Source organism: Pedobacter sp. BS3, from assembly GCF_008274585.1.
Taxonomy (GTDB): Bacteria; Bacteroidota; Bacteroidia; order Sphingobacteriales; family Sphingobacteriaceae; genus Hufsiella_A.
Genome location: NZ_VTRT01000002.1, coordinates 1 through 113,844 on the forward strand (window position 1 = coordinate 1; position 113,844 = coordinate 113,844).

The following is a 113,844-nucleotide window of genomic DNA, read 5'->3' on the forward strand; positions in this document are numbered from 1 at the left end:
TTGATAACTACTTCCCAGGCATTACGGTTTCCTATATAGCCTACTATTCCACACATAGTGTTAAGTCAAAATTAAAAGTTGAGCGAAGCGAGATCCCCCGGGTAATCCGGGGTTCGGGATTAAAAGTTAAAATTGTTAATGAATTTAAAATCAGAAACATACAGATGAATTTTCGAATCAGTTTATAGTTAACTAAGAACATGTTTAAATTTCATAGATGTGACAATTGTGAATGGACGGTGAAGACACCGTCCATGGCTTCCTGCCGCTGCTGGTGTCCCCACCAGCAGCAATAAAACCATTGTTTCATGAAATTTAAACATGTTCTAAGTAATAGTTTGGCATATAATTAAGTTAACGTGAGTCCGGGTTAAGGCGCAGGCTCGTCCCGATTTACAACCGGGATGCCAGAAAACGGCGTTTGCAACACTGCAATATTGCTTAAGACAATCAAAGGCAGCTGTTACCGGCATTACAAATGCCGGAGATTTATGCACTCGTTTTGCAAACGAGCGCAAACAGGAAACGAGCGCAAACAGGATAACTTTTAAACCAAGGAGATCAATTATATCATGCATTCAGGCAGCTTTTGGCTAATTTCATCGTAGACCTGCCGTATGCCTTCTTCTAATGCAATGCCGGCTTTCCAGCCCAGCCGGTTAATTTTAGACACATCCAGCAACTTTCGTGGTGTTCCATCGGGCTTGCTACTGTTAAAAATCAGCTTCCCTTTAAAGCCAACTATCTTCTGAATCAATAGAGCAAGATCACGAATAGAAATGTCAGCTCCGCAACCGATATTGATCTGCCCGGCTTCGTTATAATGCTGCATCAGAAAACAGCAGGCTTCTGCCAAATCGTCTACATGCAAAAATTCACGTAAGGGCGTTCCTGTCCCCCATATCTCCACTTCGCCGGCATTGTTTTCTTTAGCTTCGATCATTTTTCGCAGTAATGCCGGCAGCACATGCGAGTTATGCAGATCATAATTATCATTTGGGCCATATAAATTTGTTGGCATTACCGAAATAAAATTGCAGCCGTATTGTGAGCGATAGGCATCGCATAATTTGATCCCGGCAATTTTGGCTATGGCATACGGCTCATTTGTATATTCAAGCGGGCCGGTCAGCAAGGCTTCTTCTGTTAACGGTTGCTCTGCCAGCTTAGGATAAATACACGACGACCCCAGGAAAAGCAACTTTTTAACCTGTGCCTGGTAGGCGGCATCAATGATATTGCTCTGTATCATCAGGTTATCATACAGAAATCCGGCCCGGTAGGTATTGTTGGCCATAATGCCTCCTACCTTAGCCGCAGCAAGAAATACATAATCAGGCTTTTCTGTGGCGAAGAACTGCTGTACGGCCTGCTGGTTCCTCAAATCCAGCTCACGGGACGTACGGGTAATAATAGTTGTATACCCGTGCTTTTCAAGCACCCGGGCCAGTGCCGAACCAACCATTCCACGATGCCCGGCTATATAGATTTTACTGTCTTTTTCCATGTAAATTGTACGTTATTATAATTTGCCAACCGGCACTGTTAAACTAAACTCTTTTAGATCAGGACAACAGAACAGGCTTTTCTATTTCAAGGCGCTCATATACCTTTTTTACATCCTGCGATGCGCTTTTGGGCAGAATAAGCAGGACATCTTCTGTATTTACCACAACAAGGTCTTTAACTCCTACAAATTCAACATGCTTATCTACCCCTAATACCATGTTGTTATGAACAAACCGGTGCTGCTGCACCTCTTTTTCAAAATATTCCCACATCGATTCAAATGAACCTAAATCAGACCAGCCAAAAGCTGCCGGCACAACTTTGATCTTACCCGACTGCTCCATTACAGCATAGTCTATGCTTTTAGCGGGAATGAGCATGGATTCCTTTAGCGGGAGCATATTACCCCGCCGCTTGCTCCAGGCGTTTAGAACAGCCGTAAACAGTGCGGGCTCATAAGTACAAAGCTCTTCGAGATAAACACCTGCCTTAAAGCAAAACATCCCGCTGTTCCATAAAAAGCGGCCGCTTTGTACAAACTCTCCGGCATGTGTATAGGATGGTTTTTCACGAAAACTGATCACATTGTTGTTTGCGTATTCGATATAACCGTAGCCTGTTTCGGGGCGGGAAGGTTTTATACCAAACGTTACCAGGTAGCCGTCAAGAGCCAACGTTTCGGCCTCCTGAACGGCCGCTATATAAGCATCCTGATCTTGTATAATATGATCGGAAGGGCAAACCAGCAATACATCTTCAGCATCAGCGGCAAAAGCTGCAAAAGCTATGGCTGCAGCAGTATTTCGCGGAGCCGCCTCAATAATTTCGGTATACGGCTTAATTCCCGCAGCTTCAAGAGCTCTTTGCGATAGCTGGTAGTTATCAATATTGCCAACTACAACGGTATGACCGGCTAAAACCGCATTACGTTCTGCACATAACTGGAACAGGGATCTTTGTTCAAATAAAGGGATATATTGTTTGGGACGGGATTTGCGTGAAAGCGGCCACAAACGGCTGCCAACACCACCGGAAAGGATAACACTAATCATCACGATCTTTTCTTATTCAAACTGGTTGAGTACCTGGTATCCTGCATCGTGTAAGAGCTTTTCTTTACGGAAAGTTTCTACATCTGCCCAAACCATATCTTTAACCAAAGCCAGCAGATCGTATTTCGGGATCCAGCTCAGTTGTTGCTTAGCTTTAGTTGGATCACCGATCAGCAATTCCACCTCGGTTGGACGGAAATACCGTGCATCTACTTCTACCACGACGGTTCCGGCTTCAACCTGGAAATCAGGGTTTGAGCAGGCAGTAACTGTTCCTTTCTCATTCACACCCCCGCCGGTAAATACAAGCTCAATACCCAATTCGGCGAAAGCCATTTTTACAAAGTCGCGAACGGTGGTAGTATGACCGGTAGCAATAACAAAATCACCGGCTTTATCCTGCTGCAGGATCAGGTACATGGCTTCAACGTAGTCTTTTGCATGTCCCCAGTCGCGTTTGGCGTCTAAATTTCCCAGATATAGCTTTTCCTGTAATCCTGTTGCTATTTTAGCCGCAGCACGTGTTATTTTGCGTGTTACAAAGGTCTCGCCCCGCAATGGACTTTCGTGATTAAACAATATGCCGTTTGATGCAAATATGCCATAGGCCTCCCTGTAATTTACCGTGATCCAGTACGCGTAAAGTTTGGCTACAGCATACGGCGAACGCGGGTAAAACGGCGTGGTTTCTTTTTGCGGAACTTCCTGCACCAGTCCGTACAGCTCTGACGTGGAAGCCTGATAGATCCTGGTTTTATCCTGAAGGTTTAACAATCTTACCGCCTCTAAAATGCGTAATGTTCCTATGCCATCGGCATTAGCGGTGTATTCGGGAACGTCAAAGCTTACCTGCACATGGCTCATGGCTCCCAAATTATAGATCTCATCGGGTTGTACCTGCTGGATAATGCGGATCAGGTTTGTTGAATCGGTCAGATCGCCGTAATGCAAAATAAAGTTCCGTTCAGGCTCATGCGGATCCTGGTACAGGTGATCGATTCGGTCTGTATTAAACAATGAGCTTCTGCGTTTAATACCGTGTACTTCGTAATCTTTTGAAATTAATAATTCGGCCAGATAGGCCCCATCCTGCCCGGTAATACCGGTAATTAGCGCTTTCTTTTTCAATGGATATTTGTTGTTTGTTGTTCGTCTTTCGTTGTTAGTTGTTAGTTGTTCGTAAATCGTAAATCGTAAATCTGTTTGTTATTTGCTTCTTGCTCCTTTAAATAAAATGTTGTTAAAGGCTTTGAACAAATAAGTAAGATCCGTTTTTAAAGGATGTTTGATGTAAGATTCGATATACCGCATTTCAGAGTCAACCAGTTCCGGGAAACTGTCGGGCAGATCGGCATAAAAAGGAGGAATAAGCCCGGGCTTGCTTAAGCACCTTTTTTCCTGTGCTTCTTTAGGGTACATGCTAAATTTATGGTTGCTCAGGGGGCGAACGCCCACAATTTTTATATCGCCTTTTATCAGGTTGATGAGCATGGGTAGCTCATCAATCCAGAATTTCCTGCAAATTCTGCCGGCAGTGGTTACCCTGAAGTCCTCATTGGCCTTATCACCATTTGCAGTGCCATATTTTTCGTAAACATACTGCTGCAGATATTCTGAATAAGCATACATTGTTCTCAGCTTATATACATTAAATACTTGGCCTCCCTTGCCAACCCGTTTAAGCCGGATAAGCAATCCGTAGTGCGGATCTTTGCCCAATACCGGTTCCTTTATCTTACGGGCAACAAAGTAAAAGCGGTTGTTTATGTATCTTTCGGCCAAAACCTCAAACCCACAATAATAAAGGCGTCCCAGTATCTCTGTTTTAGAGTATATCTGCTTTTTTCCCCTGGTAATGAAGTTATAGAAGCTTTTGGTAAGCCTGAACATGGGAAATATCCTGTGAAACAGCGTATCAAACAGGTAATGTACCCGGTTTAGCGGCCATGGCATGGTATTTAATATCCGCTCTTTACGACTGGCAAATACTTCGGCGCTGTTAACGTATAATCCCCCGGTGGCTATTTTAGCATTTACCGAGCGGAAAAAGTCATTAAGCGCCGGGATATCATTGAGGTTTCTAAGGTTAATGATGTGGCGATACCTGTTCCTGTTCAGCCAGTCGATATTAAAGGGCGAGCTTGTGGCAGTAAGAAATACCGAGTCGTCCAGATCTATGTGTTCTGCAATAAAATTATACGTACCGTCTCCGGCCAATTCTGTAATAAAATCCCTGACCGGGGAGATACGCCAGGGATAATCTATTGATTTTAATGAAGTTAATTCATCGGGAAATGAATGTCCCGGCAATTCAGCTAATTGCATAAACAGAAATATTAAGCGTAATCAAAGACTGAGATGTATGATTTGAGCTCAGATACAAGCTCTTATAAGAATTTTATGCCATCCGGCAGCTAAGCTTAGCGGGTATGTTTCATGGTAAGCCTGTAAAACACCGCCCCTGTTAACATACCGGCCACATTAGCCCTGATATCATTTACATTAAAGGTGCGGTAGGGAATACCAAGCTGGATATATTCTGCCAGTACGGTAATTACCAAACCTATTGCAAGCCAATAACCTGCTTTCAGCCTGTTGTTCTTAGCTGGTTGTAAAAACATCCACGGTACAAATAATGAACCATGAAAAATATGATCAAGGCGTATGTGAAAAATAAATACATTATTCATTGCCTGCTTAAGGGGCGTAACGGGAACACTTAACGCAAGAATTACCAATACCAGATAAGCGGTTATGAACAGCCCTATCTGTTTAGAGCAACGCCCCATTATTTAAACCTGTTCTGATACATCCGGTTAATGCGCATGCTCAATATACTACGCGGATAATTTTCAAACGTATCTACCAGCATTTTGGTAGGATTGATCATTTCTGATAGCATAATATCCCGTTTTTGTTTTGTTGATTCACTTAAATCTTCCCCGGACAGCAGCTCGTCTATTTTGTCCAATACCCCGGCAGAGCTTCTGAAGCCGCAGATCAACCCCCGTTTTTCCTGCTCTTTCATATAACCCAGCTCTAACGAGTTTACATAAATAGCGGGTGTGCCCAACATGGCGCATTCGGAAGCCATTGTTGCGCCCTCGCCTATAAACAATGTTGCGCAGGCTAACACATCGTGTATTTGCGAAGGAGAAATCTTTATCCGGTACTGTTCTAAATCCTGGGGCATGGAGCCTTCGGCACAGATAAAAACCCGGTATTTGTCTTTCAGCCGTTCAATAATTGCTCTTTTGGTTTGTAGATCCAGTCCTGACTGGCCGATGTCGTGATTGGCATTCCATGATACAAAACGCAGCAATACATACGGCTGACCGGGCTCAATCCCGAGCTGCTTATAAATGTCCGGATCGGGTTTAAAGTAATCTTTATGCAGGTAAAGTAACTCCATGAATCCGTTAAAGGATATTTGCTTGTAACCCAGCTGCGACATAAAGCAAAACGGTGTAAATACTACGTTAGAAAATGGCAGGTAAAATTTCCGGGCCGTGTTTGCGTGCTCGGTATCGTCAAACGTGATATGCGGCTTACGTAAAAGCCATGAAACCTGCGCCGCATAGGGCGAAACAAAGCTTAAAAAATAATCGGGCTTGAATTTCCGGGCTTTTTTATACAAAAACCAATCGGCTTTGAGCATATAAATGAGCTTGCCTATTGCACTGTTTTTGCCCCGGCCCCGCGAATAATAATCCAGTTTATACTCATTTAATAACTGATGGGTTACTTCCTTATCACGGGCAGTGATCAGTATATCATGCCCCTTATTTCGCATAATGCTTATAAAATTCTTAAAATAGTGAACATGTGCCGGATGGCCGATATCGATCAGGATTCTCATTGTAAAATTGACGGAGGCAGTGTTAAGTTAAAAGTTGAACGTAGTGAAACTCCCCCGGGTAATTGGGGGTTCGGGATTAAAAGTTAAAACCAGTAATACATTAAAAATCAGAAATATACGGATGAATTTCCGAGTAAGCTTCAGCCGCTGCTGGTGTCTCCACCAGCAGCAATAAAACCATTGTTTCATGGAATTTAAACCTGTTCTTAGCAGCAGAACAGGTAAGCTTATTGAAACCCATTGTAAATTGCTTCCAGTAGTTGCTCTTTTTTTGAAACATCCAGGTGTTCCATAGCGTATTGCTGCCCCTGCCGGCCTAAATTTTTTCTCAGACCTGGATCATTTGCTGTTTTAAGGATGGCCTGGCATAATGCATCAACATCATTTTCATGAACCAGCAAGCCTGTTTTGCCGGTTTCAATGATATAGGGAATGCCGGCATGAAAGGTTGAGATCACGGGTAACCCGGCAGCCATTGCCTCAACTATTGCCCCCGGGATACCTTCCTTATCGGCGTTTTTATGGACTATGCTGGGATGTATAAAAACATCTGCCTGCTTTAAGTAAGTTAGATGCTGCTGCGATGCATAGGCTATTTTGCCAAATACAGAGACATAGCGCTGCATATTGTTCAGCTTTATAAAGCGCATGATATCATGCCATTGTAACCCGGAGCCAACAATGGTCAACTGAATTGCCGGATTGATACTTTGAGCTTTTTTAAACGCTTCCAGCAAAAAGAGATGCCCTTTTTTGGGCGTCAGGCTGGAAATAATGAGGTACGATACATGCTTACCTGACGGATCATAATTATGCCGGCCGTAAAATTTGGCCAGGGGGATCCCGTGGTAATGGATCTTAATTTTTTCTTCCGGACACCCCAGTTTCAGCAGGTCTTTTTTCATATCCTCAGACATTGCTAAAACAACATCGGCATGTTTAAAAACCCTTTGTTTAAGATAATATTTACCATATCCGCCTAAGCGCTGCGGAAAACTGCTGCAATCGTAACCGTAAAATGAAACTACTTTAGGCTTTGCAATGTGCCTTAGCAACGGAAGATAGATCCCGGCATCTGTTCCGTAATGAAAATGCAATATATCAGCATCATTTACAAATTCACGTATCTTCCGGGCTTCCCGCGTGGTGATCAGCTTAACCAGCTTAAATTTTATTTTACCCCAAAAATTGCCTGCCCCTGATAAATCTAATGTTTTAAAACCGGTGTTATGGAATGTGCTGAAACCTCCGCCCTGATCGGTTTTAATTTTATAAACAATACCGGGAGTATATGCTATATGATTTACTACCTGGTTTTGAATAAAGGAAGCCTTTAACTGGCTGGATTTTCTGACAAAGTGTATAACTTTCATAAAATGCATTACCTGCTGTGCAGGATCTTTGATTATGCTGTAGCGTTAAAAAATTTAATATCCCAACAACTTATACACCGGCTACCTGCTTATAAAAATCCAATGTTTGCCCGGCTATTTTTTCAGGCTTGTACTTTTTAAAAGCCTCCTTTCTGGCCTGTGCACTTATTTTATGATAGTACTCAGCATTCAGATATAATTCTGATAAAATACCGGCCAGCTCCGGCACATTGCCTTTTTCGTATAAAAACCCGGATGATCTGTGCGTTATCATTTCAGAAACACCGCCCACTTTGGCTGCTACCACTACCCGTCCGGCTGCCATAGCTTCTGAGATACAGACCGGCAAAACTTCCTGGTACGATGGCAATACCAAAATGTGGACATCGTTATATAGTTTTATAATGGCATCCTGGTTAAGCCAGTTATGAAATACAACCTGGCCAGTTAACCGGTTAGCGGCAATAAAATCATTAACTTTCTTTGCATATCCGGGCTCAACTACCCCGCCTACTACCTCAAGCCGGAAGTGCTGCCGCCTGTCTGCAGTTATTTTCAAAGCCTCTAACAGATCTAACAGGCCTTTAAGCTTCTTTATGCCTGCGATGTAAATTAACCGGTTAACCGGTTTTTCATTTTTTCTTACGTTGAAAAATCCGGGGTTTACCGGGTTATGGATCAAAGCGGTTTTACATCCCGGCAGATCATCGCGATCTAATATTTTTGCGTTGTAACGCGAAATACATATAAAGTTCCTGAGGCGGGGCATCAGGAGCGTTTCAATACAGATATTTACCAGGAAATTGAGCTTTGATCGTAACGTAAGCTGATTTTTAAGCTCTTCGGCTAAAATTCCATGCGGCGTTACAACCAGGTTATTTTTATCTATTTTACAGGATAACAGCAAATTGGAGCCGTTTCCCTGAATATGAACAACATCTGGCTTATATGCTTTAATAAGTCGTCTGAGCTGTTTTCTGTAATGAAAAAAAAGCCGGTATTTGGTTGACCGCACCGGCCCGCAACCCGCATGATGAATGGTTATATGTTCGCTGTATCTTATTACCTGATCTTCCTTATTTTGCCCGTTAATGGCAAATATTTTAAGATCTATTCCGGGAACGGAGAGAAAGCCATTGATCAGGTTTACTGATACGGCTTCTACCCCACCCTTAATATTATCGGGATTAAGAGGGTAGTGTGCTACCATGAGCGCTTTGATCATAAATGTAGTTAAGCTTGTTTCTATATATCGGCTAAAAAAGTAAACAACCGGCCTGCTATAGTTTCGTAATGAAAATTCTGCCTTCCCAACTGGTATGCCTGTCGGGCTATTTTATCAGATAAGGCCCGGTTGTTAAGTCCTTCTTCTATTTTTGAGGCAAATGCTGCTACATCATATTCTGTAGCAACAAAAGCATTTTGTCCATCGGTAAAATACCGGCTGATCTCTCCCACGGCAGTAGTTACTATGGGCGTTTTTGAGGCGGTGTATTCGGCTATCTTATGCGGAAAGCGGGCAATATCACGCTGGTAAGGCTTTAAGGGGATCAACAACAGGCCGGCTTGTTTGTATGCTTTGAATAATTCTTCGTTACTGAGATTTGACAACACCTTAATGCTGTTTTTTTTAGCAGATTGACCGATGTAGTTATGAACCCGTTGATTTTGTACGGCATTGCCATGAATGATCAGAACCAGGTCTACCGCTACATTTTTTACCTTGTTAAAAGCATCGATAATAAAGCTGATGTTTTCAAAATAGGCTGAAGCACCGCAAAATAAAATGTTGGTATTTAACTTATCTGCAGCCACAATTGCATCTACCTTATTAAAATCGGTTAATGCGGGTATCCGGAACAGGGATACGTTAGGATTTATTTTTTTCTGGTAATCTTCCAGGAAAACGCTTATTGGAATTATTGCATCGCTATACCGATGCGCTATGTCGTCAAACTTAAGGTGTAAGCCACTTTTGTTTTTACCTGCATTGATATCTTTAACAAATTCTTCGTAGCTGAGCACGATCTTATATCCCGCCAGACGGAGAAGATAATAGTAATAAATTAAAGCATAGCTGTTTTGCGTGGAGAGAATAGCAACGTTTTTCTGTTTCCTTTTCCGCAAGGCAAGGATATGGAACACTTCGCTGATCTTGCCCAGTACCTTGATGCCATTTCTGAATATAAAATTTGCCGGCTTATAGGCATAAAATGAGGTATAAACGTAATTTATCTGCTCTATTTTCCCCTTATAGGGAATATCAGGATGATCTTTTTTGCTGAAGATACCTTTAGCATTAATGATGGTTACTGCCGCTCCGGCCTTTACCAGCGCTTTGCTTACCATCTTTTGCTTTTGCACCTCGGCAAAACCGTACGGAAAGCCGTTACACCCTAAGTAAATAATATTCATGCTATTTTAACGCTCTGATAACAACACACGGATTGCCTGCTGCAATTACATTTGCGGGGATGCTTTTAGTCACCACACTGCCGGCGCCTATCACCGAGTTTTTCCCGATGCTGACATTTTTTAAGATAATTGAACCATAACCAATGAACACATTATCGCCTATATAAACTTCCCCGGGCAAAGGATCTGCGGTATGCCTTAAATGCGGGTCTATGTTGTGCCAGTTGGTATCTGTGATCAGTGAATTGGCTCCAACCATTACGTTTGATCCAATAATAATTTTATTTGCAGCGCCTATGGCAGTACCACTCAGACCTGAATTATCGCCAATTTCGATACGGGAATTTTTTCTGAGCGTTGCAATCAAGCAGGGCTTATTTAAGCCAATGAGGTTTGAGGTTTTATCCGACCGGAATTCTACATTTTTACCTATGGTTATTGATGAATAAGGCGCCCGGCAGAAATAGGTATATCCAAAACAGACAAGCCCACTGCCATATCCTATCTTTTTAAATCTTAAATTCAGCTTAACGTACGCCGTATAAAATAGCTGGTTATACTTTAACCTCAACCGCCTGATCTTTCCGCATACACGGCCGTTCCGGTCATTAGTTATGGTGCTCATTGTTTTGATATGAGTAAGCCGGCATTAATTGTCTGATGCTCTGTTGCTTACCGGCCTTCAGGTAAATACCGGCCAGTGCCAGAACCCACATGATAATGTTAGATTCAAATGGATTTGAAAAAACGGGGAACAGGAGGATAAGCACCAGTACGGCCTCTTCTAAAACCATACCTTTTTTTGAATAAGATACAAAGGAATACAGGCCATAAACTAAAAATGCAACGCCTAAAATCCCAAATTTCCCTAAAACAGATGCCAGGCCGTTCGGGTTAGACCATTTATCGCTAAGCCCCAGATCTGAATAATCATTATCCCAGCCGTTGCCCACTACCGGGCTTTTTTCAAGCCGTTTCATTACGATCAGCAAACCGGCAAAACGCCCTATTGAAGACCCTGTGGTATACCCGCCATTAATGTTTTCATCTATGGTTGTATAATCGGTATTGTTGTTTAAGTAAGAATTGATCTTACTGCCCATAAACGGCAGATTATAGGTTTCTATAGCTGCCAGCACAAAAACTGACAGAGACACGAAGAGAACTACCGGTTGCTTTCTGTTTTTCTTTAACAGGATCAGGCAGGCAAACAATAATAACGCTAAATAAGTGGTTGTAGAAATTGTTGTCAGGGCGTACAGCGATAGTACTACGATCTTTCTGTTGATCTGCTTATCGTTTCTAACATACTCGTAAATTATCAGGAAAAGCAGGATACCTCCAAAGGCGCCGGGCTCCCACATAAAACCGCTATTTCTAAACAGCGTAAAAGGGTTGAGATTAAAAAAGAACACATAAATTCCGCCCGATCTTGCCTGTTCTGCAAATGAAAAATTGAATGGGGCGAGCAGGCTTTTCAAAAGGCCAGGGTCTAATAACTGAACAATATAAAAAGGAACAGTGATGAGCACCAGGCCATAAACAACCTGCATTAAAGATTCCATAAAATAGGCTTTATACTCCCTGATCATGTAATACACAACCGTAAGAATAAGAATGAATTTTACAGAGCCTAACATAAATACGCCGGTAATTGTATACTGAATGCAGATCACCGCCAGGCAGAGAATAAGAAACCCTATACCAAAGCGATCTTTTATCCAATAGCTATTGTTTCTTATCAACAGAATCACGCTGAATGCAATAAATAGTAGCTGAGCAGCTAACGTTTGCGAAAAATTGCTGCAAGCCGCTATCAAAAGAACAATATAAAGGCTGTAAACCGTAAACAGCCAATTGGTTTTATAGCAGGCATGTGTATACTGTATGCCGTTCATGTACCTTGTTCTACGTGATGAATAAATGCCTCTGCATCATGAAACAGCAAATGGTTTTTCCGGAGCCATTCCTCATCTTTTTCCCACCACTTACTTTCGTGTATAATTTTCCGGGTTCTTTCATCAAATCTGTATCTGATGATCTTAGCCGGCACTCCTCCTACAATGGCATACGGCTCAACATTCTTTGTTACCACTGCGCCGGCTGTTATTACGGCACCGTCGCCAATGTTTACTCCCCCGGGTATCAGTACATTTTCACCGATCCATACATCGTTTCCAATAATAACCTGCCTGTACTCTTCAAAACAGGTGTTTTTGGCAAACGTATCAAACGGTTTATTATTGGCATAAAAAGCCGGATGACTGGAAACAAAGTGTACAGGATGATTCCCCAATTCTATTTTAACCCCGGGCCCGATACTGCAAAATTTACCAATGGTGGTATTTTTAATGCTAACATGAGCATTAATGTATGAGTAGTCGCCTATCTGTGAATTGATCAGGCTGCTATCACTCCCAATGTACACGTTAAAACCAATTGCGGTGTGAGCAATTTGCGTCCGTAAACCTGTTTTCAGCTTCTTTTGCTGATATTTTTTCAATAATTTATATCGTTTGTATTCCTGGTATACTACCGAAGATGAACACATTCTTTTCAGAGCATCAAGCATTCCAGATACCTTTCGCATTATTATTGATGATCTTCCGGGTTTGAATAAAAAAAACTATCCCGATACCGATAAACGTAATGCTGTTTGCTAAGCTGATACCTGCCAACCCAATGGTTTTACCCAACAAAAAGGCTAAGGGAATATTAACTAAAGCGCTTGCTACAACCAGGTAAAGCTGAAGCTTTATCTTCCCGATACCATTAAGCAGGGATACGTGAATGGTTTGCCAGGTATAGGTTATTACGTATAGTACCATAGCTAATGATAAGCTGAACGGAATAGAAACACTATCGCCGATCCACAGGTGAAAGACGAAAGGCGATACAACCAAAAGCAATACCGATGAAAAAATAATACCTATCCAAAACAGCTGTAGTTTTTGCAGGCTTCGTTGTATCCAAACAATGTCGTTGCGGGCATAGGCATCTGTATAAGCGCTCCACAACGGGGTACTTACAATTGTAAATATCATTAGTATCACAGAAAAAAGCTTATACGCCACATTAAAGGTTGTAACTTCTTTAGCTCCGAACACTTGTGTAACAATAATGTTATCTGTCTGGAAAAGAACCAGGGCCCCGATCTGGATAATAAAAAATTTCCCGCCCAGATTCAATAAATCTTTTGAGAATTTAAAACGAACATAGCTGAATGAAGGGGCGTATCTTTTATATTCATGGCTGTAAAACCAGCTACTACTTGCCAGCAATACCATAATGGGCATTGCACCCAAACTCAGCCCCAGTGCAATTAAATTGCCACGGGTAGTTTTGGTGAGGATAAAAATGACCAATAATGACAAAACATTGCCCAGCAATTTAAAGAATGCAGCCTTTGCAGGCTGCTGATCGGCTGTCAGGATAATGGTTATCAGTTGCAGCACGAATTGGATACAAAAGCATACAAATACTACCAGGGCAAGTAATTGCAGATCTGCATTCAGGTTGCCGGGAGTATTCAATATCCGCGACCAGTTAAGGTAATGGTTCAGAACAAAGAATATCGCAATAGCACCTGTGCTTATCAATGCTAATATTGCATACGTGGTACTAACGTAGATCCTGGCCAGCTTATATTTCCCTTTTGCTACTGATTCTGCAAACTTATTTCTTAAGCCATGTCCGAAACCGATATCGAAAAAGTTAAACCAGGCTATAATTGAGCTCAATGTTAGCCAGATGCCGTACTGAACTACGTTAACATAATGAATGGTTAACGGCACTACCAGCAGACTAACGCCAATACTTGCTACTTTTGTAATAAAAGAGGAGACAATGTTTTTTTTTGCATTAATGCTCCGGGTATCTCCCTTTGTAAAAAAGGCATTGATTATAGTAACGGCTTTGCTTATCATTTTAACGGCAGATCTAAAACAGCGGGAATTAATTATAGCCTTCCGCTAACCAGATCACGGTTAAAGAACGCCTTGGTATCAAAAATTACTGTTTTCTCGTTTTCTTTCAGCTCATGAAGGTTTAATGCGTGAAATTCATTGTGCGCTACAGCAAGAATAATGGCGCTGTATTTTTTATTAAGCACAGGCGTCAATGTTATTCCGTACTCATCTTTTACTTCTTCTGCATCTGCATAAGGGTCATACACATCTACCTGCAACCCAAACTGGCAAAGCTCCTGGTAAATATCAACCACTTTTGAGTTGCGGATATCCGGGCAGTTCTCTTTAAATGATACGCCAAGAACCAAAGCATTTGCGCCTTTAATAGCCAGCTGGTTATCTATCATTAATTTAATGACCTTATTGGCTACGAACTGCCCCATAAAATCATTTACCCGCCGCCCGGACAGGATAACCTGCGGATGATAGCCCAACGATTCGGCCTTGTGCGCCAGATAATATGGATCAACCCCGATACAATGCCCGCCAACCAAACCGGGTGCATACTTTAAGAAGTTCCATTTACTGCCCGCAGCATCCAATACATCGTTGGTATCGATACCCATTTTCTCAAAAATCAGGGCCAGCTCATTTACAAAAGAGATATTCACATCACGCTGGGCGTTTTCTATAGCCTTTGAGGCTTCCGCCACTTTCATGCTGGGCGCTTTGTGCGTACCGGCTTCAATAATCTGGTTATACAGCTTATCTACAATGGCCGCTATTTCGGCTGTTGACCCCGAGGTTACCTTTTTTATTTTAGTTAGTGTATTCACCTTATCACCGGGATTGATACGCTCAGGCGAATATCCGCAATAAAAATCCTGGTTAAACTTTAACCCGCTATAAGCCTCAAGTACAGGTACGCAATCTTCTTCTGTACAACCGGGATATACCGTACTTTCATAAATTACAATGTCGCCGCTCTTTAATACTTTTCCTACGGTCTCGCTTGCTTTTAACAGCGGCGTCAGATCAGGCTTTTTAAAACGGTCTATGGGCGTGGGAACAGTAATAATATACGTATTAGCGTACCTTAAATCATCTGCACTATCTGAAAACCATAATCCCTTTTCAATACCATCTGCTTTCAATATTTCTGCCGTTGTACCAGGATGCCCCCAGGTATCTTCTATTTCTGCTACTGCCAGCTCCTGCTTTTTGAGCGCCAGCAATTCTTTTAATTGTTTGGTATCCGCTTCCAGCGTACGATCCTCTCCCCGGTTCAGCTCTGCAATACGCTCTTTATTGATATCAAAGCCAATAACCGGATAATGCTTACTAAATTCCATGGCAAGCGGCAAACCTACATAGCCGAGTCCGATAACAGCAATACGATGATTGTGATTCATAATGAATAAGATTTATGTGCGTTGTTTAAATGCTTTTAAAAATTTTAAGATGACTACGGAAGAGCCGGGCAACGTGCCGGCTAAGCAATACCGGCCCTGTACCGTAATCAATAAAGTTCAAAACTTTTTTATTGGTAATATCCGTAGCCATAGCCGTAACCGTAGCTATAGCCTCCATAGCCATAACCGTATTTACCGCCTTCTTTAATGGCATTAAACACCAGGTTAAGGTTTTTAAACCGTTTTTCCCTGAACAGGCTATCGGCAAGCTTAAGCCTATCGCGTGGCGTAAAGTCATGACGAACCAGGAATATTGTTGCATCTGCGTACTGTTCAAGCACTTGCGCATCTGTAACAATACCTACCGGCGGAGCATCGATAATGATCTGATCAAAACGTTCTCTCAACTGCTCGAACAGCTCACCTAACCGTCCATTAATCAGCAGCTCTACCGGATTAGGCGGAATAGACCCGCAGGTAATAATATAGTAGTTCTCCTGACCGGGAATTTCCTGTATAACTTCATCCAGCTGAGCCGAACCGATCAGGAAATTGCTTACTCCTTTAACATTAGCCATTTTCAGGGCCGAATGGAGCTTAGGCTTACGCATATCCAACTCTAAAATGACGGTTTTTTTCCCTATCATGGCTAAGCTGGCACCTAAGTTTAACGAAACAAAAGATTTGCCTTCACCACTCATACTTGATGTAAAAAGCAGGCTCTGGATACCTTTTCCCGGTGCAAGAAATGAAAGATTAGTGCGCAACGCCCTGATCTGCTCGGCAAGGATGCTCCGGCTTGCCCCGTTTATAACTATTGCATCCTCATGCTCTGAGTAGGCAATATCGGCAAGTACGGGGATACGGGTAAACCGTTCTATATCTTTTCTGCTTTTAATTTTATTGTTTAACAGGTCAATAATATAAATAATGCCTACCGGAAGAAACAGTCCCAATAAGCCAAATGCTAAATAAATATTCCGCTTAACCGGCTTAAAAGGCTGGCTGCTGCTCCTGGCCTCGTCAATAGTACGGCTGTCTGAAACGGCCGATGCATACGAAAGCGCCGTTTCTTCGCGTTTCTGTAACAGGAATACATAGATATCATTTTTAATTGCCTGTTGCCTGGTTATATCTACTAAAGTTCGCTCTTTGCCGGGAATGGTTTTTATCAGGCTTTCTTTCAGGGCGTTCTGCTTTTCCAGCTTTCGCCGGGTTATTGCAAGGCTTTCCTGTAATGTTTTGATATTATCCCTGATATTCTCTTTGATCGTTATGATCTGCTTGTCGAGCGAAATGATAATAGGGTTATCAGCTTTCATCAGTTTTATATTCTGCTCCCGCTGCCCCTGCAACTCTGATAAACGGCCAATGAGCGCCAGTAAAGTCGGATCGCTTACACCCAGGGTTGCCGGCGTTGTGCCTTCATTTTTTTTACTGCTTACATATTGACGAATATTTTCCAGTATGCCTTCCTGTATTTTTACCTGGTTAAGCTGCAGATCATTTTGCTGCACACTTTCAAGAAACAGCTTAGATTCGGCACTGATATCGGTAATACCTTCGCGTGATTTATAACTTTCTACTTCCTTCTCCACTTCTTTCAGATCTGAAGATACCAGCTTAAGCCGCTTATCAATAAAAGCCAGTGTATTATATGCCACGCGGTTTTTATCTTCAAGCCCGGCCGTATTATACTCTTCTATCAGTTTATTCAGCAGGTCTTTTCCTTTTTGCGGAACGGTACTCTCAAAACTCATAAGCAATACGGACGACATCTTGCTGCTGGGTTCTACCTTTAGTAAGCTCATGTAGTTCTCGGTTACATCCGAAACGGGAAACAGCCGGACCTTAACTTCATTAACTTCGGGATTATAACCGGTTAGCTCAACACGCAATGTGCCGTATAACGTATTTATTTTCCGGTTAACAGGAATAATCTCCCCGTTTAATGCAACCTGGCTTTTATCCCTGATTTCAATGGTGAAGGGCTCCTTGTACGATAAGGCTCCCGGTTTAAATAAGGTTAACCGTACGGGACAGGTTTCACCGTATAGTTCCGTATCCCTGAAGTTACCGGCAGTGAAATAGCTCACCTGTAAATTGAGACTGCTTACTGCTTTCTTCATTAAAGTGTACGATTTTAACACTTCGATCTCGTTATCTACAACCTTGGTTCCTGAAAAAATATCAAGCTGTTTCAGCATATCACCCTGGTCGAGGCCTTTACTATCGTCCTTTATCAGGATACTTCCCTGTATATCGTATAAGGGTGGCTGGGTTTTCAGATAAAAAAAAGCCAGCACTACTGCTAAAACTAAAGACAGGGCAAACCATTTCCAATAAGCCAGGTATTTATAAAATAAACTGGTCAGGTTAAATTCGGTATCCGGCACCGGCTCAAATACAAACGGATCCTTCGGTATATTATTCATTAAAAGCTATGCGATAATTGTGAGAGAAACTTCCTATTTGGCCAGGTTAACCAGAATTACGGTTAGTAAACTTAGTCCGCTCAAAATCATAGGCGCCAGTTGCACACTGCGATCTCTTGCTGTTGCCTTACTTTTAGTAGGTTCAACATATATCACATCGTTGGTTTTGAGATAGTAACAGGGCGACCTGAACACATCGCGTTTAGTTAGATCAATGCGGTTAAACTGCTTTTTACCGGCCGTTTCCCTGATAAGCAGGATATTATCCCGTTTGCCGTATATGGTCAGATCGCCAGCCATCGCTATAGCTTCGGGCAGCGTTACCTGCTCATTAGGGATAGTGTAAACGGCAGGCCTGGAAACTTCTCCCAATACGGATATCTTAAAGTTTAAAATGCGTACGTTCACGGTTGGCTGCTCCAGGTATTTGTTAAGCTGCGCTGTAATCCTACCGGTAACCTCTGTAGTAGTAAAGCCTGCAACCTTCAATTTTCCGATCAATGGTATGGTAATGTCACCGGCCTCATTAACCAGGTACCCGGTTGCGGGGCCGGGCGAGTTACTTTGAACCGTTTGCTGAGAGGTTATATTGGTGCTAAATGGCAAATAAGGATTAAACATGGCGCTGGCTTCAGGACTTATACTGCTTACCAGTATAGAAAGTATATCTCCCGGCTGTATTGTTGCAATATATTTTTCGCACGAATCTATACTTTGTTTGTCTTTTCCGGGTTCACCGGCCTGAAAATAAGTTACTTTTTTCTGGCTTACGCAAGATGCCAAAGCAAAACCCACACATACAAGCCCAACTATGTTAAGGTATAGATACCTCTTTCTTTTACTCATTATAATTCTATTCAATTATTTTCACCAGCGAGGTATTGACCACATCTGTTGCAATTAACGCCAATCCCAAACTTGTTATATTAAGCACTATTTTCTGCCCTTTTCGTGAAGTTACTTCGGCCTCTAAATCTTTAAACACGCCACTGTTAATTTTCACCTTATCCCCCGCGTTAATGGTTGCCTCGCCAACACGTACATACTCATGCCTATTTAAAAAACGCTTGATCTCCTCAATTTCCTGGGGACGTACAATTGCCGGTTTACCCAAATAATATACATAATCAATAACGCCCATATTGTTCACCACTTCCCATTTCTGCTTTTCGGCCACCCGCACAAAAACGTACGATTTAAACAGCGGCTCAATTATAATTTTTTTCCTATCGCTCCACTGGCGCTTTACCCGGGTTGTCGGACAATAGTTTTCTATATCAGCTTTTGTCAGCAGATCAGCTACTTTTTTCTCCCAACGGGGCCTGGTGAACACCACATGCCATTTCTTCTCTAACGTCATCTTTTGTAAACCGATTTTGTCCCATGCCTTTTAAGCGTAAACATTACCTGTATTCCTATCTGGACTATATCCGGGAGTTAAAAGGACATGGCTTCGCCGCTCTAAACTACAGTGATCGCTCTTTTGAAAATGAAATATCCTTTTCTAACTCACAGATTAATCGGCATCAAAGGTATAGCCATGCATTTGATCTGCTCTCGTTGTTTTGTATAGTTTTTAAACCAGTTTACCCCGGAATAATTACAGGTACTACCGTATAAATTCTTTTGAGGAAGCTATGATATCGCGTTTCCGGCTTTGGTTGGCGGGCTGACCAAAAAGTCAAAGGCGGCTATCTTCATTTCGACGATCCCGAAGTCTCGCAAGCGTCAAGCTAATTTTAGATATTTACTATCAATTTATTGACTTTTAGATAGTTATGAATAAAAGGACAGTGAGTGAAGTGGCAGCATAGACAGAACTAAAAAGCCCGGAACCCCGTCACCCTGAACTTGATTCATCCCGAGACTTCGGGAGTAAAGCAGCGCTTATGCTGTATATTACGGAGAAGTTGACCATGTAATTCCGTTCCAAACTGACCATTGATTTAGGTTCCGGACAGATGCATCAGATGCTGTAGAAGCGTTGTCAAAAGTAGTTAATTAATCGTATTATTTGTAGGTGTTTTCCGGTTGTTCCTGCTTGCGTTTTTTTCTCATCGATTCACCTTTCAATTCTAAGCGGTGCGCATCATGAACTATACGGTCCAGGATGGCATCGGCAATAGTTTTTTCGCCAATTACTTCATGCCATTTATTAACAGGCAGCTGCGAGGTAATAATGAGAGATGCCTTACCATGCCTGTCTTCAATGATTTCCATCAGGGCAGCTCTGTTCTGTGCGTCAAAAGGCTGTATACCAAAGTCATCAAGTATCAGCAACTGCTGACGTTCAATTTTCGCAATCTCTTTGATATATGAGCCGTCAGCTTTTGCCATTTTTAGTTTAGCGAACAGTTTGGGTGTACTTGCATAGAGCACGTTATAACCCATAATGCAGGCCTGGTAACCAATAGCTGAGGCCAGGTAGCTTTTACCTATGCCTGTACTTCCCGGTTATCAGCAGGTTTTCATTACGTGGGATAAACGTACAATCTGCCAGCCTCATGACCTGGTTTCGGTCAATGCTCCTTTCTGCATGGTAATGCAGATCTTCAATAGAGGCTTTGTAGCGGAAACGGGCATAGAGGATCTGCCCGTCAACACGCCTGTTCTCCCGGTAGTCCGTGTAATCATTTGTTTTGCCTGTTTCCAGGCTGCTTTTAAAGGCGTGGAACATGCCAAAGAACTTCAGCTTTCTTAGTTTGTCTAATGTGTCAGTATTCATCTGGTTACTGTTTAAAGTTATTTTGTAAATGAGTTAACAGCTATTGGTAATAATCTTCCCCACGGATATTGTCATGGCTTGGCATGGGCAGCTCGTCTGCGAACAGGCTTTCTTCATAGTTGTCCATATTGTTTTCCAGTATGGACTGTATGGTTTTATAATTATAGATGCCATAGCCCAGTGCTCTCCTGCAGGCAATGGCGAGCCTGTCATTCCCTGCTTTTTTCGCAAAGCTTAAGATGCCCAGACAGGATTTATAGGCCTGTTCCGGGTGTTGCTTACGTTCAAGGGTCTTGAGGATGTATAACCTTACATCTTCATGGATGGAAGTTGCCCATTCCAGAAACTTATCAGGGGTACAATCTGTCATAAAGCGATGTGTACTGGCCATATGGTCTTTGTCTGTAGTATAATTATAAGGACTGTTCACACGTTTATGCAATGCTATCCTTTCATAATTGAAATATATTTCCACAACAGATTTTGAGAAAAGCAATTTTACATGTTTACCGATAAACCGGTAAGGAACACTGTAATAATGTTTGTCTATGCCTAAACTAACATGCCCGTTCTTCATTACCTTGGCGTGGGATTGTTTCTTGAACTCATAGCGCAGTACGGGCAAAGGAGCTAATGTCCCGCGTTCAATTTCCTCGAACTGTAACCTACGGCTATAATTCCTGCCCTTCAACAGTAAACTGTTATGTCGCTCAAGCTCTTTACGGATAGCATTATTGAGCTCGCCCAGAGAATGATAGACAGCTCTTTTAACGGGTACATAAATACGGTTGTAAATGATTTTTACAGCACCCTCTACCAAAGCCTTATCACGCGGCCGATAGGCTCTTGCGGGTAATATGGTAGTGCCATAATGATCTGCAAAGTCTGCAAATGTCTCATTAAGTTTGGGCTCGTAACGGTTACTTTTAGTAACTGCAGCTTTCAGGTTATCGGGAACGATAGCAGCAGGTACGCCCCCAATATAGTGGAGCGTGTTTTCACAGGCACTGATGAAGTCTTCCTTTTGCTGGCTCAGTACGGCCTCTACGTAGGTGAGCTGACTGGCTCCCAGTATAGATACAAATACTTCTACGGGAATAACCTCGCCAGTTTCCTTATCTATGATACTTAACTTTTCTCCCGCAAAATCCACATATAGCTTGTCTCCAAACTTGTGCTCCAAATGCATCACAGGGTTGACCCTGGCTTTCCACTGGGCATAGTAAAAGCAAAACTGACTGTACTGGTAACCTTCCGGAAATTCTTTACGATAAGCTTCCCACAATATATAACGGGTCATCCCCGTACGTTTAAGCTCCTTGTCAACGTGGGGGAAACAACGCTGCATTGCCTGCATACGGGCATTGGGAGCCAAAGAAATCTTCCAACTCCCTGTCATTTAAGGCATTTACCTCTTCAAAGGTAAATCCACTGCTCTTAAAAGAGGCAACATACTTCTTTACTGTATTTCGGGACGTATCAGTTTGTGCGGCTATAAACATTATGCTGCGCTGCTGGTGGTACATCCTGAGAATCTGTCTTATCTTACTCATGCTGATCGTAGTGTTGGCCATGCTTTTGAAGGTTTTATTACTTCAAATGTATGGTTGCTTCTACAACATAGGCTGCATGACAGGGTGGTCAGTTTCATGCGGAATACCCTGGTCAATTTCCGCCGCAATAGATGGTCTGTTTAAAACAGAATCACATGGTCAATTTCATCGGAATCTCCAATATGGACTTATATGGATATTTCTCACATTCCTCCAGAAATAGCAGTTTACAAACATCGCTTTAATGTGTTTAAAACTATAAGTTGCTTTTCTTTTTTCCTTCCTATCTTCCCGTAGTTTTTAAACTTTTATGTATTTCTATAAACTACCGCTTACGCGAAGATTCGGGGCTACCAATACTATACCTAAAGGGGTCTGGTGAGCTTTTAGCTTAAGTAAACATACGTAATACCATCGCCGCCACGGTCGGGATGCTCATCTTCCATGCGGCTCACCTGCGAATATTTTCTGAGGTAATCGCGAATGAGCTTGCGCAGGATGCCGTCTCCTTTTCCGTGTATGATTTTAAGGTTATCAAAACCCATCATGATGGCTTTATCGAGGTATTTTTCTATTTCAAAAAGCGCTTCTTCACCACGCATGCCGCGTACATCTATTTCAGGATTGAAACTGGCAATACCGTCGGTAATTTGCGTAGCATACGAGGACTTTCGCACTGCTTTGGGCACTTGTTTATTGGATACGCGTTCTACCCGCTTACGTTTCACTACCGAGCGTAAATCGCCTATGGCCAGCACCACATTGTCTTTATGAATATCAAGCACCCGGCCCAGGGTTCCCGAATCGGTTACCTTAACCCAATCGCCTTTGGCTATTTCTTCATTCTTTACAGCTGCCTGTGCAGGCTGATTATCCTTAACCTGATAGCTTTGTAATTGCTGGTTAAGCCTGCCCCTGAGCTGCTGTGTTTTTTCCTTATCAGCCTTACTTTCCTTGATTTGCGATATGGTATTTTCTATCAGCTTGTTAGCACCTTTCAGGATATTCTGCGCTTCGAGCTTTGCTTCTTTTAAAATGCTTTTCTTGTTTTCTTCGAGATAGGCTTTTAACCGCTCGTTCTCTTCTATGAGGGTGCTGACTTTACGCTCTTGTTTTTCTATCGCTATTTTTGATTCGAGCAGTTGCTTTTTATCGCGTTCGAGCTCCACCAGCAGCGTGTCTACCTTTTTTTGCTGTGCGCCAACTTTGTTTTTGGCGGCATGAAGCACCTGTGCCGGTAAGCCGGTTTTCTGAGCAATTTCAAACGCGTACGAGCTGCCGGGTTTACCCATTTCCAGGATGTACATGGGCTTCATTTCGGCATTATTGAACAGCATAGAAGCATTTTCAAGACCTTCGGCAGCACTGGCAAATACTTTGAGATTTGAATAATGCGTGGTGATAACACCCCGTATCTTCCTCTGATTCAGCGCTTCCAGAACGGCTTCGGCGATGGGGCCGCCAAACTGAGGGTCAGTTCCGGTTCCAAACTCGTCAATTAAAACCAGAGTTTTGCCGTTGGCCTGCTCTACAAAATATTTCATCTTGGTAAGATGAGCGCTGTAGGTGCTTAAATCGCTTTCAATAGATTGGTCGTCGCCGATATCGGCAAATATCTGCTTAAAGATGCCTACTTTAGAATGTGTGCTTGCCGGTATCAGCAAGCCTGCCTGCACCATCAGTTGCAGCAATCCAACCGTTTTCATGCATACGGATTTCCCGCCGGCATTAGGGCCCGAAACCACGATAACGCGGTCGGTATCATCAATTTTAATGTTGAGCGGTACAACGGTTTGCTGCTCTTTTTTAAAGTTGAGATATAACAGCGGATGCCTGGCATTGACCAGGTTTACTCCCGCCTGAGTTATTAATTCGGGCATTTCGGCTTCTATGGAAATGGCAAACAGGGCTTTAGCCTGCACAAAATCGAGCTTAGTTAATAAACCATGATAACTGATAAGCAAGGGCACAAACGGACGCAATTTATCCGTTAAAGCGGTAAGTATTTTAATAATCTCGCGACGCTTTTCAAACTCCAGGTCACGCACCAGGTTATTGAGGTGAAAAACTTCTTCGGGCTCTATGTAAACGGTTTGCCCGGATGCCGATTCATCGTGAATGAAGCCTTTGAGCTTGCGTTTATTTTCCGCCAGAAGCGGGATACATAAACGGCCATCACGTATGGTAAGATTACCGTCGGCAGTCCAGTTATTGTTTTGTGCGGTTTTAAATATCTGGTCAACCTTTCTGCGGGATTCGGACTCGGCTTTGGCGATAGCATAAATCAGCTCCTGCAACTCCCGCGAGGCATTCTGCCGGATTTTCCCTTTCTCATCGATTACCTGCTCAATATCCTTTACTATCTGCTTTTCTACGGGCAAATGTTCAAACAGGGCTTCGAGATAGGGATACTGGCCTTCGCGTTCTTTGAAATAGTAAATTACGCCAAAAACGGTTTGCAGCGACAGCAATACATGAAACAGCTCTTCCTCTGTCAAGAACATGCCTTCAATTGCGGCCTTATCGGCAATGTGTTTAATGTTGTACAGATTCCTTATAGGCAGCGGCTCATCATTCTGCACAATGGTTTTAAACTCGTCCGTTTGGCGCAGGAATTTATTAATCTGCTCAAAATTGCTCATCGGGCGGATTTTATCTACTAAGTCCCGCCCCATTTCGCTTAAGCAGTATGCTTTTATCAGTTGCCTGATTTCTGTAAATCCAAGTTTTTCGGTAGCGTTATCCGGATAAATCATTTTAATCTCATGTCTCGTATAAATGGCCTTAATAAGGGCCGGCGTGTTCTTCCGGCGGTATCAATACCAATTGCCTTCTTTAATGAGTCGGCTTTACGCACCCGCTCAATAGAATCTTTGCGGGCAATAATGGCAGCCTCTTTCCGGCGCTTTTCTTCTTCCCGCTTTTGCTCTTCCGACTGCATTTTGTCAATCCGGGAAGATACCTGCTTATATATCGTGTCCAGTATATCCGGTTTTTCCGAATAATATTTCAGGCTGTTCACAAAACGCAACGAATCTGTGCCATGCTTTTTAAAAACCGTACCGTATAATGATGGAGCCACTTTATTGGCACTATCTGTGTTCAGTTGCATTAAATATCCATCGGCCAAATGAATATCAACCAGCAAATCGGTCATCTGTTTTTGCTTCATAATACCGCCTGGCGTTCTGTCAGAACTACAGGAGATTATAAAATTGACCAGTAAAAACAATACGATTAAACGCCTCATTTGTTAATTTCGCGGTAAATTCAAATCCCAAAACTACACATTAATGAGCATTACAGCCAATTTATTACAGCTTAAGAAAGAATTAGATACGGTGCATGTGAAGCTGATAGCTGTTTCTAAAACCAAACCGGTACAGGATATCCGCGAGGCTTATGATGCCGGACAGCGAATATTCGGCGAAAACATGGTTCAGGAACTGGTTGAAAAACAGCCACAGTTACCACAGGATATTGAATGGCATTTAATTGGTCACCTGCAAACCAATAAAGTAAAATATATAGCGCCTTTTATTAGTTTAATACATTCTGTAGACAGCCTGAAACTTTTGCAGGAGATTAATAAGCAAGCCGAAAAGAACAACCGTGTAATTGATTGCCTGTTACAGGTTTACATTGCCGATGAGGAAACCAAATATGGATTAGGCTTTGATGAAGTTATCGAGCTTCTTCGTTCTGAGGATTTTGCAGCCTTAAAACATGTACGCATCACCGGCCTGATGGGTATTGCCACTAACACGGAAAACCCCAAGCAGCTTAAAGAAGAGTTTTATGAATTAAAAACGCTGTTTGACGGCATTAAGCAAAGCTTTTTCCGCAAAGCGGATTATTTTAAGGAAATTTCTATGGGTATGTCGGCCGATTACAAAATTGCCATTGAACAGGGCAGCACTATGGTACGCATTGGAAGTACTATTTTTGGTGGAAGACCGAAGAAAGGTTAAAGGAAGGTTTAAGGCGAAAGGCTTAAAGAAATAACAGAAACAAGAACATAGACGCAAGAAACAAGACAAGGAGCAGAAATCAAGCTCCCTCCCTTTGGGAGGGTTGGGGTGGGCTTAACAAACTAAAAATGACCATACGCATAGCTGAAAAACAGGATTGCAAACGATTAATGGAGCTGGTTCATGAGCTGGCGCATTATGAGCACATGCCACATGAGGTGACTATTACGCTTGAGGAATTTGAGGAGGCTGGCTTCGGCGAAAAACCGGTATGGAAAGCGTTTGTTGCCGAAGTCGACGGAAAAATTGAGGGTTTTGCCCTATATTACATCCGTTTTTCTACATGGAAAGGCTGCCGTTTGTACCTTGAAGATTTTATTGTGACCGAGCGGATGCGAAAAAAAGGTTTGGGCAAACAATTATTCGATGCTATTATCCAGGAAGCGAAAGCACACCATTTTAACGGTATAAGCTGGCAGGTACTGGATTGGAACGAACCGGCATTGCGGTTTTACAGCAAATACCACTCAAGCACAGAAGCCGGCTGGCTGAACGCGTCGTTATCTAAAGAACAATTGGATAATTATTGAAGAAGGTAGAAGGCGGAGGGTTGAAGGCGAATTACGAATTACGATTTTAGATTTACGAAATAAACAAAGAAAGCAACTAAGGATAAACCGAACAAATAGCACTACCTAACTCCCCTCTTCCGCCAACTGGCGGAGGTTGGGGGTGAGGCTAATTAAACACACATGAAAAACATCTGTAAAACCATTTTAATCTTGTCATTTTTTGCGGCTTGTACATCGCCGCAGAAAGAGCAGAAAAGTGCCGACAGCACTACAACTCAGCAACCGGACAGTAGCCGGGCTACCACTGATACGATAACTTATACATACACTCATTACCGGAAAGAAAGCAAAAATGTGGTTAAAGCGAACAATGTTACCGATACCTCGTATGTACAGGTGAGCTACCCTAAATTTGCATCTGCCGAGCTGAACGCGTTTGTAAAAAGTCTGGTCATTAACGAGGATGAACCGGATGCAAAATACATTACCGTTGAAGATATGGCAGCTGATTTTATCAAAAACTTCGACAACTTTTTCAACCAGGAAAAACGTTACCGGACATCCTGGTATCGCGAAACGGCTGTAAAAGTCGCCACACAACAACCCGGCATTATTGGTTTTGAAACATACAGTTCCGAATATACCGGAGGCGCTCATCCCAACTATAATTACAGCTATGAAAATTACGACCTGAGCCGCCATAAAAACATGCTGCTGGACGACCTCTTTACGCCTGAAAACAAGTTAAAATTAGACAGCATAGCAGAAGCTATCTTCAGAAAACAGGAAAAACTATCGCCTGATGCCAGCCTGAAAGACGATTATTTTTTTGAGAACGGCAAATTCGCCTTGAACCAGAATTTTCTCATCACCGATAAGGGATTGCTGTTTTTATACAACCCTTACGAAATTAAGGCTTACGTGTACGGCGTTACCAAACTGCTCATTCCATACAACCAGATTGAAGATTTACTAAAACCCAATACGGCTATTGCCGCATATATCAAACATGATCAACGTATATAAATTTGGCGGAGCCTCTGTAAAAGATGCGGCCGGCGTTAAAAACCTGGCAAACATTATCAGGAACAATCAGCAAAAAGAGCTGCTGATTGTGGTTTCGGCTATGGGCAAAACCACCAATGCCCTGGAGAAACTTACGTTCGCCTATCTGGATAAAACTGATACAGAAGCCATTTTTGACGAAATTAAGGCTTACCATACGGCTGTTATGAATGAGCTTTTTGAAGATAAGCAGCATCCCGTTTTTAACGATGTAGCCAATACATTCGTTGAAATTGACTGGATACTGGAAGAAGAGCCGCAGGATAACGCCGATTATATTTACGACCAGATTGTATCCATCGGCGAGCTGATTTCAAGTAAAATTGTAAGCGCCTACCTGAGCACAAGCGGTATTCCAACGCAGTGGATTGACGCCCGCAGCTACATCCATACGGACAATACGTATCGCGAAGCTAAAGTGGACTGGGATAAAACCTGCGCAGCCATCGCATCCCGTGTACCGGGAATTATAGCTAACGGAGTTGCTGTTACCCAGGGATTTATCGGCGGAACATCAGAGAATTACACCACTACCTTAGGTCGCGAAGGCTCGGATTATACCGCCGCTATATTTGCCTCATGCCTGGACGCGGAATCGGTTACCATCTGGAAAGATGTTCCCGGCGTGCTCAACGCCGACCCGAAGTGGTTCGATGAAACCGAAAAGATTCCCGCCCTCTCCTACCATGATGCTATTGAGCTTACCTATTACGGCGCAACGGTTATCCATCCAAAAACCATTAAGCCTTTACAAAATAAAGGTATTCCTTTGTATGTTCGCTCGTTTATCCAACCTGACGGCGTTGGAACAAAAATCAGCAGCCAGAATAACCCCTTGCCCATTCCATCCTTTATCTTTAAAGTTAACCAGGTGTTGATTTCCATCTTCCCCAAGGATTATTCGTTCATTATTGAGGAAAACCTGAGCGACATTTTCAATATCTTCCATGAGCACAAAGTCAAAATCAATACCATGCTGAACAGCGCCATCAGCTTTTCGGTAAGTGTAGATTACGACGACCACAAGCTCGGAAAACTGCTCAACAGCCTGCGAAAAAATTACAATATCAAATACAATAAAGACCTGGAACTGGTAACTATACGCTATTATAACCAGCAAACCATTGACCGGGTAACCCAAAACAAGGATATTTTACTGGAGGTAAAAAGCCGTTACACCTGCCAGATGGTGATGAGAGATAAGGGTAGTGAGTTATAAGTTGTATAGATTTAAGTGTAAAAGATGGCTTATAGTTCATGGTTCATAGTCGGAAAATCCGGAAGTCCTGAGAGCCTGTCACGAACTTCACAATCTTATATCTAAAATCTCACGTCTCATATCTCAATACGCAATACTAACAGTATGAACAACCTGATTTTACAGCCGGAAGTGCAAGAGTACATCAACAGTCATTTACATGCTGATGAGCACCAGATAGCTTTGGCTAAAAGTCCGTTTGCCGGGATAAGTGCAGCGGAGCTGGCAGGTCAGGTTGCTGCTAAAAAACGGGCGGAGAAAAAATTGCCACTATGGTTCAGTACACCGGGAATCTATTATCCTGCAAAGCTTTCAATAGAACAATGCTCTTCGCAACTTACCGCCCAATATAAAAGCGGACTGCTAAAGGGAAAAGAGGTTATTGACTGCACCGGCGGTTTCGGCGTTGACAGCTTTTATTTTTCAAAGGTTGCCGAAAAAGTTATCCATTGTGAGCTGAATGAGGATTTATCAGTGATTGCCCGGCACAACGCAAATATTTTGGGTGCTTCTAACATCCGGTTTTTAACCGAAGACAGTTTTACGTGGCTCAGTCGGCATAATGATACGTTCGGAACTATTTACATTGACCCTTCGCGACGTGTAAATACCCAGAAAGTATTTCGCCTGTCCGATTGCCAGCCTGATGTTCCGGCAAATCTGGATATGCTGTTACGTAGATCGCAACGAATACTGGTTAAAACATCTCCTTTGTTGGATATCCAGGCCGGCTTACGGGAGCTGAAATGTGTTTCTGCCATTCACATTGTCAGCGTAAAAAATGATTGTAAAGAATTGCTTTGGGTAATAGACCGGGACTTTACCGGTGAGCCTGAAATTACCTGTATGCTCCTGACAGATACACAACAACAGCAGTTCTCGTTTTACCTTTCGGATGAAAGGAATACCCAAATAGAAGCATATTCAAATCCCCTGACCTATTTGTACGAGCCCGATGTTGCCCTGCTCAAAGCAGGTTGCTTTAAAAGCATCAGCAAACAATTTCAGATTAGTAAACTACAAATTAACAGCCACTTATACACCTCCGATAATTTAATTCCTGATTTTCCGGGAAGAATATTCCGGATACAGCAAATACAAACTTACAAGGACTTCACAAAAGCTCCTCTGACTAAAGCCAACATCATTGTTCGCAATTTCCCCCTGACGACCGAACAATTAAAGAAAAAACATAAGCTTACTGATGGCGGCGAACAATACCTGTTGTTTACAACCGCTCCAAACGGTCAGATGGTTATCGCCGCAGAACGGCTTAACTGATATCTTAGAAGCTGTTTAAATTTTAAGGTTTTGCAGGTTTAATTAATAGGCGGTGAGGACACCGTCCATGGTTTCCTGCCGGGGCTGACCAAAAAGCTCCCGTCATCCCCGCTATATAACTTAACGTGAGTTCGGGTTAAGGTGCAGGCTCGTCCCGATTTGCAATCGGGATGCCATGAAACGGCGTTTGCAATGCCGGAATGTTGCTTAAAACAATCAAAGGCAGCTATTACCGGCGTTACAAACGCCGGAGATCTATGCACTCGTTTTGCAAACGAGCGCAAACAGATTGTGCGTTTCCTATCCCGAACTCACGTTACTTTATTAATTTTTTGTCTTGAACTGTTCGCTGATAAGCCATAAATAGCCCCAGCCTGTTAGGGACAGGCCGGGGATCGGCAACGGCTCTTTTACATGGAAAGATAAAAAGCTTAAACAGCCACACGCTATTGCTTCACTAACTTTTTAACGGCATTTTCCTGCCCGGACAGGCGGATGAAATACATACCGGCTGGTAAAGCTGCTGTTTCTATGCCGATACTTTGTTGTTGAGCATTGATCAAGATGGTATGTATGGTTTTACCAGTGATATTAGTAAGTTCTGCTTTATTGTAAATGCCCGCCGGAAAATTAACCGATGTACTTTGACTTGAAATTGCAGGGTTCGGATATATTTTCACAGCTGTCGACTGTACTGAGAAATTCACCGGCCGTACTCCACAATCTGTTGAAGCTCCATCGTTATCAAGCTGGGTTAAACGATAATAATTCACGCCATAGACAGGCTGTCTATCATAAACCTCGTAAGTTCCGGCTCCTTTTGCATCAGCTTTAGCTAAGTTCCGGAAATGTATACCGTCGGTACTTTTTTCTACAATAAAATGGCTGTTGTTAGCTTCCGACGCGGTTTGCCAAGTTATTTTCACTGTATTTTCCTGTACTTTAGCTGTAAACGAAACAAGAGTCACGGGCAGCACACCACCATCGGTAATTGTCCAGCCCTTATTGGTCAAAATATCCCGGTATTGTTGTGCATCTGCATTATATTTTAAATTGTTAGCTCCCAGGGCTCTGCCTGTTGGTATATTGGGGTTTTGTGCCCAGCCTTTAAGGGTAAGGCCATAGTTTTCGGCGCTTAAACCGGCGAAGCCTATCATAGATTTAAGATCCACATTCGCATTTAGCTGCCATGTACCAAGGTTTTGGTTAAAGCTCGTGGCACCATAGAACATGGTATTCATATTAATCACTTTGCTAACGTTCCAGGTGCTTATATCCTAGTTAAATTTTAGAGCGCTGGCAAACATCCAGGTCATATTAGTTACATTGCTGACATTCCAGCCGCTTATATCCTGGTTGAAATTTGCTGCGTTAAAAAACATGGTACTCATATTGGTTACGTTGCTAACGTTCCAGTTACCTATATTATGATTGAAGCTGGTAGCCTGCCTAAACATATTTGACATATCGGTTACCAGGCTCAGATCCGGAGCCGAGGTGGGTAATTTAGTTAAATTTGCACATCCTTGAAAAGAGCCTTTCATAGTTGTCCATTTCATATTCCCCCAGCTCTCCACCTCAGTTAAAGCTTTTGCAGAATTAGGATCGCTACTCATGAATATCCCGGTAAAGTTCCCTTTGATATAAACCTTATAAATACCACTTTTTGCTGTAATGGCGGTTATGAAAAGAATTCCGGAGGCAGGCTGGTACGAGCCGGAATTGGCATTGCCTTCGTCACCAACTTTTTCCCAGTAATATTGGTAACTGGTTCCTGGTGACGTCGGGATAGTTAACGATATGCCTGCGTCCATTTTATCGGTATCCCATACGGTAATAAACGCATTGGTGTGGTCTGGTGCTGCTTTTGATAATAATCCTGTAAACAGTCCCAGCATTGTAGCAAATAGTCTTAGTGTCTTCATGTTTTTGTGCTTTTACAGATTTTTATTTTAGGGGGGAATTTACGATAGCTGCATTGCAAAGGTTTCGATAGCAAGGCGTTAATTTGTCCGGAATATTGTAATCCGGACAAACTCATCAGCATATAATTCAAAGAAAAAAAACAACAAAAACTACTGATAATCAATACATTGAAAAAAACACACAATAACCGATCTCTTCTAAAATACCTTTTACCTGTAAATAATGTATATCTCTGCCAGAATGCTTATTTATCTACCGGAAAACAGGCTGCCGGAGGTGGAAAAGATAAGAGCCTGTTAAAATGAATATATTGAAATATACCAAGACTGCTTTTCCGGAATATCTCCTAACCGGCATTAGAGAAACTTCGTGATGATACAAAGCCCGCCACTGGTTGAAATGGGAGCTGATTTTTATACCGTTTTGCCGACGTTCCTGGCAATATATTCGGCAGGGGTTAGTCCTGTATTTTTCTTGAATGCAGCGTAAAATGTACTTCGCGAAGAAAAGCCGGCATCTTCAGCCAGTGCTTCTATGGTGAGATTCCGCCATTCGCCCTTCTTTATCTGGTCTTTCACAAAATTTACCCGGTAACCGTTAATAAAATCGTTAAATTTTAGCTGATAATATTGTTTTAACAAAACAGATAAGTGCCTATTGGGGATATTTAATTTTACCGCCAGTACGGGCGCTGTTATGCCCTTTTCTTTAAAACACTCATTAACAACAAGCTTTCTTTCTAACTTTTTAGTATAAATGGCAATTTGTTCAGGACTAAGTTTTAATTCTTTATTATTTCCTTTTTCTTCATCGCTGATATCTAAGCCCGCGGGTATTCGCCCGGTTGACAATACCGGTTGATAGGGCATACTGCTTCCGGCAGCCAGATCCAGGCCATACAATTGTTCGGGCTTAAAAAACAACAAGATGCAAAATATAAAAATGCCAATGCTAGCAAATATCGGAAGCATACCTTCTTTTAACGCCGATGCCGAGTATAGTAATGATCTCGCCAGCACTATAATTACAACTAAGGTAAGCGCTGTAACCATGATATTATATGTAAACAGCCAATTCCTTTGATTGCTGTTGATCCTGTTTCGCCGATACTTTACTAACAGATACCACTGAAAAATAATATAAATGATCTGTTGTATACTGCGAATGATATTATGACCGGCCTGTGTGATAAAGGCATATTTATACTGAAAATTCCACTTGGTATCCTGGGCAACCAGGTTGACGATATACTGTTTTTCTTCAGCACTCTTAAGCATATACGGAACAATATCTACCAAGGCAATTATTGCGGGGGTAAAATGCAGCCAGTCATAGCGTTTCAGGTGGTTATTTCCGGACAGTGATAACCTGAGGTATAAATAACTACAGGGTGCAAAAAGATAATATAAGGGGTTGCCTTTGTTGTACAGGTTTGGATAATTCCTCACCTCTCCGCTAACCATCAAATAGATCATTAGCGAATACCAGGCAATGGCAGCAAGCACCGTACAAAGCATAATGTTTATCCACTACTTTCTGCGTAAATAGTATAGCAGAATAACAAACAGCAACCCGTTTACAAAGAAAACCGCTAATAAAAAAATATGCTGTACCTGACTCAAAATATAGACCTTATTTGAGTCGCAAAAGTAAGTAATTGCTTATTGTTAGGAAATAAGACTATTAAAAGAGTGTATCTAAAAGATTATGTCATCCTGTTCAAAGAACTCCTATGGAGAGCTATCGAAGGGTAGGCTCATTGTGACTGAAGAGAAGCTTCGTGAAGACACGAAGCCTGGTTCGTGGACATTCTCTTCTGCTAAAATCCCTCCTTTACAACACGCTCATCAGGGATATCCAGGTTCTTTAAGTGTGATTCTACTGCATCCATCATGGGTGGCGGGCCGCACAGGTAAACGTACGGGGCATTCTCCGGCATATTTTCCTTTAAAAAGGCTTCGCTGATGTAGCCATAGGCGCAATCTTCCGCCTGCTCGTGAGATAATATATTGATAAAGTTTTTGCCCAGCAGGCGTTTAAAGTCAGCTTCGTGTATAATATCGGCCCTGGTTTTATTGGCAAAGATCAGCTTATTATTTCCTACCTGGTTATTTGCCTGTAAGTATCTGAAAATGGCAATAAAGGGCGTAACCCCGGCTCCGCCGGCAATAAATACCCCTTCGCCTTTGTAGGCAATATCTCCAAAAACATCGTGCAGTATCAGCTCATCGCCATGCTTAAGCTGAAGCAGCTGATTGGTAACACCATCCCGTTCGGGATAGGTTTTAATGGTAAACTCGATATAATCTTTGTCGGGCAGTGAGGTAAACGTAAATGCCCGCAGCTCATTTTCCCAGCCGGGTTTATTAACAGATACATCGGTAGCTTGTCCGGGTGTATAGACGTACCCGGCAGGTTTTTCTGTTACCACCTGAAGCACATCATGAGTGACGTGATCTATGGATTTTATTTTTACAATATGTGACACCTTGATAAAATTAAAAAGTTAAAATTCAAAATTCAAAAATTACCCAACAGACTTCTATCCGGTTACCAGGGCAATAAACTCTGATTTGAGCTTTTCATCCCGGAAACGGCCGGAATAGCTTGCCGTAATGGTGCTGCTGTTGGTATCGCCGATACCGCGGGATGAAACGCAAAGGTGTACTGCATCTACCAGAACAGCAACATGGTTTGTTTGAAGGGCTTCCTTTAACGCTTCGGCTACCTGGTTGGTTAAACGCTCCTGCACCTGCGGTCGTTTAGCGTAATACTGTACCAGCCTGTTGATTTTCGATAAACCGATTACCTGTCCGCTTGAAATATACGCCACATGAACCTTGCCGATAATGGGCACAAAATGATGCTCGCAATACGAAAACAACGTAATATTTTTCTCGATCAGCATTTCATTATACCGGTATTTGTTTTCAAAGAGCTTCACATCGGGTTTATTTGCGGGATTTAATCCGCTAAAGGCTTCTTTTACATACATCTTTGCTACTCTATAGGGCGTTCCGCTCAGGCTATCGTCTGTTAAATCTAAACCCAGGATATGCATTATTTCCTTAACATGGTTTTGGATAAGCTCAATTTTTAAATCATCGGTCATGGTAAAGGCATCGGCTCGCAGCGGTGTTTCTAACGAAGTTCCGATATGCTCATCGTCAATAATATCCAGGGTTTCTAACGGATTATTCATGTTTTCTTTTTAATTTGCTCATTACGCGGTTCACCATCGCATCGCAGTAAACCAGGTTAAATTCAAAAATATCGGCGGCAGTATATGATTTTTCTATTTCCCTACGCAACATGCTCTTTGCCCGGTTAAGACGTACTTTTACATTGGCTTCGCTGATGTTAAGCGTATGGGCAGTTTCGTGTACGTTTAGCTGGTTCATCTCCCGTAAGGAAAACACTATCCGGTAATCGAACGGGATTTGCTGTAAGGCATCTTCAATTACAGCATTCAATTCTTTGCGCATCACTGTTTTTGTTGTGTGTTCATTACCTGCTGCGGAGAACATCGGCACTGATCTGTCATCAATTTCGGCAGATATTTCATTTTTAAAGCTAAATTTCTGACGTTTCCGGTAGCAGTTATTCAGCATTATTTTTATGATCCATGTTTTAAACGATGAGCGGTTCTCAAACTGTGATAAGTTATTGTACGCATCAATAAAGGTGTCCTGCATGAGGTCCTGCGTATCTTCGTGACCATAATTATAGCTTCTGCCGGTTTTGTACAAAAATGGGTTATAGCGCCGGATCAGTATCTCAAACAAGGCAGAATCGCCCTGCAATATTCTGCGGATAATTTCGGCATCGGTATATTGCTCAGATCCCTTCATTATTTAGTACAACGAGTAGAAAGTTGAAAGTTAATTGTTAAAAATACGAACAACTAATCACTAACAACAAATAACGCGGCTATACGTGCGAAAGAAAACGCTGAAATAGCCATTACCAGATCGCGAACGGCAACATCTAAAAAATTTCCACTGGCCAGCAGGGTAAGTGCGATCAGGGTAAGCCAGGCGGCAACAATACGTCCTCCGACAACCGGTTTTACCAGCACAATAATACCCGCTATGATCTCGATCACACCTACTATCATCATAAACGTGTGTGCCGCGATGGGAAGCATGCCTGCAATGGCCGGATGTAAATACTGTTGCCAGTCGGTAAGTAAATTGGTGAATTTGTCTAAGCCCGCAACAATGGGCACAATGCCAAACGTTAATCTCAATAAATTGAACGTAGGCGCAATAGCTTGTTTTGAAAGTGTAGTTTCCATTTTTTTAAATTTCTGGTCAATACTACCATAGAGTAAACGAGAAATGGAAAGGTTACAAGCAAGTTAAAAGTGGAACAATGGACAGTGGACAATGGACAGTGGACAGTGGACAGGTGACAATGGACAATGGACAATGGACAGGTGACAATGGATAATGGATAATGGATAATGGATAATGGATAATGGACAATGGATAAATCCCTGCCGGTTGAAACAGCTATTTCAATTTAAAACAATTCCATTTGTCCGGGCAGATCAGGTTTTCGTGACCGGACTACAGCCTCGCCAAAATTCGATAATGAGACACCGAGCAAACGTATTTTAGGACTATCAGGAAGCGCATCCGCAAGCAATTGGGTTACCGTACTGAAAATAATATTCTTGTCGTTAACCGGCTGAGAGAAAGAACGGCTCCGGGTAACCTGCTTAAAATCGCTGTATTTTATTTTCAAGGTGACGGTGCGTCCTTGCAGGTTATAGCGTTGCAGCCGCTCACAAACAGTATGCGTAATTTTATCCAGTTCGGCATGCATTTCATCCGTTTGTTCCAGGTCGTATGGAAAGGTATCTTCCGCTCCCAGCGATTTTGTTTCGCGGTGCGGCTGTACTTCACGCTCATCAATGCCCCGCACAATGCGATAATAAAAGCGACCGGGTTTACCGAAATAACGCACCAGCTCTTCTTCGGTCAGCTTTTTCAGGTCGGCGCCGGTGTATAACTGCATATTCTTCATTTTTTCGGCCGTTACCTTACCAACGCCAAAAAACTTCTCTACCGGCAGCTTCTCCATAAAGGCTTCTACTACCGACGGGGCGATGAACGTCAGGCCATCGGGCTTGTGCATATCTGAGGCAATTTTTGCTACAAATTTGTTTACCGATACACCGGCAGATGCTGTAAGCTGCAGCTCGTTCTTAATGGCCAGCTTTATTTGCTTAGCAATATCAATGGCCGACCCGATGCTCAGCTTATCCTGCGTAACATCCAGGTAAGCCTCGTCCAGCGAAAGCGGCTCGATCAAATCGGTGTAACGCCTGAATATTGCCCGTATCTTTTGCGATACCTGTTTGTAAACCTCAAACCTTGGCCGCACAAATATAGCCTGCGGACAAAGCTGAAATGCTTTTTTAGACGGCATGGCCGAGTGAACACCAAATTGCCTGGCTTCATAACTCGCGGTAGCTACCACTCCTCCCCGGCCTTCCGGAGAACCGCCCACCACAACCGGTTTTCCCCGGTACTCCGGGTTGTCCCGTTGCTCTACGGAAGCATAAAACGCATCCATATCAATGTGTATGATCTTTCGGTAGCCCTTATTCATTGCTTTGCCTTTCGGGATCTGCTAACCGGCTACTGCCTGTTTGTTGTATTTATTGCGATATTCAATGGGAGTTAAACCGGTAATCTTTTTAAATACATCCCTGAAAGCCTTGGTATCGGTATAGCCGATGTCGAACATTACTTCGCTGATGTTACGTCTGCTGGATTCAAAACTTCGCTTGGCGGCTTCAATTTTTACCCGCTGGATGTACTCCACCACGGTATTCCGGGTAGCTTTTTTGAACCGGCGCTCAAAGCTTCTCCGTCCAACGGCACACAGGTCAGCCAGTTGATCGACCGTTATTTTGTCCTGGTAATTGGCTTCGATAAACTGCTGCGCTTTTTTGATCTCGGTATCTTCATGGTCTTTCTGACCGTTGAACATCATAAATGCGGCCTGGCTATCGCGGTCGATATCAATAGCAAAATACTTGGAAGCCAGTATAGCAATATCCCGGCTGGTATATTTTTCGAGCAGGTACAGCAGCAGGTTCCAGTATGAACTGGCGCCCCCGCTTGAATAAATGCCCTGTTCATCGGTAATGATGCTGCCATCAACCAATTCTACATCCGGGAACATCGCTCTGAATGTAGCCGCATGCAGCCAGTGTGTTGAACATTGCTTTTCTTTTAATAAGCCGGTTGATGCCAGCAGAAATGCACCGATACACAATGAAGCCAGCTCAGCGCCATTCTGATAATGCTCTTTTATCCACGGAAGCAGATCTTTATTCAGCTCTAAAGCCACAGAAATATCTCCGCTAACGGGAGGAATGATGATCAGGTCTGTTTTCTTCACATCCTGCAATAAGGCATCTGTATGAACCGAAAACAAGCTGTTGCTGAGCCTTATTTCCTTACGGGCCCCCACAAGCTGCACCTGGAATAAAGCCGGTTTCCCGGATGCTTCCAGAAACTGGTTAGCTGCCGTAAAGAAATAACGTGGGTCTGAAATGGTGCCCATTACAGCAGTTTCAGGCACAAGAATAGAGACGTGTTTCATCTGAAAGTTTTTGTATAGCAAATATATCATTTCTTACCTGTCGTAATCAACCCCGCACATTGTCGCTTTTGCACGCTTTCTGTTTTACGCAACGGATGTATGTTTGTAAGCGTAAAATCTAACAGTTTATGGAAACCAATCTTTTAATGGGTTCGATTCAAAGTACATTCAACGAATTGTACCTTATTTTATCCCAATTTGACGAAGATGAACTGAATAGGACTCCGTTCGAGGGTAGCTGGACGGCCGGTCAGGTTACAGACCATATTATCAAGGCAGTAAAAGGTGTACCTGCCTTATGCGATGGCTCTACACAGGAAGCAAATCGTCAGCCGGATGCTAAAGTTGAGGATATTAAGGCTTTATTTCTTGATTTTACCATCAGGATGCAATCGCCAGAATTCATTCTTCCAACAGAGGATAGCTATACTAAAGATGATTTATATGCTTCTTTAAAGCGCATAGAAAACAACCTTACAACGATGATTCAAACCCAGGATTTAACACGGCTTTGCCTGGATTCTGAGCTTCCCGGCTTTGGCCTGCTTACCCGGTATGAATGGATTTATTTTGGCATTATTCACACACAACGGCACATACAACAATTGAAAAATATATTATCAAAGTTAAAAGTGAAAGGTTGAAAGTTGAATCCCGAATCGTTCCTCTCGGGACAGGCAGTACGGAAAAAACCGTGACTATCCGGTTCAAAAACTGTCCAACACTATTATAAGTCCTGTCAAAATATATATCAAGATAACAAAATAATGACCTCCGTTTACGCGTATTTAACTTTTAACGGCAATTGCCGCGAAGCCATGACCTTTTACCAACAATGCCTGGGCGGCGAACTGCATTTTCAGACCATAGCGGAATCGCCCTTAGCAGAAAAAATGCCGTCGCAAATGAAAAAACACATTTTACATGCTACCTTAACACAGGAAACATTAACTATTATGGCTTCGGATATGGTAAGCGATCAGGGGCTGATACGGGGCAATACCATTTCGCTAATGCTGAATTGCAGTAATGAAGATCAGATAAAAGCGTATTATAACTGCCTTTCGGCCGGTGGAGAAGCTACTCACCCCTTGGAACTTACTTTTGGGGGCGCCTTATTCGGCGATTTAACTGATAAATTTGGGAATAACTGGCTGCTGCACTGTAACCAATTCAAAAGTAAAAAGTAAGAATTCAAAATCCCGCCAGTTGGCGGATTCCTTGATACCTTATTAAAAAAATCAAAACACATCAATAATTCAAAAAGTAGAAACCGAATATCTTAAATTGAAATAAAGACATATTAATCACTTAAAAATCATGAAACGTATTAAAACTATTTACTGGGTGTTCACCATCATCTTTGCCATCATGATGCTTTTAGATGGCTATGGTGGCGTTACACAACAGGAAGCCGGAAAAGAGGCATTCAGGCAATTGGGTTATCCGATATATTTATTGTCCTTTATCGGTATAACAAAAATTTTAGGAGCCGCTGCTTTAGTTCAGCCTATGTGGCCGCGGCTTAAAGAATGGGCTTTTGCCGGATTTGCATTCAGTTTTATTGGCGCCGCCGTCTCATGGGCATGCAGCAACGGGCCCGTCGGGTTCATCATTTTCCCGCTGGTTATGCTGACTCTTCTGATAGTGTGGTATGTATTATGGAAAAAGTATGAGCGTGTACGCATAGAATGACACATTATGGCCGTTGAAGTATTTAAAACCAATGTCGTGGAAGCCTGCGATTCAGCGTTTATTGTGCAAATGCTTCTGAGCTGTTTTCCCGGAAGCTGCATTAACTTTGACCTGGACGATTGCGATAAAATTTTACGGATAGAGGGAACCAATATTTCGCAGGCTACAGTCATTAGCCTGCTGGGCGCCAACGGATATCATTGCGAAGTTCTTCCTGATTGACAGCCATTGGCACTATTCTTCATAATTTTCTGCTTTTCCATCTTTGAAATCCGGCGTAAATGTTGTAGAATTGCACTCGCAAATCGGAAAACGGTTTAGCGGCTCCTATAGCTCAGTTGGTTAGAGTAGAAGACTCATAATCTTTTGGTCCCTGGTTCGAGCCCAGGTGGGAGCACAAAGCAAAAAGCCTCAAATAATATGTTTGAGGCTTTTTTATGTCTCAAAGGTTACATTCCACCTTTTACCTTCTTTACAAAAACAAAAAAGCCGGTCTACAAAATTGTAAACCGGCTTTTTATTGGGGTAAGCAATGGGGCTCGAACCCACGACCCTCAGAACCACAATCTGATGCTCTAACCAACTGAGCTATGCCTACCGTGTTGAGACCGCAAAATTATAAATCTTATTGCTAAAATCAAGTATTTTTTATCGGGTATTTGGCTTTATATGCAAACATTTTGATTTACAAGCGGATGAGTTATAAAATGAGCGGCGGTTTGCCGCTCTTAATTCAATAACTATTTTATATCAAACTTACGCTTCTGCTTACAAAAGCGGTAAGCTCCGGTCCTTCCAGCATACCTTGAGCCAATAAAGCCAGATCAACGGCCTGCTTAGCCAATGTGCCTTGCTCCTCTTCATTTTCGGTTTGCAGAATACGGCTGATCAGCTTATGATTACCGTTTACAGCTACTTTATAGTTATCGGGCATTGAACCGTAAAAGCCCATACCTCCGCCCATTTTGGCCATATCTTTCATCCGGCGCATAAACTCATCCATAGTTACGGTTACGGGCAATTCATCCGGATTAAGGGCAACTACTTCAACATGCATACCCGGTTTGTTGATGGCTTTTTCAAACACTTCCTTCACTTTTGCAGATTGCTCTTCGGTTAGCACATGTTCGTTATTTTCATCTTTCTCAATGAGCTTATCGGCCACAGCCGAGTCCACACGTTTGAGCGAAGTTTTTTCCAGCTTCTGCTCCAGGTGACTGATAAAATGCCCGTCGATAGGCGAATCCATCAGCAATACATCGTAATGTTTTTTAACGGCCGATTGTATAAAGCTATCCTGCTTAGCCGGGTCGGTAGTATACAGGTAAACCACTGTATCGTTCTTATCGGTTTGCACCGCCTTTACTTTCTCCCGATATTCATCCAGTGTATAATACTCATTCTGAGTGTTTGATAACAACGCGAAATCTTTAGCCTTTTCGTAGAACTTATCTTCGCTCACCATGCCGTATTTAACAAACAAGCCAATATCTTTCCATTTCTCCTCATAAGCCTTGCGATCTTTATTAAACAACTCCTGCAACTTATCGGCAACCTTTTTGGTGATATAGGTGTTGATTTTCTTCACATTGCTATCGGCCTGTAAAAAGCTCCGTGAAACGTTCAGCGGAATATCCGGCGAATCAATTACACCGTGCAGCAACATCAAAAATTCAGGAACAATATCTTTTACCTCATCGGTAATGAATACCTGCCGGGAGAACAGCTTGATCTTATTACGCTGCAAATCGAAATCATTTTTGATTTTCGGGAAATACAGCACACCGGTCAGGTTGAACGGATAATCTACATTGAGATGGATCCAGAAAAGCGGGTCTTCCGAGAACGGGTAAAGCTCTTTGTAAAATGCCAGGTAATCCTCGTCCTTTAAATCGGCAGGCGCCTTTGTCCAGATAGGATTAACGGTGTTGATGATATTATCAACTTCAACCGACTTATATTTCGGCTTGCCGTCCTTATCCTCGCCATCCGGTGCCTGCTCTGTTTTGGTGCCAAACTTAATGGGCACAGGCAGAAATTTGGCGTACTTATCCAGTATCTCCTGTAATTTGTATTTACTCAGAAACTCTTCCGAATCCTTGTTAATGTAAAGAATAACATCGGTTCCACGTGTTTTGCGTTTACCGGCAGAAATTTCAAACTCGGTGCTGCCATCGCATACCCAACGGGCGGGCTCTGCTCCATCCTGGTAAGAAAGCGTCTGGATTTCCACCTTATCGGCTACCATAAAGGCCGAGTAAAATCCCAGGCCAAACTTACCGATGATCTCATTGGCATCTTTAGCATCTTTGAACTTCTCTACAAACTCGGTAGCGCCGGAGAATGCCACCTGGTTGATATATTTCTTGATCTCGTCGGCTGTCATTCCCAGACCGTTATCCGAAACCGTTATGGTCTTCTTTTTCTCATCAAAAGCGACTTCCACCAGCGGATTGCCCAGTTCGCCCTGGTATTGTCCCAACGCTGCCAGTCGCTTAATTTTCTGTACCGCGTCTACCGCGTTAGATACCAGCTCTCTTAAAAATATCTCGTTGTCTGAGTAGAGGAATTTTTTAATAATCGGGAAAATGTTCTCCGTGTGTATTGAAATGGTTCCTTTTTCTTTTACGCTCATAGTAATTTATTTTTAACCAACGGCACTTCATCAAGGTATGTTCCAAAAGGCACCAGGTTGTCAAAATGGCAGAGATAGATAACCTTACCTGCCCTTTTGGTTTAACACTTTTTAACAATCGTGTTTTTAAACTAATCGCCACGAATACCCCTCTTACCTACAAAACTTAAAATTAGAAAACATGAAAAAGTTAATTTTAGCATTAGCGCTGATAACCGGTTTTTCAACAATAACCTTTGCGCAGCAAGACAGTGTTCATCACAGAATGCATCGTACACCCGAACAAATGGCCCAGTTTAAAACAGATGCCATGAGTAAAAAATTATCGCTTACCGCAGACCAAAAGGCAAAAATTTATGACATTAATTTAGCCGCTGCAAAAAATGTTGCCGAACGTGCAAAAGGCGCTAAAAGCGATTTTAAAACTCAGATGAAAGAAACTGACCAGAAAATCAACTCAGTATTAACAGCAGAACAGCAAAAAACTTATGCTGACTGGAAAGCTGAACGGGCAAAAAAAATGCACAACCATTTTAAGGGACACGGAACTGAAAAGGGTAATACAAAAAGTGAATAGTAAGTTTTGATTTCAGTGAAAAGCGGCCTTATATCGGCCGCTTTTTTTATTTTTGGCAGCAATGGAAATACATCCCGTAACCGGTTTTATGCAGGAAAGATTGCGTGAACGCAGTAAAAGTAAGGCACTACGGGAGCTACAGGTAAACACCAGCCGCATAGATTTCTGCTCTAATGATTATTTAGGGTTTTCCCGATCGCCGGTACTGAAACAGCTTATCAGCAATGAATTGAAACGTTACCCCGACTATCCCAACGGATCAACCGGTTCAAGGCTTATATCCGGCAACGACCGGTACACCGAACAGTTGGAACAGGAGATCGCCGGTCTCCATGAGGCCCAATCCGGATTGTTATTCAACTCCGGTTACGATGCCAACATCGGGTTATTTTCGGCCATCTTACAACGTGGAGATACCGTTATTACGGATGAACTGATCCACGCGTCTATTATTGATGGCATTCGCCTGAGCCATGCTAACCGTTTTACGTTCAGACATAACGATTTAACTCACCTGGAAGACAAGCTCAAAGCAGCTAAGGGAAACATTTTCATTGCCGTGGAAAGCATTTATTCTATGGATGGCGATGAAGCTCCGTTACTGGAAATTGCACAGCTTGCCGAAAAATACCAGGCCGCATTAATTGTTGATGAAGCGCATGCCACAGGCATTTTAGGCCCAAATAGCTGCGGATTGGTTCAACAATACGGTTTAAGCAAGCGGATTTTTGCCCGTGTGGTCACTTTCGGGAAGGCGATGGGCGTTCACGGGGCTATTGTTTTAGGGAGCGATGTTTTAAAAAGCTATCTTATCAATTTCGCCCGTTCATTTATTTATACCACCGCGGCCCCTTTCTATACCCATGCAGCCATAAAAGCAGCGTACCGATTGCTCCGGGAAGAAAATTTGCAGGACGTGTTACAGCAAAAAATCCGGCTGTTTAAAGAAAACATTCGTGCTAACATATCGCTTATACCGTCCCGATCGGCTATTCAGAGCATTATTATTGGTGGTAACGCACAAACACGACATACGGCTTTACGATTACAGGAAGCTGGATTTGATGTCCGGGCGATATTGCATCCCACTGTCCCGGAAGGTAAAGAACGGTTACGGATTTGTCTGCACCTGTTTAACAGCGATACCGAGATTATTTCGCTTACGCAGGCGATTAATGAGCTGATATAAATAATGGCCCCATTTTAGCTAAAACCAGTTGGCTTGCGAGTCTGGCCTTTTGAATTTTTATTTTTGAATTTTGACTTATTTGATATGAAACGCTTCTTTATTACCGGCATTGATACAGGCATCGGAAAAACCATTGTGTCGGCTATTGTTACCGAAAAACTACAGGCAGATTACTGGAAACCGATACAATCTGGCGATTTGGATAACAGCGATACGCTCACCATCAAGCAACTGGTAGCTAACCCGGTAACCGTATTTCACCCCGAAGCATACCGGCTTACACAACCTTTTTCACCCCATAAATCAGCCGCAATTGACGGCATTCAGATTGACCCTGACACGATCAGGCTGCCCCAAACCACGAACAGCCTGGTTGTTGAAGGCGCTGGCGGACTAATGGTTCCACTTAATGAAAAGACATTGATCATTGACCTGATCAAAAAGCTGGAACTGGAGGTGATACTGGTTGCAAAAAATTACCTGGGCAGCATTAATCACACCTTGTTATCCTTAGAAATGCTTCGCCTGAAACATATTCCCTTAGCAGGAATTGTGTTCAATGGGCCTAATGATAGTTCTTCGGAAAATTATATTCTTAACTACAGTAAAGCACCGTTATTGGGCCGGGTTCCCAACCTGGAAACGCTTTCACACCGGGTAATAACCGATGCGGGAAAATATATCAGCTTAAGTTGAAAGTAAAAATTCAAAAGTAAAAACCTGGAAAGCTTCTTATATAAGAACGTAAATAATTTCATTCCAAAAAAACGCTATCTTTATATTATAAACGGAGATACAGATATGAGCACTGCAGAATTGAAAATAGATTTAATTAATCAAATAACCAATATCACAGAGAAAAGCAGGCTTGAGGAAATACGACAATTACTCAGGTTTCAGTCTGATAATAGTGTTTTTGAAACCACAGAAGAAGAAAAGGATGCAATCCACGAAGCAAGAAACCAGATTGCTAACGGGAACTTTTTCACACATGAAGAAGTACAAAATGAAATCCGTGAATGGTTGAAAAAATAATCTGGTCGTCCAGAGCGAGCAAAGAATTTATCGAAATCCTTCAATATGGGGTCAACAGAAATAAATCCAAAACTTATAGTTTAAAACTTAATTCCCTTATCAATGTACAATTGAACCTGATATTGAAATTTCCTAAAATTGGCAAAAAGACAGACCTCCCAAATGTTTATGTAAAAGTCATAAAGGATTATTTGCTGTATTACGAAATCGTCGAAAACAGTTTGTATATTTTAACCATTAGAGATGGAAGAAGAAATCCCCAAACGCTCAAAATAAAATAAAAAGCCAGAGTTCTATTGCAGCATCTTAATTCAGATTATAATCATGCTGCACTTTACCCGTAATTTTAGAAGACAACACCAGAGCCATAATAATAGCGCCAATAACCATAGCCAGCACAATTTGTATAAAAAATAACAGGTTGGCAGTAGCTGCTATTCCGGCCGAATCTTTGATCAGCTCATTGCCAACCAAAGCCTGTATATCAGTCAATTCGGCAAGTTGCTTTATAATCTGTTGATGCGCCGGTTTCCCTTCCGTTTTATACAGATTCGCTCCCGCTTCCTTGTAATTATCCCGGCTTAGCCGGATGATGGCTTGCTCTAACTGCGAATAATTACCAAGTAACCGTTTAAAGCGATCAAGCGATTGGGATTCACGGTCTACCAGGTATGTTTTTTCGTATTTTGTTACCAGGGTCGCGATATGCCTGTTGTGTTCATCCAGCTTACCCGCCACTGTATGAGCATCGGTATTTTCAGAAAAAAGCAGATCCTCAATCAGGAAACGCTTATGGTATAAGTTTTCTGTCAGGTGAAAAATATCCGTTGCAGGCACCAGGCGATCATTGTAAATAGCAGAAAATGAACGACTGAAATCGCCAACACTTTTACGCCCCAGTAAATTGGTTATCACGATGAGCGCCATAATGCAGGCCAGCAATGCAGCAACCTTAAGTTTTTGCTGAATAAAAAAAGTCCAACGCATAATGGAGTTGAAAGTTAAAGGTTTAAAGTTTAAAGTCAAATCCGGCGACTACTTCTTCGGTGTATTCTCCTCAATATAACCATTAAAAGATATAGCCTGACGGTTATTGCTGTTTACATTGAGCGAGGCGTAACCATCGTCAGAAATACTGAGCTGCAGCTGCCTGACATCCTCGGTATCATTGGGTGTAATAGTAATATCCCACCCTCCTTTTCTGCCCTTTACACTCTTATAATCAAACTTTTTCGATTTAAACTCAATGCCACCTTTAGTCGGATCCATAGGCGCAACATACGCCCGGCCGAAATAAGGCAGGTAGCACATTATCGAATCTTTGGTAACCGTTAAGGTATACTCTGTGGTCAGGTTCCAGGTACGCCCGCTTGTTGGTATAGCCGTTTGAGCTATAAAGTTATAGTTCCGTTTATCAATCATATTTTTTACGGCAACCTGCTTATCTTTTTTCTGTGCCTGTACACTGAAGCAGCTTAGCATAATCAGCAGCATTATCCAAAGCCGGATCTTATATGTTTTCATGGTGAAAAATTAAAAAGTCAAAATTAAGAATTAAAAAAACAAAGCTTATTGAAGTCTTGCAAGACAATAAAAACACATCAACAATTAAAAAGTTGCGTCCTGTAACCCGAATTGTTTCTCCCGGGACAGGCTGTACGGAAAAATCCCGACATTAATACTCTTGTTTTATTCTACTGCATAAAATAAATCGACCGGCAAATTTGTTTTTATAGTGATGATTTTGTCGCTGTCACTATTTTGACTTTTAACTTTTAACTTTTGACTTAAGAATAGTCGCCTGTTTTAGCTATTTTAGTTGCATCCTGTTATGAAGTACGTTTTAGCTGTAGTTTTGCTCTTCACCACCTTTTCTATCCGGGCCCAGAAAGTGGGGCTGGTTTTTAGCGGAGGCGGGGCCAAAGGATTAGCGCATATCGGTGTACTCAAGGCATTGGAAGAAAATCATATTCCCATAGATTATATTGTTGGCACATCAATGGGCGGCATTGTAGGAAGTATGTATGCTGCCGGTTATTCGCCGGAACAGATTGAGAAGATAGCGCTCAGTCCCGACTTTCAGAACTGGGTAAGCGGACGTTTTTCAAGCAATTACTCTTATTTTTTTCGTAAAAAGCCGGATAATCCTTCGTTTGTTACCGCCAAGCTTCAGCTCGATTCCGGATTTCAGGCCAAAATACGCTCGAACCTGGTGAATGATATCCCGCTCAATTTTGCGTTGCTTGAATTACTATCGCGGGCATCCGCAACAGCGCACGACAATTTCGACAACCTGTTTGTCCCCTACCGTTGCATTGTTGCCGATATCTTGTCGCAAAAAATGATTGCTGTTAATAACGGCAGCCTTCCCGAAGCCGTAAGGGGAACCATGACCGTTCCGCTGGTTTACCGGCCAATTAAAGTAAACGGACGCTATGTGTTCGATGGCGGATTGTATGATAACTTTCCTGTGGATGTGATGAAGAAAGAGTTTAAACCCGATTATATTATTGGCACCAATGTTTCATCCAAAGTGTTCAATGAGTATCCAAAAAACAGCGATGAGCGCCTGATGAACCGTTTTTTAATTTACATGTTCCTTTCTAAAAGCGATTCTACATCCATCGGTAAAGAGGGTACTTACCTGCAACCCGACCTGACGGATTTCAGCGTCGCCAACTTTACACCGGTAGCCGAACTGATCAAAAAAGGATACGATGCTACCATGGCCGAAATGCCTGCCATTAAGGCGGCTGTAAAACGTCGCACCAGCGCCAAGGAGCTACAGGAGCGCCGGGAACGGTTTAATACACAGATCCTTGACCTGCAGTTTGATAAAGTGCAGGTTACCGGACTCAATTCAAAGCAACGATATTATGTAGAGCACGTGATCAGACACGACAGCAGACACATTGATATTGAAGATATCAGAGAAGGTTATTATCGCCTGGTTGCCGACGATAACTTTGAAACGGTATATCCCCGGATGGTATACCGTCCGAATAAAAACGTGTATGATTTTGAGTTACAGGCACAGCCGCAGCGCACATTTAAGGTTGACTTTGGAGGCAACATTTCGTCGCGACCGATCAGCAATGCTTATGTAGGTTTACAGTATAATTACCTCCACCGGAAATCGTACACCTTTAACACTAATTTTTATTCCGGACGTTTCTATGAATCCATACAAGCCCTGTCCCGTGTAGATTATCCGCTGAAAACGCCGTTATATCTCGAAGGTGAATTCACCTATAACCATTGGAATTTTTACAGCACCAGCCAGATCTTCGTGGAAAACGTAAAACCTATTTATGTGGAGCAATCTGATTTAAAGGCAGCCATCAAAGCCGGGATGCCCATATACAAACACGGAAAGGTTGAAGCGTTAGCCGGATATATCAATTTTAAAGACAAGTACAGTCCCAATAATACGTTTACTGCCGGTGACATTCTGGATTTTACCCGTTTTAACGGGTTCCTGGCCAGCATCAGCATGGGGAAAAACACACTAAACCGCAAACAATATGCCAGCGCCGGGATCAGTTTTCAGGCCAGCGCCAGCTATTATAACGGGCTTGAACGTTACCGGCCCGGTAATATCCTGATCAGTACCAGCCAGCCTGAGCAATCAGCGCACCGGCAATGGTTCACCTTAAAAGCAAGCGCCGAGCATTATGTGTACAGGCGCAAATGGTACACGTTTGGTTACCTGGCCGAGGCCGTTGCCAGCAATAAGCCAGCCTTTAGCAATTACATGTCGACCGTGCTAAGCGCACCGGCATTTTATCCTTTACAGGATTCAAAATCACTGTTGTTAAAGAATTTCAGGGCGGATAGTTATGCTGCTTTAGGGATTAAAAATGTTTTCCGGCTGGAAAAACGACTCGATTTCCGGCTGGAAGGTTATCTCTTTGCGCCGTTCAAAGAATTTCAGCTCAATAATATACAGGATGTCAGCTATAGTTCTATTTTTGCTAACAGGCATTACGCTGCTACTGCCGGGTTAGTTTATACCACATTTCTTGGCCCCATATCGTTAAGCATTAACCATTACGATGATAGCCAGAAGCGATACGGCGTAATGTTTCATATCGGGTATTTGTTGTATAATAAACGTTCTATCGAATAAAAATGAAGCTGATCAATTATTTTCTATGGTGTTTCGGATTGCTGGTAAGCGTGCCGGTAATGGCACAGCAAATGGCAATTAACAACTTTATTGTTAAAGAAAACCTGTTAAAAAACAACAAGCTGGCCATTATTGCCACCGATGCCGATGAAAAACCACTCGAAAACATCAACGGTACATTCCAATTCTCCCTCAACGGTTTTGAGCAGGAACTGAAATTTAACGACGGAATTGCTGTTGCCCCTCAGGTTATAGACAAATCTACATTTGTTTATATCAGGCATCATAACGATACCGGTACACATGCCAAATTATACTACGTTATCAAAAAGGATAACGACCTGAATCCCATAAAAATAAGCTGGCTGCTGCTTATCGCCATTCCGCTGATACTGATTGTTATCGCTATGATGTTCAGGCGGTTTATCGTTATAGCCGCCATACTGATCATCGTGATGTTATTTTTCAATCAAAGCAACGGCTTACATTTTTCAACCTTTATTGAAACCGTTTTTGATGGGTTGAAATCGCTGGTGTGAGGGTACATATACTATGTTGAGACCAAAGTATTCCATTCTCTTTGTACTATTGATTGGTATTGAATTTATGTCTCACATCTAAAGGCAAAGCTTTCGCCATAAGGGTACAGGTATTCCTTTCTTACCTTAATCTCGGAAGACAATATTAATTTTTTTCGGTAAATTAGCTTCGTTAGTTTTTAAATTTCATTTTAAAATGCCCGTTATATCAATGTTTTACGGTTTAATTGTAGCCATGTATTATTTGGATACAAAAAAGCATCATTTGCCCCATATCCACGTAAAATACGGAGAACAAGAAGGGGTTTATGAGATTCCTAACGGAAGGTTATTAGAAGGATCTTTGCCGAAAAACAAAGAAAAATTGGTACTGGCATGGATTGAAATCCACCAGGAAGATTTAATGGCAAATTGGCAACTGGCAGTTACCGGGAACAAAGTGTTTAATATAGACCCTTTAAAATAATTGTTGTAATATGAATCCAAGAGTATCTTTTGTAAAGTATAAGCCTCACCATAAGCTAATAGTAACTTTCAACAACAATGAAATAAAAGAATTCGATTTGTGCAAATACCTCGATTATCCAGTTTACGAGCCATTAAAAGATGAGGCGTTTTGCAGCAAGGTGACAGTAAAAAATGGAATAGTGCAATGGGATGATGTAATTGATATTGATCCAGATATCGTCTACATAGAAAGCACTCCAGTATTAACACACCCATTTCATGTGTGACCTACCTCTGGATTAGATAATTGTCTTCTGGATCCCAGAATAAAACCGCTCTAACCCCTGCTCCGCTTAATACTACATCCTACCGCTTTAGTGAACGTAATAGCAGGCTTCTTACCATTTAACAACGCATCAACAGCCTGCTCAGCATAAGTTATTTTATCCGGGTTGGCATTCTCAGTATCGTTATCAATAGCGCCAATATATTGAATAACACTTTTGCCATCTTCCTTTGAGATAATATACACGTGTGGCGTACGGGTAGCGCCGAAGCGGTCGGCAACCTGGTTACCGGTATCTTCCAGGTAAGCAAAGGAATAACCCTTAGTCTTAGCCCGTTTCTGCATTTCGGAAAATGAATCCCCGGGTTGAGTGTTTGGATCGTTCGGGTTAATGGCAATTACCGGATAACCCTTAGGCGCATACTTATTGTGAAGCGCAATAATCCGGCTTTCATACGCCTGCGCTACCGGACAGGTATTACAGGTAAAAATAACGATAAAGCCTTTCGCTGCGGGATAATCGGCCATAGCCACCGTTTTATTATCCACATTCTTCAGGCTGAAATCAGCCACGGCATCGCCAACCTTATAACCGCCCTGTGCTTTTGCAAAAGCTGCTAATGCAATAAAGCAAGTGATCAAATACCATTTCATAGCTATTATTTTAGTGATAAATATGTTTGTTCCAGTTCCGGATACGTAAATTCCCGTTCAAAAAACTGACGCAGATTCCTGGTGGTATTTACCATTAAGGTAGCCGGTAAAGCTCCCGACCAGCTTTTATCTACCCGGTCAATATATTCCTGCTGATTGGTTTCATTCAACACATAAACCTCATTACGAAGGTGCTGCTTCTTTATAAACGGAATAACCGTGCTGTTAACTTTCGACTTAAAATCAAGACTTACCAGCAATACTTTCAGTTTGTTACCGGAATAAGTTGCTTGTAACTTTTCAAAATCGGGCAATTCTGCCACACAAGGCACACACCAGGTGGCCCAGAAATTAACGATAAAGGTGGTATCTTTTCCGGCAGCAAGGCGGCTTTCTAATTGGTTCAGCGTTAATAACCGGATATTCTGCGCCTGTGATGTTGAGGGATTTAACCACAGCCAGCAGGTAAGAATGATCAGTACGTTACGTAAGCCCATCTTTATATAACGCATGTTACAGCATTTTATATAAAGATACAACAAAGTCAATTCCGCAATGTTCCGCCGCGTGAGAAATATTTATAGTACCAGGGGTCTTTTAAATCGCTGATAATAACCCCTTTACTACTGGATGCATGTACAAATTTGTTATTCTGGAGATACACGCCTACATGGCTGAATTTTTTGCCGTTAAAATCGAAAAACACCAGATCGCCTTCCTCTAACTGATCTTCGTATTTACGTTTTACATTATCGGCCATTACCCGTGCAATACGGGGTACATCGGTATTAAACACCTCTTTTTCAAGAATAGATGTAAAGCCGGAACAATCCACACCACGTTTATCCATCCCGTTATCCCGGTAAGGCACACCCATCCAGTCGTCTACAAAGCGATATAATCTTTCATTCCTGATTTGCCGTTCGGGAACATTGAGCAATTCGGCATATCGCTCACGTACATTGCCCGACACCTTTTTCTGTCCGCGGAGACTGCTGGCATCAGACAATACCTTCTTTGATTTACATGATGTAAATAGTATCGATGCTGCAAGGCACAAACCTGCGCCACGCAACAATGCTGTTCTAATCCTCATCATCCCGCAATGGTATCACGAAACGACCGGCTCAGCAAGCGGCAGTTTTCAACATGTGGTTAAAAACTGTCGTTAAGTAAAAATTCAAAACCTGCAATCAGCTTAGAATCAACAACATGAACCATGTAACAATTAAAGAAAAACATAGCGTTTGCATTCGCAACATGGCCTATGTTATTTCTATGCTTCTATGTGGTTTGTCCACACAATAGTTTATTAGCGCACCTGTCCGTTACCACGTACAAACCATTTCTCGGTTACCAGCTTTTCAAGCGCAAACGGGCCGCGGGCATGAAGTTTTTGTGTAGAAATTCCTATTTCGGCGCCCAGACCAAACACACCGCCATCGGTAAACCGGGTTGAAGCATTGGCATAAACGGCAGCGGCATCCACGGCATTCAGAAAACGCTCCTGCAAGTCGGGATTACCCGAAACAATAGCCTCCGAATGTTTGGAAGAATAAGCGGCAATGTGTGCAAGCGCTTCATCAATACCATCAACCACTTTTACCGAGCATTTAAAATCCAGGAACTCACGACCATAATCTTCGGCGCTGGCTTTTTGCAGGTAAGGATAATTATTTTGCCGGAGCGCCTCGTACGAAGCCTCATCCGCAAATATCTCCACATCATAGGCAGCCAGCTTTGGAGCCACCAGGCCCAAAAAGTCGCCGGCAACGGCCTTATCAACCAACACAGTATCCAGGGCATTACAAACCGAAGGTCGCGAAACTTTGGCGTTGGTCACAATATCCGCGGCGCTGGCCAGATCGGCGGAAGCCTCAACATAGGTATGACAAACACCGGCGCCGGTTTCAATAACCGGAACAAGGGCATGTTCACGTACATAATCAATCAGCTGCTGCGAACCGCGGGGAATCAAAATATCAACATATTGAGTTGCGGTTAACAGTTCCGCTATAAACTTCCGGTCAACAGGCAATAGCTGTACCGTGTTTACATCCAGGTTAAACTCTTTTAACGCCTCGTGTATAATAGAAACCAAAACAGTATTGGTATAAAAAGCGTCGCTTCCACCCCGCAACACACATACATTACCCGAACGGATGCATAAAGCAGCCACGTCAATGGTTACATTGGGCCGCGATTCATAAATTACCCCTACTACACCCAATGGCGCTGTTTTTTTCTGAACTTTCAACCCGTTAGCCAGCGTTTTCTCCACCAACACCTGGTTCGATGGGTCTGGCAACAGCGCAATATCTTCCAGGCTTTGGGCCAGATCCTCAATACGCTGTTCGTTCAGTAACAAACGGTCTTTTTTAGGGTCGGCATCATCCATTCTATCCAGATCCTTTTTATTCTCTGCGATAATATGCTGCACATCGCGACGCAACTTTACAGCCAAACTGCGTAACAGTTGCTGCCTGGAGGCATCATCTAACAACTTAATGCCAGTTGTGGCCTGCGCCGCGTCCTTCAGAAGTGGTAAAATACTTTCCATCTTACAATAATACGATATCATTTGCATGAGCGACTTCAACGCCCACGGTTTTTAAACTCTCACCCAGTTTTTGTGACGAAATTCTGGCTTTTGCCACGGCAACCGCCTCGCCTTTCTCGTCCAATATCTCAAATACCTCGCCCGCCTCAAAATCGCCGGTAATGGCTTTTACACCTACAGCAAGCAAGCTATGCCTGTCCTGCAGGGCCTTACAGGCACCGGCGTCAATCTTCACCCGGCCCTTGGCAATGCTTCCACTGGCCAGCCAGCGATTACGGGCCGGTATTGTGCAAGGCTGCGGCATACAAACCGTTCCGGTTTCGCCTTTTACCGCTTTTAATATCCCATCGGGGGTTTTTATCCCGAAAATTACCGCCTTAATACCCATCTGGTTTGCCAGTCGTGCAAAAGTCAGCTTCGAGGTCATTCCGCCCAGCCCGGAAGCCGATTTTTCTTTGTTAGCCAGCAGCAAACTGTTCTTATCGGAGGTATCCAGCAGCGGCACAACCTGCTTATCTTTATCCAGCACACCCGGAACCGACGTACTGAACAGCAATACCGAAGCCTTAAATCCAACGGCAATCAGCGTAGCCAGCTCGTCGTTATCCGAAAATTTAAGCTCCAGATTGCTCACCACATCATTCTCGTTCGCTATCGGAATAATGTTGTTATCCCACAGTTTTTCGTACGTTTTTTTAAGCTGCAAAAACTGTCCGCGGTTAGAAAAATGATGCCGTTCGCACAGGCTTTGGGCAATGGCAATCCCGTAAGGCGCAAATTCATGCGCATATTTGGTAATCAGCAGCGGGTTACCAATGGCCGCCGCCGCTTTACGCTCGCTTAACGTACGACTGTACTTGCTCAGGTAACTTTTCCCGGCCGCAACCGCCCCCGACGATACCATAACGATATGATACTGCCGGTGCAATACCGACACCTGACGGGCAATATCACGTATAACATCCTCGTTAAGCTCCCCTTTCTCGGTGGTGATGGCAGCTGTACCAAATTTTATAACAAGTATCGGCTTCAATGCAAATGGCGTTAAGCAGGCAAATTTATAAAAAAGTATGGTGTAATGCAGATTGAGATGTGAGATGTGAGATGTGAGATATGAGACTTAAGATTTGAGAGAGTCTGATAATTTTCAGAAAAGCAACTGTGGCAAAACATCGGTCAGGATAGTCCTGTGTTTCGCTTATACGCCTGCAAAGCCTTAAGCACAGGCCGGTATCCGCTTCTCCCAGGTTTATATAACAACGGCAAATGTTACTGTTTATCTTTTAAGCCTGCTTATGCTCCGGTTCGTGCCCCCTTGAACCGGTTTAAAGAATATCTTCGTGAAGACACAAAATCCGGCATGGGAGAAAATCACAACCTCACCTTATACACATTATCCCGTTTATTCACATCGGGAACATAGGTGCTGCCCAACACAACCTTATCTACTTTTTTATCCGAGGAGAACTCAATCGTAACCTGTTTATTGCCAGCTTTCCAGCAGGCTATGCTTCTATGAATTTTCTGCACCGTCTGGTCTGAAAAATATACGGTAACATCTATGGGCACGGGCTTCCCGCCTACCGATTCTATAATCACCGTATATTGACTGCCTGCTTTTTTCACGTTGCGTATGGCCAGATCCGGGAAACCGTTATCAAAAAACCAGCGCTTCCAGAACCAGTTCATATTTTGCCCGGCGCCGGTATTCATACAGTTAAAAAAGTCGTAAGGCATGGGGTGTTTGCCATTCCACTGCCGTATATAATAATGCAGGGCTTTAGTAAAGAGCTCATCGCCCAGCATATCTTTTACATACAAATATCCGAAAGCCGGCTTGGGATAAGAGTTGAGGTAAAACGCCGGGTCTTTTTGCTGGGTTGTCAGCGTCATAATGGGTAAATCACGTTCGCTTCCGGCATTTTTCTCGTAGGGTTTAACTCCATAATCATCTACAATAGCCGGATCAATACAGGGCGATATCAGCCATTCGCCAATGGTGGCCCATCCTTCGTCCATCCAGCCGTACTTGGTTTCGTTAACACCCATATAAAACGGGAACATCGTATGGAAGATCTCGTGATCTGTAAGCGTTATGGTCGCTTCCTTATCGGCCAGCGGATTATCGTTCACCATCATGGGATATTCCATCTGGTCAAGGCCGTCAAATATGGTTTCATGCGGATATGGGAACGGCCATTTCGGGAAGGTATAGCTCATTACTTCCACCGTTTTACGGGCGTAGTTCACCACTTCGTTATAATCATTATGCCGGGGATTGAATACGACGTCTACCCGGGTCCGCCGGCCACTTTGTTTATCCACCACCAGGCTACCGGCCTTCCATACGTAATGGTTGCTTATCGCAAAAGCAAAATCGGTAACATTAGAAGCGGTAAATTTCCAGGGGGATGCCCCGGTAGTTACAGCAGATTGCTGAAGATCGGCTTCTGTAATAACATTCACCACGCTATCGCTCTGCCCTGCCTGTTGCACACGTTTGTAAATTCCGGGCTGCAATACATCGGCAGCGTTGTCCAGATCTCCGGTAGCCCAAACCGCGTAATCTTTAGGAACTGAAATTTCCACGTTAAACGAGCAAAAATCATTATAAAATTCGGCCGAGCCCAGATAAGGGTTTTCGTTCCAGCCGTCAATATCATCGTAAACGGCTATCCGCGGAAAGAAATAAGCGATAAAAAACGCCCCGGTATCAACCTGCCCGGTACGTACATGCGAGCCTTTATTCAGCGTATAAGACCACGCGATCTGAAAATGCGTGGTTTGTCTGGACAATATCTCTGCCGGCACAATCATATTTGTACCGTCAATGTTCAGCCGGGATACATCCAATGCCTTATTATTCATTACAAACTGCTGAATGGCAACGCCGTCTGTAAAATCCGACGCGGATACTTTTGTTTCGCGTGGCGAATCTTTTTTGTAAAGATTGGGATAGAGCTTAAACCATACCTCATGCAAGGTATCGGGACTATTATTGATATAACGAATAGCCATCGTTCCTTTAAGTAACCGTGTTGATGGGTCAAAGTCTACCTTGATGGTATAATCTGCGGTATTTTGCCAGTAATTCTTTCCCGGACTACCATCCGGACTGCGGGTTTGTTGATTATACGCCGCTGCAATATTTAAGGGAACCGGTAATTTTACCTGCGCATAAACAAGCTGAGAAAGGAATAACGCTACCAGCGCTATATATTGCCTGAACTGCATAACTATGAAATAGGAAAAAGCAGGCATCAGTTAAATTTACTAACCCAAAACTGCTTTTTATGGTTAAAGATACGATGAAATATGAAAGTCCAAAGAATACTAAATTATTCCTGCAGGGAGATCGCTGTTATAGGTCATTTTTTAATCTCAATGGGATGATGTATTCATAAAAAGCCTATTTCCTGTAAAAATCCCGGGAACAATATAGTATAGGCTAAACTTTATGTCTCTACGAAGCTTCCATACGATGACCCATGAAGATACCAGCCAGGGCGTTAGTCCCTCTCATGCAATTTCAATTGGTTATGTTCCGGATTATAAATCCGAAGTTAGCACCGAGGGTGTCTCAAAAGTCAGTAAAACCATCTATTTACAGCCACGCTGACCCCGAAGTCTCGGGGGAAGCGCCTGTAGCCATAATGAACCAATCCTTCGACAGGCTCAGGATGACCATAGGGGACTTTTGAGACACCCTCGAGCAAAAGGAACTTTTTACTTTCAATCCCCGGGGGCGGGATTTTCCCGTACAGCCTGTCCCGGGAGGAACGATCCGGGATACGGGACTCAACTTTCAACTCACCCCGCTCCCTTTTATCTTCCGTATAAATTCCGGGATTTTTTCCAGATAACCATCGCCTGAACCCAATAATTTTACAAAAGCACTGCCTACGATAGCGCCATTAGCATATTGATTGGCTTTTTGAAAACTTTCGTGGTCTGAAATACCGAATCCTATCACTACGGGGTTATCAAGGTTCATAGATTTGATCCGCTTAAAATAATCTTCCACATTTTGCGAAACCGAAAGATTTTTGCCCGTTGTTGACGATGACGACAGCAGGTAAATAAAGCCATTGCTTAAACTGTCTATTTTACGGATACGCTCTTCTGACGTTTGCGGCGTTACCAGGAAAATATTGCTAAGCTGGTGCTTTGCAAAACATTCGCTGTACAACTCCTCGTATTCATACATCGGTAAATCGGGTACAATTACGCCATCCACACCCGCTTTGGCGGCATCGCGACAGAAATTTTCAACGCCATATTGCAGCACCGGATTTACGTATCCCATAAGCATCACAGGTATGGTTACCCGTTTACGCAGATCCTTTAACTGTTTAAAAAGTATTTCCAGTGTCATGCCATTATCCAGGGCTTTTTGCGAGCTTTCCTGTATCACAGGGCCATCAGCTACAGGGTCTGAATATGGAAAACCTATTTCCAGGAAATCAGCCCCGGCTTTTTCAAGGGCTTCGGCGATATCCAGTGTTGCATTCAGCTCAGGGTAACCCGCAGTGAAATAAATGGATAACGCGGGGCCTTTTTTATGTTCGAAAAGATGTTTTAATCGGTTCATTACGCTAAATCAATAATTTACAATCCAAAATACCTGATATACGTATCCAGGTCTTTATCTCCACGCCCTGAAAGACAAACCACTACGGTTTCGCCGCCTTTAAAGCTCATTTTTTCCAGATGAGCCAGCGCATGCGAGCTTTCTATGGCGGGAATAATACCTTCAAGCCGGGTTAACAATAAACCTGCCTGCATGGCTTCATCGTCGGTGGCGCTAACATAGCTGGCCCGTTTTGACTTGAACAGGTGAGCATGCTGCGGCCCTATTCCCGGATAATCCAATCCGGCAGAAATAGAATACGGCTCTACCACCTGCCCATCGGGCGTTTGCATCAGAATAGACCGGCTTCCGTGTAAAACGCCCTCTTTACCTAAAACGGTAGTTGCCGCTGATTCTCCCGAATCCACCCCCAAACCGGCAGCTTCCACGGCTATGAGCTTCACATCCTCATCATCTAAAAAATGATAGAACATGCCAATAGCGTTACTTCCGCCACCCACACAAGCCAATACGTAATCGGCGGTTTCTTTGCCGGTTTTTTCTTTTAACTGCCAGCGGGTCTCTTCGGAAATAATGGATTGAAAACGGGCAACCATATCCGGGTACGGATGCGGCCCAACCGCCGAGCCTATAATATAATGCGTATCAACCGGGTTATTGATCCAGTCACGCATGGCCTCGTTGGTAGCGTCTTTTAATGTTTTACTGCCCGAAGTTGCCGGTACTACGGTTGCGCCCATCATTTTCATGCGGGCTACGTTAGGAGCCTGGCGCTTAATGTCGATCTCGCCCATATAAACCACACATTCTAACCCTCTTAACGCACAAACGGTTGCTGTAGCTACGCCGTGCTGCCCGGCGCCGGTTTCGGCAATAATACGTTTCTTGCCCAGACGTTCGGCTACCATGATCTGCCCGATGGCGTTGTTAATTTTATGGGCGCCGGTGTGGTTCAGATCTTCGCGTTTCAGGTAGATGGTTGCACCGTACCGTTCTGAAAGCCGCCTGGCATGATATAATGGCGATGGCCGGCCTACATAATCCTTTAACAACAGCTCAAACTCCTTTTTAAAGGATTCATCGTTAATGATCTGCAGGTAGTTACGCCTCAGCTCTTCCACGTTAGGATACAGCATTTCGGGAATATAAGCTCCGCCAAAATCGCCGTAATAACCCTTTTCATTTACATGATAACTCATTTTATGTATCGCTTTATATTTTACTTTCTTACTCGTTCAAAAACAGCTTTCAGCCGGTCTGCATCTTTTAACCCCGGCTCCGTTTCAAACCGGCTGTTCAGGTCAATGGCATGCAAGCGTTCATCGTTCAGGGTATAAACGGATTCAAGCAACGCTTCGTCCAGACCGCCACTTAAAAAATACGGTTTATCCAGTGTATAGTTATGCAATAAGTCCCAGTTAAATGCCTGCCCTGAACCTCCATACAGCGTGGTTTTGGTATCAAACAGGAAATAATCAACGTTACCGGCATAATCCTTCAACCTATCGAAATCAAAATCAGTATCTATTCCGAACGCCTTTATTACGGTTATACCGGATACTTTAACACGCCCGCAAAAAGGCGCATCCTCATTGCCATGCAGTTGTACCGCATGCAATCCCAAATCCCTGACCTTTTCAACTATTTCATTGAAAGACGCATTAACAAAAACGCCCGTTTTGCGCACCGTTTCCGGAAGCTGCGCTAATGTTTTAGGGTCAAGGTTATCCGCATAACGCTTGGATTGCGGATAAAATATAAAACCCATATAGTCAGGCTGCAATGCGGCAACTGAAAGGATATTATCCGGGTTGCGCATACCGCAAACCTTTATTTTAAGGGGACGTTCCATCAGGCTACCAAAACGTTAAAGCTGGCCAATGCCTTTTTGCTTAGCAACGATTCCTCGGCTTCGTAAAAGCAATCGGCAAAAGATGTTTCGGGCTTTATGGTGTGAATAGCCGCCGCCGCATTGCACAACACCACGTTGTTCTGTTCGTCGGTACCGTTTCCGTTCAATACGGCTGTAAAGATGTCTGCCGATTCTTTTACGGTGCTTCCGCCGCCAATAGCTTCGGGATTGATTTTTTCAAATCCTATTTCCGATAAGCGGTAGATCTTCTCGCCATCATTGGTAAAAGTTTTAAAATCGCTGGTCAGCGAAATTTCATCATATCCCGCAAGGGCATGCAAAATGGTATATTTTTTTGCCGATTTCTGGTACAGGTAGGCATATAAGCGGGCAAGCTCAAGACTGTAAACGCCCACTACCTGGTTTTTGGGCTTCGCGGGATTAACCATAGGCCCAAGCATATTGAAAAAGGTTTTCACGCCAAGCTCTTTGCGGATAGGCGCCACATTCTTCATGGCCGGGTGAAACAAAGGCGCATGCAAAAAGCAAATCCCGGCTTTGTCCAGGTTGCTTCGTAAGGTATCCGGGTTATTGGTAAACGTATGGCCCAGGTATTCCATCACATTGGATGAACCACAACCGGACGAAACGCCATAATTACCGTGCTTGGCTACCATGTATCCGGCACCAGCCACCACAAACGATGCCAGCGTGGATATATTAAAGGTGTCCTTTCCATCGCCGCCGGTACCGCACAAATCAATTAAATCATATCCTGCCAGGCCAGGGTCTATACAAAGCTCCAGCATGGCTTCGCTGAAACCTTCCAGTTCATCAACCGTTATGCTGCGCATACAGTAAGCTACCATAAAAGCGGCCATTTGCGAGGCATTATATTTACCTAATGTAATATTGGTTAAAATTTCCTTAGCCTGCTGGCGGCTATATGTTTTATGCTCAAATAAGTAATTTAATATCTGCTTCATTTTAGTTAAGCGAAAGTATTGTATAAAAAAAGGGGCTGCTTATGGCAACCCCTGCTTATTTTTTATTATTTCCTTTAAAAACAGAACATACTATAGCGGATTGCCGGAATTAACATTGCCGTGCCACCACCAGGTAATATGTTTGCTTGTATTGCTCATCACTTTGCGACAAATATGAAAATTCTTTTTATTGCCTGCAAGTTATTTCTGATTTTTTCTAATATTTAAAAACAGATTCAGGCCCTGAATTCTTAAAAGAGTGAACCCACATAAATAAAGCATTCATGAAAATCAACAAACGCTACAAACGTTATCTTAATTTAAAACGCGAAACAGTCCGTATCAGCTTTGTACTGGCAGGCATATTTCTGGCTGCTTTTGGGCTTAAAGGCTTTTTAGTTCCTAACGGCTTTATTGATGGTGGTGTTACAGGTATTTCCCTGCTGATGCACCATATTACTCATCTTTCGGTTTCATTTTGGCTTGTTATTTTAAATATACCATTCATTGTACTGGCTGTTAAACAGATCGGGAAACGCTTCGCCATTACTACGCTATCTGCTATTTTGGTGCTGGCTACGCTGATATATTTCCTGGATTTCCCGGTTATTACCAATGATAAATTGCTGATAGCTATTTTCGGCGGATTTTTCCTGGGAGCCGGCGTAGGAATGTCTATACGCGGTGGTGGCGTACTGGATGGCACCGAAATTATGGCAGTTTATATTAACCGCAGAAGCGTGCTTAGCATTGGCGATATTATTCTGGTGATCAATGTGCTGATCTTTATTTGTGCCGCCTTTGTTCTGAGCCTTGAAACGGCGCTCTACTCCATCCTCACCTATCTTTCGGCTTCAAAAACCGTAGATTTTATTGTGCAGGGTATTGAGGAGTACGCCGGTGTTACCATTGTATCAACCAAAAGTAACGAGATCCGCGAAGCTATTATCAATAACCTGGGTCGTGGTGTAACCATTTACAAAGGTGAACGCGGATTTGGCGGAACAGGCGTAAAAAAGGAACTGGATATTGTTTTTACCGTAATTACCCGGCTGGAAGCCTCGCGATTGCGCCAGGAAGTTGAACGTATTGACCGTAAAGCGTTCATCGTGATGAATGTGATCACTGATATCAGGGGCGGCATGGTTAAACGGCGACCGCTGCATTGAGGGAAGGCCTGAAGGTGGAAGGTGGAAGGTGGAGGGCGTGAAGGTGGAAGGTAGAAGGTTTAAGGTGATATAATCTATAGTTATCGATTCTTATCATGACCAGTCAAATTTAAATTTAGTACAAGGTAAGCCATGCTACAGGCAACTGCTTAACCCTGCACCAGGCTGTAAAATTTTTACCACCGAAGGGTCGGGGGTTCGCTTCGCTCAATCCCGGATAGTCGTATTCGTGTCAATTTAAGGGTAAATCCTCCCCCTACCCCTTCCAGCGGGGGACACGATCGACAACGGTATTGCTGACTTTTGTAAAAATTAGTGGCCAACTATGCCCGTTCTCCGCCAGTTGGCGGAGGGCGTGTTGGCAATGTGCGCAGGAAGGGGCAGGTATTTTTGCCTTTGTTGAACGTATTCTTTCTTAACTTGACGCCTGTGCGAATAGTCGGGATTTCACCACGTTCAACTTTTTACATTGCTAATATATGGCAGGATATTTACCGGGATTGCTCTCGTTCATCATGGCGTAAACAACCTCAATAACATCATCTACCGATGGTTTACTGAAATAATCGCCGTCTGAACCGTAGGGAGGCCGGTGAGCCTGTGCGGTCAGGGTACGCGGCTGCGCATCGAGGTAATAGTAACCCTTCTGCTTTTCAAGCACCTGCTGCAATATAAATGCCGACGCTCCGCCGGGGACATCTTCATCAACTACCAACAGCTTATTGGTTTTTTGTAAAGATTTTACGCACAACTCATCTAAATCAAAAGGTTGCAACGTTTGCGGGTCAACAATTTCAATAGATATACCTAACTCCTGCAATTCATCGGCAGCTTCCTGGACAATACGCAGTGTAGAACCATAGGTTACAATGGTCACATCCGAACCTTCCAGTACAATTTCTGCCTTGCCTAAAGGAACAGTAAAATCGCCTACATTAACCGGGAGCTTTTCCTTCAGGCGATAACCATTCAGGCACTCAACCACCAGTGCGGGCTCATCACTACGCAATAAGGTATTGTACATTCCGGCAGCCTGGGTCATATTTCGCGGCACACAAACGTGCAGGCCACGCAATGAGCCTAATATCATGCTCATGGGCGAGCCCGAATGCCAGATACCCTCCAAACGATGTCCGCGGGTGCGGATAATGACCGGGGCTTTCTGTCCCGCTTTGGTGCGGTAGCTTAATGAAGCCAGGTCATCGCTCAGCACATTAAGTGCATATAATAAATAATCTACATACTGGATTTCGGCAATGGGTCTCAATCCGCGTAAAGCGAGGCCTATTCCCTGCCCGGCAATCGTCATTTCGCGTATGCCGGTATCAAATATGCGTAGATCGCCAAATTTTTCCTGTAAACCGGCAAAGCCCTGGTTTACGTCACCAATAGCGCCTACATCTTCGCCAAAGGCAATGATACGTGGATCACGGCGGAAATTAGCTTCAAAACAGGCATTCAGAATTTCACGCCCATCAAGCATTGGGGCATTTTCATCATATTCTGCCTCCACTACCGGGACGTTGAACGGCGATTCAAGTCCATCGGTAAACAACTTGGTATTATAACGCTCGTAATTCAGCTTGCGCTGCTGGTTATACCAGTTTAACAATTTAGTTTTGGCGTCCGAATCTGTCCCACGAAGCATACGAAGAGCTTTGCGGGCCGTAGAAAAAATCTCCCTACGGGAATAGTCAACTGTGCTTTTCAGTGTCAGGCCTAAATGCTTAAGCTCAGCATAGCCTGTTTCAAGCAAAAGTTCATTGAGCTCATCGGCCTCTTTTTTTATCACAGCGATGTACGTACTCCATGCCTTCTTTTGCGATTCACGAACATGAATACGTGCATTATTCTCAATTTCCTGCAATTGATCTTCGGTTGCAATGGCCGATTCGAGCATCCATTTGCGCATCTGCACCAGGCAATCGTATTCTTTTTCCCAATCTAAACGCTCACGGGTTTTATAACGTTCATGCGATCCTGATGTAGAATGGCCCTGCGGCTGGGTCATTTCAGTTACATGGATCAGCACCGGAATATGCTTCTCGCGGCAAATGCGAATGGCTTTTTCATACGTTTCGCACAAGCCCGGGTAATCCCATCCTCTTACTTTAAAGATTTCGTAACCTTCGCCTTTTTCATCCCGCTGGAAACCCCGCAGCACTTCAGATATATCCTGCTTGGTAGTTTGCAGCTCGGCGGGAACAGAAATACCGTAGCCATCGTCCCAGATAGACACCGCCATGGGGATTTGCATCACACCGGCAGCGTTGAATGTTTCAAAAAATACGCCTTCTGATGTTGACCCATTGCCCACCGTGCCAAAGGCAACTTCATTACCATTAATCGAAAAGCCGGTTAAATGAGCCAATCCGGGATTATTGCGATACAGCTTCGATGCCTGTGCCAAACCCACCAACCGGGCCATTTGTCCGCCGGTAGTAGATATATCCGACGATGTATTTTTAGATTCGAGCTGGTTTTTCCAGCTACCATCATCGTTTACCACGCGTGTGGCATAATGGCAGTTCATTTGCCTTCCGGCCGATGACGGATCATGTTCCACATCCGCATTAGCGTAAAGCTGCGCAAAAAGCTCTGTTACATCAGACATACCGGCTGCCAGCATAAACGTTTGGTCGCGGTAATACCCGGCACGCCAGTCGCCTTCTCTGAACACCTTGGCCATAGCCAGCTGAGCAACTTCCTTACCATCGCCAAAAATACCGAACTTGGCCTTGCCGGTAAGCACTTCCTTTCTGCCCAGCAAGCTGGCCTGACGACTGATGTAAGCTATCCTGTAATCGTTTACAACAATGCTTTTAAAGTCATCAAACGTAAGCTCAGATACCTCAAACGGACTGGTTAAATGCTGTTCATTCATCGGTGTATATTTCGGCAATTATAAAAAGCAATTCTGTCAAAAATAGTAAAATAATGCAAACCCACCCAATGTAAGTCAAAAGTCAAAAGTCAAAAGTCAAAAGTCAAAAGTCAAAAGTCAAAAGTGAAAAGTGAAAAGTAAAAAGTAAAAAGTAAAAAGACTAAACGCCGGGCAACCCTGTGTTTTTGTATTTCTGAATGTTTGAATAAGACATTGTTTATAATATGGTGCCACTTAATTATTAATGATGGAATACTTTTTGAAGTATTGAAAATTAAAATATATTTGTAAAGAGATATTTTAACAACTATCTGATAGATTATGAAAAAAATCATTTTACTTCTGGCTGTGGTTGTTGGCTTTACCGCCATGACAGCTATGCAGACGGATAACAAGGCAGAATTTAAGTTTGAATCAGAAACCCACGATTTTGGTAAAATCCCTCAGGGCAAGCCCGTAACGGTAGATTTTACATTTACCAATGTTGGCCAGGAGCCGCTTATCATCAGCAGCGTTGAGCCAACCTGCGGTTGCACTGTGGCTAAATTTACCAATACTCCTGTTAAAAAAGGTGAGACCGGTACCATTACATTAACGTTTAATGCGGCAGTCGCATCACCATTCACTAAAGCGGTTACGGTAAAATCAAACGCCAAAACCCCGGTTAAAGTGTTATATATAAAAGGAGAAGTGATAGCAAACAAATAGAAAAAAAATAATCATCAATTGTAAAAACCTCTCCGATAAAACGGGGAGGTTTTTTTATTTTTGCACAACTTATGCCACAAATTTCAAATAAAGGCCAGCGTATACCGGCCTCACCAATAAGGAAGTTAGCCCCTTATGCAGAACAGGCTAAACGTGAAGGGAAAACTGTATATCATCTGAACATCGGGCAACCTGATATTGAAACACCGCAGGTGATGCTTGATGCCATTAAGAATATCAGCTTTAAGGTATGGGCTTACACGCCCTCCGAAGGCATACTCTCTTTCCGCGAAAAGCTGGCGGAATATTATAATAAGCTGGGTTACAATATCGGCCCGGATAATATCATTGTTACCAATGGCGGTTCTGAAGGGTTTATTATTGCTACGCAGTCCTGCCTGGATGCAGGCGACGAGATTATCGTTCCTGAGCCCTTTTATGCCAATTATAATGGTTTTGCCTGCATGAGCGATGCCATTATTAAGCCTGTAACCGCAAGCATTAATAATGGATTTGCATTGCCGCCCATCAGCGAGTTTGAAAAGCACATCACGCCGAAGACCAAGGCCATTTTTATATGCAGCCCGAATAACCCTACCGGCTATGTGTATTCACGCCAGGAACTGGAAGATCTCAAAACGCTTTGCTTAAAATATGATCTGTACCTGTTTTCTGATGAGGCTTACCGTGATTTTTGTTATGACGGACAGACGTTTGTTTCGCCCATGCACCTTGACGGGATGGATGAAAATGTGATCATTATTGATACCGTATCTAAACGGTACAGTGCCTGCGGAGCACGCTTAGGTTTCCTGATCACCAAGAACAAACAGATTTTAGCTACTGCCCTGAAATTTGCCCAGGCCCGCCTGAGCGCCGGATTAGTAGAGCAAATTGCCGGCGAAGCTGCTATTGATACACCGGCTTCGTACTTTGAGCATGTGAAACAGGAGTATACCGAACGCAGAAATATACTGGTTGAGGCGCTGAATAATATGAAAGGCGTTTACTGCCCTAACCCGGGAGGTGCATTTTATGTTACCGCACGTCTGCCTATTGACGATGCTGATAAATTCTGCCAATGGATGCTTGAAACATTCTCTTATGACAATAAGACAGTAATGATGGCTCCCGCGACAGGTTTTTACAGCACACCGGGCGCCGGGAAGGATGAAGTAAGACTGGCATACGTTTTGAAGCAGGATGATCTGAAAAATGCGATGGCCTGCCTTGAAAAAGCGCTGGAAGAGTACCCGGGTCGAACCGTGAGAAACCCGGAGTTGGCAGTAAACACCATTTAACGTATCTTTGAAATATGGGGCCGACCGGAATTGACAGGATGGCGGCAAGTATGTAAGCATGCAGCGCATTGTGAGTAAAGCGCTTAAATCTGAACTCTCAACCTTATAAATGGCGAAAATAACTACGCCTTAGCTGCCTAATTTAGAATTAGCATAGCTTTTGTCCCGCTAACGGTTTTGTTCTGTACCGGTAGCAAACGGGGCATCGATTCACAGAACTGGCTGTATTAACGGTGCGATAATACGGCGAGATCAAGCACCTAAGGAAGACGGTACAGGCAAGCGACTGGCCTTCCCCTTCCCGACAATTGAACAGAAGCTAAGCATGTAGAAAGCATAATTTGTTCCATGTTTGGACGAGGGTTCGAATCCCTCCGGCTCCACTTTTAAACAACTGATTGTCAGTCGCATGAAAATGCTGGCTGACACAGCAGCTGACACGAGTTTAGAAAAATTACTCCCAGTGAAACCAAAATGGGAAGGCCCCTTTATTTACGAACCTCCAGGCGGTGATCTTACAAAAGATTGGTTTGTCTGGTTAAACTATCAACACCCTATTACCGGTCAAATGGTCCGGGCTGGCCGTTATAGTTATGGCTTTGCTCAGTACAATACCAAAACAGAACGCCGGCAGCATGCTCTTGCTCTGAAGGCCGTGATAGAAGAGCTGCTAAAGGAAGGCTGGAATCCCTTTGAAGAATACAATGTATTCGACCATCAGCAGGACAATCGCGTTGTTACCCTTATTGATAATTACTTAAAAGAAATAAAAGGAAGCATCAGGCCTAATACTTATCGTAAATACGAAACCGAGCTGAATCTTTTCAAAAAGTGGCTTGAAACAAACGGCTTTTCCGGGCTTCAGATGAATGAAGTGAAAAAGGCTGTTGTTACTTCTTTTCTTCAGGAATATAAATTAAAAAAGGAGTGGAAGGGGAAAACCTACAACAACTACCTTAACGACATTACCACCTTTTTTAATTATTATCACGAGAATTACGATGAGGTCATCGAAAAGGTTCCTACGGTAAGTCTGAAGCGGCAACCTACATTATCACCAGGCAACCAAGCCTGGAACGACTGGCAGTTCAAAAAACTGAAAGAATGGATGCTGGAAGACGGCGAAGACCTGCTCTATATCTTCTGCAGCTTTATATATTATGGAGCGCTCCGAAATGAAGCTGAAGCTAATTATCTGAGGGCCGGTGATTTTAATTTCAAAATCAGGACGTTAAAAATCGAATCCGGAACAGCAAAGAACCGGACAACCGAATACATCCCGATTTACCCAGACTTCTTGGAGCTGTTGTATGAGTTGAAGATCGATCAACTTCCGGCCGATTATTATATTTTCGGAAAAACAAAGAATCAGCGCTTTGTTGCTAAAAAGGATTTTGTGATCGGCGCCCCGTACCAAATCGGCCAGGATTATTTTGCACGTCATTTTCGACCTTATAAGAAACGATTAGGTATTCCGGATGAAGAACACGGGATATACCGGTACAAACACACCAGGGCTGTACACCTCGGCGAAGATGGGGAAGACCTGTACAAGATCATGAAGCTATTCCGGCACCGGGACTTAGCAACAACAATGATTTATATGCGAGGTCTGGGCGTTGACACCCAAAACACAGAGTATACGAAAGGGAGAAAGTTTTAAATCTTCCAAACCTTATCCTGGACAACCGCGGCGCCCTTGCATAAACGTTTTCGGGCTTTGCAATCGACCGGGGTTAAGCAACGCAGAAATAAACAGTACAAAACGATAATTAACAGATAAATTAAATTAATACCACGTCAGCCGGTTTGAAATAGAAATGTTGAATATTTATTCGTCTGCTGATAGTAGCACTTCACGGCAATATTCGCCAATGCAGTGTTACAGGCTGGCGGGTGATTAAAAAAGTTCTTTGAAATTGAGGGGTTATAAATGTGGATAACTTTTACGGTAAAACGTAAAAATAAATTTAGATTGTATTACGCTGTAACGTATATTTGTGTTATCAAAGTAATTAATAACAATCAAAAATTAATCAAAATGACAACACAATTCAAAATCACCGCAACTGCTCCAACTGCTTACCAGTACAATTCTTTAAGCCGCTTTGGAATGAACATCAAAAAAAATGGTAATGGCTCATTTACAAGTGAGCAAGTATTTGACAGCGAAGAAGAAGCTAAGGCTTACTTAGTTGAATGCGCTGAAAGATATTATGACGAATTTGAAGGACAGGTTGATGAACATTTGGAAGATATTGACAAGTACGGACAACTTACCATTGATGCAGTAACTGCACACATTGAAGAAGTTGAGCAGGAAGAAGAAGTTGAAGGTTAAAAAATAAGGCAGGGTAATCTCCCTGCCTTTTCAAAGTAACTAATTCTTTCAAATTAATCGCTGCAAATATAATGATAACGTCAGACCATTTAGAAGCCTACGGTAAAATGATAAAGCAGTTGCGTTTATTTAGACAAATGAGCCAGGCGCAATTAGCTGAAGAAGCTGGATTAAGAGTTGCAACTATCTCTGATATAGAAGCTGGGAAAGCAAATTTCAACATCAATACCTTAATTAGAATTTCTGCCGCATTGAAATGTGAAATAGAAATCATACTTACTCCCGTTAAATAATTTTCCCTCAATTTATTTTCAAATAATTACAGTGCTGGCTATCGCTGATGGTGGTAGCTTGCCTGTAACTGGTAGCTTTATCTCTTAAACACTAATGCTACAACGAAAATTACAACAATAACCAGCAGAATCACCCTGCCGCCTGCATTGGAAACAACCGTCTTGTCCGCCTCAACCTGCTTATTTTTATTCAGATTTTTACCTGCGCTGTCCACCTTAATCTTAGCCTCAACCTTAACCTTGGCACTGTTATCTTTTTTAACGGTCTTAGAGCCGCTAATTTTGCTGTTATCCGACTTGCTTTTTGTGCCTGTAGTGGTAGTTCGCTTGATAAGGCTGCCGGTTTCCCGGTCAAATTCTTCCTCTACCGTGGTAAAGGTGTCACGCTGCTCAACCTTAACCTCAACCTGGGTCTTATCCTCAGTCTCAACCTTAACCTCAACCTCACTATCGGTTTTAACCTCTGTCTCCGACTTTAGCTCAACCGCCTGCAAAACTTTAGTTGTGGCGGCTTTGCGGGTGCCGCAGGAACATATTCCCGATATCAGGAAAACGATAATTAACGATCTCATTCTTCTTTTTTTATGGTCACCTGGTCACCTGATTTTATGCCGTCATCTGATGGCTCTTTATCCCGGTGAAAAAACGTCAGGATATTTTGAACGGTAACAATACCTATGAGCAATAATAATGTGATAAGCAGCGCAAAAAAAGCCTTTAGATGTATTTCTGTTTGTATACGGTTCCAAATTACCATATAGCAAATCAGGCACACGAACACAAAAGCGGTAATACGCCGGTAACTTGCTTTGCCATCATTATCCTCAAATGATGGGCGAATCCAGTTTATTAATCTTTTCATATAGCAACACGACTAAACCAGGAAGACAGAAACACTTCCTGTGATGGTGAATTACGAATAATATTTAAGTATCGCTCACCCTGTAATATGTTGAGCAGTTTTAGCAACTGTTTTTTGTTCGGCTGCTTTTGATAGGTGGCTAATGTTTTTGGCCCTATATCTCCATCTACAATTAAATCAGGATATGATGTCTGATTTTTATTGGAGTAGTTAAGGGCTTCCTGTAAGAATTTGGCCGCTACAGAAGTTCCCATGTTTACACCGGTATCAAATAACTCATTGGCTATATCCTGCTCCGAAATACTATCCAATTTGTTAATATCCCAGAAATGTACTTTGTAAAAGTCCTGAACCAGGTTTTGTAAATCCGTTCGCGATGCTAATGCTTTATCCAGACTTGCCGGCTTGGCATTCTTTACCTGGTCAACAATGGGCCACCCTTTCCATGACGGCCAGAAGTTACGGGCAATACCCTTATAGGTTTCGCCGCCACGGTCTGCGGGATTATTGGCATAACCGCCTTCATTTCCCATTGTTAGCTGAAATGCTGTACTGAAATTTGCCATAACTTTATTTTTTATTCTCCAATGTGGTTACACGTTGGTCAAGTAATCTAACCTGCGTTGACGTGGCATTGATTTGATTTTGCAACGACTGCATAAATATCTGTGTATCTTTTGTGCTGCCTTTGCCATCGTTTTTTAGTTCGATAATTTGAGCCTGAACATCGGTTATTTTATCCCCCTGACGCTCTATAGCCGAAGTTATTTTTGTGATAAACATCACCCCAGCGGTCAGGTAACTACAGAATAGTATCAAATCCTTTGCTTTGAATTGCAAATCTTCCCAGGCTGTTGGTTTTCTCTTGTCTTCCATAGTTATTTTCTGTTTAAAATTGCTTGTGCTGCTCTTATATGATGAGATAGATAAATAGCTTGTTGGTCACTCAAGGCTGATGAGCCTATGATAGCTATATTAATAATCCTACGTGTTATATTTGCAGCTACAGGCGGGCTTGCAAGAGGCGAATCATTCCTTCCACAAATTACAAAATTATTATTTGGCTTAGATAAGGTAGAAGTATTTGAACCTAATAAAATCCCATTCTTACGAGCAAATTGCTGTGTTCCGTTTGATTTACTATATTGAATATGAAGTCCAATCCCATTAGGTACACCAACAGAAGTAATAGCAGTGGTATTACATCTTCCATCATAATTACCGGCATTTATTCTGGTTGATATAGCTTTAATAATACCAGTATCATTAGTTCCTATTTCAATTGGAGTAACACCAGAAATTGGAGCATCATCTGAATATGTACTAACAGCTAACCATGAATCATCATCATCTTCTATTGAAGGATTATAATAAATTATACCATATCCAGTAGTTCCGTCACTTTGTATACCAATCGAATTAAAGTTCATTGTTCCTTTCCATACAATTCTAAAAGCATCATCTGCATCACGCGGATCTTTAAGGTTGTACATACAGGTAATATCAGTTCCTCCCATAAATGGGTGTATCGCTTTTATGCCGTCCCAAGCTCCACAGGCTTTTAAAGTCTTAACCATATAATCCACATATAACCTTGCTTCTTTACCAGTATAATTGCCTTCTCCGTTTATGTTAGCATCATTATCCAGTCCGGCAGCGTCAATAAAGTTGATAGCATCTTTATCGAAAAACCTTAACCTCTTATTATTGAATGTAAGTACTGCCATTATACTCCCCTATATGCCCGCTGAGCAGCTGTGATTAGATGTTGGAAATACAAGTTCTGATTAACAGTAATATCATATCCAATCATAGCAAAACCAACAGTATCCATTCCCATAATCTGAATACCAGAAGATCCAGAATTAACTGCCAAGATGGTTATAGGATAAGTACTTTTGACTACAGCAGTATTAGTTGATCCTATCTGATTATTTAAGCTATAATAAGTTGTTCCTGATACTCTAAATATGGAAGAATATCCAGTACGTATTGTTGTACTTAAACTCATAGTCTGACTGGAATTAGCTCTACCTGTTCTTATTGATAAAGTACCATTCATATAAGCTCCACCTGCACCAGATGCATCATTTGATGTTCCTATATATCTAATAGTAGATTGAGTATTATTTTGAGCTGTAACATATACACCCAAATAAATATTATCTCCAAAATTATTAGGAATAAAATTAGTATTCCCATATCCTGTACTTCCATCTGACTGAATACCAAGAGCACTATGATTTACTGTTCCATGCCATTCTATACTATATTCTGCTGGATTCAAAAAATTAATAGCTCTACTATTAGAGTCGCTTCCAGCAAAAGGATAAACTGCTCCTGTTGTTAATCCAGTTATCTTACAAGCGTTATCAATAGCATTGATGTACAGCAGACTGGCCCTATCATTTCTGATATTACCATTGTCATCTGCTGCATCAATGAAATCTTTTGCCCGTTTTGAAAGATATATCCTGCTCATTTTACCACCTCCTTACTTCGTTATCATCTATGGCTAGATAGGTATAGGTACCGTCATCATACATTTGTCCGAGGTACATTACCTTATCATCATCGGGTGTAATGGTAGCCCGGTCACTGGTATAAGTAGCTCCGGTTATGGCATCTATCACATCGGTATCCATCACGAAGCCTTCAATCTCTTCATCATTCGCCGAAATATCCCCGTATTGGTTAACGCTTAGTGAGCGATTTGTAGAACCAGACAATAAAGCATTTGACAGAGCTTTAACCAGAGCATTTACATTTGTCCCATCGTAGAACTTCAATTCACCAGCGTTATTCCACACAGCACCGCTTTCAGTACCAGTATAATCTGTAGATGACGGTGCAAGGTTTATTTGTGCATTAGTAGAGGTATTGGCCGCTACAGTTACATGGCTGTTTTTTGCCGTTGCAGTGCCGAATAAACCCTTTGTAAAGCTCCACGATGCTGCGATGTTGACAGTTTGTGTTTTCAGCCAGTTCCAGAAGTAGATAAGGCCACGACGGCTAACAAACTTATTATCTTCAGAAGGAGTGGTTTGCGTTTGTAAGTCTGCATCTGCGGCCAGCGTGCCGGTTAATTTAGCGTCTATGGCAGATTGTAACCCGCTTATATCGGCTATAGTTGTGCCATGTGGATTGCCAGTTGTCTGGCTATGGTCATAAGCTATTTTACCTCTATCACCCCGATAGGCTGTAGAAGAAGTTTCACCTAAAGCTAAATCACTGCCTATACTTATATAGGCACTTCCACTCCATCTATAGGTAATATTGGTATCTGTGTCTACATAAATCTTTCCCGTTTCTGGGGTATAAGGATTGCCATCAGAATCATTAAATGTTGTGGAATCTACATAAGTGCCTTCTAAAACATCATCAACAAACCCAGGTAGCTGCGAGGCGGGTATTAGTCCATCAACTAAATCTGCTTTTGCATCGAGGTAACCAGCTATACTTGCATTATCCCGGGCATCTCCTTCTATACTTTCAAAATCAGATGGCTTAGCATCCAGTTGAGACTTTGTTACAAACTCATCAGGCTCTTCTGCTTCCTGGCCTTTGGCCTTACCCGAAAATGTTACATTACCTTCACCATCCACAAAGAATGCGATAAAGTCATCGGCTACGCCACCATAAAGCCTGTTCCTTACACAGAAATTATTATCGCCGTCTATAAAGAAGTCCCAGAAAAATCGCTGTACTGTTCCGTCAAGAGTGTAGCTTATCAGCTCAACACTCGGAGCTGCTATAGCCGGCGTATCAGTGAACCGGCCTACACGGAGTACAGCATCGGTGCCAAGTAATTGAAATGCCCGGTTGATTCGTTCTTCAACATCACTCTTATTACCTACAGCGACCCGGTTAAGAAACTTATTTAAAGCCGAAAATGTATTCGGCTCATTCAGCTTCGCAAAATTACCAACCGGTACCGGCTGGCCTGATGCTCCGGAACTCGTAACAATAAAGCTGCGTAGCTTAATATATCCCTCATCAGGATCAGGCTCATCCGCAGCTTCCGTGGCTTCACCTTCTTTCCAGGAATAAACACCGTCACTATTACCTTGTAAGATGTCAATTCGTGGATAATCTTCATCGCCCGGAGTAACATCCAATGTTGCAGGATCCTCCGGAGCAATTATATTACCACTTTCATCCCGCCATATCCATAGGTCTACCGTAACAGTCCATGGTTCATCATCCGTATTAAATACAGCGGTACCGGGTTCCACAACCCCGGGCGTAACAGTTCCGCCACCAGATCCGCCTATGTCTGAAGTACTAACCTTTACAACAGTGCCATCCGGTTTGATGGCCAGTATATAATCAGTCGGTACCGATGGTTGAACACCATTCAGCTGTACATCGCCGTTATTGACAGTTATACCTCCAACAGTCATACGACGGTTAGAAGTATCGCCAGTGGCCAATACATTATCAAGGGTAGTTTTCAACTCCTGCGGTACCTTAAACCAGGTTGTACCATTACTAACCAGGTAATCACCAACTGCAAGATCAATCTCATCATCATTGCCTGATAATTCTGGTGGTACTTGGCCTTCAACCGTAATGATATATGTCCAGCCGTTGTTACTTTCGTCAGGATCCGGAAGGTTAGGAATATTGTTTAAAGCATCATAGCCACCTTTAGGAATAAAGGCTCCGACAACCTCCAATTGCTCGGCCGGCACCTTTCCGTTTGCGTCCAGTGTGGCCACACCATTAGCCGCTCCCTTTTGGGTAACCGGTATATAATCGGCCGGGTTAAAATTTAAACCAGGTATGAGTGCGATAAGATCGTTTATTGTGAACGTTAAGTTCTCGGCGGTACCGCCTCCACCGGGAACCCGGGCCACAATAAAGATGTCGGTGCCGAGCGGCGCCTTTCGGGTTACCTGCGATATTTTCTTATCTGCCATTATTACCTCCCTATCGCATTAATACGGACATTACCTTTTACGGCTGAATAGTCCTTCTTATGAACACACTTACAGCTGCTACGGAAAAGCGGATAACTGTCAAGGTTCGCATTTAGAAAGTCGATCATATCGGACTCATATACCCGGGCGCCCTCTTTTGCCTTAGCCACCAGCTCCGCCCTTGATGCCTTATCAATATTCTCAGAATACTCATCCTTTTTATATCGGAGTCCGTATTCAGTGCTGGCTAAATTGGCCTCAGGCAGATAACGTGCGTACGAAGCATAAACCAGGAACGCCCGGCACCCCTCAAAGTGAATAGTGTACCCGTCCTGCTGGTAATCTTTTCCGTAAAGCAGATCCAAGTACTTCTGCTGATCAGCAGTAGCAACATATTCTGGATCAGCAGCAAGAGCTCCACGGTATTCATTTACTTTAGTCAAAAAATCATACAAAAGTCCGGCGCCAATGACCGGCTTCAGGTCGAAGTCTTGAGCTTCACGTATGTGTGGATCCAGCTTCGTAATATCATTCAGGTTCCTGGTAATATTACGATAGCCTTCAAAGTCCTCTATAGTTATTAACTTGTCCATTATGCTCCGAATACAAGTTTTTTAATGGCATAATTGCCGGTAGGGTTAATTATATCTTTGTAAAGTGGAATTATCTCCATGAATAGCTCCTCAAACAGCTGACGATCATCGTTAGTGACACTGTTATAGAACTTATAGGCGTTATCCAATTCATCGTTAGCACCTATTTTGTCTGCTACTTCGCCATTATGCAGGATTTGAGGCTGCATGAAGGATGTAATTATGCTTTTCCGGACCGATTTTTCAGTCACTTCAAAGATTTTATCACGGTCCGGAGCTTCAAAGGTTTCCAGAGTAGGGGCTTTTTCTCCTTCAGCCTCATCGACTTCAACATGCAGGATCCGCTTCGCCCTTGGGCCCTGAAATTTCTCGATACCCTTATTGAATTCCTGACGATCGGTATCCTTTTCAAACTTGCCGTAAGTGGTAAGTATAGCATCAATCATGAAGTTGCTTTCTACGTTGGTATTTCTCAATACCTGAAGCGCTCCATCGGTACGGATATCGTGTAAAACAGCATCATAATTGGGAACAGGATAAAGGATAGAATCATCTAAGCCGGTATAATAAATAATCTGGCCTTTGTAGTGATCCCAACCTCCAGCGACATCCACCTGAGCCTGTATAGCTTCTGGTTTTGGATTGAAAACATTAATAAAATCGATATCCTCCGGCTTTACCCTTCCTTTGCTACGGTCCCAATTGTCGTAAACAGCAATCTTCCCGATAAAGCCGGTATCATCTGGAATAGCTAACCGGCAATGTTCAAAGGGAACGATATTAATTTCATCGATCTGGTATAAGGCATTATAGTTAAATTGAACGGCATAGCCGTAAAACCGTGCATACTGCATAGATAAAGCCCGAAGCAACTGATCCAGGCGTAATCCTTTACGGTTGACCTTTGCTTTCCAGAATTTCAGGTCCTCAAAACCGGCACCGGTGATAAATTTTGCGTGCTGACGGATGCAACCCATGGCAGTACCTGAGCGGCTGGTATCAGCCAGGATCCGCTGAGGATACAGGTTGTCTTTATCATAAGTGAGGATACCGTACTTGGTATCCTCCTTAATCTCTATAACCTGCTCTATTTCGGTAACGTTAGCACGCATAGTAGGTTATTTTTTTTCGGTTCCAGGTTCGCCACTTCCTTTACCTTCAGTACCGCTTTTTGGCTCATCTCCAGCTGGCTTTGCAGGAGTAGACTTCTTACCACCGGTAGATTTTTCTCCAGCTGGCTTTGCAGGAGTAGACTTCTTACCAGGCTCAAAGCCGGCCGGTGTACTCTCAAACATTTTAGCCATCTTAGGATACTTTTCTAACACTTCAGCTGCAACCTTATCGGTAAGGTTGGCGTTGGTGTAGTGATCCCCTTTGTAACTCAACAGGGCATCCTTTTTAAGTTTAAACTGTTTTTCTGACATGTCAATTAAATTTTGAAGGGTTAAACGACTGATTTTAAAATAGGCCTTAGTGATGCAGTTCCCACAGGATTTCTCCAACCGCTCACCGAAGGCAGCCAGGTGCAATTTCCTGAGCTGCTCAACGGTTTGCGGCTCCCTCCGGCCTAATTCGGCATACCTGGACTGGAGTTCCAGGATGCCATTAAATATTTCTTCAGGAGACATCATCTATGCGCCTCCACCTCCTCCTTCATCTCCTCCCTCACCGTCATCATCAGGCTCAGTCTCATACAGACTATCAAAGATTGTCTTCGTAGCGCTGTATGTCTCTGCAAAAAGAGTTGCTGGCAGATGAGGCTCACCCTCAGTCTCCAGTGTCTGTGTGGTCAATACAAAAGCCCCCTGTGTGGCTGCATCCTTACGGGCACGGGTAACAGTAGACTTCATGCCAACCTCAGCGCCACGAACCTCAAATGCCTGTTCTCCGTCAGCACCTTTCATGTTGTTCTCCGTGATGATCACAACGCGGCCACGCACAAGCTTTTCAACTTGTTGCTTAGCAGCTGCTGAAGCTGAGAAAACACGAAAGGTTACTTTGTGTATATACACAGGTAAACCCATCTCCGGCTGTGTACTATTATCTTCCGGCTCGTGCGAACCGTTAATACCTTCGTACACATAACCGGTTGTATCAGCAGCTAATGCGATATTGGTAATCAACAGAGGATTGCTCACATCACGTGTAATGGTTGCTTTTTGCCAATCCTCAAAAGCAATAACAACCATCCGGTCCTTCACACCAGCTACCAGTGGATTATCGCAATCCACTGTCATATTTTGATTAATTTTTCCGCATAACATATCCAGGTCTCCTTTCAACTAAAATGCTACCTGAACCATGTAATTGAGGATAACCTTTGCATCCAGCTTATACTTTCCACGCAGGTTATTTTCTTCCTCATCGATGTTATACCAGATGCTGAAGTCATCAATTGATGATTTAGCATCCAAACCGATACGCAGCTGCTCAGGCGTGGTGTACACGGCGAAGTGAGGCCCTAACGTATATTTAGTGCCATTCTTGAAGTCAGCACGGATATAACGATCAAGTAGGTTGAAGCCTATGATGATGGTATTCCGATACTTCAACACGGAGAAGCCTTGCTCAATCCGGATGAAAGATGCATCGATACTTTTGCTTTCCAGGTAATCAGCATAGTTGTTCACCAGCGACTGTGTAGCAATAATCAATTTCCCTTCATCTCCCTGAAGCCTGTAATCAGCGGTATTAACGAACTTGTTAAATACCTTGTATGCGGTATCGGCTGCAAGGGTATCCTGCAAAGCATACGAAGCTGTAGCATTTTCACTGATTGTTACCCGGCGGCTGGTATCGTTAGTAGCAATAGCAATCAACTGCTTGATAAAACCATCAATCTGAGTGTAATCGGCAATGGCCACACCATCCAGAATTTTACCGCCATCGGTAACATTCTCAGCATCGGTATCACCTAACCAGGCAATACGAAGCATATCTTCGTACAGTGCATCGGTAAATATCTCAACCAGGAAGAGATCCACGATTTCAGTATCGGTCATGTCCGATATCTCATCGCCTTTCTTTTTCTTCCATACCGGGAACATGGCTTCAACCTCTGTATGACAGAAGCTGATCCACGCTTTAATAGGTGCCGGATCCCAGAACTTTTCCGACATCGGAATTGTCTTTGATGACTTACCGTCACCGCAGCCTGGGTCGGTTCTGGATATCTTTGATAAACGACCGAGGATAGCAATCTGCTGCTTAGCGACGATATCCTCCTCTACCGTATGAAACTCCTCTAATGCAGGTTTGGAAAATGCATTCTCGAGAACGGTTTCGGCAAATTCGCGCACTTCCTTACCGTTAAAAGTTAGTTGCGCGGCGTTAAATAATGACATTTCTTAGTCTCCTATAGTTAAATGGTTAATCCTTTTTTGCCGATTTTTTGAACTTAGCGAAACGGCCTTCGCCTGTTTTTTCTTTACTTGAAGCTGAAATCGGCGGTTTACCTGACTTTGGTTTGTATGATGACCGGGTGTTTTTGATGGTGTCGAATTGCTTTTTAAGCGAATTAAACACAGTGGTCATCTCGGTCTCGTTAGCCTCCATCTCATCAACCCGAGCCTGAAGGCGGGTATTTTCGGCCTGAAGATTTTCAATGGTTTCCTCTGGATCATCATCATCTTCTTCCGCTGGTTTGATCTCACTGATCACACCATCCGCTACAACGATGGTCCGGCCATCAGAAAGAGTATACTCACCATCTGGTGCAGTATCTCCATCCAGCATTACAGCGTCACCGACTTCAGGCTCTTCGGAGTCACCGGTCTCAATGGTTAAAGTTTCTCCTGATTCCAAAGTCACATCAAGCGCTTTGACTGAACCAGACACAAAAGCCTTGATATCCTTCAACAGGCTCTTTGCATTTTGAATAAGGGTTTTTGACATTTTATTATGGGTTTTAGTAAACGATGGGAGTACAGCCTTAGCAAATACAGGCTCAAGTATTTCGGTAGCGAAGCCAAGTTCAAGAGCTTCGGCAGGCTCGATATAAGTAGCTTCGTCCATATAGGCACGTATCTGCTCTTCTTTATCAGTACCTACGAACTCCAGGTATTTAGCCAGCAGTTTCTCTTCACTTTTCTTCACAGATTCACCATACCTGATAATTTCATCGCCTTCACCACAAACACCACCCCAAGGGTTATGAATCATGAATTCGGCATTCTTCGCCATCTTCCGAACAGATCCAGTAAGGAAAATAAGTGTAGCTGCGGACGCACAAAGGCCGTCAACGATCATCGTTAACTTTTTGCCGGTACCGAGAAGATAATCGTGTATTGCAAACGCCTCCACAACATCACCGCCAACTGAATGAATATGCCCGATTATCTCATCGGAATCAGGATTGGCATTAATCTGGTCAACGATGTTTTTTAGTGAAAAGCAGCCCCAATCTGGAGCCTCCTTTGATTGGAAATTGACAATTTCCCCGTAGAAGTATAGATGAAGTTGTGACACACCTATAATGTCGAGCATTATAGGTGCCGTTATACTGTCACAATTTTAAGAGTTATTACTGATCCAGCATTTTGAGAGCCCGCCAGATTGTGCTTTCAGATTTTTTCAACTCCTCAGCAGCCTGCATTACCGCCGCTGTTTTGCTTTGATTAGCAGCGATCTTCGCATTAACATAATGGCATATCTCAAGATAATAAACCGTCTTAGGGCTTACGAAGCCGTTCACGATCAATTTTTTCAGTGTTCCGGATTGGTATAATTGGTAAAGTTCTTTGTACATATTGTTAATTAAAATTAGCCCTTTCTGATACGGAAACTTTTCGATTCAGTCCGTTATCAATATCATCAACGATTACAACCGGTGACGGCAAAGAGGTAAATGCACTGGCAATATCTTCCGCAATTGCCTTACTATCCACGACATCCTTACCCAAATATTGCGCTAAAAAGCCGCCGTCATAAATCCCACCATCCGCGAAAAAGGGTCTGGAAGCCGGTACCGAAAAGTCACGGCCACCAAAAGCAACATTGATTGCAGATATAACATTCCTGGCGTAAGGATTACGCATAGCTTCCGACACAACAACACCTTCTCCGGACCGCAGCCGGGCGTTCACATTATCAGCAGTACTGTAACCAGGTAACACATCTCCACGGCCATCAGATGTATACTGGCCGCCACCACTAAAACCGGGTGTTTTGGAGCTGCTTACTAAGCGCTTCACATTAGCAATCGCAGAACCTATTGTCGCAATGGTAGCGGCCACCGCTATAATGTTCATTGGGAACGGCTCTTTTAACTGAGAAGATATACCTAACAGTTGTTCCTTCAGGGTAAGGATATCCAAACGCAATGACCGGGCTGCATCTATTTTCTGACTTATGATCTCAAAAGCTTGTGCCGTTTTTGAGTTTTGAGCCATAGCACCCTGAATGCTCTTCAAACCCTCATTCGTTAATTCGATGCTTCTGTCTACCGTATTTTGGCGAAGCTCTGTGATTTGCCGCTCGGCATCAGCGATAACAGCCAGGCGCTCTTCCTGCGTTAGCTGCTCATTAGTTACAGCAGCATCCTTCTGTAATTGCAGTTGTTCAAGTTTTGCGCTATACTGTTCCGCTTCAGTAATGGCTTGAGCTGCACGAAGGTCATTAATAGCAGCAATACGGCGGCCTTCCCATTCAACAGCCAGGTCATGTATTTTCTGATCGCTTTCTGCAATGATCGCCTGACGTTCGTCTTCGGTAAGTTTCTGATTATTGATAGCATCGGTCTTTTGCTGTTCGATCTGCTGAAGTTGAATCCGCAGCCGTTCCTCTTCAGACCTGGCATTAGCAGTGTCAATCCGGACCTGATTATCCTTACGACGCTGCTCAGCTGTCTGTAAGACATCGTCGATAGCCTTCTCACTTTCTGCTATAATCGCCCGGCGCTCCTGTTCGGTCAGCTGCTGGTTATTGATAGCACGCTTCTTTTGCTCCTCAAGCTTTTGGATTTCAATGGCCGCAATCTCATCAAGCGTATTAGCTTCAGCTTCCTTTTCCCGCAGCAGCTGATCCATTTTGAATTCAGTATCCTGTTTAACCAGGTCCTGCTCTTCTTTATTATATTTCGCGATCAGCGCTTTCTTTTGAAGCTCAGTCAGCTCCTGGTTCTGAAGGGTAATCTTACGCTCATAATCCAAGCGGTCGAGTTTGACCTTCAGAATATCATCAGCAGATTTTGCCTCAGCTTCCCTAATATCCAGGAGAGCGGCTTCATTTTCCTGCTGATACTTTTTATTTAGAGCTGATATCCGGGCATTACGTTCAGCGTACAAGGCAGCTTCAGCGGCGCTGCCTTTCTCTACAGACTCCAGCCGGTCATTGATATCCTGATTGATAGCTGCCAGCTCCTTTTGCCGGGCGCTACCTGTAGCCTCCAGTATCGCACGATTTGAGGCTTTAACGGCATCCAGGTTCTTTTTCCGAAGTCCCTCTTCAAACGCTTGCTGCTCAGCGAGCTTGTCCAGATAATCCTTCGAGGTCTTCCCGGATAGACCAGCAATCTCAACTTCATTCTTCAGTTTCTGGCGCTGAATAGCATCAACATTTTTTCCACCGGCCTGAAGGATACTGATCTGCCTGTTTTGAGCATCGACAACTTTTTGAAGGCCTTGAATCCTGATCTTCTCGGCTTCATCTTCGTAACCCTCATTAAAAGCCTTAGCGAAACGTTGTCCTGAACTTTTTGCAACATCAAGGGCGTCGCCAAAATCACCATTAAACAAATCCTTAACTACTTCACCAATTATCTTAAAACCTTCCAGGTACGCATTCAGAAATCCCATGAAACCCTTTTTGATTTCATCCCAGATCTTTCCGAAGTTTTTAAAGATTGGAAACGCTTTTTGTACAGCTGCTGAAACTTTATCCCAATTGGCTATAATGGCGCCAAGCAGCACCACGAAAGCGCCAACACCGGTAGCGATAAGAGCACTCTTAGTGGTAAGGCCGAATATCTTACTTGCTTCAGTAGATGCTTCGGTAGCTACGGTAATGGCTTCCTGACCTCCAGCAACAGCTTCTGTAGCGGTAGCAGCTGCCAGATTTTCCTTAGCGAAAGCCTCAACACTATTCTTCATAGCATCAAAACCCGTTTTGATGGCACCCGCAAAATCGTTTATCTTCTCCAGGACGTCGGTAGGAAGTCCCAATGATTTTGAGAACTTGAATGCAAAATCGGTGCTTGTCTCATACGCATCAGACAGCTTAAACAAGGCATCGGCTTGCTTTTGCAAGGTCTTGCTTTCGTCAATGCCCTGGCTGATCCGCTTGGAAAGAAGTGACGGAAACTTCTCCTGTATTTCAATTTGCTCCTGGAGTGCCTTGGTAAGCTCATCTTCAACCTTGGTATAATTTTCAGTCCCGATGACAGCATTATCAAGGTCTTTCTTCAGTTGCTGGATACGCTGACGCAATGCTCCGTAACTTCCTTCAGCAAATTTCGCTGATGTATTAATACCACCAAGTGCATTCTGCTGAGCCTTGGTAGCATCTGTAAGCTCTTTTATCCTGGCTCGTGTGGCTCCGACTTGGGCTTCAAGTTTTTTATAAGCATCTGATCCGATATCAGACTTCTCAAACTGTTGGTTGAGGTCCTTCTGAAGTTTTTTTAAGTCCTCAATATTTTTTACCGCTTTAATATCATCCAATGTGACTTTAAGCAATAATTCCTTAGTAACATCTGACATTATACTACCCTCCCTTGATTAGTGAATTCGCTTGAATAATCCAGGTTATACAGCCGCATCATATATGCGTATGGGTTGCTTGACTTATAACCAGTAATTGCTTTGGCATCAGAATAATTTATCCAGATCCAGCCTTGTGTATCGATATACCCTTTAATTGTTTTGCCATTGCCGGTACCATTAAGCTGAATTGTTGCCGGTGGATAAAACGCAGGATCACCGAGCCTGGCAATACGTGCCTTCCCGAATGTTTCCACTCCATTTGGCTGATTGCCAAGTATTGCGTTCTTCTCATAATAAGAGTTAGGACCTTCACCTATCCCTGACAATTTGAAGAACAGGCTAAATACATAATGGCCGGTCTTGGGATTCTTATAACAGTACGTACTGCCTATCTGATTATAAGGTGCCGGAGCATCGGACATGGTTAATGTCGAGTATGGAGTGACGTAGTAAGGTGAGAATACAATAGGTATGGCTGATATAAATACACACGTATCGATTAAAGCGACTTCACCATCAGCATCTACCTGGTAGTACTTCTCACCATCTGAATAATAACCGGGTACCGCTTTAAAGAATAGATTCTCATCCTGGAAGAGGGCAGTTCCTAAAATGATAGGAGTTTCACCGGCCCAAAACTTTGTTTTAACTTCTGTACCACCATTCATACTACAGGCCAGTTGGCTATCATTGTTACGGTACAGATCAAAGCTATACCGTGCCGGTGGATCAATAACTGGCGGAACATTCTCCGTAAGATCAAAGTTTAACTTCACCAACTCCACGCTGCATATCTTACCGGCTATCCAGTTACTTATTTTATTGACAAAGAAGAAAGACTGGTAATACTTAATGTACACTGGTATGGTATGATCGAACTCCTGAATATCGTTTTGCGTTAACAGCATTGGCACTACAATACGCTTCAGGTTATTCATCATCAGCGAAAGCTTATCATAGAAATGATCAACCGCATACTGAAAGCTCAGGTTACCTGTAAGGAATGAGCTGGCCAGCACCTTATTAGAAGTTAATGTCCTGGCACCATCTGTAAACGTTATTGTAGCAGTTAACGGATAAACGGTTAGTATCCGCGGCTCAACCTTGGTTTTAAATTCAGTCTTATCATCTTCAGTCACTAATTTATCGATGAATGCAACCGTATTGCCTCCAACCTTGATATGTTCTTCAGATGCTGCAAACGGAGCGGTTATAATGGTTTTATCTTTATCCAGGTTCTCATTACCAATAGTAAGATTACCATCTCCAAGGCCATCCGGTACTGTTTCATCTTCCTTGTACTTAAACCAGTTGTTCTGGCCATAGCTACCGAATGTAAAGTACTTATTGTGCTGATCCGGGTTAACGATTTTACCACTCCAGTCCCGGGCCTTTGGCTTATTCTCATACAAAGTTGAAAATGGAATAAAGTCAACCTGGTTGCTACTGTTGGATATTGGGATGAGCGCAAAGAACCGCATGAAGTACATAACCAGGTCTTTCTTTTGGATATCGGGCAACCCCTTGCTAATAGATATAACCGAATTATACGCAGCTTCACCGAGCTCATTGCCAAATGTAGCGCCTGCCATGACACGGGTTTTCTTCTGGAACGTAATGAACGGGAACTCCCTTTTTGCCCAAACTGATATTTTATCGCCGGCGACGAAAGACATATAGTCAGACTCCAGCTGTATCTCTACATTATCATCATTTGACGCATACGTTTCAGTCGTTGTAAAAAGGTTGAGTATTGTATTTTTAGCAAAACCAACGGTCACCTTCTGCGGGTTCTCGCTATTTGATTGTACCGTGGCTTTGAACGTGAATTTCATTACACAATTACGGCGGAACACATAACAGCTGTTAGCTGTATCAAAATACCCGCCCTCATTATCCATCGATGCTCCACCATCACTAAACGTGACCTTGAACCAATCATCATTATTATTAACCTGATTGACCGGCTTTTTAGCTGAGAACTTGAATTGTTCAGCCAGGCCATCAGGCGGCTCCAGTTTATCATTCACATTTGGCAGCACCATCCGGCTGAAGATATCGAATGCCTCTGGTGGAAGATAAGAGTAGTTGAATGTATAACCGATCTCATCAGCTATTAACTGCATCAGATAGCTGACGTATATCGCCGGCCGGAGAAATTTTACATTGACGGTTGAGCCTTCAGTAACCAGGTTGCCGAAATCAATAATCGGATAGATCAGGTTATCATTGGCATCATTGAGCTGAAGGATATTGTCGATATAATACAAATGGTCCAGGTCAGTTAATGGCAGGTCCTGGATAGATCCATCGATACTATCAATAAATGAAGCATTACCGCTGACCAACTGCATGTTGATAAACCGGCCTTCAATGCTATCTATATAGGTCGGACAATTGACAAAAATCTCAACACCGTTCTGAATATACCTTCCGGCTTTCCGCTTGTATGGAAAAGTGGTTTCGGTAAGTATATTGTCAGCAAATTCAATAGCCATCCTGTTGCTACGTGTATCCGGCACCTTGAATTGATTGGTAGTATTAGCCTTACGATTATTTATATCAGCGATATCTATTGCCTGAAATGTCAGTGCAATGGGTTTATCATCTGCCAGCTCGATAGGCCTGTCTGCTATAAATAACTTTCTCATTGCTGTGTATTGATATCCTGGTTAATAAGAGTAGCTGAGAATGAAAAGAACTTACTATCTGCCTTATGTTTCAAGTCCACATCAGACAGTGTTATATCTTTCCAAATCCCATCATCATATACCTGTACATTGTTAGAGAAGATTAAGCTTTGAAACCCTTCATACAGTTCATCAGCATTTAGAAAGTCAGCCTGAACTTTATCGGTCTTTCCTCCATTCACATAAAGCAGCCGGTTAATATTGTCAATGGTTCTGTAGTTTTGTGAATCGCTTATTTTAGGCTTAGATTCTGAGTTCTGATCAAACCACCAGTAATTATATGCTCCCAGCTGACCAGTCCACCTGATATAAAATCCTTTCGGCCGGCATGAGTTGTATACCCTGATCAGCTTATCTTCACTGAAACGCATTTCGCTATTATTGATATTCAGCCTGAAATAATCCGTATTCGCCTCCGGCGTAAAATTCAACCGTATTCCACGAATAGACGGCATGAGCGGGTTATCAATAGCTTGATTCGTTACCTTCAGTTGCTGGCCGTTGATATCATATTCCGTAATAGTAACACGCAGCGAGGTATCATTATCGGAACCGTCAGCCGCTGAAGCATCCTCCAATAAAATATTGAAGCCATCCTCTTGCAGCAGGTAGAAAGCATCTTCCTGAAGGATGGCAAAGTTAGATTCCCCGTACTGGCTGAATAAGTCCTCGGCATGAATGAAACTTATATCGAATGGCTTCCCTGGAAAATACCGGGGGCTTTTAAATTCGGTAAGGAACAGAGCCTGGCCAGCTTCGGGCGCCCGGTCTAATACCAGGTAATTAAACAAGTTGCCAGACAGATTATCATATATCGGTCGTGCCGAATGAGTGAAAGTATATACACGGTCTCCCAATTGCTTAACCGGTGATCCGGAATAGATTGCCGTCCAGCTGATCACGAATGAATCGAACAGATTGCTGTACGTGTGAACGGCATCATTATAGGTTACGGCCGATACATCGGTAAGGAAAGCATTGAGCCAGCTGCTAATATCGGCATACACATGCCCGGATAGATCAGGCGTAAAGATGGCCGTTATGGTTTTATTGGCGCCAATGACATTAATATTTATTCGCAGCGCCTCCGGAATAGTAGCGCCGTCTTCCTGAAACTCAAAAACAATAGGATTCCAAGCTGCACACCAACGGCTATACTTGCCAGCTTCATATTCATATTCCGGACGTTTAACAAGCTGCATCATACGGTTAAAAGGTTAGATTCAAGTGATGACAAATATTGATCTGCAAAAATTTCTACCAGGTTTGAAAGCCGCTGCTCAGTGATGACCGTACTGATCACGCCGGACTTGCCACCTTGCCGGTATAGCTTAGTACCTTCAGCATGAATCTTCCTTGCTACAGCATAAGGGTTAAGATCAAGCTTCTTTGCTGCAATCCACTCCTTTATACTTTCAACTAAAGTTTTACCGGCACTTTGGAATGGTCCGGTATGAGATGTTGGTTTTCGTCCATCTTCCAATGCCATTACCCATTTTGCCGCCCAAAGTTCAGCCGAAACATCGTTAGGCGTTATTACTTCGAATGAATCGATAGTTTTGCGAGTTGCAACCTGGTTGTTTGCAATCATGTTCGCCTTTATCTCCAGCTCTATCTTACGCAGGAAGTCTACAAGTATCTCCAGGTCAGTCATCACAGAATGAATATTCGTTAAATAACTTTAATCGGAAAGTGAGCACACAACCGCTCAGGCTGGCATCGCTCCACTTTTTTACATTAATGGTTTTGATGTTGGTAATACCGTCTCCGGCCGTCCAGTTTACGGCCTCATGCCGGGCCAGCCTGGTAAGGAATAACCGGCGAAGCTCACGCATAGAATAGATGACAGGCTCCTCCTGCTCCGGGGTAGCATCCAGCGCCGTATTTTGCTGAGCCGTACGCTTACGATCCAGGAACATCATTTCGATGTTAAAGAATTCAGTGAATGCCATTGACGACTCAAACCGGTCATCGCTGGTCAGCAAATCTTCCATGTATACGGCTGGCCAGATAACAAGCTTCTTACTGTTGTTGTCGGAAACAAAGTTTTGCCAGGCCTTGTGACCCAATACGAAAGTTGGTTCATTAGGTAATGTTGAAACAATTGAACGGATTAACTCAGTGACCATTTTTCTTTTGTTTAGATTTCAAAATCTCTGTAAGCTCCTCCTTATAAATCCGCTCGGTTTTGTTCATCAATAGCTTGGTAAACACCCAGTTGTAAGGCATATTCATGACATCTACCCAGCGAAGTAGATCGCCGCCAGCAAGAGTATTAATAGCGTTAAAATTACCATAAACGCTAAAGCTATCAATACCGGCCTGTACTTCTTCGGGCTTGGGATTGTACTTAAGCTGCTCACTTCTCCGAGCTTGGAGTTCAGAAATTTGTTTAAAAAAAAAGTACCAAGAGGGATTATATCGGTACAGGGATGCTCCAGGATCACCTTCTCAAACTCGTGGATCCTGTTTTCAAAATCGAGCGCCTCCAGTTCCTTTAGGTTGTTGTATGGCTTATATAAATAGCAGGCCACAACAAAGGGAATGTCAAACAGGAAAGCGTTCAGCCGCTTGACCGTAGCATGTGGTTCTGGTGTTCCTGGTTTAACTTCAGCCTTATCGAACGATTCCTTCAGGCGCTCATCAACCAGGACGAACAGACCGTACTTCTCCAGATCCATGCTGGCCGGTGCTGTGATATACTTATCATTCAGCCGTAAAACAACCGGGGGTTTCGCACCGGTAACCGTATCAAGGGAATGAGTGAAACGGATGTGATCAGCAATCTTTTTAAAGGTCTTTATTGAACAGTTACGAATGACATCTACAGGCAATCCCGTAAGAATTGTTAACCAGGTAACCTCGTCAGAGGCTTTTAATAGCTGTAAGTACGTTGCCGTGTTTACTTCTTTCCAGCTGGATGGGATGCTGACTTTATGGATGCCTATTTTAAAACTTTTCATTGCCTGATTACGGCAAAGTATAATCAATAGGCATGATATTTAAAAATTGAATTTCGCCCGTTTGGTAGGCTTAGCTGCATTATTTGAAAGTTTATTCAAAGCAACGTACCGGAGTGGGTCAATGATGTGGTTCTTAAAATCTACAGGAATATTAAGAGACTTGCCGGTGGCTTTGTCAACTTTCCATATATAACTTTGGAACTCTTTTTTTGTATTAGCAGATCTTCGGGTAATATTGATAACATACCTCTTCAGGATGTCAATACTATTCTTTACCGAATCTGGTCCCTTTTCAGCTGGAACTACCTTCCATCCTCCTAAGTTCTTAATTTCATCAATAGACTTTGGTTCGGCTGAATCGGCAATGATTTCTCTTTTTTTGTCCCATCCGAACGATGTAAACCTATTGGCAATATCAAGATTAGTCATTCCGGTCTCGTAGATCTTCTCATCAACCCACAGCTGGCCATTAGCCATATAAACATCAATACATCCGGTAGGATCGTTGGTATATCCAAAATCGAGGCCTGTTGCTATAAATGAAGCATAATCCGGAATACTATCAACGATATTATAGTTACGGAAGATAAGGCCCTGAAGTTTACCGGTAATACCGCGACCATAAACTTTGAATAACTCATAGTCCTCATACCTCAGATTTTCAATTTCCTGATGTTTTTCCTCAGGAATAAATCTGTTGTGCCGGTGGTCAGAGATGATCAGCTGTACCTCTGGTAATCCTAACAGTTCATCATGCACCCAAAATTCAACAGTTGGGTTATAGTCAAGAAATATCCTTTTACCAGTCCTTAATGCAAGCTGCTTATAAATCGGATAGCTAATGCCGTTTGACTCATTAACAAACAAGTAATCTCTTTTACCGGATTTGGCGTCCTGTTCGTTAGTGTAAGACTTAAACTCTATTATTGAACCATTCCAAAACGTAATCAGCTTCTCTGACTCATTATAGAAATTGCCGTTACTTATTGGCTTTATAAACTTTTGCAGTAACGATGAATCACGAATGATATTCTTTGAATCACGGATTGCTCCTGACTTCAAGTTAGGTATATCCTGACCAACAATAGTAATAACCTGATTAGGCTCCTGAATGGCAAGTGTGAAAAGAACTTGCAGAATGGAATACGTCTTGGCGCTCCAGGTACCGCCCTGATTTATTAATATCTTCTTTCCCTGCTGCGGGTATAGATTGACCTCATAAAGTGGCGTTGTGCTAAACATCTACTTCATTCTCATTGCTGGCAAATGGTGGAACATCGGAATGCACAACTGTAACTTTGACTTCAGGGAAACTGAGCGGTACTCCATCTTTACCGGTTACCTCCAGCTTGTCAATCATGATGCCGTCGAGTTTAGCCATTGAGTCTAAAACCTTATTGATGGCCCGCACTCCGGACGGAGTCTTTTTGAAAGCTGGATCCATCTCTCTAATGAGCTTCTTTTTACGCTGAAGATAATACGCCTTTTTACTTTCGATAGATTTTTCAGTAAGCTCTTTGAATAAAGTGAATGCTTCTGAATAATAACGTTCTGCCTGACGTTCGCTGACGTCCCATCGAGCTACAGCAGATCGGATAATGTCAACCGTATTATGATCATCCATGATCCACTCCTGAACGGTGCGAATCCGCTTTGCCTTCTCTACCTTGGTTGACTTGGCCATATCATTAGACTATCATTCGCTTGATGACGGCGATATGCCGGGTTAATTCGTGGATACGGTCCCGAAGTTTTATAGCTTCGATTTCACGCATCTTCTGGATTTCCGGATTAGTATCCCGCTGTTTAATCGGGTCGTCTCCGTTATCGTAGTTTTTTAAAGCTGCTGAATTGATGGTCAGTTCTTCAGTTAGATAATCAATTATCGTTTGTTTTACTTCTGCCATAGCCTTAATTATTTCGCTGCTCATAAAAATCTGATATTGTAAGGTTACCGTTCAAATGTGTGAAGGTAGGAACAATATCACGTTTAACACAATAGTTGATATACCGCTTAATGGTCGATTGTACGAACTTAGGCGAAATCTCGATAGCATAACAAATACGGCCAGTAGCTTCACAGGCTATCATCGTGGTGCCTGATCCATGGAAAAAATCTGTTACAACTTCCCCGGGATTTGTAGTATCAAGGATGGCATCGGCTACCATCTGAACCGGCTTAGGTGTAGGATGATTTTTTATTTCATCCTTATCAGGATTAGCGATACTGATTGCCGAGGGGTAATTCCAGACATTAGTGCGGATCCTGTCTTTTAAAGCCAGGTGTGATAAGTGCTTCGCCTTATCAGGATGCTTAAAGATGAATATCATTTCCTGATCGTTCTTGTAGAATCCCCCATGATCAAGCATATCCATGTTCCAGAGCGGTACTGCTGATGGTTCATTGAACACAAAACAAAGCTCATGCTTAGCCCGGTAAAACGAACCGTTTGCCATCATGTCTTTATTCCAGACACATACCTGCTTAGGTATAGGTGATCCGTAAGCCTTACGTGCAGCATCAGTCATGTGCCAGCAGTGTCGGAAGTCCATGAAGATATAATGAATTGCACCTGGTACCGTGCGGGCTATTGCCATCATCATGATTGAAGTGAGAAACTCTGAGAACTCCTCATCACTCATCTCACCGGCACCCATTGCAAAGTTCTCATGATTGTTGTGCTTTTTATTGTCCTTCAGGAAAAAGTCAGTAGGTAAATTGTACGGAGGATCAGTGAATAAAATACGGGCCTTAACATCACCGAATAATAAATCAAGTGCATCACGATTGGAGAAGCTATCGCAGATTAACCGGTGCTTACCAAGTTGAAATATATCACCAGGTTTAACAAGTATAGGCTCATCATCCGTTATCTCAACTTCAGGCTCCTCACACCCATCCAGGTTATAGACGTTAAATTTCTGCATGTACCGGTCTTCACTGAACTCAGGTAAATCAATCTCATCAATCAATTCAGCAAAGCTCAGGTCGAACTCCTCAATAAAATCAAACAGTCCCTGCTGCGTGGTCTTTGCGTAAATAGATGAGTAGATCAGTACCAGCTTTGCAGCTTCCTTTATGCCGGAACAGTTAATATATGTCGCTGGTAACATATCCGGAATGATATGGCCGTCTCCGGCAAGTGATTCAAGAGCCAGTGTCCTATGCTTACCATCCAGACAATAGAGATACCCTGTTTCTGGATCCAACCAAACATAAAACGGCTGCGTGAAATCGTTAGCTAAAATTGAGTTTTTGAGCCTCTGGAACGCATCTTGAGGTAATTCTTTAAAGTTGTCGTCCTGGATGAACTTTAACTTTCTCCAGTCGATAAGTTCCGTTTTGATGATACGTGAACTGATGGGAGTGTCGATACTTTGCATGACAATAGGGTAACGAATTTTTTTTTTTAAAGCAAGCTGTACCGACACATGGTGACTTATTGTATCGCTTGTTTAATTAATTGTAATGTTTCAGTTGTGGCAAGTTGATTAGGTGTTCGCCGAATAACCTTCCACCCAAGCAAAGCAGCCTGAGTGTATTTATCCATATCCCGGAGTATGTTTTTAGGCCTTGAATGAGCGCCGCCTCCTTTACGCCAGATACCGCCCTCTTGCTCTATCGCTATTTTGCGGTCAGGATCCGCATAATCAAAACGCCAGTGTCTTTCCGGATGAAATTCATATTCCGGTACCAGGATGATGCCGAGCTCCTGTTCAACCAGGCGTACGAAAAGGTCAACCTTTGTTACGTTTTTGGAAATTTTGGTAACAGTTTTGGGCCTTTTCCTGACAGTTTTGGAAACTTTTCGCTCAGTACTGGAAATTCCAGGAACACGGCCAGACGGGCAAAAATGTCCGGGCTCGCATTCAATGAATCCGAGATTATGAAGATCTTTCTCTGTGAACCTGGCTTTACTCATCGTTGATATTTTAATTTCACTTTTTCCGGATCCTGACCAGGACGGATGTAAACAACTGTCTTAGCATCGATACGCAGCGGTATCTTATTACTCAGGTCCACTGGCTTGAATGTAACCGGCTTAACTTCCTTTAGAGATTCCTTCCGGAGTTGTTCTTCCAGTCGTTTCCGTTCGCGTTCAGCTGCGGCCTGTTTCTTTTTTTGCTCCTTCAGAATCTCCTTACGCTTACGTTCAGCATCTTTCCGTTTAGCCTTTGTCGATTGATAGGTTTGTTGATGCTTTTTATTTCGCTTCAGGTTTTCAGCCCGGGTAATAAGCTCCAGATTTGATAATACACAGTTAAGCGAATCACCATCCTTGTAAGACAGACAATAACCTTCAGGGATATCCTTTCCGACACTTCTCCAGAGATAGAGCTTCAACGGTTCCCATTCTCCAGCTGAAAGGCGTATCCATTTTTCAAGGCGTCCTTTATCGTTCCTGATGGTGACCTTCTTATCACGTAAAGCATTAACTGGTATCTGGCCGGGCTTGAACGTGCCATCATTCCGAAGCCGTAAAAGAGCTAATGCGGAAGCTGATTTTTTAAGTCCAAGATCGCGGGCCCTCCGACGAACGGCACTATCAGTGCAGCCGAGCTTTAACGCCAGCTCCTGGATAGTAAGAGGCTCAAAATACAGTACCAGGTTGAATAATTTAGTATGCGTCCACTTCATCGTTTTTCCCATTTAATAGTATTCTGAAATCTGTCTTTAACCGGGTACAAACCCAATGACCGGAGATGAGCCCAATAGGATTGAAGCTGCTTAACATCCAGTTTCTTCTCATAATCCGATGACCAGTAATCAGGGAATGAGCTGCCTGTTTGATTTTGATTTGGCTCCTTGGCAATAATCTCATCAAGCCAGGCCTGGTTATTCAGATAGGTTTCCGGATTCTTACGGTACTGTTTTTCAGGCTGAGAAGCGATATATTTCGGAATATGTTCCATGATCAGCACACGGTCACGGTTGGAAAGTTTCTCCCACTTCTTCCGTAGCTTAACGACATTACCAACTTTTTTCTTGTAAGCATCCCAAAAGTCCTCAAACGGGATATTGATTGATTTAACGACTACTTCAGGCGTGTCACTTTCATCCGTAACCGTCTCTGTGTTTTCATCATTTTTAATTTCAAAATCAATATCAGGAGCCTCAGCTCCGGTATCTGGGGATATAGGGGTATTTACTTTACTTTCCTTTACTTTACTTTGTGTACTTCCGGTGTCATTAATCGAGTTATTGACGGAAGAAACAGAGTTATTGACGGAAGAAATTAAAAAACGCTGATCAAATTGAACATCTGTACGCTTCGCCGAACCTTGTTTGAACCTTTTTTGAATCTCATCTGATGTTAATATCCCGTACTTTTCATACAATTCCTGGTTGAAAAAATTCACCTCGATAGCTTTGTTAATGATATCATTAACATCCTCTTCCGGAGTGCCGGTAACATCCGAAATATCAAAGGCCAAGTCATCATCAAATAGAATATAATAACCCTTGTACCGGTATATATTACACATCAGGCAGGATAATACCGTACCAGACACTGGTCCGCAGGATCTCATTATTTTCCGGACCTTCCGATTATCGTAGAAGTCCACATCAAATGAGAAGTAATCTAACCCTTGTTTTACCGGTCTTGCCATTATAGTCTCTCCTTAGCGAATGTGGAAACAGTTAATCGATGTACACCCAGTATCCTGCCAATAGCACTGTAGGAAACATTTTTATCCAACAGGTCTTGAATTTTTTTCTCTTGTCCTGTCAATTTAGTTTTGGATGATTTACGTCCTATAGGCCTACCAAGAATGATATCTGACAGCTTACTTTCCATTTGCTTCTTACCTTTATTGGGGGGGGGAGTTCCAGGCTTGATACGATATCTAAGTCCTGATGCTGCTAACCTTTCTCCCTGTTTCTTTTTCTCCATGGCCTTAAAATCTTCAGACTTTTCGAGTCCCATTAAATAAGCCTGATTACTGACAGAGCAATAGCTGCAGTTCAACAGCTTACATATCTCAGCGGTATATGTATCAGGGAATAACCGCCTAAGCTCTTGCCGTTCCTCCGGAGTCCAAATTCTGCGATTCATGTTTTTTAATTAAAATTTCCAGCTTATCAAGATTTAAATCGATGAGGAGCTGCAACGCATTCTTTTTGTCAGCATAGTACTTGATCATTTCAGTACATTGCTCCAGCTCTTCAAACAGCCGTTTGTTTTGCGCTGACAACTCCTCATAATTCATAGCTTACCCCTCCAACTCTTTAAGCCTGGCATTCAGCTTGGCCTCCCTTCGGTCACGGTCTAACTTATCTCTCAACGGTATCATTTCAGCATTAAAGTCATCACTATCCGATACGCCAATCCCACCATCAATAAAGCTGTGCAACGTTTCAGCTACTTCTAAGGACATAGTGATAGTAACACTACGCCTAACAGGCAGTTTTGCGTCATTGCCGTCTAACGGTTTATTTTCAAGTTCTGTACTCATAATATTATTTTGTTTATAAATTAAAGTTTATCGCTTTGGTTCGGCAACGAACGCAAAGCTGCTAAGACGTTAGGCGCTATGGTAAAATCTCAAAATGACCATCGCATGCAAAATGATATTTTTCTTTGTCCAAATCGGCTCGTTTTTTTAACGTTTTTGACATTATTTCAAAATGTTGGCATGCTCTTGAATTGTGCCAAACAGGTTGTCTAATATCAGAATCAAGTAGTACTATATTGCCATTTCGGCTTTTCAATGTGCAGTCGTACAGTTCATTAGTTTTTCCGTTTTTAAACTTAACTGTTTTGCCGCCTTCAGCAAATAAACAATCGCCACAGCGCATAACAGGCAGTTTTGTGCTATTACTGCTATTGGAACTATCTTCAACTTTCTTTTTTCTATTTGCCATTGGTAAGTATTTAAACTTTAGTTTTTCAAATTCAGTAACAGACACAAAGCTGCTACCACGTTATATGCAATGGCTATTCGAGTAGTCCATGAAATTCATTGTTTCCACATTTAGGGCATACGTGGTCGGTTTGATACTCATTAATACGTTTATGAGCTTTTTCCTCATCTCTTCCCTGCCATTTACACTTTTTCTTCGTGCATTCATATCTTTTTGCTTCTTCACCCCATCGGGTATATTTTCTTTTTGCCATATTTCTTTAAGTTTTGTAACCGCCACTGCATATAACAAGCAGTTTTACGCTATGCCAGTGGACGGCTGTTAATAATAATTTTAGTTTACAAAGTTGGCACAGCGTAAAGCTGCTCCAACGTTAGCAGCAATAACTACCGACCACCTTCGACATAGTGTTCACGTATTTCTTCCGCTGCATCTTCTTGAGCATCAATTGCCCCTTCTTGATAACACTTTTCAGCAAAATCACGAAGGATAATTACACTTGCTTCTATGTTTTTAGACTGCATCAAAAGTTCTGCTAACTCATAAATTTCTTTCTCTTGTTTTGACTGTTCCATTTTTAATCCGTTACTGCTGCTAACAAGGCATTGGCAATACCCGCTGGACAGCTTGTTTATAATTTAAAGTTTCTAAGTGCGGGCATCGCCAATACCCGACCGTTGGCGGTAAACCTATGGATGCCACTCGGTAACATCAAACTCGGACGGCAACAAACCAAGTTTTTCACCATTGGGTAAAATGGCAGACACCGCACCGTATGAATTTACCCATACATAATACTCATTGTCTTTCAAGCAAATTGTATCGTCTTTAATACCTAATTCCTTTTTAAACTCCATCAGGTCGGGAGTTACATTTTTTGCAACTTTCACTTTTAGCGGAACTCTACCCCGAAAGTTTGCAGGGTAATCAAATCTACCACCCCTATCTGACTGCCATTTCAAAGCGGGAGAAGTAAGGGCAACCGCCAACATATTATTGCCGTCAATGGCGGGTGAAGTGCTTAATTGGTCATTTGTGCTGTTCATATACATTTGTTTTTAAGTTGAAATTTTGTACTATTTAAACCGCCACTGCGGCAATAATCGGAACGTTATGTGTAATGGCTACGAACCGTAACCTAACAAATTTTGCATAAATTCGTACATACCTACTTTCTTTGAATTAACCCAATTCTCTTTTTTGTTTTGCTCATACATTTGTGTAAGTTTCTCCCAATTTTCAGATAATGCTTTCCATTCTTTTGACAATGTTGCTAATTCGGGGACACGTTCTTTCCATTCAGGTACAGCTTCTAAAAGTTCCCAACATCTCGAAAAGTCATCAGGGTCGTAGGGATGGTTTATTGGGAAATCTTTATTCCCTATAAAATAATTCCACATTGTTTTTGAACTCATTCCTACGTGTCCGTTACCAATCCACCACATTGCTTTTTCTGTCACTGATTTGCTTTGGTCGGCTTTTGGTTCTGTCCACGTTTTTGCACAGTCTTTGTGCAACACATTGAAAGCATCAATTTTTTTAGTCATCTCGTTAATAGCAACAGGCATATTTAGAGGATGATTGCCACCGCAATTCAAACAAAAAAGAGAATTGTTTCTAATCGTTGTATGTTCTACTTTACTCATAATGTTTCCTTTTTATACCCGCCACTACACATAACAAAGTGTTGGCAATAGGCGGGCTGAATTAATACTATTTTACTTTTGTTGTTTTATTGAGCTTTTGTGCTTCTATCGGCTTTGGTGCGTTATTGTCCGCCCATCGCCAACACTCGGCTCGTTATCGGAAATTCATTTTTTTTCCAACGCACATAGAACAGCATCAGCCAACTCAACCGCAGCACTTGCAAGCCTTTCTTTGTATTCATCCCAATCATCAGGTGTTCTCATTGTTTTTACCCAATCGGGGTTAGATGCTAAGGCTTGCATAGCCAACGCAGTTAAGTGTTCTCTTTTTGTCAATCCGTCTTGCTGATATGTTTCAGACACACAGGCAAAAGCTGGTAATTCTCCGTTTGATTTGTTTACAGTGTTCATTTTGAAATTTGTTTATTGCCAACCCACAAAAAATAAAACTATCCGATAACACGGGTTTGGCGGAAATGCCACCAGATAGTTTGTGCCGTTGAAATTTAGGTTCGGAGTTGGTGGCACTTCGCCAAGCCCGAAAACGTACCTGCTACCCGTTGACCAACTTCAATAACAAGTCTGCATGACATTGTTCATCAAGTCCACACCAACAAGCCAAATGCTTCCCTTTTAGAGACAGTAAAGCATCATCCATAACGACCATTGATTGATAAAAGTCCATCATTGAACCCTCTTTATGGCTGTACGGTAATAACCAAAAGCCATAGCATTTAATTGCATCAATAACTGCTTCCTGTTTGGTGTCATACACAGCATGGCAGTGTTTAGTAAGTATCTCACTACATTTATCGCTGCCATCTGTTTTTATTGCCCATTTTTTATCCGAATATTGGATAACTCTAAAAGGGTTTCCCCATCTGCTTCCACGACCAACATAAACAGTATTTTCAGGAATCTTCCACCCTTTTACTCTTTTTCGCTGAACCCTGACAGGAATGGCAGCAGGTAACATTTCATTGCTAAAATGCTGGCTGTTACCTATGCCTTCAACTTTATTTTCTTCTATGAACATTTGTAGTTAATTAATCTTTTGAATTTCTATTTCCAGCACTTCAGCAATGCTTCAACGTTACCGGCATTATATAACCATTGACCACCTCATCTATATATTCCACATTGTTATCCTTGTGATATAAATCGTCTGCTTTTTCTGCATAATGCGGAAGCTTGGATTTAGCAATTGGCTTTACCGGAACCAGGTTTAACAATTCGAAGCTTTTAATCTGTTCACGTATAGATTCCGTCTGGCCATTAACCAGTTCCTCGTAATTATCCCAGCCTTCCATCATAGTCTCATCTATCCCATTAAGCTGACCATAAATATCAGTCAGGAACTTTACCACGATTTCAGAATCTACCTTGTGCTTTTTCACGCTACTTTCTGATTGAATAGATTAATAAGGTCACTTATCACACTTTCTTCAACCGCTTCAGCACTACCGGTAACCGCAGCGACCATTCCCCGTTTCTTATCGATGATATCATACACCTTCTCATCAATAGTATCTTTACCCAGGAAGTAGATACAGCTCACACTATCTTTCTGGCCAATGCGGTGCGCACGATCTTCAGCCTGATCATGTATAGCCGGGTTCCACCATTGCTCTATAAAGGCCACACGACTGGCAGCTGTCAATGTTAATCCAACACCCGCGGCAATGATATTACCGACAAACAGTTTACAGTTATCATCATTCTGAAACTTGTCAACCGCAGCCTGTTTCTGTTTTTCATTATCATCGCCGGTCACGGTTACACAGTCCGGGTAATGCTGCTTAATAGCCTGTATGATCTCTTTTAGGTAGCCGAACAAAATCAGCTTCTCACCGCTGGCCATAAGGTCATCGATATATTCGAAGATGGCCTCCATCTTTCCCCGGGCAGCAATGTTCTTCAGTATACCCATCTTTACCATGATCTCACCTCGTAGCGCCCGCTCAACCTTCTCATCATCGGCATTCTGATATTGCCGGAGATACTTCATCAGGTCCGCTTCAGCATCGTCGTACTCCTTACGGTTGGTAATATCACAGTAGACAATCTGCCTTATTTTTGGCGGCAAATCTTTCAGCACTTCAGATTTATCACGCTGGTAAAAGCAGTTAAGCCTGAGCTTATAATTAAGCTCCTTCAGGTTACTGGCATTATTCATGCCGGCACAATACCGGTTAATAAAGCCCTTATATCCTCCGAAAGCGCCGAGCTGGTCAATAATACCAAGCTGCGGTACGAGCTCCACCGGCTTATTCATTACCGGGGTACCGGTACACAATAAAATATTATCTTTTCCGGTACAGATACCCTTGACAAACTTGGTAGTGAGTGTAGCGAACGATTTACACCTATGGCTTTCATCAACGATAACAGATTTAAACATGCCAATCTTCTCAGCCAGGAAGACAATATCTTTAATTGTTATTCGTTTTTTTCGGCCATTTTCATCCGCTTCACGCTTAGGGAGGCTCTTAACAAAATACTTCTTCAGGCTTTCAAAGTTTACGATGAACACATCCGCCATGCCGTACTCCCAATATCTCGGAAAGGTTGTCCGGATTTTATCTTCCAGTACCATCGCTTTTTTATTGCTCCACTTCACCGACCATTCACGGCGCCAGTTTTCTTTTAACGCTGACGGGCAAATAACAAGTGTAGGGAAGGCGGCAATACCTTGCTGCTCCAGTCCGATCAGTGTAGCGATGGCCTGAACAGTTTTACCAAGGCCTGGCTTATCTCCCAGGATTGTCCGGCGCTTTTGAAGATTATAGGCCACGCCCTGTTTTTGATATGGAAACATTTCCATTTTTAAAGGGATATCCATATCAAGATCCGGCATAGGCGGTATCTCGAATACCTGCTCAACCTCCTGAGGCTTGCCGAATGTAAATTTATTTGCATGAGCAAAGCGCTCAACAGCTATCCTGTTTTCGATATGAACTTCCCAGCACTTGCCCAATGGATTGAACCTACGGCCGGGAATTTCTTTTACCCGGTCAACTATGCGGGCGTTGTACTGGAAGTATATTTTAAAGTAATTACCCTGCTGTTCGATGTAACCGCTCATGCTCCTCCTCCTTCCTTGTAGACATCTTTTGTTAAAAGCGTTTCGATATCAAATCCAAGCTTATTAGATATCCTGAGCATCTGGTCAAAGCGTGGGAGCGCCCGGCCTTCTTCATAGGCGCCGACCGCTGACCGCTTTACATTCAAATGTTTAGCAAGTCTATCCTGGCTCATCCCCCACACTTTACGGAAATTTTGCAGGTTTTTACTGAAATTCAACTTGATGTCAGTCAACGTCAGTTCGAGCTTTGTTATAGTCATCGCTTGATATATTTTGCCTTAAGTAATCCATCTTACCATTAATCATACGCATCTGAGCGCCGGTGCGGAAAGCTTCAGTAAATACACCGTTACGATAATCTTCAGCTAACCGAATGACACTGTGAAAGGTGTAATCAAGGTTTGAATCGCAAAGCTTCTCCAGAAAGCCTGTAGCTTCAGCGGAACTGAAACCACCAAGATCACGGCCGTTCTCCAGTAATACACTTACGCCCCAATCTTCCTGATCGCGGTTATACTCTTCATACACGTAACCGGTAAGGCCGTAATCACACCCGGCGAAGTTCCCATTTACGATGACCAGGTCACCAGATTTAATTTTTCTATCCATGGTACATTTGTTTAATGAGTGGCAAGAACAGGATTCGAACCTATACCAATGACTGGGAGTTCCCAGTTATTGCGCTACCAATTACGCTACCCCAAATAGTCTTAATTTCAATTTTAGTTATCATTTTTCTATTAGTTTGGTTTTGAGAACCGGAAACCGGTTCCCTTTTTTATTCTCAACTATAAGTACGTGCCCGTGGTCTGCTATTTCCGTAACCATTTCACCACGCAGACCGTAGGGCCGCACTTTATGAAATACGCTGTAGATATCCTCAATGAGCCTGTACATCAAAATGTGTTTACGTCTGCCTTTGTGTACGAACCTTTTTCACCTTTAGTAAGGCCGCTCCAACACCCCCAGCATACTGCAGGATAGCCGTGGACGTAAATTCCATCAGCTGTAGGATGTTCAAAATAACATCCACATAATTGACAGCAACTGCCATCAATTATATCTTCAGCCATCTCACCCATTGATCGCCTCCTCTTGCTGATCCATAGCAAACACCTTCTTATCCGTTATAAGATGCCGGTGCATTTCCAGAAAATTAATAAGGTGCATGCAGTGACTTTTCAATCTCTCAATATCACGCTCCGGGTTATACACATACTCTTCCACGTAGATATTACTAAAGTCAGTGATGTGATACCGGAACTTTGTTACAGGAATACCTTGCTGGTTGAGAGTAAAAGGATAAACCAGATGTTGGTAATTGTGAAGAAACTTTGGAAAGTCATATTTATCCGTAGTCTTAATATCAGTCACAATATCGCCTTCAAGCTCATCCAGGTTACCATAAAGCTCTACCAAGCCTAAAGGCGTATCCAGATATCCTACAGTTCTAAGTTGAGGTATAGCATTTTTATAAGCCTCAGCAAATGCAAACACAACCGCTGGTTTAAAATCAAACATCCAGGTACCGCCATCATTTGACGTATGTATGTATCTGATAACCTGATTATTTCTGACGATTCGCTCAGACAATAAACCATCGTCATACAATGACTGAATTTTACCCGCTGCTACCAGATCAACCAAGTTGTTGAAGGCAGTTCCCTTTTCAGCTTTCTCGCTGATAAAAGGCACCCGGTTAATCTTATCAATAAACTCCTGGAAGGTGCTATATTCATTGTTCAGATAATAATGAAACGAATCTAACAGCGTAGCGTAAAACTTATATTTAGGCTGAAACTGGTTGCTGTTTTGAAAGTTCATATTGCTGTTCTTTAGGGTTGAAGACTAATTTTAATGAGTTGGTCTTTTCCTTGAAAAGACGGCCTGCCTGAAGTTTTGAATCCCAAACATGCTCAACACCTGATACCCACTTCACAAAGTCGTTTGCTGTTGAAGCATCTGTAATGGAATCGATCTGCTCCCTGATTACATCCATCAGGGAATTATAATTAGCAGTGAACTGCTTTCTGCTTTCCAGATATTTCTGATAGCTTACGATGATGGTTGTAAGGAGCTCATTTGGTTTATCCTGGAGTGCATTCCCGGTAGAATCAATTAATACAGGTAGCTCGATGGTACTCGGTAGGTTGCAAGTATTCTTACCGTAAAACTTCTCACAAGGGTTAAATGAGATAGTTCTCTTCAGGCCTTTAGCTTCCATATAGCCAACCAGGTCAAGTTCTTTAACCAGGTCACCGGAAGATGATCCACCAATCTCCGGGCGGATGATCTTTTGCTCACCATCTTTGTCTTCCTTGTCATGAGCAATGAAAATAAGATGCTTGCCAAGGAACTCAACTTGCTTCAGGAAGTTGATGAACATGATCTTTCTGGCACCGTATCCCTGAAGCGTTAGTGAGCCGTCAGCTTTGCCGAGCTTAGGATCTGTCTTTATCAGGTATAAAGACATGAAGTCTAACATCTTTCCGGCCGTATCAATCACAATGCTCTTGTAAGCTGACAGGTCATCTTTCAAAACCTCCTGTACATCTTCCCACGTATCAACCTGCAAAGTATCTTTGTGGTGTGCAGGGTTAATACGGTGCACACCTCTGTCAAAGTCAAGATGTAGCGGTGTTGGAGCCGATAGGCCAAGCGTACTCTTACCAAGACCAGGCTGGCCATAAATTAACGCTTTCAGTGTTTTCTGAACTTCCAGTTCAGCGGGTTTTCTAATTTTACTCATGGTACATTTGTTTATTTGGTGAAAAAATTATTTAGCAGTATTGTCGCTATCAGCAGAACAAATGCAATGATGATCATGGCTGATAAGATTGCTCCGTTTCGTTCTTCCCCGGGCCGCTTGCCCTGAGGATAGAAGTCCCAATCCTCATCGTTCATATTGTTGCGAAATAGAAGATTAAAAATCCGATCAGAATGAAGGCTATCCATACCAGAAAGGCCTTTGCTATTTTGATAACCGCAGCCTTAATTTCATCGGCCTGGCTAACCTTAAATTTGTTTTCTGTTTCCTCACCCCTGGTACTGATCCGGTAGTGAAGTGCGTAATGATTATCGCTCATGTTATCCTGCCTTTTCAAGTTCAAACTTTAAATCAGCTTCCATCTCAGCCACAAGATCATCGTACCCTCTCTTTTTAGCTATCTCAATCCACGATTGAGCGGCTGAGTCTACAGTAGCATGATCAAACATATTCCTGATGGTGTGTCTGATCATCTCTTCCAGGTGCTGTTTGTTCTCATCGACCATTCGGTCAAGCTGCTGCTTGAAGTAATCTGTGTTATTCGTAATCAGCATCTTCTACCTCCTCTCTTTCGGGAATGTGTCCATAGTCGTTTTTTTCGTCGAAAATGTCCCGGCATGAGTCTGTACAAAACCGGTGATTGAACCGCAGGTAATAATTGTGCGGATTGATCTTGCCACCACAGGTATAGCAGTGGGTAAGATCGTGGTCGATAAGAGATTTTTTACTCATATTTGTCATGGCTTGAATTGATAATTGTGATCGATTATTTTATTCAGGTACATTTGTTTAAAGGGCTTTGGCCCGGGCCGGTAGCTGGTAACTACCGGCTTTTTGTTTTCTTATCCTCGCATTATGCTGTTCAATAAATGCTCTTTTTAATGCAGCCAGGTATTCCGGATCCTTGTGTAAAGGCAGTTTAGCTGCTGGCTTCTCAACCGGCATCTCCTCTTCATCCTGTATCCAGTCTACGTATAGCATCTATGCGGTAACCCTGGATGTGTACTCAATACCTTTAAGGGCTTTAATTATCCGCCTTGCTTCACCGATAACTTTGGGATTATAATTTGATTTAATCCTGGTTAGCTCATTGTTTATGGTGCTGCGGTTAATTCCGGTAGTTTCATGAATCAGGGCGGCCAGGTTTCGCGGCCCGTTCTCCCTGAAAAAAACTAACTCATCTGCTTCGACTTTCATTTGATACTCTATATTTGTGTTGAACTGATTTGTTGAAACAAATATAATGTAGAAAATTCTACATATCAAATTGATATTAATAGATTTTTCTACACAATCTCACAACTATTTGATTTTCAACCTATAAATTTTTAAAATGGATTTAGAAAATTCTACACAATCTGATAGACTCATACAGTATATTGAATACAAAGGCTATTCGTTCAGAAAGGCTGAAAGATTATTAGGCTTAGGTAACGGTACCATAGGCAAACTAAAAGGTGAGTTAAAGCCTATAATTGTAGATGCGATAGTAAATACATTCCCGGATATAAATAGGAGATGGTTGGAAACTGGAGAAGGAGATTTAGAGAAGCCGCCAGGCTCTACTGGATCAGACAGGGATGAGCTCATTAAAACCCAGAGAGATTTTATAGAAAATCTAAAAAATGACAAAATGGAGCTCAAGGCGGAAAATCAGGCCCTGAAGGAAGAAATAAGGAGTTTGAGAAGACAACTGGAAGAGCTGCAACCTAATGTAAATGCCAGCCGTGCGGGTTAAAGGTTGTGTATATTAATAAAGATATTATAATTTAGCTTAAAATTTACATGCTATGAGAAAATTTTTACTTATTGCATTTATCGCTGTAGCAGCTACAGCCTGCAAAAAAGATAAAGATGATAGTCCTTCAGATCTGCTTATCGGCACCTGGGTGCAAACAAAATTCAAAGTCGATTATTATGACGAGAATGACCAGATTAAAATTAGTGAGAGTGATGAGGATGTGTCTTATTTAAAATTTGATGGTTCTAATTGCCAGGGAACCTCAGGTAGTGGTAACACGGATAATTCAGCTTACACCATTACAAGTGAAAACGGTAAGAAATATATCAGCTTTGCTAACCCTGAATTTTCAGATTTTCCAAAATTTGAGATTACCACACTAACTAAATCAAGTCTTGTATTTAAGGTTGAGAGACCACATGAAGTATACCTATACGAAGACACTAATGTTTCATGGGAGTCTGAAAAGGCAGTCTATACAGCTGAATATACTAAACAACAATGATTGTTATTGCCGGCATAATTGTTTTAATAGCTGTAGCCTGGTTCTGGATGAGATGGATCCGGAGCTTGTATGTTTTAATATGGAGTAAGGTCAGGTTAAGAAAAGCCAGGAAGCATTACCGGCAAATACATGAGAAGTATATCCTGGATGAGAGCCATAGAGCGAAGCTGATAGCCCTAAAAAATCTTTATAAATGAGCGCTTTAAAAAAAATAATAGCTGACCGGCTGACTGACTGGGAGTCAGAAATCGGAAGCGAAAAAGCCGCTTTAAAGCTCAAAATAGCTGGTTTAGATAATAAAAGACCTTTGGACGAGGGTTCGAATCCCTCCGGCTCCACCACACGGGGCAAATGAAATTCAGTTTCATTTGCCCACTTTTTTGACTTCATCGAAGTAATAGATCTTATTGTATGGCATCAATAGGCATCCTGCAAAATAGTCTGCTTCTAATTCGATTGGATCGCTCTTACTGATGTCCGTAATTGAACCATGTGGTTCCAATACCATTTTGCAAACCAATACGATGTTCGTTTATATAATAGTGGGCAATTTCATGAGCCAGACTAAATCTTCCCCCGGTAGTATCTAAACTGTTCCTTCGGTCGATATTAAGGTAAATATGAAATTCTCCTTCATCGAAAACCAGCATCCTATCAAAGAAATTCTCATAATGGTCAATATAGAGGTTGATCTGCTCAAATTCAACGATCAAATCAAGTTCGGTTACATTCTTAACTGAAAATTGGGCTGAAACGAAATCCGCTATCCTACTCAGTTCCTTTTTCCGATGATCCGCTATTTTCTTTTGATCTTCCATCCTGGTTCTTCTTCATTTTGTCCAAAATATATTGTGGAATTGTCGACCCCTTTCCGGCAACCATTTTCAAAGGAATAATATCTTTTCCTCTGCCTCTTTTTTTAAGGGTATTATCCGAGTTTTCAATGTTCCTTTGAAAATCTTATCGAAATTAACTTGAAAATCAGAAACATCTTCCGATTCATCTGGATAAAGTTTATCAAAACGAGCCAACTCAAGCTCATTCCGTGGAAACAAAAATCCAGTGGAAGCCAACCATTCGGTTATGTTTTAAGGAGTGATATGTAATTTATTTTGAGCCATAAATAATAATTAAATTTATTATTTCAATAGATTTACCCCTTCTTTTGGATATTTTAGATGCTGAAAATAAAGCATTTCAGCTGTAAAATTTATGCTAATAAGACAACAGGTAGTTTGTTATATTTGTTTTCTATAAAGTGTTGATATTGGGCTTGGATGTTGATTAAAGTAAAAATTATTAATTTTAGCATTGGCAAAGGGTAAAGAACTTTCTGGATATTGGACTGCTTTTGTAGAAGAAGGGGTGAGGATGCTTTTTATAAATTATATACCCATTATCATGACTATTTTACCTATCTGGGCCTGCGTAAAAATGTAAATTCTGTAAAAGTTAAAGACTGTATAAATGACCTTTTTCTATACCTCTTTGAAAAGAGAGAAAAACTGGTTAATGTTGCAGACCACCACAATTATCTGGTAACGGCCTTTGTTAGAAAATTGTTTAAAAAAGAGCATTTGAGCATTGCTGAAGAACTCGAAGCTTTAAATTTATCAGATGTGCCTTTCCTTCCATCTGTGGAAACCGAATTTATAGTTCAAAATACAAAAACACATATATCGGCGCTGCTCAAAAAACATATCGACAGGCTATCCCATAGCCAGGCCCAGATGATATACCAAAAATTTTATATAGGGCTTTCTTATGAAGAAATTTCCATCTCAAATGGAATTAGTGTGAAAACTGCTTATAATACGATATATAATGCAGTAGAAAAACTCAAAAAAGTTGTTGGTAAAGAATATCTGGAAGCATTATTGGCAATTACCCTTTTAGGATTGACATTTATTTTTTAAAAAAATATAGGTAAAATTTCCTGTGTGCTGCTCTTTTATATCTAGAAATGAAGATTAATGAACAAAAATAGGTTAGAGAAAAATAAAGTATTTTTAATTTTAATAATCGGCCGAGATCGTGCTGCCATCACAGAAGTAGTTCTCCATTCTGATGTAACCATGATCCATTAAAAACAAAAGCATCTGCTGAAATAGCTGTTTTATTGCTTCCTTTGCCTTTGAACTGCGAAAGTTATTGATTGTTCGGAAATCAGGTCGGCTCATGCCCGATAACCACATAAAGTGAATATCCTGCCGAAAAGATTTAGCTATCTTACGCCCGTATAGATTTTTACACTGTAAGCATACAGTAGTAGCTTCAACAGCATCCGCGGATGATAAGCTGTCGTTCCTCCGCCTTTGTATTGGTTTATCAGACCGCTGATGTCCAGCGAATCCACTACCCGGTTAACTACTCTTACCAGGATCATGTCCCCCGATTAACTCACCTAACGAAGGAGGCAATAATAGAATTTGTTACGGCTGGTAACGTTTGAATTGTGCTGAACTTTGTATCTTAGCCATATAGTAAATTTCTTTCGCACTTAAATTTACCAAACAGCCGCTACTTTTTCAAGCAACGGCTGTAATTTTTATTCCCTTTTTGGTCAGCCCTCCCAACTATCAAACTCAAAACTATGTACAGCACTGCCCCACTCTATCTAAACCGGATGGCAGCGGATACCGGCCTGTGACTAAGGCCTTGCAGGCGTATGAGCGTACAGCCGGACTACCGGAACCCATCATTACAGAACCCTGCTTTTCTAAAACCCTCCGGACTAACAGTTTATAACGGGTAAGCCGATAACCGCAAAAAAATGTAACTTTGCCGCAAATTTTAACCCATGAATGTTTCTGCTCTATATGCCATTACCCCTATTGATGGCCGTTACCGGAATACTACACAGGAGTTATCTGCCTATTTTTCTGAAGCGGCATTGATAGAATACCGTGTGTATATTGAAATTGAGTATTTTATTGCACTTTGCGAGCTGCCTTTACCACAGCTAAGCCATTTTGATAAGAGCTGTTACGCCGACTTACGGAAGATCTACGAGCGTTTTCACCAGGACGATGCAGAACGTGTGAAAAGTATTGAAAAAACTACCAATCACGATGTAAAAGCGGTTGAATATTTCATCAAGGAGAAATTTGATGCGCTGGGTTTGGCGCAGTATAAAGAGTTCATTCACTTCGGGCTGACATCGCAGGATATTAACAATACCGCTATACCTCATTCGTTTAAGCTGGCTATTGAGAAAACGTATCTGCCGGCCATTAATGAGCTTCGTGCCGCCTTACAGAAGCTGGCTAACGAGTGGGCCGGTATTCCCTTGCTGGCGCATACACATGGTCAGCCGGCTTCGCCAACACGCCTGGGCAAAGAGATCATGGTATTTATTGAGCGGCTGGATAACCAGCTAAACCTGCTTAACCATATCCCGTTTTCGGCAAAGTTTGGCGGTGCAACCGGCAATTTCAATGCGCACCATATTGCTTATCCGGAAATAGACTGGGTAATATTCGGGAACAACTTTGTAAACAAGAATTTAAAGCTAAACCGCTCGCAATACACCACGCAGATTGAGCATTACGATAATTTTGCGGCTCATTGCGATGCGCTGAAACGTATTAATAATATCCTGCTTGATTTAGACCGCGACATGTGGACGTATATCTCCATGAACTATTTCAAGCAGAAAATAAAGGCAGGGGAAGTAGGCTCATCGGCTATGCCGCATAAGGTTAACCCGATAGATTTTGAGAACTCTGAAGGTAACCTGGGACTGGCCAACGCCATGTTTGAGCATCTGGCAGCCAAGCTGCCGGTTTCGCGTTTACAGCGTGACCTGACCGACTCAACCGTATTAAGAAATATTGGCGTACCTTTGGCGTATACGCTTATTGCGATAAAGTCAACCTTGCGGGGATTGAACAAGCTGCTGCTGAATGAGGCTGCCATAAACCGCGATCTGGAAGATAACTGGGCTGTTGTAGCCGAAGCGATACAAACTATTTTACGCCGCGAAGGCTACCCCAATCCGTACGAAACGCTGAAAGACCTTACCCGTACCCATCAGCAGGTAAACGCACAAACCATTGCCGAATTTGTAGATACGCTACAGGTATCAGATAGCGTTAAGGAAGAAATTAAGCGCATTTCACCGGCAAATTATACGGGTGTATAACAGTCATTGTGATGTAAAACCTGGCAGACAGCACCCGGTACTGACAAATTCTTAATAATTTTGTAGTCTAAAATTTCAGGCAATGACTATAAATGTATATACCGAATCTACTCCGAACCCGGCAACCATGAAGTTCCTGGTTAATAAGCTGTTAATAAACGGCAGTGTAGATTATCCAACCCGCGAAAGTGCTGAACGGTCGCCTTTTGCATCAGAATTGTTCAAATTCAGTTTTGTGAATGGCGTGTTCTTTGCCAGCAACTTTGTTACCATTACCAAAACAGATGATACGGACTGGAATGATGTGGAAGAAATACTGAAAGCCTTTGTAAAGGGTGCTGTTGAATCTGAGCTTGCCATAAAACCCGACGAACAAGCCGAAGCCACACAATTTGAAGGCGATGAAACAGAAGTAAAGATACAGCAGATATTACATGATTATGTTCGCCCGGCGGTAGAACAGGACGGCGGCGCTATTCACTACAAATCATTTGACAATGGCGTAGTTACCGTAGAGCTCAGAGGTTCCTGCAGCGGCTGTCCGTCATCAACCATTACCTTAAAAGCAGGTATTGAAAGCCTGTTAAAACGTATGGTTCCCGGAGTTACTGAAGTAATTTCCGAAGCGATGTAAATTCAAATCCCAAGTTTATACCATAAAAAAGCCACTCTAATCAGAGTGGCTTTTTTATTCAGCAATGTAGGTTACACTTTTAGTAAAGCGTAAATTCTACACGGCGGTTTTGCTGACGGCCTTCGGCTGTTGCGTTTGAAGCAATAGGCTGTGTTTCGCCATAACCCACGGCTTCTATACGTGAAGCATTGGCGCCTTTGCTTACCAGGTATGATTTTACAGACTCGGCACGGTCTTTAGACAGCTTCATGTTAGCGGCATCACTACCTACATTATCAGTATGTCCGGCTAATTTCAGACTGAAGTTTTTACGTACCAATAATTCAGCTACGCGATCAAGTGTAGGATATGATTTGGCACGAATAGTAGATTTTCCGAAATCAAATTCCAGGTTCTGGATAGCATCACGAACTACTTTACGATCTTCCTCGGTAATAATTACCTTGTTGGTTTGTACCGGCAGCGGACATCCGGAACCATCTACTTTAGTTCCCTGTGGAGTATCGGCACATTTATCCAGCTTGTCTATTACACCGTCACCATCGGTATCAGCTAAAGCAGCGTTCAGTTGCTGTTTCATATCAGCCAACTGCTGGGCGGTATTGGCTTTTTCGGCAGCCAGTTCATCGCGTAAAGCCTGGTCTTGCGCTACATAATCATCGTACATTACCTTAACGGGATTATGAGCCGCTAACTGTGGTTTTGATGAACTGCCCAGGGCAAATTCCAAACCGATGTGGCCGTAACCAAACCTGTCGTTAGTAGTACCCAGGTTATAACCATCCACATTATCCACATTGGCAAAGTTCATGGTGTAACCTAAATCAAGATTGATACCCTTGGATAACAGGAATTTAAACCCGGCTCCTATCGGGAAATACAGCTCATGCTGGTTATCGCCTGCATAAACTTCGGTTTTCGTTCCGCTGTTATCAACCAGGTACGGATTGTAAGCCAGAATACCGGCACCGGCAGTAATGTAAGGGATCATCACGCTTTTATCGTGCATGAAATTTACGTTAGCGAGGTTTACTTCGCCACTTAATGCACCGGCCCAGTTTAAATCGGTTTGAAACGATGAATAAGCACCATCGCGTGATTTGGTAGCTTCGAGCTTACCGCGAAGGAAATCGGCCCGGATACCAATACTGTGATTAATTTGCTTTTTAATGTAAGCCCCATAACCAATATCAACCTTAGCTCCGCTAAAGTCTTCTTTACCGAAAAATAAGTTTGGTGTTAAAACTCCGCCATGTACGCCTAACGACCATGTACGATAAGAACTGGCCGGAGCAAAAGGTTTAATGGTTTGGGTAGATGCATCCTGTGCAAACAACTGAGTTGATAAAAATACTCCACTTGCTAATAATGAAGTTTTAATTAAATAACTTTTCATAATTTTCAATTTTAAGGTACGGCTTTCGTAATATGTTGCCATAATTGCCATTTACTATAACAAAACCCTGCCAGTTGTAAAGATGCTAACGGGATTCACTATATTTTTTGCATCATAATTTTTTGATTATCAACCGGTAACAAATATTATAGAATGCTCACGGTTGCGATATCAGGCCATTGGCGGAAGTGTGTATTTTGACTTCAATTCTATACAGCCGGTGTATCAATTATCGGCTATATGGACAATAAAGAGAGGACAATGGACAATGGATAATGGATAATGGATAATGGACAATCTCAACTATCAGTTGTCAGTTGTCAACTGTCAACTGTCAATTAAACCAACAAATGGATATATTTGCACCTGAGTGAAACGTTTTGATTTACATATTATACCGCTTGATTTGCTTGAAGTGTACAAAGAAACAGTTGGCAAAACTACCAGGCAAACATTTGAAAATCTGCATGATAGCGAACTAAGTATTCAAACATTCAGTTTTTACACATCCGTATCAGCTGT

130 protein-coding genes, 3 tRNA genes, 1 other RNA gene and 2 pseudogenes (1 of these 136 only partly in view) are annotated in these 113,844 nt (G+C 42.6%); 33 read left to right on the forward strand and 103 right to left on the reverse strand.

Translation table 11 applies throughout. The annotated features are described in order from the left end of the window. Positions 1–565: 565 nt before the first annotated feature. From FW774_RS05460 to FW774_RS05565, 23 genes and pseudogenes are all read right to left on the reverse strand, one after another. Positions 566–1,507, reverse strand: a complete 942-nt coding sequence (locus tag FW774_RS05460; protein WP_149347178.1) for a GDP-L-fucose synthase family protein — start codon at positions 1,505–1,507, stop codon at positions 566–568. A gap of 58 nt (positions 1,508–1,565) precedes the next feature. After that, on the reverse strand, positions 1,566–2,561 hold the full coding sequence (locus tag FW774_RS05465) for a mannose-1-phosphate guanylyltransferase (protein ID WP_149347179.1): 996 nt from the start codon (positions 2,559–2,561) through the stop codon (positions 1,566–1,568). A 12-nt stretch (positions 2,562–2,573) separates the two neighbouring features. After that, positions 2,574–3,689 (reverse strand): GDP-mannose 4,6-dehydratase, encoded by a 1,116-nt coding sequence (gene gmd, locus FW774_RS05470; RefSeq protein WP_149347180.1) that lies wholly within the window; start codon positions 3,687–3,689, stop codon positions 2,574–2,576. Positions 3,690–3,767: 78 nt separating this feature from the next. Further along, complete coding sequence (locus FW774_RS05475; protein ID WP_149347181.1) at positions 3,768–4,886, reverse strand: sugar transferase; 1,119 nt, start codon at positions 4,884–4,886, stop codon at positions 3,768–3,770. A gap of 95 nt (positions 4,887–4,981) precedes the next feature. Further along, the gene (locus tag FW774_RS05480; protein WP_149347182.1) at positions 4,982–5,350 is read right to left on the reverse strand and encodes a VanZ family protein; all 369 of its coding nucleotides are present in this window, start codon (positions 5,348–5,350) and stop codon (positions 4,982–4,984) included. Continuing rightward, the gene (locus FW774_RS05485) at positions 5,350–6,420 is read right to left on the reverse strand and encodes a DUF354 domain-containing protein (protein ID WP_149347183.1); all 1,071 of its coding nucleotides are present in this window, start codon (positions 6,418–6,420) and stop codon (positions 5,350–5,352) included. Before FW774_RS05485 ends, FW774_RS05480 begins: the two co-directional genes overlap by 1 nt. A 227-nt stretch (positions 6,421–6,647) precedes the next feature. Beyond that, complete coding sequence (locus FW774_RS05490) at positions 6,648–7,793, reverse strand: glycosyltransferase family 4 protein (protein ID WP_187774822.1); 1,146 nt, start codon at positions 7,791–7,793, stop codon at positions 6,648–6,650. 70 nt (positions 7,794–7,863) lie between these two features. Then, positions 7,864–9,018 carry a glycosyltransferase gene (locus tag FW774_RS05495; RefSeq protein ID WP_149347185.1) on the reverse strand — a complete coding sequence of 385 codons (1,155 nt, stop codon included), beginning with the start codon at positions 9,016–9,018 and terminating at the stop codon, positions 7,864–7,866. A 20-nt stretch (positions 9,019–9,038) separates the two neighbouring features. Beyond that, positions 9,039–10,208, reverse strand: a complete 1,170-nt coding sequence (locus FW774_RS05500; RefSeq protein WP_149347186.1) for a glycosyltransferase — start codon at positions 10,206–10,208, stop codon at positions 9,039–9,041. Position 10,209: 1 nt separating this feature from the next. Continuing rightward, positions 10,210–10,833 carry an acyltransferase gene (locus tag FW774_RS20615; protein ID WP_149347187.1) on the reverse strand — a complete coding sequence of 208 codons (624 nt, stop codon included), beginning with the start codon at positions 10,831–10,833 and terminating at the stop codon, positions 10,210–10,212. After that, positions 10,817–12,106: a hypothetical protein gene (locus tag FW774_RS05510; protein WP_149347188.1), complete on the reverse strand. Its 1,290-nt coding sequence runs from the start codon at positions 12,104–12,106 to the stop codon at positions 10,817–10,819. Before FW774_RS05510 ends, FW774_RS20615 begins: the two co-directional genes overlap by 17 nt. A 124-nt stretch (positions 12,107–12,230) precedes the next feature. Further along, positions 12,231–12,393: pseudogene (locus tag FW774_RS20845) on the reverse strand (DapH/DapD/GlmU-related protein); the annotation flags it as partial. A gap of 379 nt (positions 12,394–12,772) precedes the next feature. Next, positions 12,773–14,134 (reverse strand): lipopolysaccharide biosynthesis protein, encoded by a 1,362-nt coding sequence (locus tag FW774_RS05520; protein ID WP_149347189.1) that lies wholly within the window; start codon positions 14,132–14,134, stop codon positions 12,773–12,775. 32 nt (positions 14,135–14,166) lie between these two features. Further along, positions 14,167–15,528 (reverse strand): nucleotide sugar dehydrogenase, encoded by a 1,362-nt coding sequence (locus FW774_RS05525; RefSeq protein WP_149347190.1) that lies wholly within the window; start codon positions 15,526–15,528, stop codon positions 14,167–14,169. 128 nt (positions 15,529–15,656) lie between these two features. Next, complete coding sequence (locus FW774_RS05535) at positions 15,657–17,963, reverse strand: GumC family protein (RefSeq protein ID WP_149347192.1); 2,307 nt, start codon at positions 17,961–17,963, stop codon at positions 15,657–15,659. Positions 17,964–17,996: 33 nt separating this feature from the next. Further along, positions 17,997–18,809, reverse strand: a complete 813-nt coding sequence (locus tag FW774_RS05540; RefSeq protein ID WP_149347193.1) for a polysaccharide biosynthesis/export family protein — start codon at positions 18,807–18,809, stop codon at positions 17,997–17,999. Positions 18,810–18,816: 7 nt separating this feature from the next. Beyond that, positions 18,817–19,323 carry a UpxY family transcription antiterminator gene (locus FW774_RS05545; protein WP_149347194.1) on the reverse strand — a complete coding sequence of 169 codons (507 nt, stop codon included), beginning with the start codon at positions 19,321–19,323 and terminating at the stop codon, positions 18,817–18,819. Between the two features lie 650 nt (positions 19,324–19,973). Then, the gene (locus FW774_RS20620; RefSeq protein ID WP_242457744.1) at positions 19,974–20,354 is read right to left on the reverse strand and encodes an ATP-binding protein; all 381 of its coding nucleotides are present in this window, start codon (positions 20,352–20,354) and stop codon (positions 19,974–19,976) included. 40 nt (positions 20,355–20,394) lie between these two features. Further along, positions 20,395–20,688 carry an ATP-binding protein gene (locus FW774_RS20625; RefSeq protein ID WP_242457745.1) on the reverse strand — a complete coding sequence of 98 codons (294 nt, stop codon included), beginning with the start codon at positions 20,686–20,688 and terminating at the stop codon, positions 20,395–20,397. Positions 20,689–20,728: 40 nt separating this feature from the next. Then, complete coding sequence (istA, locus tag FW774_RS05555) at positions 20,729–21,988, reverse strand: IS21 family transposase (protein ID WP_242457746.1); 1,260 nt, start codon at positions 21,986–21,988, stop codon at positions 20,729–20,731. Between the two features lie 22 nt (positions 21,989–22,010). After that, positions 22,011–22,241 (reverse strand): helix-turn-helix domain-containing protein, encoded by a 231-nt coding sequence (locus FW774_RS20630; protein ID WP_242457747.1) that lies wholly within the window; start codon positions 22,239–22,241, stop codon positions 22,011–22,013. 386 nt (positions 22,242–22,627) lie between these two features. Beyond that, positions 22,628–24,997: an endonuclease MutS2 gene (locus FW774_RS05560; RefSeq protein ID WP_149347195.1), complete on the reverse strand. Its 2,370-nt coding sequence runs from the start codon at positions 24,995–24,997 to the stop codon at positions 22,628–22,630. Further along, on the reverse strand, positions 24,994–25,413 hold the full coding sequence (locus tag FW774_RS05565; protein ID WP_187774823.1) for a DUF4296 domain-containing protein: 420 nt from the start codon (positions 25,411–25,413) through the stop codon (positions 24,994–24,996). Before FW774_RS05565 ends, FW774_RS05560 begins: the two co-directional genes overlap by 4 nt. 121 nt (positions 25,414–25,534) lie before the next feature. Between FW774_RS05565 and FW774_RS05570 the strand changes: the two genes are divergently transcribed. The 5 genes from FW774_RS05570 to FW774_RS05590 all read left to right on the forward strand — a co-directional run bounded on the left by FW774_RS05570 (position 25,535) and on the right by FW774_RS05590 (position 30,388). Beyond that, on the forward strand, positions 25,535–26,212 hold the full coding sequence (locus FW774_RS05570; protein ID WP_149347197.1) for a YggS family pyridoxal phosphate-dependent enzyme: 678 nt from the start codon (positions 25,535–25,537) through the stop codon (positions 26,210–26,212). A gap of 128 nt (positions 26,213–26,340) precedes the next feature. Next, positions 26,341–26,802 carry a GNAT family N-acetyltransferase gene (locus tag FW774_RS05575; protein WP_149347198.1) on the forward strand — a complete coding sequence of 154 codons (462 nt, stop codon included), beginning with the start codon at positions 26,341–26,343 and terminating at the stop codon, positions 26,800–26,802. A 162-nt stretch (positions 26,803–26,964) separates the two neighbouring features. Further along, on the forward strand, positions 26,965–27,810 hold the full coding sequence (locus FW774_RS05580; protein WP_149347199.1) for a DUF3298 and DUF4163 domain-containing protein: 846 nt from the start codon (positions 26,965–26,967) through the stop codon (positions 27,808–27,810). After that, positions 27,797–29,068 (forward strand): aspartate kinase, encoded by a 1,272-nt coding sequence (locus FW774_RS05585; RefSeq protein ID WP_149347770.1) that lies wholly within the window; start codon positions 27,797–27,799, stop codon positions 29,066–29,068. Before FW774_RS05580 ends, FW774_RS05585 begins: the two co-directional genes overlap by 14 nt. A 144-nt stretch (positions 29,069–29,212) precedes the next feature. Next, positions 29,213–30,388: a THUMP-like domain-containing protein gene (locus FW774_RS05590; protein WP_149347200.1), complete on the forward strand. Its 1,176-nt coding sequence runs from the start codon at positions 29,213–29,215 to the stop codon at positions 30,386–30,388. A gap of 446 nt (positions 30,389–30,834) precedes the next feature. Here FW774_RS05590 and FW774_RS05595 read toward each other — a convergent pair whose 3' ends face one another. From FW774_RS05595 to FW774_RS05635, 9 genes and pseudogenes are all read right to left on the reverse strand, one after another. Further along, complete coding sequence (locus FW774_RS05595; RefSeq protein ID WP_410522729.1) at positions 30,835–31,545, reverse strand: T9SS type A sorting domain-containing protein; 711 nt, start codon at positions 31,543–31,545, stop codon at positions 30,835–30,837. Beyond that, positions 31,543–32,313: pseudogene (locus FW774_RS05600) on the reverse strand (BspA family leucine-rich repeat surface protein); the annotation flags it as partial. The gene FW774_RS05595 and the pseudogene FW774_RS05600, both read right to left, overlap by 3 nt. A 414-nt stretch (positions 32,314–32,727) precedes the next feature. After that, positions 32,728–33,831, reverse strand: coding sequence for a helix-turn-helix domain-containing protein (locus FW774_RS05605; protein WP_149347203.1), 1,104 nt, complete (start codon positions 33,829–33,831; stop codon positions 32,728–32,730). A 302-nt stretch (positions 33,832–34,133) separates the two neighbouring features. Further along, complete coding sequence (locus FW774_RS05610) at positions 34,134–34,802, reverse strand: flavodoxin reductase (protein WP_149347204.1); 669 nt, start codon at positions 34,800–34,802, stop codon at positions 34,134–34,136. A gap of 54 nt (positions 34,803–34,856) precedes the next feature. Further along, entirely contained in the window at positions 34,857–35,516 is a 660-nt protein-coding gene (folE, locus tag FW774_RS05615) for a GTP cyclohydrolase I FolE (RefSeq protein WP_149347205.1), read from the reverse strand. Then, complete coding sequence (locus FW774_RS05620) at positions 35,509–36,165, reverse strand: sigma-70 family RNA polymerase sigma factor (protein ID WP_149347206.1); 657 nt, start codon at positions 36,163–36,165, stop codon at positions 35,509–35,511. The genes folE and FW774_RS05620 overlap by 8 nt, the downstream gene beginning before the upstream one ends. A 53-nt stretch (positions 36,166–36,218) precedes the next feature. Next, positions 36,219–36,611: a hypothetical protein gene (locus FW774_RS05625; protein ID WP_149347207.1), complete on the reverse strand. Its 393-nt coding sequence runs from the start codon at positions 36,609–36,611 to the stop codon at positions 36,219–36,221. 227 nt (positions 36,612–36,838) lie between these two features. Beyond that, positions 36,839–37,933, reverse strand: a complete 1,095-nt coding sequence (dinB, locus tag FW774_RS05630; RefSeq protein ID WP_149347208.1) for a DNA polymerase IV — start codon at positions 37,931–37,933, stop codon at positions 36,839–36,841. Positions 37,934–37,954: 21 nt separating this feature from the next. Then, entirely contained in the window at positions 37,955–38,935 is a 981-nt protein-coding gene (locus tag FW774_RS05635; RefSeq protein ID WP_149347209.1) for a GlxA family transcriptional regulator, read from the reverse strand. A gap of 128 nt (positions 38,936–39,063) precedes the next feature. On the opposite strand from FW774_RS05635, the gene FW774_RS05640 reads away from it, so the two are divergent. The 5 genes from FW774_RS05640 (at position 39,064) to FW774_RS05660 (ending at position 41,027) form a co-directional block, all read left to right on the forward strand. Then, on the forward strand, positions 39,064–39,579 hold the full coding sequence (locus tag FW774_RS05640) for a DinB family protein (RefSeq protein WP_149347210.1): 516 nt from the start codon (positions 39,064–39,066) through the stop codon (positions 39,577–39,579). A gap of 123 nt (positions 39,580–39,702) precedes the next feature. Beyond that, positions 39,703–40,125: a VOC family protein gene (locus tag FW774_RS05645; RefSeq protein ID WP_149347211.1), complete on the forward strand. Its 423-nt coding sequence runs from the start codon at positions 39,703–39,705 to the stop codon at positions 40,123–40,125. A gap of 130 nt (positions 40,126–40,255) precedes the next feature. Further along, on the forward strand, positions 40,256–40,630 hold the full coding sequence (locus FW774_RS05650) for a DoxX family protein (protein ID WP_149347212.1): 375 nt from the start codon (positions 40,256–40,258) through the stop codon (positions 40,628–40,630). 6 nt (positions 40,631–40,636) lie between these two features. Next, positions 40,637–40,852: a hypothetical protein gene (locus FW774_RS05655; RefSeq protein WP_149347213.1), complete on the forward strand. Its 216-nt coding sequence runs from the start codon at positions 40,637–40,639 to the stop codon at positions 40,850–40,852. 101 nt (positions 40,853–40,953) lie between these two features. Further along, positions 40,954–41,027, forward strand: a tRNA-Ile gene (locus FW774_RS05660). A 124-nt stretch (positions 41,028–41,151) separates the two neighbouring features. Here FW774_RS05660 and FW774_RS05665 read toward each other — a convergent pair. Together FW774_RS05665 and htpG are read right to left on the reverse strand one after the other, a co-directional pair. Then, positions 41,152–41,228, reverse strand: a tRNA-His gene (locus FW774_RS05665). A 147-nt stretch (positions 41,229–41,375) separates the two neighbouring features. Further along, positions 41,376–43,265, reverse strand: a complete 1,890-nt coding sequence (htpG, locus tag FW774_RS05670) for a molecular chaperone HtpG (protein WP_149347214.1) — start codon at positions 43,263–43,265, stop codon at positions 41,376–41,378. 181 nt (positions 43,266–43,446) lie between these two features. On the opposite strand from htpG, the gene FW774_RS05675 reads away from it, so the two are divergent. From FW774_RS05675 to FW774_RS20850, 5 genes are all read left to right on the forward strand, one after another. Further along, positions 43,447–43,842: a DUF4890 domain-containing protein gene (locus FW774_RS05675; protein ID WP_149347215.1), complete on the forward strand. Its 396-nt coding sequence runs from the start codon at positions 43,447–43,449 to the stop codon at positions 43,840–43,842. Between the two features lie 61 nt (positions 43,843–43,903). Beyond that, positions 43,904–45,031, forward strand: a complete 1,128-nt coding sequence (locus tag FW774_RS05680; protein ID WP_149347216.1) for an aminotransferase class I/II-fold pyridoxal phosphate-dependent enzyme — start codon at positions 43,904–43,906, stop codon at positions 45,029–45,031. A gap of 84 nt (positions 45,032–45,115) precedes the next feature. Continuing rightward, positions 45,116–45,727: a dethiobiotin synthase gene (bioD, locus tag FW774_RS05685; protein WP_149347217.1), complete on the forward strand. Its 612-nt coding sequence runs from the start codon at positions 45,116–45,118 to the stop codon at positions 45,725–45,727. Positions 45,728–45,832: 105 nt separating this feature from the next. Next, the gene (locus FW774_RS05690) at positions 45,833–46,066 is read left to right on the forward strand and encodes a hypothetical protein (protein ID WP_149347218.1); all 234 of its coding nucleotides are present in this window, start codon (positions 45,833–45,835) and stop codon (positions 46,064–46,066) included. After that, the gene (locus FW774_RS20850; protein ID WP_149347219.1) at positions 46,051–46,347 is read left to right on the forward strand and encodes a type II toxin-antitoxin system RelE/ParE family toxin; all 297 of its coding nucleotides are present in this window, start codon (positions 46,051–46,053) and stop codon (positions 46,345–46,347) included. Before FW774_RS05690 ends, FW774_RS20850 begins: the two co-directional genes overlap by 16 nt. Positions 46,348–46,372: 25 nt before the next feature. Here the strand turns inward: FW774_RS20850 and FW774_RS05700 are convergent, their stop codons facing one another. Then, positions 46,373–47,053 (reverse strand): MCP four helix bundle domain-containing protein, encoded by a 681-nt coding sequence (locus FW774_RS05700; protein WP_149347220.1) that lies wholly within the window; start codon positions 47,051–47,053, stop codon positions 46,373–46,375. 48 nt (positions 47,054–47,101) lie between these two features. Continuing rightward, a complete protein-coding gene (locus FW774_RS05705) occupies positions 47,102–47,590 on the reverse strand; it encodes a DUF4251 domain-containing protein (RefSeq protein ID WP_149347221.1) in 489 nt (162 codons plus the stop codon). Positions 47,591–47,897: 307 nt separating this feature from the next. Here FW774_RS05705 and FW774_RS05710 point away from each other — a divergent pair, with 307 nt between their 5' ends. The 4 genes from FW774_RS05710 (at position 47,898) to FW774_RS05725 (ending at position 51,468) form a co-directional block, all read left to right on the forward strand. Next, on the forward strand, positions 47,898–50,195 hold the full coding sequence (locus tag FW774_RS05710) for a patatin-like phospholipase family protein (protein WP_149347222.1): 2,298 nt from the start codon (positions 47,898–47,900) through the stop codon (positions 50,193–50,195). A 2-nt stretch (positions 50,196–50,197) separates the two neighbouring features. Next, complete coding sequence (locus FW774_RS05715) at positions 50,198–50,734, forward strand: hypothetical protein (RefSeq protein WP_149347223.1); 537 nt, start codon at positions 50,198–50,200, stop codon at positions 50,732–50,734. Positions 50,735–50,930: 196 nt separating this feature from the next. After that, the gene (locus FW774_RS05720; protein ID WP_149347224.1) at positions 50,931–51,200 is read left to right on the forward strand and encodes a DUF4160 domain-containing protein; all 270 of its coding nucleotides are present in this window, start codon (positions 50,931–50,933) and stop codon (positions 51,198–51,200) included. Between the two features lie 10 nt (positions 51,201–51,210). Then, a complete protein-coding gene (locus tag FW774_RS05725) occupies positions 51,211–51,468 on the forward strand; it encodes a DUF2442 domain-containing protein (protein ID WP_149347225.1) in 258 nt (85 codons plus the stop codon). Between the two features lie 50 nt (positions 51,469–51,518). Here the strand turns inward: FW774_RS05725 and FW774_RS05730 are convergent, their stop codons facing one another. The 6 genes from FW774_RS05730 to FW774_RS05755 all read right to left on the reverse strand — a co-directional run bounded on the left by FW774_RS05730 (position 51,519) and on the right by FW774_RS05755 (position 57,942). Then, entirely contained in the window at positions 51,519–52,121 is a 603-nt protein-coding gene (locus FW774_RS05730) for a thioredoxin family protein (protein ID WP_149347226.1), read from the reverse strand. Between the two features lie 5 nt (positions 52,122–52,126). Beyond that, positions 52,127–52,633, reverse strand: a complete 507-nt coding sequence (locus tag FW774_RS05735) for a TlpA disulfide reductase family protein (protein WP_242457748.1) — start codon at positions 52,631–52,633, stop codon at positions 52,127–52,129. A 32-nt stretch (positions 52,634–52,665) separates the two neighbouring features. Continuing rightward, positions 52,666–53,220 (reverse strand): C40 family peptidase, encoded by a 555-nt coding sequence (locus tag FW774_RS05740; protein WP_242457749.1) that lies wholly within the window; start codon positions 53,218–53,220, stop codon positions 52,666–52,668. Between the two features lie 213 nt (positions 53,221–53,433). After that, complete coding sequence (locus FW774_RS05745) at positions 53,434–54,681, reverse strand: glutamate-5-semialdehyde dehydrogenase (protein WP_149347227.1); 1,248 nt, start codon at positions 54,679–54,681, stop codon at positions 53,434–53,436. 1 nt (position 54,682) lies between these two features. After that, a complete protein-coding gene (gene proB / locus FW774_RS05750) occupies positions 54,683–55,714 on the reverse strand; it encodes a glutamate 5-kinase (protein ID WP_149347228.1) in 1,032 nt (343 codons plus the stop codon). A gap of 338 nt (positions 55,715–56,052) precedes the next feature. After that, on the reverse strand, positions 56,053–57,942 hold the full coding sequence (locus FW774_RS05755) for a M1 family metallopeptidase (RefSeq protein WP_242457750.1): 1,890 nt from the start codon (positions 57,940–57,942) through the stop codon (positions 56,053–56,055). Positions 57,943–58,138: 196 nt separating this feature from the next. Between FW774_RS05755 and FW774_RS20360 the strand changes: the two genes are divergently transcribed. Next, entirely contained in the window at positions 58,139–58,300 is a 162-nt protein-coding gene (locus tag FW774_RS20360; protein WP_187774824.1) for a hypothetical protein, read from the forward strand. A 186-nt stretch (positions 58,301–58,486) separates the two neighbouring features. On the opposite strand, the gene trpA is transcribed toward FW774_RS20360, so the two are convergent. From trpA to trpD, 4 genes are read right to left on the reverse strand one after another with little or no spacing between them, the layout of a single operon-like run. Then, on the reverse strand, positions 58,487–59,272 hold the full coding sequence (gene trpA / locus FW774_RS05760; RefSeq protein ID WP_149347229.1) for a tryptophan synthase subunit alpha: 786 nt from the start codon (positions 59,270–59,272) through the stop codon (positions 58,487–58,489). 17 nt (positions 59,273–59,289) lie between these two features. Continuing rightward, positions 59,290–60,471, reverse strand: coding sequence for a tryptophan synthase subunit beta (gene trpB, locus FW774_RS05765; RefSeq protein WP_149347230.1), 1,182 nt, complete (start codon positions 60,469–60,471; stop codon positions 59,290–59,292). Positions 60,472–60,491: 20 nt separating this feature from the next. Further along, complete coding sequence (locus tag FW774_RS05770; protein ID WP_149347231.1) at positions 60,492–61,124, reverse strand: phosphoribosylanthranilate isomerase; 633 nt, start codon at positions 61,122–61,124, stop codon at positions 60,492–60,494. After that, entirely contained in the window at positions 61,124–62,110 is a 987-nt protein-coding gene (gene trpD / locus FW774_RS05775) for an anthranilate phosphoribosyltransferase (protein ID WP_149347232.1), read from the reverse strand. Before trpD ends, FW774_RS05770 begins: the two co-directional genes overlap by 1 nt. A gap of 284 nt (positions 62,111–62,394) precedes the next feature. Between trpD and FW774_RS05780 the strand changes: the two genes are divergently transcribed. Continuing rightward, complete coding sequence (locus tag FW774_RS05780) at positions 62,395–63,279, forward strand: YitT family protein (RefSeq protein WP_149347233.1); 885 nt, start codon at positions 62,395–62,397, stop codon at positions 63,277–63,279. A gap of 472 nt (positions 63,280–63,751) precedes the next feature. Here the strand turns inward: FW774_RS05780 and FW774_RS05785 are convergent, their stop codons facing one another. Continuing rightward, positions 63,752–66,163 carry a thiamine pyrophosphate-dependent enzyme gene (locus FW774_RS05785; RefSeq protein WP_149347234.1) on the reverse strand — a complete coding sequence of 804 codons (2,412 nt, stop codon included), beginning with the start codon at positions 66,161–66,163 and terminating at the stop codon, positions 63,752–63,754. Between the two features lie 321 nt (positions 66,164–66,484). Between FW774_RS05785 and FW774_RS05790 the strand changes: the two genes are divergently transcribed. The 6 genes from FW774_RS05790 to FW774_RS05820 all read left to right on the forward strand — a co-directional run bounded on the left by FW774_RS05790 (position 66,485) and on the right by FW774_RS05820 (position 70,806). Beyond that, positions 66,485–66,871, forward strand: a complete 387-nt coding sequence (locus FW774_RS05790; protein ID WP_149347235.1) for a DUF1573 domain-containing protein — start codon at positions 66,485–66,487, stop codon at positions 66,869–66,871. Between the two features lie 71 nt (positions 66,872–66,942). Further along, on the forward strand, positions 66,943–68,172 hold the full coding sequence (locus FW774_RS05795; RefSeq protein WP_149347236.1) for a pyridoxal phosphate-dependent aminotransferase: 1,230 nt from the start codon (positions 66,943–66,945) through the stop codon (positions 68,170–68,172). A gap of 16 nt (positions 68,173–68,188) precedes the next feature. Continuing rightward, positions 68,189–68,558, forward strand: a transfer-messenger RNA (tmRNA) gene (gene ssrA / locus FW774_RS05800). Between the two features lie 77 nt (positions 68,559–68,635). Next, a complete protein-coding gene (locus tag FW774_RS05810) occupies positions 68,636–69,835 on the forward strand; it encodes a tyrosine-type recombinase/integrase (RefSeq protein ID WP_187774825.1) in 1,200 nt (399 codons plus the stop codon). 378 nt (positions 69,836–70,213) lie between these two features. Further along, on the forward strand, positions 70,214–70,513 hold the full coding sequence (locus FW774_RS05815; protein WP_149347238.1) for a hypothetical protein: 300 nt from the start codon (positions 70,214–70,216) through the stop codon (positions 70,511–70,513). A gap of 71 nt (positions 70,514–70,584) precedes the next feature. Then, the gene (locus FW774_RS05820; RefSeq protein WP_149347239.1) at positions 70,585–70,806 is read left to right on the forward strand and encodes a helix-turn-helix transcriptional regulator; all 222 of its coding nucleotides are present in this window, start codon (positions 70,585–70,587) and stop codon (positions 70,804–70,806) included. 77 nt (positions 70,807–70,883) lie between these two features. On the opposite strand, the gene FW774_RS05825 is transcribed toward FW774_RS05820, so the two are convergent. The 51 genes from FW774_RS05825 to FW774_RS06070 form a co-directional block, all read right to left on the reverse strand. Beyond that, complete coding sequence (locus FW774_RS05825; protein ID WP_149347240.1) at positions 70,884–71,378, reverse strand: hypothetical protein; 495 nt, start codon at positions 71,376–71,378, stop codon at positions 70,884–70,886. After that, positions 71,375–71,668 carry a hypothetical protein gene (locus FW774_RS05830; RefSeq protein WP_149347241.1) on the reverse strand — a complete coding sequence of 98 codons (294 nt, stop codon included), beginning with the start codon at positions 71,666–71,668 and terminating at the stop codon, positions 71,375–71,377. Before FW774_RS05830 ends, FW774_RS05825 begins: the two co-directional genes overlap by 4 nt. Further along, a complete protein-coding gene (locus tag FW774_RS05835; protein ID WP_149347242.1) occupies positions 71,665–72,234 on the reverse strand; it encodes a glycoside hydrolase family 108 protein in 570 nt (189 codons plus the stop codon). The genes FW774_RS05830 and FW774_RS05835 overlap by 4 nt, the downstream gene beginning before the upstream one ends. A gap of 4 nt (positions 72,235–72,238) precedes the next feature. Beyond that, a complete protein-coding gene (locus FW774_RS05840; protein WP_149347243.1) occupies positions 72,239–72,544 on the reverse strand; it encodes a hypothetical protein in 306 nt (101 codons plus the stop codon). A gap of 2 nt (positions 72,545–72,546) precedes the next feature. After that, on the reverse strand, positions 72,547–73,395 hold the full coding sequence (locus FW774_RS05845) for a hypothetical protein (protein WP_149347244.1): 849 nt from the start codon (positions 73,393–73,395) through the stop codon (positions 72,547–72,549). Continuing rightward, on the reverse strand, positions 73,395–74,150 hold the full coding sequence (locus FW774_RS05850) for a hypothetical protein (protein ID WP_149347245.1): 756 nt from the start codon (positions 74,148–74,150) through the stop codon (positions 73,395–73,397). Before FW774_RS05850 ends, FW774_RS05845 begins: the two co-directional genes overlap by 1 nt. 1 nt (position 74,151) lies before the next feature. Further along, positions 74,152–76,590, reverse strand: a complete 2,439-nt coding sequence (locus FW774_RS05855; RefSeq protein WP_149347246.1) for a hypothetical protein — start codon at positions 76,588–76,590, stop codon at positions 74,152–74,154. A gap of 2 nt (positions 76,591–76,592) precedes the next feature. Beyond that, entirely contained in the window at positions 76,593–77,183 is a 591-nt protein-coding gene (locus FW774_RS05860) for a hypothetical protein (RefSeq protein ID WP_149347247.1), read from the reverse strand. Next, the gene (locus tag FW774_RS05865) at positions 77,183–78,295 is read right to left on the reverse strand and encodes a hypothetical protein (RefSeq protein ID WP_149347248.1); all 1,113 of its coding nucleotides are present in this window, start codon (positions 78,293–78,295) and stop codon (positions 77,183–77,185) included. Before FW774_RS05865 ends, FW774_RS05860 begins: the two co-directional genes overlap by 1 nt. Before the next feature lie 6 nt (positions 78,296–78,301). Next, a complete protein-coding gene (locus FW774_RS05870; protein ID WP_149347249.1) occupies positions 78,302–78,814 on the reverse strand; it encodes a hypothetical protein in 513 nt (170 codons plus the stop codon). Then, a complete protein-coding gene (locus FW774_RS05875; protein WP_149347250.1) occupies positions 78,815–79,465 on the reverse strand; it encodes a hypothetical protein in 651 nt (216 codons plus the stop codon). Next, positions 79,466–80,482 carry a hypothetical protein gene (locus FW774_RS05880; RefSeq protein ID WP_149347251.1) on the reverse strand — a complete coding sequence of 339 codons (1,017 nt, stop codon included), beginning with the start codon at positions 80,480–80,482 and terminating at the stop codon, positions 79,466–79,468. It lies immediately after the preceding gene. A 70-nt stretch (positions 80,483–80,552) separates the two neighbouring features. Then, the gene (locus tag FW774_RS05885; protein ID WP_149347252.1) at positions 80,553–81,668 is read right to left on the reverse strand and encodes a head maturation protease, ClpP-related; all 1,116 of its coding nucleotides are present in this window, start codon (positions 81,666–81,668) and stop codon (positions 80,553–80,555) included. Between the two features lie 37 nt (positions 81,669–81,705). Next, positions 81,706–81,930: a hypothetical protein gene (locus tag FW774_RS05890; RefSeq protein WP_149347253.1), complete on the reverse strand. Its 225-nt coding sequence runs from the start codon at positions 81,928–81,930 to the stop codon at positions 81,706–81,708. A gap of 4 nt (positions 81,931–81,934) precedes the next feature. Continuing rightward, the gene (locus tag FW774_RS05895) at positions 81,935–84,880 is read right to left on the reverse strand and encodes a hypothetical protein (protein ID WP_149347254.1); all 2,946 of its coding nucleotides are present in this window, start codon (positions 84,878–84,880) and stop codon (positions 81,935–81,937) included. Next, positions 84,880–87,534, reverse strand: a complete 2,655-nt coding sequence (locus FW774_RS05900) for a hypothetical protein (RefSeq protein ID WP_149347255.1) — start codon at positions 87,532–87,534, stop codon at positions 84,880–84,882. Before FW774_RS05900 ends, FW774_RS05895 begins: the two co-directional genes overlap by 1 nt. Further along, positions 87,531–88,778 carry a hypothetical protein gene (locus FW774_RS05905; RefSeq protein ID WP_149347256.1) on the reverse strand — a complete coding sequence of 416 codons (1,248 nt, stop codon included), beginning with the start codon at positions 88,776–88,778 and terminating at the stop codon, positions 87,531–87,533. The genes FW774_RS05900 and FW774_RS05905 overlap by 4 nt, the downstream gene beginning before the upstream one ends. Further along, the gene (locus tag FW774_RS05910) at positions 88,775–89,227 is read right to left on the reverse strand and encodes a hypothetical protein (RefSeq protein WP_187774826.1); all 453 of its coding nucleotides are present in this window, start codon (positions 89,225–89,227) and stop codon (positions 88,775–88,777) included. The genes FW774_RS05905 and FW774_RS05910 overlap by 4 nt, the downstream gene beginning before the upstream one ends. Next, a complete protein-coding gene (locus tag FW774_RS05915; RefSeq protein ID WP_149347258.1) occupies positions 89,220–89,702 on the reverse strand; it encodes a hypothetical protein in 483 nt (160 codons plus the stop codon). Before FW774_RS05915 ends, FW774_RS05910 begins: the two co-directional genes overlap by 8 nt. A gap of 111 nt (positions 89,703–89,813) precedes the next feature. Continuing rightward, positions 89,814–90,536, reverse strand: coding sequence for a hypothetical protein (locus FW774_RS05920; RefSeq protein ID WP_149347259.1), 723 nt, complete (start codon positions 90,534–90,536; stop codon positions 89,814–89,816). A 39-nt stretch (positions 90,537–90,575) separates the two neighbouring features. Then, complete coding sequence (locus tag FW774_RS05925; protein ID WP_149347260.1) at positions 90,576–91,778, reverse strand: PBSX family phage terminase large subunit; 1,203 nt, start codon at positions 91,776–91,778, stop codon at positions 90,576–90,578. Then, a complete protein-coding gene (locus FW774_RS05930; RefSeq protein WP_149347261.1) occupies positions 91,771–92,220 on the reverse strand; it encodes a hypothetical protein in 450 nt (149 codons plus the stop codon). Before FW774_RS05930 ends, FW774_RS05925 begins: the two co-directional genes overlap by 8 nt. A gap of 4 nt (positions 92,221–92,224) precedes the next feature. Next, positions 92,225–92,443, reverse strand: a complete 219-nt coding sequence (locus FW774_RS05935; RefSeq protein WP_149347262.1) for a hypothetical protein — start codon at positions 92,441–92,443, stop codon at positions 92,225–92,227. Between the two features lie 4 nt (positions 92,444–92,447). Further along, a complete protein-coding gene (locus FW774_RS05940; RefSeq protein WP_149347263.1) occupies positions 92,448–93,920 on the reverse strand; it encodes a DNA modification methylase in 1,473 nt (490 codons plus the stop codon). A 56-nt stretch (positions 93,921–93,976) separates the two neighbouring features. Next, positions 93,977–94,459 (reverse strand): hypothetical protein, encoded by a 483-nt coding sequence (locus FW774_RS05945; RefSeq protein ID WP_149347264.1) that lies wholly within the window; start codon positions 94,457–94,459, stop codon positions 93,977–93,979. Continuing rightward, positions 94,456–95,175 (reverse strand): HNH endonuclease, encoded by a 720-nt coding sequence (locus FW774_RS05950; protein WP_197739810.1) that lies wholly within the window; start codon positions 95,173–95,175, stop codon positions 94,456–94,458. Before FW774_RS05950 ends, FW774_RS05945 begins: the two co-directional genes overlap by 4 nt. Further along, a complete protein-coding gene (locus tag FW774_RS05955) occupies positions 95,172–96,149 on the reverse strand; it encodes a DUF4373 domain-containing protein (RefSeq protein WP_149347266.1) in 978 nt (325 codons plus the stop codon). The genes FW774_RS05950 and FW774_RS05955 overlap by 4 nt, the downstream gene beginning before the upstream one ends. Further along, positions 96,149–96,466 (reverse strand): hypothetical protein, encoded by a 318-nt coding sequence (locus FW774_RS20505; RefSeq protein WP_197739811.1) that lies wholly within the window; start codon positions 96,464–96,466, stop codon positions 96,149–96,151. Before FW774_RS20505 ends, FW774_RS05955 begins: the two co-directional genes overlap by 1 nt. A gap of 85 nt (positions 96,467–96,551) precedes the next feature. Beyond that, positions 96,552–96,749 carry a hypothetical protein gene (locus tag FW774_RS05965; RefSeq protein WP_149347267.1) on the reverse strand — a complete coding sequence of 66 codons (198 nt, stop codon included), beginning with the start codon at positions 96,747–96,749 and terminating at the stop codon, positions 96,552–96,554. 3 nt (positions 96,750–96,752) lie between these two features. Beyond that, on the reverse strand, positions 96,753–96,995 hold the full coding sequence (locus FW774_RS05970) for a hypothetical protein (protein ID WP_149347268.1): 243 nt from the start codon (positions 96,993–96,995) through the stop codon (positions 96,753–96,755). A 76-nt stretch (positions 96,996–97,071) separates the two neighbouring features. Continuing rightward, complete coding sequence (locus tag FW774_RS05975; protein WP_149347269.1) at positions 97,072–97,404, reverse strand: hypothetical protein; 333 nt, start codon at positions 97,402–97,404, stop codon at positions 97,072–97,074. A 73-nt stretch (positions 97,405–97,477) separates the two neighbouring features. After that, entirely contained in the window at positions 97,478–97,657 is a 180-nt protein-coding gene (locus tag FW774_RS05980; protein WP_149347270.1) for a hypothetical protein, read from the reverse strand. A gap of 133 nt (positions 97,658–97,790) precedes the next feature. After that, positions 97,791–97,979: a hypothetical protein gene (locus FW774_RS05985; protein WP_149347271.1), complete on the reverse strand. Its 189-nt coding sequence runs from the start codon at positions 97,977–97,979 to the stop codon at positions 97,791–97,793. A 114-nt stretch (positions 97,980–98,093) separates the two neighbouring features. Continuing rightward, positions 98,094–98,450, reverse strand: a complete 357-nt coding sequence (locus tag FW774_RS05990; RefSeq protein WP_149347272.1) for a hypothetical protein — start codon at positions 98,448–98,450, stop codon at positions 98,094–98,096. A gap of 78 nt (positions 98,451–98,528) precedes the next feature. Next, positions 98,529–99,050 (reverse strand): hypothetical protein, encoded by a 522-nt coding sequence (locus tag FW774_RS05995; protein WP_149347273.1) that lies wholly within the window; start codon positions 99,048–99,050, stop codon positions 98,529–98,531. Between the two features lie 165 nt (positions 99,051–99,215). Continuing rightward, positions 99,216–99,461, reverse strand: a complete 246-nt coding sequence (locus FW774_RS06000) for a hypothetical protein (RefSeq protein ID WP_149347274.1) — start codon at positions 99,459–99,461, stop codon at positions 99,216–99,218. Between the two features lie 142 nt (positions 99,462–99,603). Then, positions 99,604–100,086 (reverse strand): DUF4326 domain-containing protein, encoded by a 483-nt coding sequence (locus tag FW774_RS06005; protein WP_197739812.1) that lies wholly within the window; start codon positions 100,084–100,086, stop codon positions 99,604–99,606. Between the two features lie 40 nt (positions 100,087–100,126). Continuing rightward, positions 100,127–100,447, reverse strand: a complete 321-nt coding sequence (locus FW774_RS06010; RefSeq protein WP_149347275.1) for a hypothetical protein — start codon at positions 100,445–100,447, stop codon at positions 100,127–100,129. Beyond that, the gene (locus FW774_RS06015) at positions 100,444–102,135 is read right to left on the reverse strand and encodes a DEAD/DEAH box helicase (RefSeq protein ID WP_149347276.1); all 1,692 of its coding nucleotides are present in this window, start codon (positions 102,133–102,135) and stop codon (positions 100,444–100,446) included. Before FW774_RS06015 ends, FW774_RS06010 begins: the two co-directional genes overlap by 4 nt. After that, positions 102,132–102,368 carry a helix-turn-helix domain-containing protein gene (locus tag FW774_RS06020; RefSeq protein ID WP_187774827.1) on the reverse strand — a complete coding sequence of 79 codons (237 nt, stop codon included), beginning with the start codon at positions 102,366–102,368 and terminating at the stop codon, positions 102,132–102,134. Before FW774_RS06020 ends, FW774_RS06015 begins: the two co-directional genes overlap by 4 nt. Next, complete coding sequence (locus FW774_RS06025) at positions 102,361–102,744, reverse strand: hypothetical protein (RefSeq protein ID WP_149347278.1); 384 nt, start codon at positions 102,742–102,744, stop codon at positions 102,361–102,363. Before FW774_RS06025 ends, FW774_RS06020 begins: the two co-directional genes overlap by 8 nt. A 19-nt stretch (positions 102,745–102,763) precedes the next feature. Beyond that, a tRNA-OTHER gene (locus FW774_RS06030) sits at positions 102,764–102,836 on the reverse strand. A 28-nt stretch (positions 102,837–102,864) separates the two neighbouring features. Next, complete coding sequence (locus FW774_RS20365) at positions 102,865–103,032, reverse strand: hypothetical protein (protein ID WP_187774828.1); 168 nt, start codon at positions 103,030–103,032, stop codon at positions 102,865–102,867. A gap of 177 nt (positions 103,033–103,209) precedes the next feature. Further along, positions 103,210–103,959 carry an HNH endonuclease gene (locus tag FW774_RS06040; RefSeq protein ID WP_149347280.1) on the reverse strand — a complete coding sequence of 250 codons (750 nt, stop codon included), beginning with the start codon at positions 103,957–103,959 and terminating at the stop codon, positions 103,210–103,212. Next, the gene (locus FW774_RS06045) at positions 103,925–104,884 is read right to left on the reverse strand and encodes an ATP-binding protein (protein ID WP_149347281.1); all 960 of its coding nucleotides are present in this window, start codon (positions 104,882–104,884) and stop codon (positions 103,925–103,927) included. Before FW774_RS06045 ends, FW774_RS06040 begins: the two co-directional genes overlap by 35 nt. 11 nt (positions 104,885–104,895) lie before the next feature. Next, positions 104,896–105,039, reverse strand: coding sequence for a hypothetical protein (locus tag FW774_RS20370; RefSeq protein ID WP_187774829.1), 144 nt, complete (start codon positions 105,037–105,039; stop codon positions 104,896–104,898). Further along, positions 105,036–105,221 carry a hypothetical protein gene (locus tag FW774_RS06050; RefSeq protein ID WP_149347282.1) on the reverse strand — a complete coding sequence of 62 codons (186 nt, stop codon included), beginning with the start codon at positions 105,219–105,221 and terminating at the stop codon, positions 105,036–105,038. The genes FW774_RS20370 and FW774_RS06050 overlap by 4 nt, the downstream gene beginning before the upstream one ends. A gap of 1 nt (position 105,222) precedes the next feature. After that, on the reverse strand, positions 105,223–105,456 hold the full coding sequence (locus FW774_RS06055) for a hypothetical protein (RefSeq protein ID WP_149347283.1): 234 nt from the start codon (positions 105,454–105,456) through the stop codon (positions 105,223–105,225). After that, positions 105,440–105,634 (reverse strand): hypothetical protein, encoded by a 195-nt coding sequence (locus FW774_RS06060; protein ID WP_149347284.1) that lies wholly within the window; start codon positions 105,632–105,634, stop codon positions 105,440–105,442. The genes FW774_RS06055 and FW774_RS06060 overlap by 17 nt, the downstream gene beginning before the upstream one ends. Before the next feature lie 57 nt (positions 105,635–105,691). Next, positions 105,692–105,883, reverse strand: coding sequence for a hypothetical protein (locus FW774_RS06065; protein ID WP_149347285.1), 192 nt, complete (start codon positions 105,881–105,883; stop codon positions 105,692–105,694). Then, positions 105,884–106,099, reverse strand: a complete 216-nt coding sequence (locus FW774_RS06070; RefSeq protein WP_149347286.1) for a hypothetical protein — start codon at positions 106,097–106,099, stop codon at positions 105,884–105,886. Positions 106,100–106,235: 136 nt separating this feature from the next. Between FW774_RS06070 and FW774_RS06075 the strand changes: the two genes are divergently transcribed. Then, positions 106,236–106,640 carry a hypothetical protein gene (locus FW774_RS06075; protein ID WP_149347287.1) on the forward strand — a complete coding sequence of 135 codons (405 nt, stop codon included), beginning with the start codon at positions 106,236–106,238 and terminating at the stop codon, positions 106,638–106,640. A 52-nt stretch (positions 106,641–106,692) separates the two neighbouring features. Beyond that, positions 106,693–107,148: a hypothetical protein gene (locus FW774_RS06080; protein WP_149347288.1), complete on the forward strand. Its 456-nt coding sequence runs from the start codon at positions 106,693–106,695 to the stop codon at positions 107,146–107,148. A gap of 90 nt (positions 107,149–107,238) precedes the next feature. On the opposite strand, the gene FW774_RS06085 is transcribed toward FW774_RS06080, so the two are convergent. Further along, a complete protein-coding gene (locus tag FW774_RS06085) occupies positions 107,239–107,538 on the reverse strand; it encodes a hypothetical protein (protein ID WP_149347289.1) in 300 nt (99 codons plus the stop codon). A 77-nt stretch (positions 107,539–107,615) separates the two neighbouring features. Next, positions 107,616–107,966, reverse strand: coding sequence for a hypothetical protein (locus tag FW774_RS06090; protein WP_149347290.1), 351 nt, complete (start codon positions 107,964–107,966; stop codon positions 107,616–107,618). Positions 107,967–108,488: 522 nt separating this feature from the next. Here FW774_RS06090 and FW774_RS06095 point away from each other — a divergent pair. Then, positions 108,489–109,064 carry an RNA polymerase sigma factor gene (locus FW774_RS06095; protein WP_149347291.1) on the forward strand — a complete coding sequence of 192 codons (576 nt, stop codon included), beginning with the start codon at positions 108,489–108,491 and terminating at the stop codon, positions 109,062–109,064. Positions 109,065–109,163: 99 nt separating this feature from the next. Here the strand turns inward: FW774_RS06095 and FW774_RS20855 are convergent, their stop codons facing one another. Continuing rightward, the gene (locus tag FW774_RS20855) at positions 109,164–109,343 is read right to left on the reverse strand and encodes a hypothetical protein (protein WP_410522727.1); all 180 of its coding nucleotides are present in this window, start codon (positions 109,341–109,343) and stop codon (positions 109,164–109,166) included. Positions 109,344–109,372: 29 nt separating this feature from the next. Beyond that, on the reverse strand, positions 109,373–109,534 hold the full coding sequence (locus FW774_RS20635; protein WP_242457751.1) for a hypothetical protein: 162 nt from the start codon (positions 109,532–109,534) through the stop codon (positions 109,373–109,375). A gap of 414 nt (positions 109,535–109,948) precedes the next feature. Here FW774_RS20635 and purB point away from each other — a divergent pair, with 414 nt between their 5' ends. Together purB and FW774_RS06110 are read left to right on the forward strand one after the other, a co-directional pair. Continuing rightward, the gene (purB, locus tag FW774_RS06105; RefSeq protein ID WP_149347292.1) at positions 109,949–111,292 is read left to right on the forward strand and encodes an adenylosuccinate lyase; all 1,344 of its coding nucleotides are present in this window, start codon (positions 109,949–109,951) and stop codon (positions 111,290–111,292) included. 82 nt (positions 111,293–111,374) lie between these two features. Then, positions 111,375–111,926, forward strand: a complete 552-nt coding sequence (locus FW774_RS06110; protein ID WP_149347293.1) for a NifU family protein — start codon at positions 111,375–111,377, stop codon at positions 111,924–111,926. Between the two features lie 79 nt (positions 111,927–112,005). Here FW774_RS06110 and FW774_RS06115 read toward each other — a convergent pair whose 3' ends face one another. Further along, on the reverse strand, positions 112,006–113,322 hold the full coding sequence (locus FW774_RS06115) for an OmpA family protein (RefSeq protein ID WP_149347294.1): 1,317 nt from the start codon (positions 113,320–113,322) through the stop codon (positions 112,006–112,008). Positions 113,323–113,692: 370 nt separating this feature from the next. Here FW774_RS06115 and FW774_RS06120 point away from each other — a divergent pair, with 370 nt between their 5' ends. Then, a protein-coding gene (locus FW774_RS06120; protein WP_149347295.1) for a Fic family protein crosses the window boundary here: on the forward strand, positions 113,693–113,844 show its beginning. It continues 637 nt past the right edge of the window; only the first 152 of its 789 coding nucleotides appear in the window; it begins with the start codon at positions 113,693–113,695; its stop codon lies off the right edge, out of view.

Bases quoted from the DNA above. Each gene is read 5' to 3' on its own strand.
- FW774_RS05460 (WP_149347178.1), bottom strand. From the start codon at position 1,507: ATGGAAAAAGACAGTAAAATCTATATAGCCGGGCATCGTGGAATGGTT.
- FW774_RS05465 (WP_149347179.1), bottom strand. From the start codon at position 2,561: ATGATTAGTGTTATCCTTTCCGGTGGTGTTGGCAGCCGTTTGTGGCCG.
- FW774_RS05475 (WP_149347181.1), bottom strand. From the start codon at position 4,886: ATGCAATTAGCTGAATTGCCGGGACATTCATTTCCCGATGAATTAACT.
- FW774_RS05480 (WP_149347182.1), bottom strand. From the start codon at position 5,350: ATGGGGCGTTGCTCTAAACAGATAGGGCTGTTCATAACCGCTTATCTG.
- FW774_RS05485 (WP_149347183.1), bottom strand. From the start codon at position 6,420: ATGAGAATCCTGATCGATATCGGCCATCCGGCACATGTTCACTATTTT.
- FW774_RS05490 (WP_187774822.1), bottom strand. From the start codon at position 7,793: ATGAAAGTTATACACTTTGTCAGAAAATCCAGCCAGTTAAAGGCTTCC.
- FW774_RS05495 (WP_149347185.1), bottom strand. From the start codon at position 9,018: ATGATCAAAGCGCTCATGGTAGCACACTACCCTCTTAATCCCGATAAT.
- FW774_RS05500 (WP_149347186.1), bottom strand. From the start codon at position 10,208: ATGAATATTATTTACTTAGGGTGTAACGGCTTTCCGTACGGTTTTGCC.
- FW774_RS20615 (WP_149347187.1), bottom strand. From the start codon at position 10,833: ATGAGCACCATAACTAATGACCGGAACGGCCGTGTATGCGGAAAGATC.
- FW774_RS05510 (WP_149347188.1), bottom strand. From the start codon at position 12,106: ATGAACGGCATACAGTATACACATGCCTGCTATAAAACCAATTGGCTG.
- FW774_RS05520 (WP_149347189.1), bottom strand. From the start codon at position 14,134: ATGATAAGCAAAGCCGTTACTATAATCAATGCCTTTTTTACAAAGGGA.
- FW774_RS05525 (WP_149347190.1), bottom strand. From the start codon at position 15,528: ATGAATCACAATCATCGTATTGCTGTTATCGGACTCGGCTATGTAGGT.
- FW774_RS05535 (WP_149347192.1), bottom strand. From the start codon at position 17,963: ATGAATAATATACCGAAGGATCCGTTTGTATTTGAGCCGGTGCCGGAT.
- FW774_RS05540 (WP_149347193.1), bottom strand. From the start codon at position 18,809: ATGAGTAAAAGAAAGAGGTATCTATACCTTAACATAGTTGGGCTTGTA.
- FW774_RS05545 (WP_149347194.1), bottom strand. From the start codon at position 19,323: ATGACGTTAGAGAAGAAATGGCATGTGGTGTTCACCAGGCCCCGTTGG.
- FW774_RS20620 (WP_242457744.1), bottom strand. From the start codon at position 20,354: ATGGGTTATAACGTGCTCTATGCAAGTACACCCAAACTGTTCGCTAAA.
- FW774_RS20625 (WP_242457745.1), bottom strand. From the start codon at position 20,688: ATGAATACTGACACATTAGACAAACTAAGAAAGCTGAAGTTCTTTGGC.
- istA (WP_242457746.1), bottom strand. From the start codon at position 21,988: ATGACCCGTTATATATTGTGGGAAGCTTATCGTAAAGAATTTCCGGAA.
- FW774_RS20630 (WP_242457747.1), bottom strand. From the start codon at position 22,241: ATGAGTAAGATAAGACAGATTCTCAGGATGTACCACCAGCAGCGCAGC.
- FW774_RS05560 (WP_149347195.1), bottom strand. From the start codon at position 24,997: ATGATTTATCCGGATAACGCTACCGAAAAACTTGGATTTACAGAAATC.
- FW774_RS05565 (WP_187774823.1), bottom strand. From the start codon at position 25,413: ATGAAGCAAAAACAGATGACCGATTTGCTGGTTGATATTCATTTGGCC.
- FW774_RS05570 (WP_149347197.1), top strand. From the start codon at position 25,535: ATGAGCATTACAGCCAATTTATTACAGCTTAAGAAAGAATTAGATACG.
- FW774_RS05575 (WP_149347198.1), top strand. From the start codon at position 26,341: ATGACCATACGCATAGCTGAAAAACAGGATTGCAAACGATTAATGGAG.
- FW774_RS05580 (WP_149347199.1), top strand. From the start codon at position 26,965: ATGAAAAACATCTGTAAAACCATTTTAATCTTGTCATTTTTTGCGGCT.
- FW774_RS05590 (WP_149347200.1), top strand. From the start codon at position 29,213: ATGAACAACCTGATTTTACAGCCGGAAGTGCAAGAGTACATCAACAGT.
- FW774_RS05595 (WP_410522729.1), bottom strand. From the start codon at position 31,545: ATGATAGGCTTCGCCGGTTTAAGCGCCGAAAACTATGGCCTTACCCTT.
- FW774_RS05605 (WP_149347203.1), bottom strand. From the start codon at position 33,831: ATGCTTTGTACGGTGCTTGCTGCCATTGCCTGGTATTCGCTAATGATC.
- folE (WP_149347205.1), bottom strand. From the start codon at position 35,516: ATGAATAATCCGTTAGAAACCCTGGATATTATTGACGATGAGCATATC.
- FW774_RS05620 (WP_149347206.1), bottom strand. From the start codon at position 36,165: ATGAAGGGATCTGAGCAATATACCGATGCCGAAATTATCCGCAGAATA.
- FW774_RS05625 (WP_149347207.1), bottom strand. From the start codon at position 36,611: ATGGAAACTACACTTTCAAAACAAGCTATTGCGCCTACGTTCAATTTA.
- dinB (WP_149347208.1), bottom strand. From the start codon at position 37,933: ATGAATAAGGGCTACCGAAAGATCATACACATTGATATGGATGCGTTT.
- FW774_RS05635 (WP_149347209.1), bottom strand. From the start codon at position 38,935: ATGAAACACGTCTCTATTCTTGTGCCTGAAACTGCTGTAATGGGCACC.
- FW774_RS05640 (WP_149347210.1), top strand. From the start codon at position 39,064: ATGGAAACCAATCTTTTAATGGGTTCGATTCAAAGTACATTCAACGAA.
- FW774_RS05645 (WP_149347211.1), top strand. From the start codon at position 39,703: ATGACCTCCGTTTACGCGTATTTAACTTTTAACGGCAATTGCCGCGAA.
- FW774_RS05650 (WP_149347212.1), top strand. From the start codon at position 40,256: ATGAAACGTATTAAAACTATTTACTGGGTGTTCACCATCATCTTTGCC.
- FW774_RS05655 (WP_149347213.1), top strand. From the start codon at position 40,637: ATGGCCGTTGAAGTATTTAAAACCAATGTCGTGGAAGCCTGCGATTCA.
- htpG (WP_149347214.1), bottom strand. From the start codon at position 43,265: ATGAGCGTAAAAGAAAAAGGAACCATTTCAATACACACGGAGAACATT.
- FW774_RS05675 (WP_149347215.1), top strand. From the start codon at position 43,447: ATGAAAAAGTTAATTTTAGCATTAGCGCTGATAACCGGTTTTTCAACA.
- FW774_RS05680 (WP_149347216.1), top strand. From the start codon at position 43,904: ATGGAAATACATCCCGTAACCGGTTTTATGCAGGAAAGATTGCGTGAA.
- bioD (WP_149347217.1), top strand. From the start codon at position 45,116: ATGAAACGCTTCTTTATTACCGGCATTGATACAGGCATCGGAAAAACC.
- FW774_RS05690 (WP_149347218.1), top strand. From the start codon at position 45,833: ATGAGCACTGCAGAATTGAAAATAGATTTAATTAATCAAATAACCAAT.
- FW774_RS20850 (WP_149347219.1), top strand. From the start codon at position 46,051: ATGGTTGAAAAAATAATCTGGTCGTCCAGAGCGAGCAAAGAATTTATC.
- FW774_RS05700 (WP_149347220.1), bottom strand. From the start codon at position 47,053: ATGCGTTGGACTTTTTTTATTCAGCAAAAACTTAAGGTTGCTGCATTG.
- FW774_RS05705 (WP_149347221.1), bottom strand. From the start codon at position 47,590: ATGAAAACATATAAGATCCGGCTTTGGATAATGCTGCTGATTATGCTA.
- FW774_RS05710 (WP_149347222.1), top strand. From the start codon at position 47,898: ATGAAGTACGTTTTAGCTGTAGTTTTGCTCTTCACCACCTTTTCTATC.
- FW774_RS05715 (WP_149347223.1), top strand. From the start codon at position 50,198: ATGAAGCTGATCAATTATTTTCTATGGTGTTTCGGATTGCTGGTAAGC.
- FW774_RS05720 (WP_149347224.1), top strand. From the start codon at position 50,931: ATGCCCGTTATATCAATGTTTTACGGTTTAATTGTAGCCATGTATTAT.
- FW774_RS05725 (WP_149347225.1), top strand. From the start codon at position 51,211: ATGAATCCAAGAGTATCTTTTGTAAAGTATAAGCCTCACCATAAGCTA.
- FW774_RS05730 (WP_149347226.1), bottom strand. From the start codon at position 52,121: ATGAAATGGTATTTGATCACTTGCTTTATTGCATTAGCAGCTTTTGCA.
- FW774_RS05735 (WP_242457748.1), bottom strand. From the start codon at position 52,633: ATGCGTTATATAAAGATGGGCTTACGTAACGTACTGATCATTCTTACC.
- FW774_RS05740 (WP_242457749.1), bottom strand. From the start codon at position 53,220: ATGATGAGGATTAGAACAGCATTGTTGCGTGGCGCAGGTTTGTGCCTT.
- FW774_RS05745 (WP_149347227.1), bottom strand. From the start codon at position 54,681: ATGGAAAGTATTTTACCACTTCTGAAGGACGCGGCGCAGGCCACAACT.
- FW774_RS05755 (WP_242457750.1), bottom strand. From the start codon at position 57,942: ATGCCTGCTTTTTCCTATTTCATAGTTATGCAGTTCAGGCAATATATA.
- FW774_RS20360 (WP_187774824.1), top strand. From the start codon at position 58,139: ATGTCTCTACGAAGCTTCCATACGATGACCCATGAAGATACCAGCCAG.
- trpA (WP_149347229.1), bottom strand. From the start codon at position 59,272: ATGAACCGATTAAAACATCTTTTCGAACATAAAAAAGGCCCCGCGTTA.
- trpB (WP_149347230.1), bottom strand. From the start codon at position 60,471: ATGAGTTATCATGTAAATGAAAAGGGTTATTACGGCGATTTTGGCGGA.
- FW774_RS05770 (WP_149347231.1), bottom strand. From the start codon at position 61,124: ATGGAACGTCCCCTTAAAATAAAGGTTTGCGGTATGCGCAACCCGGAT.
- trpD (WP_149347232.1), bottom strand. From the start codon at position 62,110: ATGAAGCAGATATTAAATTACTTATTTGAGCATAAAACATATAGCCGC.
- FW774_RS05780 (WP_149347233.1), top strand. From the start codon at position 62,395: ATGAAAATCAACAAACGCTACAAACGTTATCTTAATTTAAAACGCGAA.
- FW774_RS05785 (WP_149347234.1), bottom strand. From the start codon at position 66,163: ATGAATGAACAGCATTTAACCAGTCCGTTTGAGGTATCTGAGCTTACG.
- FW774_RS05790 (WP_149347235.1), top strand. From the start codon at position 66,485: ATGAAAAAAATCATTTTACTTCTGGCTGTGGTTGTTGGCTTTACCGCC.
- FW774_RS05795 (WP_149347236.1), top strand. From the start codon at position 66,943: ATGCCACAAATTTCAAATAAAGGCCAGCGTATACCGGCCTCACCAATA.
- FW774_RS05815 (WP_149347238.1), top strand. From the start codon at position 70,214: ATGACAACACAATTCAAAATCACCGCAACTGCTCCAACTGCTTACCAG.
- FW774_RS05820 (WP_149347239.1), top strand. From the start codon at position 70,585: ATGATAACGTCAGACCATTTAGAAGCCTACGGTAAAATGATAAAGCAG.
- FW774_RS05825 (WP_149347240.1), bottom strand. From the start codon at position 71,378: ATGAGATCGTTAATTATCGTTTTCCTGATATCGGGAATATGTTCCTGC.
- FW774_RS05830 (WP_149347241.1), bottom strand. From the start codon at position 71,668: ATGAAAAGATTAATAAACTGGATTCGCCCATCATTTGAGGATAATGAT.
- FW774_RS05835 (WP_149347242.1), bottom strand. From the start codon at position 72,234: ATGGCAAATTTCAGTACAGCATTTCAGCTAACAATGGGAAATGAAGGC.
- FW774_RS05840 (WP_149347243.1), bottom strand. From the start codon at position 72,544: ATGGAAGACAAGAGAAAACCAACAGCCTGGGAAGATTTGCAATTCAAA.
- FW774_RS05845 (WP_149347244.1), bottom strand. From the start codon at position 73,395: ATGGCAGTACTTACATTCAATAATAAGAGGTTAAGGTTTTTCGATAAA.
- FW774_RS05850 (WP_149347245.1), bottom strand. From the start codon at position 74,150: ATGAGCAGGATATATCTTTCAAAACGGGCAAAAGATTTCATTGATGCA.
- FW774_RS05855 (WP_149347246.1), bottom strand. From the start codon at position 76,590: ATGGCAGATAAGAAAATATCGCAGGTAACCCGAAAGGCGCCGCTCGGC.
- FW774_RS05860 (WP_149347247.1), bottom strand. From the start codon at position 77,183: ATGGACAAGTTAATAACTATAGAGGACTTTGAAGGCTATCGTAATATT.
- FW774_RS05865 (WP_149347248.1), bottom strand. From the start codon at position 78,295: ATGCGTGCTAACGTTACCGAAATAGAGCAGGTTATAGAGATTAAGGAG.
- FW774_RS05870 (WP_149347249.1), bottom strand. From the start codon at position 78,814: ATGATGTCTCCTGAAGAAATATTTAATGGCATCCTGGAACTCCAGTCC.
- FW774_RS05885 (WP_149347252.1), bottom strand. From the start codon at position 81,668: ATGCTCGACATTATAGGTGTGTCACAACTTCATCTATACTTCTACGGG.
- FW774_RS05890 (WP_149347253.1), bottom strand. From the start codon at position 81,930: ATGTACAAAGAACTTTACCAATTATACCAATCCGGAACACTGAAAAAA.
- FW774_RS05895 (WP_149347254.1), bottom strand. From the start codon at position 84,880: ATGTCAGATGTTACTAAGGAATTATTGCTTAAAGTCACATTGGATGAT.
- FW774_RS05900 (WP_149347255.1), bottom strand. From the start codon at position 87,534: ATGAGAAAGTTATTTATAGCAGACAGGCCTATCGAGCTGGCAGATGAT.
- FW774_RS05905 (WP_149347256.1), bottom strand. From the start codon at position 88,778: ATGATGCAGCTTGTTAAACGTCCGGAATATGAATATGAAGCTGGCAAG.
- FW774_RS05910 (WP_187774826.1), bottom strand. From the start codon at position 89,227: ATGACTGACCTGGAGATACTTGTAGACTTCCTGCGTAAGATAGAGCTG.
- FW774_RS05915 (WP_149347258.1), bottom strand. From the start codon at position 89,702: ATGGTCACTGAGTTAATCCGTTCAATTGTTTCAACATTACCTAATGAA.
- FW774_RS05920 (WP_149347259.1), bottom strand. From the start codon at position 90,536: ATGAAAAGTTTTAAAATAGGCATCCATAAAGTCAGCATCCCATCCAGC.
- FW774_RS05925 (WP_149347260.1), bottom strand. From the start codon at position 91,778: ATGTTTAGCACAACGCCACTTTATGAGGTCAATCTATACCCGCAGCAG.
- FW774_RS05930 (WP_149347261.1), bottom strand. From the start codon at position 92,220: ATGGCCAAGTCAACCAAGGTAGAGAAGGCAAAGCGGATTCGCACCGTT.
- FW774_RS05935 (WP_149347262.1), bottom strand. From the start codon at position 92,443: ATGGCAGAAGTAAAACAAACGATAATTGATTATCTAACTGAAGAACTG.
- FW774_RS05940 (WP_149347263.1), bottom strand. From the start codon at position 93,920: ATGCAAAGTATCGACACTCCCATCAGTTCACGTATCATCAAAACGGAA.
- FW774_RS05945 (WP_149347264.1), bottom strand. From the start codon at position 94,459: ATGAGTAAAGCCAGGTTCACAGAGAAAGATCTTCATAATCTCGGATTC.
- FW774_RS05950 (WP_197739810.1), bottom strand. From the start codon at position 95,175: ATGAAGTGGACGCATACTAAATTATTCAACCTGGTACTGTATTTTGAG.
- FW774_RS05955 (WP_149347266.1), bottom strand. From the start codon at position 96,149: ATGGCAAGACCGGTAAAACAAGGGTTAGATTACTTCTCATTTGATGTG.
- FW774_RS20505 (WP_197739811.1), bottom strand. From the start codon at position 96,466: ATGGGACTCGAAAAGTCTGAAGATTTTAAGGCCATGGAGAAAAAGAAA.
- FW774_RS05965 (WP_149347267.1), bottom strand. From the start codon at position 96,749: ATGAATTATGAGGAGTTGTCAGCGCAAAACAAACGGCTGTTTGAAGAG.
- FW774_RS05970 (WP_149347268.1), bottom strand. From the start codon at position 96,995: ATGAGTACAGAACTTGAAAATAAACCGTTAGACGGCAATGACGCAAAA.
- FW774_RS05975 (WP_149347269.1), bottom strand. From the start codon at position 97,404: ATGGCAAATAGAAAAAAGAAAGTTGAAGATAGTTCCAATAGCAGTAAT.
- FW774_RS05980 (WP_149347270.1), bottom strand. From the start codon at position 97,657: ATGGCAAAAAGAAAATATACCCGATGGGGTGAAGAAGCAAAAAGATAT.
- FW774_RS05985 (WP_149347271.1), bottom strand. From the start codon at position 97,979: ATGGAACAGTCAAAACAAGAGAAAGAAATTTATGAGTTAGCAGAACTT.
- FW774_RS05990 (WP_149347272.1), bottom strand. From the start codon at position 98,450: ATGAACAGCACAAATGACCAATTAAGCACTTCACCCGCCATTGACGGC.
- FW774_RS05995 (WP_149347273.1), bottom strand. From the start codon at position 99,050: ATGAGTAAAGTAGAACATACAACGATTAGAAACAATTCTCTTTTTTGT.
- FW774_RS06000 (WP_149347274.1), bottom strand. From the start codon at position 99,461: ATGAACACTGTAAACAAATCAAACGGAGAATTACCAGCTTTTGCCTGT.
- FW774_RS06005 (WP_197739812.1), bottom strand. From the start codon at position 100,086: ATGTTCATAGAAGAAAATAAAGTTGAAGGCATAGGTAACAGCCAGCAT.
- FW774_RS06015 (WP_149347276.1), bottom strand. From the start codon at position 102,135: ATGAGCGGTTACATCGAACAGCAGGGTAATTACTTTAAAATATACTTC.
- FW774_RS06025 (WP_149347278.1), bottom strand. From the start codon at position 102,744: ATGGATAGAAAAATTAAATCTGGTGACCTGGTCATCGTAAATGGGAAC.
- FW774_RS20365 (WP_187774828.1), bottom strand. From the start codon at position 103,032: ATGTACAGGCTCATTGAGGATATCTACAGCGTATTTCATAAAGTGCGG.
- FW774_RS06040 (WP_149347280.1), bottom strand. From the start codon at position 103,959: ATGAACTTTCAAAACAGCAACCAGTTTCAGCCTAAATATAAGTTTTAC.
- FW774_RS06045 (WP_149347281.1), bottom strand. From the start codon at position 104,884: ATGAGTAAAATTAGAAAACCCGCTGAACTGGAAGTTCAGAAAACACTG.
- FW774_RS20370 (WP_187774829.1), bottom strand. From the start codon at position 105,039: ATGAACGATGAGGATTGGGACTTCTATCCTCAGGGCAAGCGGCCCGGG.
- FW774_RS06050 (WP_149347282.1), bottom strand. From the start codon at position 105,221: ATGAGCGATAATCATTACGCACTTCACTACCGGATCAGTACCAGGGGT.
- FW774_RS06055 (WP_149347283.1), bottom strand. From the start codon at position 105,456: ATGCTGATTACGAATAACACAGATTACTTCAAGCAGCAGCTTGACCGA.
- FW774_RS06060 (WP_149347284.1), bottom strand. From the start codon at position 105,634: ATGAGTAAAAAATCTCTTATCGACCACGATCTTACCCACTGCTATACC.
- FW774_RS06065 (WP_149347285.1), bottom strand. From the start codon at position 105,883: ATGCTATACGTAGACTGGATACAGGATGAAGAGGAGATGCCGGTTGAG.
- FW774_RS06070 (WP_149347286.1), bottom strand. From the start codon at position 106,099: ATGAAAGTCGAAGCAGATGAGTTAGTTTTTTTCAGGGAGAACGGGCCG.
- FW774_RS06075 (WP_149347287.1), top strand. From the start codon at position 106,236: ATGGATTTAGAAAATTCTACACAATCTGATAGACTCATACAGTATATT.
- FW774_RS06080 (WP_149347288.1), top strand. From the start codon at position 106,693: ATGAGAAAATTTTTACTTATTGCATTTATCGCTGTAGCAGCTACAGCC.
- FW774_RS06085 (WP_149347289.1), bottom strand. From the start codon at position 107,538: ATGAAGTCAAAAAAGTGGGCAAATGAAACTGAATTTCATTTGCCCCGT.
- FW774_RS06090 (WP_149347290.1), bottom strand. From the start codon at position 107,966: ATGGAAGATCAAAAGAAAATAGCGGATCATCGGAAAAAGGAACTGAGT.
- FW774_RS20855 (WP_410522727.1), bottom strand. From the start codon at position 109,343: ATGTGGTTATCGGGCATGAGCCGACCTGATTTCCGAACAATCAATAAC.
- FW774_RS20635 (WP_242457751.1), bottom strand. From the start codon at position 109,534: ATGATCCTGGTAAGAGTAGTTAACCGGGTAGTGGATTCGCTGGACATC.
- purB (WP_149347292.1), top strand. From the start codon at position 109,949: ATGAATGTTTCTGCTCTATATGCCATTACCCCTATTGATGGCCGTTAC.
- FW774_RS06110 (WP_149347293.1), top strand. From the start codon at position 111,375: ATGACTATAAATGTATATACCGAATCTACTCCGAACCCGGCAACCATG.
- FW774_RS06115 (WP_149347294.1), bottom strand. From the start codon at position 113,322: ATGAAAAGTTATTTAATTAAAACTTCATTATTAGCAAGTGGAGTATTT.